The organism is Chengkuizengella sediminis (genome assembly GCF_010078385.1).
Lineage (GTDB): Bacteria > Bacillota > Bacilli > Paenibacillales > KCTC-33759 > Chengkuizengella > Chengkuizengella sediminis.
In genome coordinates, this window is record NZ_SIJC01000005.1 from 230,686 (window position 1) to 319,555 (window position 88,870).

The window sequence follows — 88,870 nt, forward strand, 5'->3', positions numbered from 1 at the left end:
TCCCTGCCAATAAAAATAAAATCAGGATGTATTATATAATTTAATTCATTTAATAACATAGCTTTAAGTTTATGAATGATAGTCACAACTTGGAGTATAATTTTATAAAATTCTTTTATAGTAATTTGTTTGATTTTTAATTGTTGAGTTAGCATTCTTTTATTTGTATATTCGAATAAAAGTCGAACGTTTAAATTAAGTTCATCTATTTGTATAGGCAATATTTGATGTGGCAAATTACCCTCTATCATTTTGAGTTGTAAATTGGATAACATATCTCTTTTAAGGTTAGGTTTTGACAATGCAATATAAAATCCATCCTGTTGTATATAATCAAAATGGAAGTCAACTATTTTACCTACAGAATTATCACTGATCATCTCTTATATCACACCTTTCAATAAAAATAAATGGAAATAAGCGGCAACAACCCCAGGTAATACTGCAATCATAAATGGAAATTGTAAATTATCATTTGCAAACGCTTTTAGTAACTTAATATCTCGATATATAAAAATATTAAAAATGTTTAAATGAACAGCTTTGATACGACTCCAATTCTCTTTTTTAAATAATAAGATACACATTCCGATCAAAGCTGAAAATAATATTGAATACATAAGAATATATAACGATACTTTTAAACCAGTCCATGCTCCTATAGCTCCGAATAGCTTCACATCACCTGCAGCTACTGCTCTAATTGAATACAATAAAACCATAAGAAGCATTACAACAAATAAACCTATCAATGAAAACCATAATCCATTAAAACCATTTTTAATAATATGATAAAACCATCCTGTAACTATAGCTGTCATCGTAATCACGTTTGGTATTTTATGAGTAGTTATATCTGTAAGAAAAGCTAACAAAATAAAAATCATTAAAATGTAATATTGAATCAGTTGAGATCAACCTCCAATCCATACTCGTTCGAGTGATTTTTTCTGAATAGTAACCTCACGTTCAATAAATGGAAGTAATAAGTTTATAGAATAACTAGCTTCTATCCCGAAATACGCATTTTGTCTATCTTGTAGATTTGGTAAAATCACTTTTATCACTTGAACCTGATCCTTTTGTAATATATCCTCATCGATAAATAACATCAGATACGGTAAAAAAATTACGTTTAAAATTTCATCCGTGATATGATTTATATTTTCTTTTTGTAACTCTACTAAAAAATCCAATTCCTCAGGGATCATGTTAGTAATATCATTTTGAAAACTTTGAATTGATTGATGATTTTTTAGTACATATATAGGATATACATGGGTCACAGTCAATTTCGTTGCTTCATTCACTGCTTGATGCAGAGCCATTTCTGCCAGAGCAATTTGTAAAAATGAAATAAGAGCTAGAAAAGCCGATATAAATATGGGTAATACTATACTTGCTTCTAACACCAGACTACCTCGTTTATTTTTTAACATATCTAATCTCACTTCCAATGTGAACATGATAATTTCTAATAGGTAAGAAATATAGTTTTATTCATGATTACTTCATCACCTTGTACATCTTGACTCAACATTTCCATCGTTCTTGGAATAAACCATAATCGAATCGAAGTTTCAACAGATGCTTCAACACTGACTTGTTTTAATGTTAAATCTTGATCAGTATTTAATTCAATTAAAGACAACATACGCCTGAGCATGTTGGAATCATTACTATGTACAAACAGGAAAACTCTTAAATAATCCTTATATTCTAGACTTATACTTTTAGATAACTTTTTAGATAGATTCACATCTTCACCTGAAATAAGTTTCTCCATATCTTTATATGCTTCAGCTGTTCCTTCAGCTAATGCCCATAAAAATGATAACAATGGAGAGCCCACCTTAAGGATAGATTGTTCAGGATCACTTAAAGTCTCCATTGTCCTAATCGCTAAACGAAGTAAAAAAATTTCAGAAAAGGCAGAGGTTTGATTCAATTGACAATGATTAAAGCCATAGAGGATATATTCAACTTCTTGATTAAATAATCTGTGATGATCAGGATCTGATAATTCATTTGAATCTTCTAATGTCCTGTAATTAAATTTTGTAAGTGCATATTCATTGATATACACTTCATCTCTTACACTTAATAGTGCAGCTGAAATCTTATCTATTATTGACATTGCTTGTTTGCCAACATCCTCTACACCATTCAGATCAATGGAAGGAATCGATGTTTCCTTTACTTTATTTTGATTAAATTGATCATATTTTTCCTTATAATCTTCTAGCTCCCAATATATCGGCTGATCTGTACCATTACAGGAATGTAATAATTCAGCAACTTGTTTTAATTGATTTTCCGTTTTTTTAAGTTGTTCATTTTTTTGATCTTTTATTTTGTCGTTGTTATTCATTCGTTTATTTTCAATAATAGATTGTTTGTTATAATATGCTGATCCGTAATTCAGCACTTTTTCATTGGCATCTATCAAATTTTGATGCCTTTTTATGTAATCTGATCCTATAAGCAACTTTGTGGAATTGAATTGTGATTTCATTCCACTAAACAAACTTATGATAACTCCTATTTCACTTTCTATCTTTCTAAAATAAGTTCGATCATAAGTACTGATATAGTCTCCCCCCATTATTTTTTCTTTTTCTAGTTTATCAACTAATTCATCATTTACTTTTTGTGCTTTTTGTATTTTTGAAATTATCCATGTTTGTGCATCTAGTAGCTGCTCATAGTCCTTATCTAATTGCAATTCAGTAATTAAAATCGTTTCTACATATTGTTCTATCTTTTTGACTAAAGTTTCAAGATCGGAAATTCGATCTTTTATTTCATTCATCGATTTTTTATACTTATTTATTTTTGATTGCAAACTAACCTTTTCTGCCTCTGTTTCACTATTTTGTTTTTTTTCATTGAGATCGTCTACCTTATGTCGATAGTTATCTACATCTTCTTGGAAACTCTTAATCTCCTGTCTAATTTCATCCACTTGTTTTAGTCCAATTTCTCCTGCTAGATTATGGATCTCATTAAATTGCTGATCATAATAATGATAGTATCTTCTGATCATTCCTTGAACCCCTAACATCTGTTGCATTTGTAACCAAGCAGAATCCAAGTTTTCCTCTCTTTCACGAATTAATTTTTCGATTTCTTCTGCTTGCTTTGAAAATGTAGAAGTCCCCTTTAAATCAGCGGATAAACCATCTTTCTGAAATGGTTCTAACACGCTTAACACAAATTCAATCGGACCTCTATATTTCATTTCCTCTAGTATTTGTCGCTGAAATATGTCTTCATTTGCTAAAAAATCTATTCCTGAAATTTCGATTGAATCCTGATTTAAAGCTAACGAACTTAAGTTTGTAATATCTCCTACTTTTGAATAAGACAAATTCTGCTCATACACTTCTTGAAAGATTTGCAAAGCATCCTCTTCACTTGTAAGGGCATATAAACCATAAGGTTGTAAACGTTTATCATAACTAGACAAAACAGATCGAATGGAAGATCTCATGATTTTTTCAGCCTGCAAATCTGCTATTCTGATTCTAGCAAAGTCAATCAAAACAGTATTAAACAGAAAAATGCCAATAAATATAATCATAAAATAGATCGAAATAGACCCTTGATTTGATTTTAATAAATCCATCAATTTTTACCCTCCATTAAAACTAATCATGGATGATTACTACTATCCCTTTACTTTCTAACTCAGATATAAATGCTTTAGAAGGACCTACCCTAATTGTTTGATTATGTTTTCTAAAAAAATGCCAAATGACTCCCTTTACATCTTCTCCATGATTTAATAACTCAACATCCTTTACCATTTGCGAGCGAAGTTGATTCTCATTAAATGTTAAATAAGCTTGATGAGCAACACCATTTCTATCTAGTGCATCTATTTTTCTTTTTCCAAAACTTGTATCAAATTTATTCTTACTTCCCTGCACTAGTTTCTCTAAATAAATAGCTGCATCACCATGATTTGCAAAGGAAGTAGGACTCTCAAAATCAAAAAACTGATCAAAAGCATCCCTCACTTTGCCCTCACTTATCTTGCGTTGTTTTAACTCTTGTACATACGTTCGAAGTAAGTCAATATTGCGGATAAATTCTACAGGTTCAGTTATAGATGATTCAACATATGAATAAACATGATTATTCATTTTCATTATTTCTGGAATTTGAATGAATCGGTTTAACTCAACTGTCACTTTACGTGAAACTAAATGGTTAGAATAAGCTATTTTACCGATGAAAGAGTCAGGCAACAGCTGAGCAGCATTGTGCATTTTTTTTAAAACACCACTATAACCATTCATATTGTTTTGTACAGGTAGTTCTAAAATGACTTTTCCATCATCTGCTCCAAGTAAAAAAATTTGAGAGATCGAATCCTGAAATGCTCTCCAATAAAGTTCGTCCCCCACCTCAGATGAAACCCTTCCAGTGATGGGGTCTTTGAAACTGTTATCCCAAGTAAAAGAAGTTCTTTCTGCTGTTAATGAGGATGAGGAATATAAAATCACCTTCTGATAATAAAATAAAGATGAGAAAAGAGTAGATAATGTAATCATAAAGAGAATAGGAAATATCAAGGTGGATTCAATAGTGAAGTTCCCTCGTTGTTCTTTTAAAATAGAAAGAGACTTCATAATGATATTCATTATTTTAATTTCCTGATGTTGTAGGTTCTTTAATACTATCCAAATTTGTTTTCATTTCATTTTGTGTTTCATCAAACAAAGTATTTACCCATGAAATAATCCATTTACGAAAAACGATAGCAATGGCTACTAACACACCAATAATTAGTAATATTTCTAATGTTCCAAGCCCCTTTTCGTCTTTCCATAGTTTTTTTAACTGAACCAGTGCATTTTTTTTCATTTTCTTTCCCTCACTTCATCATTAATATTGCAGGAGCTGCAACTACTAAAATAACGACCATAAAAACAAGGATCATTGGAAATATCAATTTACTGGAGGCTTCCTCACCTAAGGTTCTAGCAATTGTTTTACGTGTAGTCCATAATTGATGAGACAACGTTCTTAAAGATAAACTTAACTGTTCTCCCCCACGCCGATAATTCATTAAAATTGTATTTGTAAAAATAGATACTTCATGAATTGCCACTCTTTGACTTAATTCTTCTAAAGCTTGCTGAAATGAAACATTATTTTTCAATTGCATACAAACCTTTTGAAATTCAACATAAAGGGGGTGAACTTGATTTCTTTTCTCACTTTCCACAGATGTTATCAGTGCTTTTTGTATTTGTTCACCTGCATTAACTAACAAGGCAATCTTATTTAACAAAATGGGCAACTCCATTAAAATTTCTCTTTTCTTCCTTTTTACTTTCTCATTCAGCTCTCTATACAATAAAAAAGGCAACATAATGAGAAGAAGTAATCCTATGAACATGAATTCAGTACTCATCCCTCCGAAGAGTAATACTCCAATGGAAAAGGTTATCATACAAAATGATGCAGAGATTAATTGTGCCATATACATTTTTTTATAAGGGATCACTTTTTCAGAACCATATAAAAACTGGAGTTTCAAATGTAATGTCACCATCTTATTCGAAAAATGCTCCATTAAGTTCAGTCTATCAATCAAATATAGTGAGATGGGGTTTAGTATATTAAGTTGAAATGGTTCACCAAACTCTCGTACAAATGTAAAATAATTCTCCTTCATCATTTACACCTGTATCTTCATAAATTTTTGACTGATTACGAAACTGAGAATCAATAAGATTAGAGCTATGAACATTACGATAACACCTTTACCTTGATATAATGGAGACATGTATTCTGGAGAACTATATCGCAAAAATACTATGAATATAAAAGGAATAATATTTAATACTCTTGTTTCGAACTTTTTATTAGAGATGAGGACATTAATCTCTTGTCCAATCTCAATTTTATCTCTGATCATATTTGTAGTTGTACGAATCACCTCGACTAAATTTCCGCCTGTTCTTTTGCAGATTTTAAACACTTCAACAAAATTTGTAATATCTTCGATTTTCGTACGGTCGCTAAAGTTTTGAAATACATTTTCAACTGTAGATCCATTTCTAATTTGTACATTCATCATTTTAAACTCTTGAATAATATACGTATTTTCATTGGGGTATATTGTTCTTAAATCTTCCAACGTATAAACAAGTGCCTTTTCAATTGATCTCCCTGCTGATAAAGAAGATGACAAACTAGTTAGAGCTTGTTTAAACTGTAAAATCAACTCTTCTCTCCTCTTTATGTTTAACTGCTGTGCTCTATATTTAGGAGTAAATAAAGCACATATTGAAAGAAGAATGCTTATAATGAAATTCATAAAAAACACATAGGTTACTAGAAAAAATAGACATCCCGCAATGAACACTGTCAAAATATATTGTTTTTTTGTCAAAGAATAATGAGTATAATCAACCATAATATCACCACCACTATACTAATATCCTGCCATTTTTAACTTACACCGATTTTTCAAAGTACTTCCTGTTGGGTGTAACCCTCCAGTTATCATTCCATCTTTTTCACCTTCTTCTACAAAATGATATATTTGATTTAATTGAACTTCTCCATCCTTCACACCTTTCACCTCACAAATTTCAATTACCTTTCGTGACCGATCTCTCATTCGTGATAAATGAACCATAATATCAATCGCTGAACTAATTTGTTTTCTAACGACTTCTACAGGCAAAGTAGTCCCACTTAAAACCATTGTCTCTAATCTACTTAACATATCCTTCGAAGAATTTGCATGTCCTGTTGATAAAGAACCGTCATGTCCAGTATTCATCGCTTGAAGCATATCCAATGCTTCTTCACCACGAACCTCTCCTACAATAATACGATTTGGCCTCATTCTTAACGAGGATCGGATTAAATCACGAATGGAAACTTCTCCTTTTCTCTCTGTATTCACTGTCCTAGTTTCCATGCTTACTAAATTAGGAATGTTTCGAATTTGTAATTCTGCAGAATCCTCAATTGTAATGATTCTTTCATCACTAGGAATAAAATCGCTAAGTACATTCAAAAAAGTTGTTTTCCCTGAGCCAGTACCACCTCCAATAAAAATGTTGTATTTTGCAATGACCAATTGTTGTAAAAAGTCAGCTGCTTCTTGAGAGATAGAATCATTAGAAATAAGCCGCTTAATAGATAGAGGTTTTTCGGGAAATTTTCTAATGGTCATTGTTGGTCCTTTTAATGCGATAGGCGGTAATACTACATTCACCCTAGATCCATCCTTTAATCTAGCATCAACTATAGGTGAGGATTCATTCACTGCCCGATCTACCTTTGAAACTATGGTCTGAATCACATTTTCAAGTTTTTCTTGGCTTTCAAATTGCCCGTCATAGGGGGTTACTTTACCATCCTTCTCAATAAAAATTTCATCATAGTTGTTAATCATAATTTCTGTTATAGAAGGATCTTCTACAATCGGTTGTAATATATCTAATCCTCGAAAAGAATGAAATAAACGCATAACATAATCATATTTTTGCTTGGAGGTTAAATAATATTGTTCGGAAAATTGAAATACGATTTCTTCAATCATTTGTTTTAATTGCTTATCAGAAATATCATCAGCTACATTAAGTTGAGTTATGACCTGCTTCTTTATTGTGTTTAATAGTTTTAAATCAATCATCTGATTTCCCTCCAAGCTAGCCAGTCAATTGTTTATATATTTGAATCACTTTCTCATTGAACACATCTTCAGTTAATAACTGATCAATATGCTGTACAGATTTCCATTGTGGAATGTATGGTAAATGGAATTGGACATAAAAACCATGTTCATCAAAATTATTTTTACATTCATTTGTATATTTGTTCAAAATATATTTATTTTTTGAAGAGAAAACTTCACTCAAGCTCACTCCGTACAAAACGTTAGATTCCTGTAACATCTGCTTCATTTTCAAAATACATTTGTTATCATCTAAAAGTATATTAAATATGAAATCACTTTGTTGTAGAGTCCCTATAATTCTTTCATGTAATGAACTCGAACAATCTATAATTATGGCATTATATTTTTTCGTTTCCTTTATCAATTGAATGAATGTTTTTATATCATTCAATTGAAGATCTATGATGTCATTAATTTGTGAAGACGGATTGATATAATCACAATGCAATACTGGGTGGTAACTGAAAAAATCATCCAAATGAGTCTGCAAAAATTCTGGATTAGTCTTTAAATAATAAAGCAGTTTTGAAAATTGGTTTGTATGATCATCGTTTTGAATATAAAAATGAAATGGATATATTGTTTCAAGATTCAAATAAAATACATCTTCATTGATCATGGTTAATTGTTTTATTAAGTTAATAGAAACAACGGATTTACCACTACCACCCACCGGTGAAAATACAGATATAACTTTCGTTTTCTGATCCTGATCATTTTTATTTTCAGAAACAAAATTCTCCGTTCCAAGGTAACTCATTTTTACAGAAGTTAGTAATTCATTCATAGATTGATATTTAAAATGAAATTTGTGATTGGAACCTTCTAAACTCTCATGGGATTCAGATAATACTTGAATGTTTATGTGTGTATCTATTTCAACTGGCATCCAAGTTTCGTCAATAAGTAATACATTGGCTACTACATTGTTTTGCAAATGCTCCTGTAGCAGTTGTTGATCTGTAAAAAAAGTAATAGAATACTCTTTCCTTAATTTTGAGGTTCTTATATAGTTCGAAAATCCTTCTATATATTCCCCATCATTTGTTGCAACAATGAGAAAGATTTTATCCATCCAATTCTCCTTTCAATAAAGAAAAGTGCAAAAAAACCACAGATATCGACTGAAGTCGATGATCTGCGGTGCTTCCGCAATATTATACTCTTTTAATAAAATACATATTAAATTATTAATTTTGTATTTGAAACCATTTCCTTAACCTGTTCATTTTATTATCTTGGCGCTCCAACATACTTTTAGGGACAATTTGACTAATGAAAGGATACAACCCTTCTATTAATTTTCCTTTAATATTCTTTTCGTCTTGAACCATCTTCCCTTTCCAGATATGTTCATGAACGTTCTCAAATGGAAAATTTGGTATATAACAACTAGGATACCAAGGTAATGTGTTATTCCAAAGTTTTCTGATCATTGCATTTACATCTCGATTCACTATAAAATGAACGTTTTTCCCAGATTGTTTTAATTGCATTGCAATTTTTAAATTATCCTGCGATATTCCAGCACTAAACTTTGTTGGAATGGAATCAACAACATAACATATTTCATCAGCATTATTACACAACTGTTGAACGCTTGGATGTGACCAACCATTTGAAATATCCACGATCATAATTGGTTTTCTAATTTTAAATAGTAAAGGATCAATTTCTGTATGTGACCCATTTTTAATGAGTTGAGTATTATTTAATAGTGGCAAAGGGTACCATGTCGTATATCCTGTAGTCCATTCTAATTTATTTGAAATCCAGCGCTCAGAATTATACTTATCATATAAAAACTCATACTGTTTAGGTTTGGTTTTTTCTCCATTTAATAATGTATACAATTCAGATACATTGGTAGGGTATTCAACAAGAGCATTCTTTATTTTATAATGATGAAACACTCTTGCTAGAGCAATGGAGGTAAATGTAGATCCTGCCCCTTGATACATATTTCCTACTACGATTACTTTATGTTCAAATTGAAGGCTTACTTCTAAGCTAGTATTATTGGGAGAATCCAAACTTTGTTCAGTGATCTGTAACTTTTCTAAATCTCTTTTTACTTGCAGCGTGTCCTGATATCGATCTTCAGGATTAAATTGTAGTAATCTTTGAATCACTTGAATCATTGGGAAGGGAATATTCTGAAGCTGCAGCGATTTTGAACTAGTATAATAATGGCCTCTTGTTAAAAAATAATACAACATTGCACCTAAATTAAATAAATCAGTCCGATGATCCGTTTGCTTATCTTCAAATTGCTCAGGTGCGGCAAATCCTACTGTTCCTAGATGAACAGTATCCTTCTGTTTGTGGTGCCCAAACCTACGTGAAATACCAAAATCTATAAGTCTTACATTGTCTTGTTGGTCTATCATCACGTTAGAAGGTTTCAAATCTCTATAAATGATTGGGTTTTTCGAATGGTGGTGTAAATAATGAAGGAGTTCACATATTTGAATAGCATATTTTATCACTTTTTCAAATGGAAGCCGATTTCCCATATTTTTAAATTTCTGAGCCAGGTTTTGACCATGAATATAATCCATTACTAAGTAACTCAGTCCTTTTTCATTCGGGGGGAAATAATCAACAATATTAGGCAAATAAGGATGATTTAATTGGATTAGAGTTTCTGCTTCCTTTTTAAAATTCTTAACCTGTCCATTTTCCTTGGATTCCTTAATTGCCCAATGTTTTCCTCTTAGTTTTAAATCCTCTGCTAAATAGACAGCGCCCATACCGCCATGTCCTATAATGGATAAAATCCGGTATCGGTTACCTAAGCAGTCCTTTGGGTTTAAATGATTTTGATTCATTTTGGAACACCTACTAATGAAAATATTAATTAGATCCCTCTTAATTCCATTACAAGTAAATAATAATATATACATTAAGTATTTTCCATAGGACGTACGTTCCATTTTTTATAGTAATCTCTTAAATTAACTCTGATGTAAAGGAAGGAATCTCTCCATCTATATCTGTAATGATATACGCTTTATAGCCTGAGAAATTTTCTTTTGAAACAGTGATTTTAATAATATCAGATGCTCCTGATTTCAATGTGTATTTGATATCGAAGCTTGTTTCAAATTCACTAATTTTTTGCTTAGTCAAAACCGTTAGTTCTGCTATCTGACGATTAGACATCCCTATACCACCCAATGGTAAAATGGTGATTTCTTCTTTTAATGCTTCATCTAAATATATTCTAGCTAAAGCACCACTTCTTAAGATTAAAGCTTCTTCAAATCGATCTATTAATTCTTCTTCTGATTCAATCTGTACTAATAATGCTTCCTGAACATATTTTAACTCTTTTATCTCAGAATTTTCCTCAACTTTCGATATGCCTGAACTTATTGCGGTTTCTGAATTTGAATCTTCAATTGCAGCTTCAATACCAGATTCATCTATTCCACAGCTTGTTGTAGCTAAAAGTAGCAAAGAACCTAAAGTAAAGGAGAGGAATTTACTTTTGTTTATGTAATCAAACATAGGGGAACATCACATCCTTATCTGACATTATTTCGGTCTACCATAGGTCAATTATATCCTATTTTTACCTATAAAACATCAAACTTTTATTGGAGTTCTATTCTTTGTGAATGTAACTATCTTATTGATGATTTTTCAATACTATTCAACTCGATTTATACTCTTCTCACACTCAAAACCGTTTGGATACCTCTTTTCTAGTTTTGTTATATTCCCTTTTGCGATTTCTTCCAATGAAATCCCTAAAGCTTCTGCTCCTGCAGCTAAATACCACAAAACATCACCCAGTTCCTTTTCTAACTTCTTTCTATCAAGTTCATGACCCTGAAAAATATGTTTCTTTAAATGATCTGCAACCTCCCCACTTTCACCACATAACCCCAAAGCGGTATTCAATAACAATTTTTCTGAATCAGATCCTGCTGCAGTTCGCATTGCTTTCATTTGATATTCATTAAAATCCATTACACTTTCTCCTTTCACTTTTCATAAACAATTCAATAATATAAACTATCTAGTATACTTAATAATGTTACAAAATCCTATATAACAAAATCCAGCTCTATCCAAAATTTTTCCAAATAACTTGGATGGCCATGAAAAAACATACAGTAATCACGACTGGTTTTATTAATGAAGCTCCTTTTTCTAATACCATCCTCGCTCCAATTAATGAACCTATGATTTGACCAAACATCATAATGATTCCAACAACCCAAGCAATTTGACCGAATATTACAAAGTATAATAAAGCAGCAATATTACTTGTAAAGTTCAATATTTTAGCATGAGCAGTTGCTTTTGAAGCACCATACCCACATAACGCAATAAACGACAATGCCATTAGGCTACCAGTACCTGGACCAAAAAAACCATCATATAAACCAAGAAGAGGGGCTACCGTAAATGAAAAAAGCGATAATCTCATTTTCATTTTTCGATCTTTATTTTCTATATTTGGTGAAAATAAAAAATAAAGCCCAATAAAAACAAGTAAAAAAGGTAATATCATTTCGAGATATTCTGCACGTATTTGCAGCATAAACCAGCCGCCAATGACAGCTCCCAAAAAAGTCATAAAAATTGACAACCTTATCTCTTTAAGATCTATAGACCCCTTTTTTATGAAAAACATCGTAGCAATGAATGTGCCGCTGCTACCTTGAAGTTTATTGGTTGCTACTGCCGTTGCAGGGGGCAAACCAGCCAACATCATCGCCGGTATAGTAAGCAATCCTCCTCCACCAGCAATGGTATCCACCCACCCTGCGAGGATAGCCACAAAAAATAATATGATAATGACTTCTATACTAAAATGCATGTAATGATTCTCTCCCAAATATAATTTCATTTCATAAACCCAAGTAAATATAAAACGAGAAATAAACAAATGAATGTACGACTAATAAATGCTAAAACAGATAGATGATTAATTTGAACACTCCCACCACTTAACGCTTTTCGTTTGAAGTTAGGGCGTCTTCTGCAAGGAATAGATAAAAATAATATCATATTTCGCAACAAAAATAATTAAAACCACCTAATGGTGACTTTTTAATGAACTCAAAAAATTACTTTAACAAACGTATGATATAAAAAATTAAAGAAACCGCTACACTGATTAAGATACAAGTTGTAATAGGAAAGTAAAATTTAAAGTTTTCTTTCTCTATAAAGATATCACCTGGGAGTTTTCCTAATTGCAGAAATCGTCCACCAACTTGCCATACAACTCCTACCAATATAAGAGCCGCACCAATTATAATCAATATTTTTGCTACTGGGTTCACTTTTTACACCCCTCAATTCCTTCGTTCAAAAATATCTTTAGCAATGACCTTACCATGAAATCGCCCATTCTCTATAAAAATGGCATTAGCATTATTACCTGCTGCTAAAACACCAGCAACATACAAACCTTTGACATTCGTTTCCATCGTATCCTCACTAAACGTTGGTGCTCCTGTTCCTTTATTAAATTTCACACCCATCGACTCAATAAATAAATGATCTGGATGATATCCTGTCATCGCAAAAACAAAATCATTTTCATATTCATGAATAGTACCATCCTGCTCTATCACAATAGACTGTTCTTTTATCTCTTTCACTTCTGAATTCCAAAGCATGTTTATTTTTCCTTTTTCGATTAAGCTTTCAAACAAAGGGCGTACCCACTTTTTTACACTGTCTGATATATAATCTTGCCTATGAATAACAGTTACTTCTGCTCGACATCTTTGGAGCTCCATCGCAGCATCAACAGCTGAATTTTTTAAACCTATGACAGCAACTTTTCTACCTTGATAAGGATGGGCTTCTTTGAAATAATGGCTTACTTTTGATAAATTCTCACCTGGTATATTTAATAGATTCGGATTGTCATAATAACCTGTTGCAATAACTACATTTTTCGCTTCATACTGATGGTGTTTACCATTACGATCTTCCGTTGAAACACTAAAATAATCCTCATGATTTATTACTGTTGTCACTTTTTCATAAGTTTGAATCCTTAGTTTTTTCCTTTCAGCGATCAAACGATAGTAGTTCAATCCTTCGTGCCGACTGGGTTTGTCTTTAATGGTTGTAAAAGGAACATCACCTATTTCTATTAATTCAGGTGTACTAAAAAACTGCATAAAAGTAGGAAAATGATAAATGGAATTCACTACACAGCCTTTATCTATAATTAAGGGATGTATATTATATTTCTGCAACTCACATGCAGCAGATAATCCACAAGGACCTGCGCCAATAATGATGACTTGTTCCATAAACTACGCCTCCAACCTAGATTAACAGTCCGATTGAACCTCCAATACAGAAAGTTCACGCACTGTTATATGCTAAATATTTCTCATCATTCATTGTTAGGCTATATCACTTGTATCCAAGGACGACCATTGATCCATTCAATCTGAACAGGAATTTGGAATGTATGATGAATCCTTTCATTAGTTAATATATCTTTTTTCTTACCTGATGCCATAATCTCTCCATTATTCAATAACATCACATTGGAAAATAAAGGAACAATCTCTTCAACATGATGCGTTATATAAATTAAACTTATACCATTTGTATTAAATCTTTCAAGTTCTACTAATAGTTTTTCTCTTTCATATAAATCCAAACCAGCACAAGGCTCATCCATAATAATAATTTCTGGTTCAGTTATTAATGCCCTTGCCAATAACACTTTTTTTCGTTCACCTTGTGACAATAAACCGAGGGGTTGATCTTTTACATAAGATAAGTTCATTTGAGCCAACATCTCATTCGCATGCTTTTTAACCTCATCTGGAATCTCTTGATAAAATCTAAGAAAACCAAATAAACCTGTTGCAACAACTTCCCAAACTGGATCACTGAAGTTCAATTTTTCTAACAAGGATTGACTGATATAACCAATACTTTTACGAACTTCCCTTACATCACAACTCCCATATCGATTTCCAAGTACTTCAATAGTACCTTGACTAGGAAAAAGATAACCGTTTAACATCTCTAGAATTGTTGTTTTCCCTGAGCCATTTTTGCCAAGAATTACCCAATGTTCACCTTTATTCATTTCGATATTAATATCTGATAATATCTCTCGAGAATCTCTTCTAAAATAAACATGGTCTAGTTTAATCATCTGCTCACCTGTTTCAACAAATTCTACATATATTGCTCTAATAATTCATATGGCATCGGACCATTATGCAATACTACATCATTTGGTTTGTGCTGATGTAACAACTGATACATTTCCATTCTACCATTTGAATCTGAAGTGTGCAGATATATTTCCTTTGCGAAGCATTTTTTTTCCACCATCATTTTTGTTAAATCATATCCCGTGGGTTCATTCCAACCTAAGTCAAAATCTAGGGATAATATATTCACATCACTTTCTTGTAATAAAACAATACACTCTTCAATATTTTTAGCTAATACAAAACCTTTAGGACAAGGTCGTAAATCATCTAGATAAACATTAATCATCTTCTAACTCCCTTTATGAATTAATCTATTTATAATTTCCAACTCTTGTTGATAAGAAAAATATTCAGAAGTTGGTGTTTCTAATATAATCGGAATCGCTTTCAACCAATCTGACTTTAAAAACAATTCAAATCTTTCTTCTCCTATAGTACCATACCCAATATTCTCATGACGGTCACGGTAAGATCCACTGGGATATTTGGAGTCATTTAGATGTACTGCCTTCACATGTGAAAAAAACCCAAGTTCTTCACCATGACGGCAAAATTCATTCCAATTCGTTTCATTCCATAACCCGCTTGCATAAGCATGACAGGTGTCAAAACAAAAACCAATTTTTTCTGAAAAGTGCGCTAGATTGCGAATCTGTAGCATTTCCTCAAAAGTCATTCCCATTTTGGTACCCATACCTGCTTGATTTTCTAATAAAATTAATGTTTTTCCATGCCATTGAGAAAGTACTTCATTTAAACATTGTAATATATTTTTATATCCTTGTAACGTGTTTTTTTCACTATATTTACCAAAATGAACAACTAATCCCAATGATCCACAAGCATTTGCGATCTCTAGGTCATTTAAAATTGATGTCACCATCGGATTTCTTAGGTTCTCATCCACAGCTAAATTTGTTGGATATGGTGTATGTGCAATCGATACCAGTTTTTTTTCTTTACACCATTTATCGCAAGCTTGAGCATCTAATTCATTTAACTTTTTTATTTTTAAGCTTCGTGGGTTTTTTGGGAAATACTGGAAGGCGCTTACTCCAAGTTGTGTTGCAGTCTTAGCCGCATTTAGAAATCCGTGTCGAATACTGACATGGCATCCAAGATACATTTATTAATCACCCTTCACTCTCCTCCATAATGAAAGAAAGGTTCACTTTATTTTAACGTGAAATTGAGTAAAATCAAGCGGTGTCTATTCACATTGTTGTCTATTCTATGACAAGTTAATCAAAAACTCTTGTATCTATGACGATTACTTCTTTTTTTCTAGAAATGAGTTCATTAAGTTATTCATTTTTTTGTGCAAAGCATCTAACTTGTTATCCTCTCCTTCCAGATTTGATAATATGTCGTTCATTTTTTTCATCTGTTTTTCAAGCACAACTCGATTCTGATCAATTTTACCATTGATCTGGTCATTGCCTTGAAACTGTTTTACTTGATTTAATCGTTGATTCATTACTTCTTGTAAACTTTTAAAATAGTCTTCTTGTAATTTAATCTGACTACTTCCTCCATTACTTCCTTGGATACGTGATATTTGTTGTTCTAACATTTTTTTAGCTTGATTGATTTGATTTTTTAAAAAAAGATTATCCATTCTGTTCACTCTCCTATCAGTTGATTACTTCAATTTATGCATCTAATTTCTTTCTTGTCTGATTCAAATGCCTATTTCAATAGCCTATCTTTTTTATAATCTGATCTGTGAAAAATTACGTAATTTATAAAATTAAGTACATCTGTCTAGTCCCTTTGTTCTTGTGGTTCATATAATAAATTAATATCCACTATTAGAAAGGACAGAAGCAATATGACCGTACGAAAAGTCCCAACTACTGAATTTCCTACAATTAATGATGCACTCGCAGTATCTGATCCATACGACACTATCAGAGTTAAGGAAGGTAATTTTCCTGAAACTCTTACCATTAATGTAGAAGGCCTTCGCCTCATCGGAGCAGGCAAAGGAAAAACGATCATTGTTGGGAAAACCTTAGGTGTTACTGATGGCATTACATTAAATGATAATTTAATCACCATCGAAGATTTAACAGTACAAAACTTCAATGGAGCAGGAATTTTTGTGAATTTTCAGGATAACATTATCCAAAAGGTACAAGTCATAAACAATGTAAATGGAATTGATCTAAACAATGGTAGAAGAAATATGGTATTCGAATGTGATATTAAAGGAAATACGGGAAATGGAATTGTTTCAAGAAGAGGCAACAATTATATTATGCATAGTAAAATGATAGGAAATAAATCTAATGGTCTATTAATAGAGGACAATGTTAGTAAGAATTTAATATTATGTTGTTTATCTAAACAAAACACACAAAATGGATTTCAGATAGAGGGAAATGAATGTTATATCTTCTCTTGTGCCGCTAAAAAAAACAAAAGTAACGGTTTTAGTGACACTAATACATCAAACGAAAATTTATACCTATTTAACAAATCATTCGAAAACAAGAAAAATGGATTTGTAGTAGGTAATGAAGCAACATTATTTGAAAATGTCAGTAAAAACAATGTTTTAAATGGCATTTTAGCGATAGATGGTGAAACAAGAATCTTAAAAAATCAAGTAATGAATAATAAAGGCAATGGAATTCAGGTGGAAAATGATGAGAATGTGATTGATCAAAATATCGCAAAAAACAACGAATTTGCAGGAATCAACATTGCAGGAAATGAGACTGCCGTTCGTTCTAATTGTCTAAGAGGCAATAATCCGGATATCTTTGTAGAAGCAATGATACTGGGTTGTACCTTTGCAGACAACGATTGTGAAACAAGTATACCGCTAGAGCTTTGTGAAAAAAATGATGCAGTAAATGTACCAGGAGATTTTGATACTATAAACGAAGCAATAAATGATGCAAATACGTTATCTGGTTTTCAAATCAACATTGGAGAAGGAATTTTTAACGAGCAAGTTATTGTTAATAGTAAAGAACGTCTCAGAATAATAGGGTCTGACGTGTGTAGTACCATCATTGACGGTACAAATATGGGAGGAGATGGCATTACAATTAAAAGTCGCCTCAACTCATTAGAAAATCTAACAGTGCAAAAATTTGAATCCAGCGGAGTAAGTATAGATGAAAAGCTTAATACTGTAAAAAAAGTTCAATCAAAAAATAACATGGAAGATGGATTTATCATCACTGATAATCAAAATCTTTTCATTCAGTGTGATTCTAAAATGAACAGGAGAAATGGATTTAATGGTGATGATGTTAATTACTTTCTCCAATGTAAAACAATTGAAAATCAAGGTCATGGTTTCATAGTTGTCGATTGTAATATATTTTTGTTTAACGAGGCAAAAAATAATCGTTCAAATGGTTTTTCATTCAATGATGAACATATTTGCATTGGAAATTGTGCTTTAAATAATAGCAGCAACGGATTTATCTCACGATTTGATGATAATTTATGGTTTCAGAATAAAGCGATCGAAAATTCATTAAATGGTATTGAAGTAAATGAGATTACTCATATCATTTGGGGCAATGTTTGCAACAGAAATGGTAATAATGGTATTAAATTAACTGACCAAAGTAATCGAGTTAAAAAGAATGTATGTCAAATGAATAAAGGCAATGGAATACAAGTGATTGAAACTTTTGTCTCAGAAGTCCAAGCCATCATAGATCATAATTGCATAGAAAACAATCTAAAAGCTGGCATTATCATAGAAGATCCTACTATTGATTTCTTTGGAATCCGTTCTAACTGTTTATCCGGAAATAATCCAGACATCCAGAATAATTCACTGGAAGAAGATAATATCGCCATCGATGAAAACAAATGTAATTCTAGCATTCCGGCTGGGCTTTGTGAAAGGCCAACTGGTCGAAAAAATCCTTTCAAATCAAAAACATTATAATCATCCATACCCTAAATCCTCATGATTCATATTCCTGTATTAAATTAAAAATTAGGAAGGAATGAAAACAGATATGGCAGTACGTAAAGTCCCATCTGCAGAATTTCCTACAATTAATGCTGCACTGACTACTTCTAATCCATTTGATACCATCAGAGTAGCTGAAGGTATATTTCCTGAAACCCTTATCATTGATAAGGAAGGCATTCGAATCATCGGTGCAGGTAAAGGAAAAACAATCATTGACGGTGATTCACTAGGTCCAGCAACATCTGGAATTACAATAGAAGCAAGCTTAGTCACCATCGAAAACTTAACAGTTCAGAACTTTAAAACCTCTGGCATTTTTGTTGAAAGTGAATCTAATATTCTTCATAAAGTTCAAGTTTTAAACAATAAAATGCATGGAATTGAAGTAGTCGCTGATAAAAATATACTGGTGAAATGTGAGACCAATGGAAATGAGCAAAACGGGATTCTTTTAACACAAAGAATTAAGAATAATATTATTATCCTTTGTAAAATGATCTGTAACAAAAGAAATGGGATTTTGTTAGAAAGAATACCGTTTGTTATTCTAGAAAACAATCTAATATACTGTTGTTTTGCCCAAAAGAACTCAATGGATGGATTTAATGTGTCTGGACGGATAAATTATATCATCTCCAGTGTTGCTATAAATAATGATGGTAACGGATTCGGTGGAAATGGTGATGGTAATATATTTCTATCCAATAAATCAATAAATAACAAGAAAAATGGATTTATGAACGGTATTTTCACAACCCTTATTCATAATTTGAGCAAAAACAATGGCTTAAATGGGATATATATCCCAGATTCTTTAGGAAAAATGATTAACAATAAGATCATAAATAATAAACAAAATGGAGTATTAATATTAGAATTTGAATATATAATTGATCGAAATGTAATAAAAAACAATCAACTTGCTGGAATAGAGATACAACAAGGAGGAAATGCAGCTATTCGGAGTAATTGTTTGATGAACAATAATCCAGATTTATTAGAAAGTTTCGTGGGTCTTCCCAATGCTTATGCAGATAACAAATGTACTACGAGTATGCCACCAGGGTTATGTGATCGAAATGACGTTGTAAATGTACCAGGTGACTTTGACACAATCAATGATGCTATTCATGATGCCGATACGCTTTCAGGGTTTACGATCAACATTGAAGAGGGAATATTTCATGAACAAGTTAATATTCCGCTAAATAAAAACCGCCTTAGAATCATAGGAGCAGATCAGTGTAAAACAATCATTGATGGTACTAATATCGAAGGTGATGGAATTACGATTGAAAGTGATACCAATTCAATAGAAAACTTAACGGTTCAAAATTTTAAATCCAATGGAGTGTTTATTAATGGAATAAACGCTTTTTTTAATACTATTAAGGGAGTGAAGAGTATAAAGAATGCTTTAGATGGATTTCTTTTCTCGACCAAAAATTTAGATTTTAGTTTTATATACTTATGTCAGGCAAAGATGAATAAAAGAAATGGATATAACGGAGCAGATAGTGATGTAAATTACTTCATTAAAAATCATGCGAATAAAAATAATGTTGATGGTTTTCATCTTAATAATCAAAACCTGTTATTATTAAACGAAACGAAAGAGAATGGCAATCATGGTTTTGAGTTTTTTGATGACAATAAGTGTGTCGGGAATTGTGCATTAAAAAATAACGGTAACGGCTTTTTTATAGATGATGTCGAAAACTTATTGTTTAATAATAGAGCCATTGAAAATAAAAAGAATGGATTACAAAATGACTCTGGAAGCTCCGATAACATCATTTGGGGCAATGTATGTAACAAAAATGATGGTGATGGAATTTTAGTAAAAGATGAAGATAATGGAGTCATAAAGAATATTTGTCAAATGAATAAAGGAAATGGAATTCAAATTAATGAAGATACAGATGTAGATAACATCATAGACAATAACTGTGTAGAAAACAATGTGAAAGCTGGAATTATCATTGAACAAGCAAATGCTGACAACTTTGGAATCCGTTCTAACTGTTTATCTGGCAACAATCCAGATATCCAGAATAATTCACTGGAAGAAGATAATATCGCTATCGATGAAAACAAATGTAATTCTAGTATTCCAGAAGGACTATGTGAAGGGTCGTGTACTAACAAAAACTCCTCAAAATGGGTTCCCTAATAGTTCTCTTTGGTATATGATATTGTAGGATGAACTTGAGAGGAGAAATCAAATGGCACAGCTTTTTTTCAGATACGGTTCTATGAATAGTGGAAAATCAATTGATATATTAAAAGTAGCACATAATTACGAGGAACACGGTAAAGAAGTATTAATCTTCACTTCGGGTATAGATGACCGAGATGAAGTCGGTTACATTTCTTCAAGAATTGGATTTAAAAGAAAAGCCATTCCTATATACAATGATACGAATTTAATAGATATTGTAAAAGAACATTCAAACATCGCATGTATTCTAGTAGATGAAGTACAGTTTCTAAAAAAAGATCAAGTATTGCAATTTGCTAAAATCGTGGATGACTTTCATATTCCTGTTATCGGATATGGACTCAAAAATGATTTCCGTAATGAATTATTTGAAGGCAGTCAATACATGTTACTTTATGCTGATAAAATCGAAGAAATTAAAACGATCTGTTCCTTTTGCAGTCGTAAAGCAACGATGGTACTACGATTCGAAGATGGTAAACCTGTTTATGCAGGAGAACAGATCCAAATAGGCGGGAATGAATCATACCATTCTGTATGCCGAAAATGTTATGAGGGTAAAAAAACAGAATAATGTAATAAAGCTACCTCTCTCTCAAATCTAAAATGTAACGTTGTGGAAAATATTAATTTTACGCTCCTCTTATTGAGGAGTGTTATACATTCATCTCAACTTGACATAATTTTAAACTATTTTTGACGGCTTCTTTCTTTTTAGACTTTATTTTGTTTTCCAACCTAGTTTTCCGTTTTTGAATTTCCTGCAGCACTTCAGTATATTTTTGATCCCTTTTTGATAGAGAGACTTTATTATACACTCTTTTCTCCGCTTCTTTTGTGTAGTAAATCGCCTGTCTATAATCCTTTTTACGATGTTCATAGTATTTTGCCAATTCTATATACGGTTCTGTATTTACCATACGTGGCTGTCCCTGCAATTCAATAAATCTCTTCCATAAAAAAACAGACGTTTCAATTTTCTTTTTTTTCTTAAAGATCATAGCTAAGGGAACAAAATAATTCGGATCTTCCTCTGTGGCTCTAGAAGTGAGCAATTCATAAACATGCTGAAACTGTTCTCTTAATTCCATTTTGTTGAACCAAAGACACAAGCGATATAACTCATCCAATTCTAAACTATTATATAAATCCGTATTCTCAAATAAAGTTGTAAAATAAATACTCAGAACAGCTAAGGTCACAATATCTACTTCATTATGACGAAACACATCCGCTACAATGTTAGGATCTTTTTCCGCTAAATATTTAAAATACAACGTAGGTGCCATTGAACCTGGCACATCATCCACACGATGAATTCCTAACCTTTGGTGTTCCACATGACTTAACTTACAGGAGGTTAACGTGTTTCTCCACAAACTTCTAGCTAGATATAATAAATCCAGATGTTCCAAATGTTCTCCTTCATAAGCCAATCGATGAAGTATGAATCTATTTTTGAGTAAAGGTAAGTCAAACGTTTTACCATTATAAGTAACTAGATGAGTAAAGTGTTGGAACTTCTCATTCATAAAAGCCAGCATCGCTAATTCTTCACTCGGATTGCGAATAAATAATTGCTCTACGATAAATACGTCTTCCGTATAGAAACCAATCCCTAACATAAACGGTACGTTCCCAGCACCAATCCCCAAACCAGTTGTTTCCGTATCAAAAAATAACATTTTATCGTGTTTAATATTTGATTCTACTGATTGCAAATTGGATAACACATCAGCACTACCTACCAATTCAGATAATGGATAGAAACCAACCTTTTGATGCAATGGAATCTTTATTTTCCTTTTCACAAAAGAACCGTATGCATTCGTTTCAGTAACTGCTCCTAACCCGTCCCATTCATCCACCCCTTTCGAATGAGAAGGGGGTTCTATCTCTTTAGCACTTGCTGAAGTTTGAGTTTTTTTCAATCTATTTAACCTGCTTTTTAGTTGGCTCAACCTTATCCCTCCACAACTCATTTAGATTTCATTGGAACATACTTCACTATTAGATAAAAATACTTAGCTGTTATTGTAATTTAGCATCCTTTTCCTCAATCAAAACACTCAATAGCTCAAGAGCTAACTCTTTCCCAGTTAACCCAACCTCTTCGATTGGTCCTACACAAGCAGGACATCCGCTTAAACAAGTACAACCTTGAATTAATTCTTTTGCTTGTCGTAACAGTGCATGATGCACTTCATATAAATGTTCACTTAACCCTACTCCTCCAGGGTAGCGATCATAAAAGAAGATCGTTGGTAATTTGGTATGAATGGCTTTGACTTGTGGCACCACACGAATATCCATCGGATCACACATTAAATATAGCGGTGCAATATGAACTAATACGTTTGAAAGACCGAGTAAAGCATATTGTAGATCATTTTTGCTTCGATTTTCTAAGATATTCTCAGCAAATGAAAACCAATACGAGCTGGTGTGCAATTCTTCTTCTGGTAAATGAATCGGACCAGACCCAATGTTTTCATGTGTTTTATATTTGATTTTTTTGAAAAACGTTGCTTTAGCGTTAACGGTTACTTCCCCATATTGAAGATCATGTGTTTTGGTTTCACTCTGTTTATCTACTTGAAGTACTTTCAATTGAACGGCTAGGTTTGCATCAGTAAAATAGTCTACATCCACTTTCCTTACAAACGCTTTTTTCTCCTCAAAATCCAACTTTTCTACTTGGAACTGTATACCTTCATGAATGTAAATTGCCTCTTCGTGAATTAAAGTTGGTGCACTGAAACGATCGACTTCGCCAATGACCCGGCTTCCTTCTGTCATATCTATAATAATAAAGTTTTCTTGTGCAGCAGAACGCAAAGAAATATTATGGGCGGGGAACGATTGTTCCATCCAATACCAACGATCTTGCACTTGATGCAGTACCTTTTCTTCAGTTAAAAATTCCAATACTTCAAGTAATGTCTCTCCTCCAAATGTTTCTCCTTTTTCAAACGGTAATTCATAAGCAGCACATTTAATATGATCAATTAAAATTAATAAATTATCTGCTTCAATCCTTGCTTCCTCTGGTGTTGCTTCAAAGAAGAATTTCGGATTCTGAATAATATATTGGTCTAAAGGATTACTGCTTGCAACCATAAAAGTGAGTGAGCTTTCCTGTCTCCTACCTGCTCTGCCTGATTGCTGCCATGTACTTGCAATGCTACCTGGATATCCGTTCATCACACAGGCTTGCAACTGGCCAATATCAATCCCTAATTCCAGCGCATTCGTAGAAACGACACCACGAATTTCCCCATTTCTTAATCCTCGTTCAATTTCTCTTCTTTGTTTTGGTAAATATCCTCCACGATAGCCACGAATAGATTTTGTACCAAATTCATTTTTGGTTTGCTCTTGTAAATAAGTTAATAAAATTTCAACACGCACTCTACTTCTAGCAAACACAATCGTTTGAATACCATTTTCCAATAATAAACTTGCTAGTTTTTGAGATTCTAACACACTGCTTCTACGTATACCTAATTGTTGATTCACAACAGGGGGATTATAAAATACAACATGTTTTTCACCCGCGGGTGCCCCATTTTTATCAATTAAGGATACTTTTTGTTCTAGTAATCGTTCTGCATGTTCCTTCGGATTCGCAATAGTTGCTGAAGTACAAATAAATTGAGGGTTTGAGCCATAAAACTGACAAATTCGTTTTAATCGTCTTAATACGTTGGCAACATGACTACCAAATACCCCTCGATACGTATGTAATTCATCGATAACAATGAATTGTAGGTTCTCAAACAACTTTACCCATTTCGTATGATGTGGAAGAATAGCGGAATGTAACATATCTGGATTTGTCACTACGATATGTCCTGCATTACGTATCGCTTGCCTTGCCGTTGGTGCCGTATCTCCATCGTAGGTGTAAGCCTTTATGTCCATTTCTAATAAATTGACAATTTCATTCACTTCTGCCACTTGATCCTGGGCTAATGCTTTTGTAGGAAACATATATAAGGCTCTGGCACTGTCATCCTCCAACAAACGTTGTAATACAGGCAAGTTATAACATAACGTTTTCCCAGAAGCCGTAGGGGTCACTGTTACGACATGATTTCCCTTATGTATTTCTTGAAAAGACTCCGCTTGGTGTGTATACAAACTTGAAATGCCTCGGTCCAAAAAAACCTGCTTCAAGTTTTCATGTATTTGTTCAGGGAATTCTGCGTAATGTGCTTCTTTAGCTGGAATCGTATGCCAATGCGTAATTTGTGGTTTGAACTGGGACATGTTTTTAATTTCTGTGATCAGCTCATGAAGGGAATTAAATTTACCGGTTATTTTGTTCATTCATATTAAACTCCTTGTTTTCATCCGTATCTCTCTTTGTCACTTGCCACTACACATATTATATCTTCCATTTTACAGAATATATGTTCTAGGAGCAACGTTAATTTATTCAAGTCCAGTTAACAATAAGGATGTATAACTCAATTTCTCAATATGAAGAAAGGACAAAATGTAGAAATAGAACATCTTGGTCCACCCTTTGCAAATCTTATTTTAGGTACTGTGCTAGATGTTGGAGAAGGGATTGTTTTGATTAATCAAGGGATGGTAGATAATGACGTGGCTATATCCTCTTGTGCAATAACAAGAGTGGTTCCGAATGTTTATAAGTTGAACATAACAAAAGCAGAGATACATTATTTTCTTTTCTGTAACTCTGCTTAATTTTATTTTTTCTAAAAATTCTATCCTTTAACTAATTCCTTCTTATTCTCTCCTGTAGTCTTTCTAATTTCCAAATTAGGCATCAATACAACACGTTGTTTAGTAGTTTTTTCCTCTTTAATCTCCTTTACTAACAACTCTACAACTTGTTTACCCATATCTTGAATAGGTTGTGCGATCGTAGTTAAAGGAGGGGCACTTATTGAAGCTAAGATTGTATTATCGAATCCAACAATGGATAAGTCTTTTGGTATTTGAATCCCTTTTTCACGAGCCGCTTGAATAGCTCCCATTGCAAGTAAATCATTACATGCGAAAATAGCAGTAGCGGGATTGTTTTCAGATAGGATTTTAGATGCCACTTCTCTTCCGCCCTCAATCGTAAAATCACTTACGTGTAATTGACGTTCATCATATGTTAATCCATGATCCTCTAACGCTTGACAGTAACCTCGAATACGCTCTTTACTGCTCATCACTGTTAAATCTTCAGCAATAATAGAAATTTTTTGATGCCCCAATTTAATTAAGTGTGAAGTAGCTTCGTAGCCTCCCATATAATCATCTACTAATACAGTATCTACTGGAAGTGAAGGCATATCCCTTGCAATTAATGCAATCGGTACTTTTTTCTTTAATAGATTTTGCAAAATCGTCGTATTTTGAGTTCCTGTAGCCAGTATGATTCCATCCACTCTTTTTTGCTCTAATAATGAAATATATTTGGATTCTTTGTCTATGTTATTATCCGTGCTGCACATCATCACACTAAAACCTAATTCATTCCCCATATCTTCTACACTTCGAGCGATTTCAGCAAAAAAAGGGTTTGCGATATCTGGAATGAGGAGACCAATCGTATGTGTTCTCTTTCCCGTTAATGCCGAAGCAACAATACTTGGGTGATAATCAAGATCCTTCATGACCTTCATGACCTTTTGCTTGGTTTTATCCCCGATCCTACCTGTATTATTAATCACTTTTGATACAGTTGCTATCGATACACCAGCTTCACGTGCAATGTCGTAAATCGTAGGTTTCATGATATAAAAACTCCTTCTAGCTTATTTCGTTCACCTTTTTCAATCATTATACTCCAAATATAGAAAAAAAACTTATTTCGTATAGTGTAACTATGAATTCCATATATAACATGAAGAACAAGAACCGCCAGAGGCGGTTCTTCAGTTATTGTTTATATCGAAAAATCCTTACTAAAAGATATACATTTGATTACGTCCAACGAGCTGTCATCATTTTTCTTCTCGTATAAAATTCTACACCATCTGTACCATTGGCATGTAAATCACCATAAAAAGAGTTTTTCCAACCTGAAAATGGGAAGAATGCCATTGGAGCAGGAACTCCTAAGTTAATTCCTAACATACCAGATTCTATGTTCTCTCTAAAATAACGGACACTGCTTCCATCTTGAGTAAATAAACAGGCACCATTACCAAAATCAGATTTATTGGAAATTTCCACTGCTTCCTCTAAATTTTCCACTCGAACGATGGATAATACCGGAGCAAAAATTTCATCCTTCCAAATCTTCATTTCAGATGTTACATTATCAAAGATTGTGGGTCCAATATAATATCCTTTTTCGCTCACAAATTCATCCTTACGACCGTCACGTATTAATTCTGCACCTTCTTTAACTCCAATTTCGATATAATTTGCTGTTCTCTCTTTATGTTCAGCTCGAATAACAGGACCTAAAAAGACGTCTTCATCTAATCCGTTCCCCATTTTAATGTCATCTGCTTTTTCTTTTATTTTTTCTATTAATGTGTCTGCAACATCATCCACTGCAACAACAACAGAACATGCCATACACCTTTCACCTGCTGAACCATAAGCAGCTGTAACGATTTGATCAACAGCTTCATCTATTTTAGCATCAGGCATGACAATACTATGGTTTTTCGCACCTGCTAACGCTTGAACACGTTTTCCATTCGCTGCCCCAGTTTTATAAATATATTCTGCAACAGGTTGAGAACCAACAAATGATATAGCAGGTACATCTGGGTGTTCTAATAAACCATTTACTACATCATGTGCGCCATGAACGATATTGAATACGCCATCTGGTAAACCAGCTTCTGTGAAAAGCTCTGCTAAACGATTTGCCAGTAAAGGCGTTCTTTCAGACGGTTTTAATACAAATGTATTTCCACAAGCAATCGCTAAAGGGAACATCCAACAAGGTACCATCATAGGGAAGTTAAATGGTGTAATTCCACCTACAACACCTACTGGATAACGATACATTCCTGATTCTAAGTTTGTTGCAATATCAGGTAATTGTTTACCCATCATTAATGAAGGAGCACCTGCCGCAAATTCTACACATTCAATTCCACGCTGTACTTCTCCGTAAGCTTCTTTAAAGCTTTTACCGTTCTCTAGTGTTATTAACTTAGCAAGTTCATCCCAATGGTCTACTAGTAATTGCTGATATTTAAACAATATACGTGCTCTTCTCGGTACAGCCGTTTTGCTCCATGTTTTAAAAGCTTCTTTTGCTACTTTAACAGCTTTAGCTACATCTTCTTTAGTAGAAAGTGGTACTTCTGCGATATGTTCCTCTGTTGCTGGATTTGGCACTACGATCGTATTTGTAGCAGTAGAATTTACCCATTGTCCACCAATGAAGTTACTTAATGTTTCAACTTGTGTTTTCTTGGTCATGATTTATTCCCCTCCATGTTTTTCTATTACACTACTAATCTGCTGATAAGTCGGCATTGCATCCGAACAACTATGGCTTGATATAACAATGGATGCAGCTGCACTCCCAAACTCCATGGCTTTATCAACTTCCCAACCATTCATTAATCCATAAATAAACCCTGCTGCATAAGAGTCCCCTGCTCCAAATGTCTTAACTATTTTTGCCGGGAATATAGATCCTGTATATGATTTTCCGTCCTTAGCATATGCAATGGATCCATCAGCTCCATGTTTAATAACTACAATTTTGGCATTATAATCAAACCATTTTTTAGCGGTAACCCAATCATCACTTTTTTCATAGTTTTCCATTTTCTCCATCATATCAAATTCTTCACGAGTTCCAATGATGACATCACATTTCTCAGCTGCTAAATTATAATAAGTCGCTGTCTCTTGTACGGATTCCCAAGTATAAGGTCTATAATCAATATCGAAAAATACTACAACACCATGTTTTTTAGCATATTGTAAAGCGAGGAATACTGCTTCTCTTGACGGGCTTTTTGCAAGCGCAGTACCAGAGATTAAAATGGCTTTGGATTGTTTGATATAATCTTCTGATACATCATTTGGCTCTAATTTTAAATCTGCTACATTATCACGATACATAAGAATGCTGCAATCGGTTGGACTTTTGATTTCTGTAAAAGCTAATCCTGTAACAGTACCAGATTTGTCTGTGATCACATTGGATGTATCAATGTTGTTATTTTTCAAATATTGCTCAATGAATCGACCCATTTGGTCATCTGCTATTCGTCCGATAAAACCAGAATTCATGTCTAATCTGGACATCCCAATCGTTATATTCGCTGGAGAACCGCCTACATATTTCGTAAATGTCATTGTTTCTTCCATCGGTCTATGAATTTCATTTGCATTTAAGTCGACACATAATCTACCTACACCTATAAAGTCTAGTTTTTTATTTTGATCAAAGTTTAATAGATTCATATCATTTCACCTGACTTCCATATGCTTTCATTCTACTCATTAGCCATTCATGGTTTGGATCATTTTTAAATGCCCAAGTACGAACAGGACCTGCCATCACATTGAGGTAATAAACCTCATAACCTGGAGGAGCCGATACAGGATGATATCCTTTAGGTACAAGTACTGCGTCCCCATTTTTCACAGTTAATGTTTCATCTAACGAAAGATCATCCGTATAAACACGCTGAATGGCAAAACCATGTTCAGGATTCACTCTATGATAATAGGTTTCTTCTAAATAAGACTCCTCAGGAAGATTATTCTGATCATGTTTGTGAGGTGGATAACTAGACCAGTGACCTTCTGGAGTAAATACTTCTACAACTAACAAACTATCTGCTTCAGCTTGTTCTGGCAATATATTATGAATGCTGCGTTCCATGTTACCAGAACCTCTTAACTCCACACCAACGTCCTCTGGAGAAATTAATCGGGCTGGAAACGATCCTTTTCCAGGGGCAGCACAAACAGCTAGTTGAAGATCAGTTAGTGCTAACACCTCATAAAAATCACCTGATGGAATATAAACCGAATACGGTGGTATTTTTTCAAATATATCCATTCGCTTTCCGATATTCTCCCATTTCTCTAACTTTGAATTTACAGAAGCTCTACCACTTAGCAAAACGATACAAGTCTCTTTATCTCCGGTTACTTTTTTAAGTGATTGCCCTTCATTTAAGGAGAAAACTTCAAACCCCACATATTCCCAACCTGCTGACTCAGGAGTAATAGAAATCACTTGTCCTTTATCATCTGGTTGTTTAGTTGGTACTATGAATTCTGACATTTTATCGTTCCTTTCTATATAGTTTCTTCGATCAAACATTCAATTTATGATCTAAATCAATAAATAAATTTTGAATATACTCCATTGACTTTTGTGCGTGCATCACTGGATTTTTCACGGCTGGATCTTGTTCTGCTTCAAGAATAGCCCAACCTGTGTAATTATGTTTTAATAAATACTCGAAGATAGGACGAAAATCTATGACACCGTCACCAGGAACAGTAAACACATTTTTTGCTATTGAGTTTTTAAAACTAATTTTCTTTTCTCTTACTTCGTCCAAAACATCTTTTCTGATATCTTTAAAATGAAGATGTTTAACACGGTCATAATGTTTATTAAGTACCTTATAAGGATCTGCACCACCATAATAGGCATGCCCACTATCAAAGGTTAAGGAAACTAGTTCTGGATTTGTGGTTTCCATTAATCTATCAATTTCTTCTGGTTTTTCAACATTTGTTCCCATATGATGGTGATAAACTAATGTCATCCCGTTATCTTTGCAAATTTGACCTGCCTTTTCCAGCCCTTCTACCATGTTGCCCCACTCTACATCCGTCAATGGCTTCACTTCAGTTACATTTGCTTCTCTTCTTGGATCGCCAATTGTTGAACCTCCAAGCTCACATGTCACAACGACTTTACAACCCATGGCTTTTAAAAAAAGTACGTGCTCTTTGTATGCTTCCAGTTCACTCTCATGTTTTGATTTATCTGCAAACAATACACCCTTCCACTGGGTAACAAGCTGCATTCCTTTTTCGGATAATACGGTTTTCAATTCTCTAACTTCACTAGGAAATTTACTGTGCATTTCTGTGCCTACAAATCCTAGTGATTTCATTTCACTTAAAATCGTTTCACTTGTGTAGTGTTCTCCTAGTTCTTTCACATCTTCGTTTGACCAGTTTATTGGCGAAATCCCTAGATTAAAAGGGTAGATACTCATTGATGATCTCCTCCGTCATTAATATTGCTTAGTTAACTTGATGTCTTGCTCCATTTGTTTGTGAGCTTGTTGTACTTTTTCACTCTCAGATACTTCTGCTACACCTACACGCCACCATGATTCATATCCATCTGTATTTGTACCTGGAAGAACTTTAATATCTATTAAAGTTGATACGGTATCTTGTTTAGATTGTTCAAGGGCATCTTTTAATTCATTTAAAGTATGAACCTTGTAAGTTTTTACTCCTAACGCACCGGCATAAGCTGCAAAATCTATCGGAACATAATCAGCTGTTAATCGATTTGTTTCTTTGGAGCGATAGCGGAATTCATTGCCGAATCCATCACTACCTTGTCCTCTTTGCAAGTTTTGGATACATTGAAATCCGTGATTATCCAATAAAATAACATTAATTTTCTGACCTTCTTGTATACTTGTCAAAAGCTCGGAATGTAACATTAAAAAACTTCCATCTCCGCACATTGCGTATACTTCTTGATTTGGTTCGGCCATTTTCACGCCCAGGGCACCTGAAACTTCATATCCCATACAAGAGAAACCATATTCCAAATGGTAGGTTTTAGGCTGAGTTGTTCGCCATACACGATGTAAATCTCCTGGTAAACTTCCAGCTGCGCCTACGATCACATCTTTTTCATCAATGAATTGATTGATTTCACCTAATACTCTTGTTTGTGTTAAACCTTGATCACTTTCTAAAGCAAATAATCGGTCTACCTCTGTATCCCATTCCTTATTCAAGCTGGATAAATGACTTCGATCATATTCTGTTTGATATCCTTCTTGACTTAACACTTGTTTTAGTGATGTTAATGCCTCTTTCGCATCTGCTACAATGCTTAATCCATTCATTTTTAGAGCGTCAAATGAACTAACATTGATGCTAATGATTTCTACTTGTGGGTTTTGAAAAGCTTGTTTTGATGATGTAGGGAAATCAGCTAATCTAGTGCCTACGGCAATCACTAAATCCGTTTCTTTGGCTAATCGATTTGCCGCTAATGACCCTGTCACACCAACAGCCCCCATGTTTAAAGGGTGTTTCCAAGACATTACGCTTTTACCAGCTTGTGTGTCTGATACAGGAATTTGAAAGGCTTCAGCAAACTCTTTCAACGTTTCGGTTGCAAGTGAATAATGTACTCCACCACCTGCAATGATCAATGGTTTCTTTTTAGATTTGATAAGTTGGACAGCTCTTTGGCACGCACTATGAGGTAAAGGTTTTCTATCCATATAAAAAACTCGTTTTTCAAAAAATTCTATCGGGTAGTCATACGCCTCGCTCTGAACATCTTGTGGGAGGCATAACGTAACTGCTCCAGTATCCACTGGATCTGTTAATACTCGCATCGCATTCAAAGCAGCCGTCATTAGTTGCTCTGGTCTAGAAATACGATCCCAATATTTGCTCACTGGTTTAAATGCATCGTTCGCTGAGACATTATATTCTGTAGGGTCTTCAATTTGTTGTAAAACAGGATCAGGTTGTCTACATGCAAAAATATCACCAGGAAGAAAAAGCACAGGAATTCGGTTTACTGTAGCTGTTCCTGCTGCAGTGACCATATTTAAGGCGCCAGGACCTATAGAAGATGTGCAAGCAAAGGTTTCCAGTCTATTTTTTTGTTTTGCATATGCCATCGCAGCATGTGCCATCCCCTGTTCATTTTTCCCTTGAATATAGGTTAAACTTCCTTTATCTTGTTCTAAGGCTTCCCCAATCCCTGTTACATTTCCATGTCCGAAGATGCCCATAACACCTTTAAAAAATTTTATTTCTTTGCCATCTAATTCAACGTATTGTTGATCTAAAAACTTCAGTAGTGCCTGTGACATTGTTAAACGAATGGTTTCCATAGAGACCTCCTTAATGAAAAATTATGGTTTTATGATTTCACTTTTAAATTGTTCAATTTTAACTGGCTTTCCTTGCTGTAAGGATTCCTTTGCTGCTTTCGCAATTAATTCCGCCTGATATCCATCAATTCCAGTGCATACTAGTGGTGAATCTTGAAGTAAGGATTGTATAAATTCTTTTGACTCTACAACATATGCATCCTTATATCTTTCTAAAAAGAAATATTGAGGTTTATCTCTATACACACCTTGAATCGTACTAATTTCAACTGTTGTTGGATGATCATTTTGAATCGCTACCGAACCTTTGGAACCAAATACCTCTACTCTTTGATCATATCCATAGACTGCCTTACGACTGTTATCAATCACACCAATGGCACCGTTTTCAAATTTCAGAGTAATAATGGCAGTATCCACATCTCCATATTGCTTAAACATTGGATCTACTAAACTAGCACCTTGAACATAAACCTCTTCTACTTCACTACCAGTCACATAACGTGCCATATCAAAATCGTGAATGGCCATATCCATAAATAAACCTCCAGATGCTTTAATATACTCAGCAGGGGGTGGTTCAGGATCACGTGAAGTGATTTTTACGATATGGGGATCGCCGATCATACCATTTTTCACAGTATCGTGTACCTTTTTAAAGTTATGGTCAAAACGTCGATTAAATCCAACCTGTAATTTCACACCATATTGTTCGACAACTTTTAATGCTTCAAATGTTTCTTCGGCTGAAAAGCTAATCGGTTTCTCGCAAAAAATATGTTTCTTGGCTTCAGCTGCTTCTTTAATCATTTGTGCATGTGTATTTGTTGGAGAGCATATGTATACTGCATCGATTTCTGGATCATTTATAATTTCTTTATAATCCTTTGTCGTTTTTTTAATTCCTAATTTAACCGCCCAATCTATGACGTTATCTACGTAAATATCAGAGATCGCTTTCAATTCAACCTTATCTAATAAAACTAAATTCTCTGCATGTAACTTTCCTATTCTTCCAGCACCAATAATACCTATCTTTAAAGTCTGTTTCACTGTGACTTTCACCATCCTATCTAGTAATCAACAAACATATAACACTTACCATCATCTATTAAGCGATTAACTATAATCCAAACGGAACTTTTTGATTCATAACTCTGAAGGAATTATTTTGGCCACATAAGTTAAGCGCTTACTCATATTTCATTTTATATTTTTTTAGTTCATATATCAAGGGGAGATTTGAAAAATATTTACCAGCTGGTTCGTTCAATCCATTATCAACTTCTCATTTATTTTCAATTTGAACTTCTCGATTAAGCGGCAATTATTTAGTTATTTAATATTGTATTCGACATTGCAGAACCTCACTACTAAATTAATAGTGAGGTTCTTGTGGGAAATGTTTGTTGGATTACAAAATTTAAGAATGGATTTATTGTGTCAGTTTTATAAACTTGAATTGGATGCATGCTAAAAAAAATGATTACAAGGAAAGATAAATAATCATAAATCTTTATTGTACTATTCTATTTTTGTAAATGACTTCATCATTGTATTGATATCCTCATGATATAAGTCTAAAATTCGATTGGTGTAATCTACCATGGTTTCATTATTTTCTTTAGGATTCTCCTTCTCATACTCTGGTCTTAGCTGTAACCAAATATAATTATTTGTATAATGATCCACATCATATTCAAAAAACAATTCATCAACATCTTCTAAACCTAATCCATCTACAAGTTCATCTGTTATTTTCTTAGCAGTATCAATGCTCATCATTTCTTCTTTAGTACCTTCAATATATGAATATAATCCTTCACTCATATCAATGTTATTGAGATTAGCCATAATTAAAGTTACTTCATACCGTAAAGCATTCGAAATTGCATCTTCGAGAATTTCCTCTGGTTTTATATCCTCTGTTTTTCCTGACATTACTTTATTAATCGCTATTCTTTCAATCCACTTATTTATATATTCTTCAGAAATATTTACTTCATACTCATCATTACTAAAACTTGCATTATATTCTTTCCCATTTAATTGTTTTAAAATATCATTTTTCAGTTGTACAGCCAATTTTAAGTCATCAGAGTTAACGGAACCACTCAATTCTATTTCATTACGATTTGATGGCAACTCATTTGGGACTTTTCCTTCCCTTGTAAAAAAACCACTAGATATTAGCAAAATACAAGTGACAGCTACTATGATCATAATAATAATATAATGACTTTTTTTTAATACTTTCATTAAAAGACCACCCCACCTCATACCATTTCATTACACAAATACTATCTATGCCTAAGTTGAATTAGATTTAAAACAAGAACCTTTCATTTCACAAATTTGATTAATTCTCTTTATTCTAAACTTTACCATCCAAAAACCTATTTATACAACCTCCTCATTTATGATGATTTGAATACATTCACTAAAAACTCCCGCATGATCAGAAGGCCAAAGTCCGGAAAGTGTTCTATCTTCTTGTTTATCACCAACAGTATTAGAAAGCTTTATATTAAAATTACCTTTGAATAATATTAAATCAATCCTCTCATTCAAAGTGGAAATAGGATTTAATAAATCTCTAGCTTGGAATGCTGTAAACCCAGATCCCACCCCTGATATATTCCAAACATCAGTAAATCCAGAGTTAATCAGTAAATCATAAGTTGGTTTTAGAGCTCCCTCTGCATTTGAATTAAAATCACCAATGAATAATATGGGAAGTGTAGTATTAGCGGGGCCACTTAATAATCCCTTTGCTTGAGCTACTTGTACATCCACTGAATTCCCCTCTAAGTGTGTATTCAACAATCTGAATTTCTGTCCTTGAAAACAAATATCTACAGAAGACCACCCCCTAAGAACAGTAAACGGGACGTCTCCCACAGGAACCACTAAATTATTAGAAAAGGCCTCCTCTTGTATATTACAAAAACATAAACCTGCATTTCTTTTTGCTAGAATAACATCCCTATCTAATATACCAATCAAATCCCCTGTACTACTTGGTAATTCGCTACTAAAATTATGATTGATCGCCACCACACCGTAATCTAAACCCATTCTTTTTAATTCTTCTAATAAAATGGTTAAAAAATTGGTTTCATTCTTCGTTGTTAGACTTCTAACTGTCCATAAGGCTACTTCTTGTAGCCCTATCAAATGAGGTTCTATATCTTTAATTTGTTGTGAGATAGACTTTGCCCTTTCTCGAAAATTAGTTTGTTCAAATTGATTAAAAATTTCTGTTGTTACTTGTGGGACTTCTTCGGGTGTTGTACCGATAAGTGGTTCAAGATCAGCTCCAAAATATATATTCCAAGTCATTATAGTAAATTTTTTTTGTTTATTTTTTTTGTTTTTCATATTAAACATCTCCTCTACTATTATTTAAGTATCGATATATATTATGTAGCTTGGATATGAATTGCTTGGACGTATTCACTAAAAATCGATGAGATATGGAAAAAACAAATCCAGAAATGATAAACTTCATTTTAAATATAAATAAATGTGATCAAAATGTTACAAAAAGTATTGACTGAATATTTTTAATAAGTTAATATTACCTATAATAGATATCGGAAACGTTACCGAGAACGTTTCCATAAATTTATTCTAACCTTGTATTTTTTTTTATTAGGTTCGCATATTGATTTGAAAGCGTTGTCATTATTTTTGAATTTTCGGGAACGTTACCGGAATTAAACCTGCATGTAAATTTTTTTTCGGAGGTGAATTAATCATTGGTTACCATCAAAGACATTGCAAAGCAACTAGGTATCTCTGTATCTACAGTGTCACGCGCTCTAAATGATCATTCAGATATTAAAAAAGAAACGAAAGTAAAAGTTTTAGAAACTATGAAAAAACTAAATTACCGTCCAAATAGTATAGCTAGGAGTTTAATTCATCAACGTACATATACCATAGGATTAATGATTCCAGATATTACTGACCCTTTCTTCTCAACAATTGCTGTAGGAGCGCAAGAACTATTATCAGAACAAGGATATCAAGTCATTATTGGAAATACCTTACGAGATAGTGACAAAGAAAAACGTTTCATAGAAAGTGCATTGGAGCGTAAGATGGACGGGTTGATCATTACACCTGATCATGTGGATGAGGAACTTGTTGATATGTTATCTAATATAAACGTTCCTGTTGTTTTTTTAAGAAGAAGGCCTACCGAAGAATTAAAGGTACCTTTTGTTGACGTAGATCATTACAAAGGGGCATGTCAAGCCGTCGAACATTTAATTTCTCTAGGTCACAAGCAGATAGGTTATATAGGAATTCCTGTAGAATCACAAATCGCGATTGATAGATTTCAAGGTTACAAAGATACATTAGAAAAACACAATATCCCATACATCTCTGATTACATACAGCTTACAGGTGGAAGAACGATACAATCTGGTCGAATAGCAATGGATCAATTGTGTACAAAAATACCAGAAATGACCGCATTATTTGCTTATAATGATTTATTGGCAATCGGTGCTCTAGAGTCACTTGCTCATCATAACTTCCGTGTTCCAGATGACATTTCGATTATGGGATTTGATAATTTAGAAATATCAAGTTTATATTGGATTCAATTGTCAACCATGTCTCAACCACGTAATCAAATGGGACGTCATGCTGCAGAAACTTTACTAAAAATGATGAATCATTCTGATGCAGATGTAATCCCAGAGTCTATTTTACTAGATTCAGTTCTGATTAATAGAAATACATGTAAAGAAATTGACGAGCCTATAAAGGCGAAGACAGAAGAGTAGTTGCCAGTTCAAAGATAATCTGGTGTTGAATTAGTCACAAGGAAGTGACAGTACTTAATCGGTCTTCACGGTAACTTTATACAGTATTACATTATTAGGTTAAGCGCATACCTTATCTTCAAGACTCTCTTACACATCACTTTGTTTTAGAGAGATAACTTATCACAAGATATTATGTTGAGGAGGTGACAAACCAGTCAGATCATTAAATATTTATCCGTAGTCTATAATTTTTTACTAATTTTTGGAGGGGTTCATTCATGAAAAAAATGATTTTGGTTGTTTTTTCTGTATTGTTATTAATCAGCATTGTAGCAGCAGGTTGTAGTTCAAGTTCTAATTCCGTCGCCATCTATACTGCTTTTCCAGAACAGGAAGTTGTCATGTATATTGAACAGTTTGAAGAAGAAACGGGTATTGAAGTTAAGTTTGTACGTTTATCTGCAGGTGAGACTTTAGCACGTATTAAAGCAGAAAAATCAAATCCACAAGCAAGTGTTTGGTTTGGAGGTCCATCAGATACTTTTGTTGCAGCAGCAAATGATGATTTGTTAGAAGCTTACCAACCTGAGGGAGTGTCTGAAATCCCAGAGCAATTCAGAGATGCTAAAAAAGTATGGACACCGATATATGTTGGAGCATTAGGTTTTGCAAGTAATACCGAATGGTTAGAAAAAGAAGGAATTGAACCCCCACAAAGCTGGGCAGATTTATTAAAACCAGAATACCAAGGGAATGTTACAATGGCTCATCCTGCATCCTCTGGAACTGCATACTCTGTTTATGCCACACTAGTACAGTTGAAAGGTGAACAAGAGGCATTGGATTACTTCTTACAACTTGATGGAAATATTAGACAATATACAAAATCTGGATCAGCTCCAGCAAAACAAGCTGGATTTGGTGAAACAGGTGTAGGTCTTTCCTTCGCTCATGATATTTTAAAACCGAAACATGAAGGTTACCCTATCACGTTATCCTTCCCAAGTGACGGAACTGGTTATGAAGTTGGTGCTGTTGCATTAATTAAAGGTGCTCCAAGTGAGCAAACTGAAAATGCTCAAAAATTTATTGATTGGGCAATTAGTAAACAAGCACAGGATTTATACGCAGAATCAGGGTCTTTCCGTTTACCTGTAAATCCAGAGGCAAAAGTACCTGAAGGTGCAGTTAAACTTTCTGATTTAAGTGTTATTGATTATGATGCGGTATGGGCTGGAGAAAACAGAGATGATTTACTAGATAAATTTGAGTCTTATGTTGTTGGTAAAGAAGCTGTAGTGGAATAAGTTATTTTATTTATGGAGACGAGGCGGCTTCATGCTGCCTCTTAAATTTTCAGACTTTCTTGAAAAGTCTCATAGAAAGGAACCTTTCGGGTTGTTAATACGGGATAGAGTTTTACCCTACAAAGGAGTAGAGAAGCTTGGCAAATACAACACCATCAACAAATAAAATAGAATCAAAGGTCAATGGACAACTCAAACGAATGAAAATGCTTGTAAAAGAACCTTACTTGCTTGCTTTAATCATCATCATATTTTTATCTTTATTTGTATTTTCAGTTTATCCAATCTATCAAGTATTCAAAATTACAGTGATAAATGATGAAGGGTTTTTAGACTTCTCTTTAATATTAGAAACCTTTTCAAGCAGTTTTTTTCTAAAAACGTTATGGAATAGTATTCAGCTAGGTATCATGTCAGCCATCTTTGGAACAATCATTGGATTTATTTTTGCTTATGCGGTAACACGGACTGAAATGAAAGGTAAAAAATTCTTTAAGCTTGTTGCTTTGTTGCCAATCATCTCTCCACCGTTTGTCATTGCCTTATCCGTCATTTTATTATTTGGACGAAATGGGATTATCACCAATGGTCTATTTGGTTTTGAGGATAGTAATGTATACGGCTTAAGAAGTTTAGTATTTATACAAACATTAGGTTTTTTTCCTATTGCATATTTAAACTTAAAAGGAGTGTTGGAAGCCATCGACAGTTCCGTTGAGGATGCCGCATTAAACCTAGGCGCTTCTAGGTGGAAGGTATTTAGTACCATTACCCTGCCATTGGCTGTTCCGGGTATTCTAAGTTCATTGCTTTTAGTTTTTATTAAAGCAATTGAAGACTTTGGTAATCCTATGGTCATAGCTGGGGAATATCAGACTTTAGCCGTACAAGCTTACTTACAAATTACAGGCATGTATGATCTAAGAGCTGGTTCATTTTACGCAGTTGCATTATTATTACCATCACTTACTGCTTACTTCATACAAAAATATTGGATAAGCAAAAAATCATATGTCACCGTCACAGGAAAACCAACACAAGCTAGAATGAAAATAAATGAAAAGCACATTGTCCTACCTTTATTCATATTCTGTGGATTAATTACGGGCGCTGTTATGCTTATTTATGGAACCGTTTTGTGGGGGGCATTTGTTAAAGTTTGGGGCGTAGATAATACTCTCACTTTTGATAATTTTAAATACACTTTTACATTAGGTTTTGATTCAGTTAAAAACTCATTGTTATTATCTGCGTTGTCTACACCGATTACAGCACTATTAGGTATGATTATTGCCTTTTTAATTATCAGAAAACAATTTATAGGTAAAAAAATAATGGAAGCTTCATCGATGCTTGCCTTTGCAGTGCCCGGTACGGTTATCGGGATTGGATACATCCTTGCATTCAATCAAAAACCATTACTTTTAACTGGTACAGCGATGATCCTCATTATAGCTTTTACATTTAGAAATATAACGGTTGGTATAGAAGCAGGAACAAATAGCCTTCGGCAAGTGGACCCTTCTATTGAAGAAGCATCAACAAATCTTGGGGCAAGTTCCTTTACAACTTTTAGAAAAATATCACTTCCATTAATGAAATCAGCGTTATTCTCTGGATTAGTATATTCTTTTGTACGATCCATGACTTCTATTAGTGCAGTAATCTTCTTAATTTCCGTGAATTGGAACCTATTAACTGTTACGATCTTGTCTCAAGTAGAAGATGCTAGTTTAGGAGCAGCAGCAGCATATTGTATTATCCTAATTGTTATTATACTTATTGTTATAGGTCTATTAGAATTCTTTGTAAATTATTTAACTTCATCCAAAAGGAGGAACTTTAGATGACGAATACAAATGCACCAATTAAAACACATTCAGTGGATGTAAAACTAACAAATCTATTAAAAATTTTCCCTTCTCACAACGGTGGAGACAATTTTTATGCTGTAGATGATATTGATTTGAATATTAAAGCAGGGGAACTAGTCACTTTACTTGGTCCTTCTGGATGTGGTAAAACCACTACATTAAGAATGCTCGCAGGTTTTGAATTACCTACTTCAGGTTCCATTCATATTGGCGATGATAATGTAACGAATGTACCACCAAACAAGCGGAATGTTGCGATGGTATTCCAAAGTTATGCCCTTTTCCCACATCTTTCAGTATTTGAAAACATTGCTTATGGTTTAAGAATAAATAAAGTGCCAAAAGGAGATGTCATTGATCGAACCTATAAAGTCATTTCATTAATGCATTTAGAGGAATTTAAAGATCGATTGCCTTCACAATTGTCCGGTGGACAACAGCAACGTGTTGCATTGGCAAGAGCAATTGTCACGGAACCAAAAGTGTTATTATTTGATGAACCTTTATCCAACCTTGATGCAAAATTAAGAGAATATATGCGGGATGAATTACGAAAAATTCAACAAAGATTAGGCATAACAAGTCTGTATGTTACACATGATCAAACAGAAGCCATGGCGATATCAGACAAGGTAGTCATCATGAATCATGGAAAAATCCAACAAGCAGATAGTCCAATCAACATCTATACTAAACCTAATAATCATTTTGTTGCTGGCTTTATGGGAAAAGCTAACTTCTTACATGGGGTTGTGAAGGAACTAAAAAACAATATGGCCATGATTAATATATTTGGAAAAACCGTTTTGATTCATATAAATGACAAAGTGAAGCTCTCTGAAAATGGTCCTGTGGAGTGTGTAACAAGACCCGAGTTTTGGGAGTTTTCAGAGACAGGTAAATTTATCGGTGAAGTAACCAGAACCATTTATTTAGGAAATCATGTTGAATATGAAATCGCAATTGGGGATGATACAATATCGATGATGGATTTTGAACACTTTAAACATGGGATTAAGCAAGAAGGAGAGCAAGTAACACTACACTTAAAAGAAGAGTGTGTAAGCCTTTTACCCACTAGAAAAGAACATATTAAGGAGGGGCTCGCTTGAACACTCATTTAGAAGTTGCAAAACAAATCGCAAAAGAAGCCGGAGCTTTATTAGAAAAGAGAGTCACAAGTAAGTTCCATGTTGAACAAAAAAAGAACGTTTTTGATTTAGTAACAGAAATGGATCGTGCATCTGAAGATTTAATTAAGAATCAAATTAAACATCACTTTCCTGAACATCAAATCATAGGTGAGGAAGGCGTCGCTGAAGGTACGGATAATTTAGAAGCTTGGTTTGATCATATAGCTGACATTCCATTTGCTTGGATTGTCGACCCAATAGATGGAACTACTAATTATGTGAATGGACTACATAGTTACACTGTTTCCATTGCACTCGTTTCTTATGGAGAAATCCAAGTAGGCGTGATATATAATCCTTCTCTTGATGAAATGTTTTGGGCGGAAAAAGGAAAAGGTGCATACTTAAATGGAAGCCAAATTCAGGTTGATCCAGCAGAAAAATTAAACGAAAGTGTCATCTCTACTGGCTTCCCAACAGATATTGAAAGTGCTCGTAAATATGTACTTAATGGAATATCAGAGCTTGGGATCGTAGCACGTAACATTCGAGTTTTTGGTTCTGCTGCCTTACATTGTGCTTATGTTGCCGCTGGGAAATTAAATGCTTACTGGGAAGTTGGTATCAATGTCTGGGATGTTGCAGCCGGAGTATTAATAGTAAAAGAAGCTAGTGGGAATGTAGTTGATACATTAGGAAATCCATATCAATTATCTACTCGCAATTTGATATGTTCAAACGGTAAAATAGAAGAAGAACTTTTGACTCACCTAAAACATGCAAATGCAACTGGCTTTTAATAGACAAGTGGTGGAAACATAGTGAAAAAAAGAATGGATATATCTTAATCCATTCTTTTTTTTATAACTCGTCATCCTTATATTGACTATCATTTTGAATCATCGTAATCATAGCGAAAGCCATCATGTGAGGTAACCTCCTGATTAAGTTGATCATTGCTTTTTGATAAAGATTGTAGTTTGCTTAAAACCTCACGATAATTCAATGAATTCTGATAACCACCACAATGATGAATAGCTTCATTTAAGGCCTGTTCTATAATTGTTAGATCTTTTGAATTTAAATTCATATTCTAAGTCCCTCACTTTTTCTATATGTATTATAGTTCATAAACATATCTACTTTTAATTTACCCAAGTCTTTACAACTCATTCCAGGTTTTCCTTTTTTAAATTATTGGTGGAATTAGATTGATGGTTGGATTAAAACCTCAATTAAAGTTTTATTACCCTCACTCTCAAAGGAGGTATTTGAGATCTGCCCTTTCTGCGCTTCAAGTTGTACTTGCCTTATCGACTAATGCTCAATGATCTCAAATTTTTGTAATAAGGTTAATTCATTTAAAATTTGATTCATATAATGAAGAGTAAGTACTTGATTATTCTCTACTTCCATTATTAAATTAACCATTATTATGGATGGATTCCCCCCCCTTAAAGTTTGTCCTAGAGGAATTGCGAAAAATGGCAACACATTTATATTCACTTTAAGTACATCCTATGCAAATTGAGATGATCTATACGATTGATCTTTACAAAAAAATTATTATACTGTAAATTACTTATAGTAAGTAAATGTAAACTTTAATGAGGTGTTTGAAATGACAATAGATATAAAAGTATATTCTGATTATGTGTGTCCATTCTGTTTTATCGCAAAAAAAACATTTAATGAGGCCATAAAAAATAAAGATGTAAAAGTTGAATGGATGCCTTTTGAACTTAGACCTAGCTCAGCCCCACCTATTTATCCTGAACAAATGAAAGAATTGTTTGATCAGGCCGTTAAACCATTAGCGAAAAAACTAAATGTAAACATAAAATTACCAGAAATGTCTCCTCATCCTAGAACACCTATCATTCATGAAGGTTTTTTATATGCAAAAGACCACAGCAAAGGAATTGAATTTAATGAACTTATTTATAAAGTATTTTGGGAAGAGGAAAAAAATATTGGGGATATTTCTGTTTTAAAAGAAATTGCTAAACAAGTTGGCTTAGATGTAAATGATTTTGAATATGCACTAAAAACACATAAATATCAAGAGGAACTAGAAACATATTTAAATAAAGCTTCAGAAGATGAAATACGTGCGATTCCTACTTTTGTAATTGGTGACCAAAAGCTTCAAGGTGTTCAAACAAAAGAAACGTTTGAAAAACTATTGTTATTAGACGAAGGTACCAAAATAGAGCCCCAACACGATGAAAATTGTAATATTGATGGTTGTAATTAATATAAGTTGGTATCTTTTTCTTTTTACCTTGTATAAAATTTTCATGATCAAGACATCTTATTAATGTTATTAAAGTTTTTAATCAAGGAGGCAATTATGAAAGCTAAACCTGACAATAGAGATGATAACGTAGAAAAGTTACAGGAAGCAGTGCAAAACACGATAGGAAACCTTAGAGAATCTGAAGATTATTTAGAAGAATTCGGTGATGAGATTGGTAACAATGAACAACAAGCCATAGAATCAAAAAATGAGCGTAGAAAACAGAGCATTCAGGGGTTTCGAGAAGAAATAAAAGATGAAGCTCAAGCGGAACAGCAAAGAGACTCATAATATAATTGAAATAAGAGTCCATTAAATTGGACTCTTATTTCATTCTCCAAAGTATCTTTACTAACTGGATCCATAATCATTCCCATTTATATATGCAGAATGATTGAAGTTATCTATTTCCTTATTTTTTTCTATATTCTTATCTAACTGATGATTCGTTTTCCTCTCTTCTTTCATTGATAAAATAATAGTGATGGTTATTAGTAATGAAAATAAGATTAAAAAAAACAATACACTAGACACCATATTTGCTCACTCCTTTTATCAAAATTAACTAGATATTTTTTCGCTTTATAGGAAATACCCAAAAATCATGGGCTATGTGTGTATTTTCATGAATTTCCCTTGCTTCTTGTAATAGTTGATCTAAACTTTCACCTTGGTATCTTGAACTAAAATGTGTTAGTATCAACTCGTTCACGTTACATTCCTGAGCTAACTTAGCAGCTTGTAATGAAGTTGTATGATAATACTTATATGCAAGATCATGGAAGTCTTCTGAAAAGGTAGATTCATGTACTAAAACATCAGCATCTATAGACAATTTAAGCGAGTTTTCACAAATTCTTGTATCTCCCATGATGACAACAATTCTTCCTTTTAGAGCTGGACCAACGTAATTTGAAGCAATTAATTTCTCCCCATTTTCTAAAATAATGTCTTTTCCTTTTTTAATTTGAGAAAATAAGGGACCAGGTGGAACACCACTCTCTTCTAATTTTTTTGACAGTAAGGGACCAGGCTGATCCTTTTCTGTAATCCGATATCCGTAGCTATGAATACGATGCTCAAGCTTGGCTATTTCTACTAAAAATTGTTGATCTTCAAATATAATACCTTCATTTAAAATTTCAGGAATTTCCTCTATATGTAAATCATACTCTAAATGGGCTTGGCTAATCGATAAAACTGTTGTTACCACATCTTTAATACCTTTTGGTCCATATATTGTTAAAGGAGATTTTCCACCAGAATAAGCTCGACTCGTTAGTATCCCAGGTAAACCATAAATATGATCACCATGTAAATGGGTAATAAATATCTTTTCTAATTTACTTAGTTTTATTGAGGATTTAAGAATTTGATGTTGTGTTCCTTCACCACAGTCAAATAGCCATACAGTCCCTCTCTCTTGTAACAATTTTAAACAAATGGAGGTTACATTTCGATCACGAACAGGCATTCCTGCAACTGTTCCTAAAAATTCTATTTCCAATATGATTTCCCCCCATAGGCTCTTTCAAAATGAAATTCAACTTAGTATTAAAAGTCTACTCTATTGTTACTCAACATATGAGTTTTTATCCTCAATCAATATAGCTTAAATAGTTCTGGGGTCCAGTTCATCCATGAACTGGTCACCCTTTATCTACGCTAAAATATTTAGCTTCAGGATGTGCAAAAACCATCGCGGATACAGAAGCTTCTGGTTCCATCATACAACCATCCGTTAATTCCAGGCCTATATCCTCTGGATTCATTAATTCAAATAACGGGATTTGATCTTCAAGGTCTGGACATGCCGGATATCCAAATGAGACTCGGATCCCTTGATATCTAGCACCGTGTCTCTTTTTCATCGTCATATCAGGTGCATCTGGGAATCCCCACACGTCTCTCATCATATGATGTATACGTTCTGCAAATGCCTCAGCAGTTTCTAAAGCAACCGCTTGGATAGCATGTGAACGAAGATAATCCCCTTGATTTTTCCACTTTTCTGCTAATTCACGAATTCCTTTTCCTGCTGTAACTACTAAAAAACCAACGTAATCCATCAAACCACTATCTACTGACTTTAGAAAATCAGCTAAACATAAATAAGGTTCTACTTTCTGGCGTGGAAATGAAAAAGTTTTAATGACTTTTGTATGATCATTCGGATCGAATATCAGAATATCATTTCCTTTTGATTGGGCAGGGAAAAATCGATACATCCCATGTGTTTCAATCTTTTTCTCATAAATTGCTTCTTTATAAATTTGATCCACAACTTCTTTTAACTCTAGCGCTTTGGAATCATGAGCTTCAATCAGTTGATCTACTTTTCCACGTAAACCTAGGTGATGTCCCAATAACATCTGCATATTCACATATGGAATTAAATGATCAAGTGGATAGTTTTTCAATACATGTTTTTCCGTGTCAGGAGGTATAAATACCGGGACATCCTGTGAAATATTAGAGCGAACAGCTCTAGTGAGTTTAGGCATAGTATTATTTTTGCCCGAATCCATGACATCAGATTCTTTCCATTCACGCATTTTTTGGATTAAGAGCTCACGTTGTTCTGGATTACTGAGTTGATTTGCTAAATCTAATCCATTCATCGCATCTTTGGCATATAAAACTAACCCATCATATTCTGCTCCTATTCTATTTTTCGTAAATTTACGACTCAGTGCCGCTCCTCCTACAAGAATTGGAACATCAATTCCTGCATTTTTTAAATCTTGTGCAGTAACTACCATCTGCTGTGCTGATTTAACTAACAATCCAGAAAGACCAATCGCATCAGGTTTTTCTTTTTTATAAGCTTCAATTAACTGTTCTGGTGGTACCTTTATACCTAAATTCACTATTTTGTATCCATTATTTGATAAAATAATTTCAACTAAATTTTTACCAATATCATGAACATCACCTTTAACTGTCGCTAATAAAATTTTCGCTTTTACAGAGGATTCCGTTGTCTCCATATGAGGTTCTAAGTAACTTACAGATGCCTTCATTGCTTCTGCACTTTGTAATACCTCCGCTACAATCAACTCATTATTGTTAAATAAACGTCCTACCTCTGCCATTCCAACCATTAGTGGTCCATTGATAATTTCTAAAGGTTGATACTTTTCTAAAGCTTGATCTAAATCAACAAACAAGCCTTCTTTTGTTCCTTCAATAATATAGGAGGCTAAGCGTTCTTCTAGGGATAAGTTGGAGATTTTTTCTTTTTTCTCCACTTTTTTTTCACGATAAAATGCAACAAACTCAGCCAATGTATCATCATTTGTTTCGAAGATTAAAGCTTCAGCCAAACGACGCTCATCTTCAGGAATAGAAGCAAATCGTTCTAATTTTTCAGTATTCACAATTGCATAATCTAATCCAGCTTTCGTGCAATGATATAAATACACCGCATTAAGTACCTCTCGCCCCGCAGGAGGCAAGCCAAAGGATACGTTGCTTAACCCTAAAATTGTATGACATTTAGGCATCGCTTCTTTTATAAGTCGAATTCCTTCAACAGTTTCTTTTGCAGAACCTATATATTGTTCATCCCCTGTACCTACTGGAAAGACTAAAGGATCAAATATAATATCCTCAGGGTTAAGTCCATACTTGTTCACCAATAAATCATATGATCTTTTTGCAACCTCAAGCTTACCTTCCCTAGTAATCGCCTGTCCGTTTTCATCAATTGTTCCTACAACTACTGCTGCACCATATCGATGTATTAGCGGGACAATATTTTCAAACTTTTCTTCTCCGTCTTCTAGATTAATGGAATTGATGATGGCTTTTCCTTGAGAATATTTTAAAGAGAGCTCAATAACGTCTGCACTCGTTGTATCAATGACTAATGGAACCTTCACTTTTTTCACAACATATTGTAAAAATTTCTCCATGTCCTCTACTTCGTCTCGATCAGGATCTTGCAAACAAATATCTAAAACATGTGCTCCACCTTTAACCTGTGCTCTAGCAATTTCCGAAGCCTCTTCAAATTTACCTTCTGCAATTAATCTTTTAAATTTTCTAGAACCCAATACGTTCGTTCTTTCTCCAACCATGTAAGGTCTATTATCTGTATCAATATAAACTGTTTCAATACCAGATACCGCAGCTAAATGCTCACCCGTTTGTGGGCGAGGTGTATATGACTGCATCATTTCTGACAATGCTCGAATGTGTTCTGGTGTAGTTCCACAACATCCCCCAGCAATATTTAACCAGCCTTTTTCAGCGAAACCTGCCATTTTTTTTGCCAGAGATTCAGGTGATTCGTGATAATGACCATCTTCATCAGGTAATCCAGCATTAGGATAACAACTAATCGCTGTTTCTGCGATCTCCGAAAGACTCCGAATGTGATCTCTCATAAATTCAGGGCCTGTAGCACAATTTAATCCAATGGATACAGGTTCAAGATGCTCTAAGGATATATAAAATGATTCTATATTTTGACCTGCTAATGTAGTTCCCATTGGTTCAATCGTTCCTGAAATCATCACGGGAATTTTTTTACCTAATTTTTCAAAAGCACGCTGAATCCCAATACTAGCCGCTTTTACATTTAAAGTATCCTGAGATGTTTCAAGTAATAAAACATCTACTCCGCCTTCTATAAGAGCTAGTGCTTGCTCATGATAACTTTCTTCTAATTCATCAAACGTGATTCCACCAGTAACTGATAATGTTTTGGTTGTAGGACCCATCGCTCCAGCTGCATACCTTGGCCACCGATCAGTTGAGTATTTATTAACTGCTTCGACCGCAAGTTTTGCTGCTTCTAAACTTAATTCTCTAGCTCGATCTTGAAGATCATATTCTGCTAAAACAACGCTTGCTGATCCAAAGGTATTCGTTTCAATAATATCTGATCCGGCTTCCAAATATTTTTCATGGATACTAGAGATAAGTTCAGGACGAGTTAATACAAGCATCTCATTACAACCGTCTAAATCTTCCCCTCCAAAATCATCTGGTTTAAGATCTGCTTGCTGAATCATTGTACCCATCGCACCATCTAATATAAGTATTTTCTTTTTTAATTGTTCTTGTATTGATATTTTGTTCATTATGCTCCACTCCGCTTCAATATGTGTGCGTTCGATGAATGAATCATCAAATATCATCCATTGTCATTTTTATATAGTCTACCAAATTTGTCGGAATTGTAAAGAGGATAAAAATCCATATACGATTTTTTAAATTAAATCAATTATTATAGACGAATTATATCATATTTAAATGTGGATTGTAGTTGATTAAAGAAAAAAACTTTAGAGGAGTAAAGACAATTTTAGAGAAGTAAAACTTTCTCAATGCAATTTCTTCGATTTTTGTGATTGCTTGCTGGTAAACTTAGTAAAGGTAGTTCTATACTAAAATAAGGGAGTTTTTTGGTCTTATTTTTATAATTTTACTCAAAATAAAAAATTAACGGTATCTGGTGGTCTTATTCAATCATTTTTCATAACATTTTATATCATTTCATTAAAAATCCATAATTTAAGACCATGAAATCCCGCTATTCCCAACAAAGAAAGTGTTGGTGCAGACGTTATCTGTTTGATTTATAATTCTATAAAAAAGGTGTTTAGAAGCACATCACCTTCTAAACACCTTACTTAATTACTTAAAGAGTTTCATATAGAGTACAGATTAACCTGTTGTTACGCTGTACATCTTTTCACGTAAACCTTGAACTTCAGAGCTTTCCAAATACTCATCATAACTCATTTGTTTATCAATTAACCCATTAGGTGTAATTTCTACAATTCGATTTGCTATAGTTTGAATAAATTGATGGTCATGGGATACAAACAACATTGTACCATCAAATTGAACAAGACCATTATTCAAGGCTGTAATGGATTCTAAGTCAAGATGATTGGTAGGTTCATCTAAAATTAAAACATTTGCTGCACTAAGCATCATCTTAGATAACATACAACGTACCTTCTCTCCCCCAGAAAGAACATTACATTTTTTCAATGCTTCTTCACCAGAGAATAACATTCTTCCTAAAAACCCACGAATAAATGATTCATCTTGATCCTTGGAATATTGGCGAAGCCAATCCACTAAATTTAAATCCACATCAAAATATTCCGAGTTATCTTTTGGAAAATAGGCTTGAGAAGTTGTAACCCCCCAAGTGTAAGAACCGTCAGTTGGTTCCATTTCACCCATTAATGTTTTAAATAATGTTGTTTTTGGTATTCCATTTGGTCCTACAAAAGCGATTTTATCCCCTTTATTTACAACAAGGTTCATTTTATTTAATATCAAATCACTTTCCTGAGAAACTGTTAAGTCTTCAATAAATAATAACTGTTTCCCAGCTTCTCTTTCAGATTTAAAGTTAATAAAAGGATATTTACGATTAGAAGGTCTGATATCCTCTAACTTCAATTTTTCTAGTTGTTTACCTCGTGAAGTCGCCTGTTTAGACTTTGAAGCATTGGCACTGAAACGGGCTATAAAAGCTTCTAACTCTTTTCGTTTTTCTTCTGTTTTTTTATTTTTTTCTTGCATCAATTTTAATGCTAATTGACTAGATTCATACCAAAAATCATAATTACCCACGTACAACTGTATTTTTCCAAAATCAATATCAGCAATATGTGTACAAACTTGATTTAAAAAGTGCCGATCATGGGATACAACAATAACTGTCCCATCAAATTTTGCTAAAAAGTTTTCAAGCCATTGAATGGACTCTAAATTCAAATGGTTGGTAGGCTCATCCAATAATAATATGTTAGGGTTACCGAACAACGCTTGTGCTAATAAAACACGTACTTTATTATTACCACTTAGTTCAGACATTTTAAGATCATGGAGATCTTTTGAAATACCGAGTCCAATCAACAACTCTCCAGCATCAGCTTCAGCTTGCCACCCATCTAATTCTGCAAACTCACCTTCAAGCTCGGCTGCACGCATGCCATCCTCATCAGAAAAATCAGGTTTAGCATAAATAGCATCCTTTTCTTCCATAATCTTATACAAAATACTATGACCCATGATCACTGTTTTTAACACTTCAAACTCGTCATATTCATAGTGATTTTGTTTTAAAACCGCCACACGTTCACCAGGTGTGATATTGATTGTTCCTTTATTTGATTCAATTTCTCCAGACATTATTTTTAAAAATGTAGATTTCCCAGCTCCATTGGCACCGATCAAACCATAACAATTTCCTGGAGTAAACTTTATGTTCACATCTTCAAACAAAGCTCGTTTACCATATCGAAGTGATATATTACTTGCTGAAATCATTGTTATAACCCTACTTTCTCAATTTTCTTATGAAAAGGTTCTATAAATTCTGTTACTACGTAAATATGATGAGTTACGTTTGAAGGGAGGAATTTTGTGCCCATTCCTCTACATTCCAAACCTTTGTAATCCAGTCTTCATAAAATTCTGGCTCATGACAGACAAGTACGATGGTTCCTTGATATTCCTTTAAAGCACGTTTCAACTCTTCTTTAGCAACAACATCCAGATGGTTCGTCGGCTCATCAAAAGCGATCCAATTGCTTTCTCTCATGAGTAATTTACATAAACGTACTTTAGCTTGTTCTCCACCACTTAATTTATTTAACGGTCTGGAAATATGTTCATTCTTCAAACCGCAACGAGCCAAAGCCCCACGCACTTCATTCTGGTTCATATTAGGGAACTCATTCCAAACATCATCTATTGGAGTAAGATGTCCTACCTTTACTTCTTGTTCAAAATAAGCAGGGATAAGAAAGTCTCCTTGATGAGTTTTTCCTCCGTAAGGTTTAATAAGTCCTAACATTGTTTTTAAAAGAGTCGATTTTCCAACACCATTACAACCAACAATGGCGATTTTATCCTTACGTTCGATCAGCATATTCATTTCAGGTAATAATGGTCGATCATACCCGATTTGCAATCCTTCAGCTTCAAAAACAGTCTTCCCACTTGCACGTCCTTCTTTAAACACAAAAGTGGGTTTCATTGCCACTTCAGGACGATCAATACGTTCGAGTCGATTTAATTGTTTTTGTCTACTTTTTGCTCTTCCAGATGTAGAATACCTTGCTTTATTCCGTTGAATAAAATCCTCTTGTTTTTTAATGAATTCCTGCTGTTTTTCATAAGCATCTATATGTTGATTTTTATTTAAATCAGACATTTGTAAAAACTTTTCATAGTTAGCAGTATATCTTGTTAGTTTTGTAAATTCCAAATGATAGATCACACCTACCACTTTATTCATAAATTCCGTATCATGAGAAATGAGCATAAATGCAGATGGATATTCTCGCAGATAGTTCGTTAACCAGTCTATATGTTCTGTATCCAAATAGTTTGTCGGCTCATCTAATAATAGTACAGTTGGTTGCTCTAACAGTAGTTTTGCCAACAGTACTTTTGTACGTTGTCCTCCACTTAATTCGGAAACATCACGATCCAGTCCTACAGCAGCTAATCCCAAACCATTTGCCATTTCTTCAACTTTATTATCTAAAAGATAAAAACCACTATTTTCTAAACGGTCTTGAATCTCACCCATCTCTTCTAAAAGCTGTTCTAATCTTTCAGGTGAAGCCTCAGCCATTTCCTCCGTAATTATATTCAACTTTTTTTCTTCTTCCAACAAAGGCAGAAAAGCATCTTTAAGCACATCTCTCATTGTTTTTCCAGGTGTTAGTTTTGTATGCTGATCTAAATATCCATAATTCACCTTTGGTGTCCATTCTACTTTTCCAGTATCTTTTAAAACTTGTCCTGTTAAAATATTCATCAGTGTGGATTTTCCGGCACCATTTGCTCCTACAAGTCCAACATGTTCACCAGGCAGTAACCTGAACGAAACGTTTTTAAATAAAACACGATCTCCAAACGTATGACTTATATCTTCTACTGTTAAAAGACTCACGATATTCTAACTCCTAACTTATAAAATTCCATCTATATTAAATGTATAGCGTATCAATAATGTTCTAAGCAAACAATTTATTATAACATATATCGGTGATGGGTAAATCAAATTAGTAAAAAAATTCGCCATACAACCAGTCAGGTGTACGGCGAGTACTATTTCATGATATTAAATTACATTCATTATTTATGAAGATACGTTACTATTAATAGATTGGATTATGCCATGCAATTCATTTAATTCTTTAATTTCAAAATCTGGTTTAATTTCAACTGAAGGCTCTATGTTATTACGGTTAATCCATACACATTTCATTCCTACGCTTAGAGCACCTTTAATGTCAGTTTTAAGATTATCTCCTACCATAATGCCTTCATGTGGTTCAATTCCTAAAAGATTCATTGCATGTTCAAATATAGCGGGTGATGGTTTCCCTTGACCAAAACTGCCTGATACCATAACCTGATCCAAATACGGAGTTAATTTTGGTAAGGCAGTAAGTTTTTCATTTTGAATATCTGGAGATCCGTTGGTTAGTAACATTAACTTATGTTTTCCTTTTAATTTATCTAAAGTTGGATAGGTCTCATCATATACGTAAGATCTTGCTCTTCTTTCACTTGGAAATAACTCACCAAGTTTTTGACCTAACTGAAGATCTTCAATCCCCATCACTTTTAACCCTCTTGTCCAAGCTTCTTTACGATACTCAGGTGCTATTTTTTTTAAATGACTGAAATGTTCATTCTCATCGTTAAAATTCCCCCATAAAGCTTCAAAGGGATTGATGCCAATATTCTTACTGAATTCAAAAGTTTTATAAGTTTCATACAAGGCCCTAGCTTCTTGACGTACTGCGTCCTCTAACTTCATTGGATCAATACCATATTGTTCTTTCACTGACTCACAAGTAACCTCAAAAGCTTCTTTTACACAACGCTCATCCCAAAGCAAGGTATCATCCAAATCAAAAATCACGGCTTTAATACTCATGTTTTCACTCATTTCTTGTGTAGTATTTAGTATATTAGACAATCATAAATTGCTCTCTCATTTTTTGTACAAGTTATATAATGGGGTGGATTAGACGTTTAATGTTCGTTTAAACTTATCGATGAATCGAATTGGATATTCTTCAGCAAGCGCACTGACCTCATCAAGTTTGTTCCATTCATCCGTGGTTAACTTCCACTCTAACGTTCCCATATTTTCTTCAAATTGCTCTAATGTATTTGCGCCAAATATAGGTGAAGTGATACCCTTTTTATCAAGCAGCCAATTTAAAGCTACTTGTGAAGGTGTAGCTCCCTTTTGTTTAGCAATTTCAATGACAGTATTGAGTATCTCCCAATTTTTTTCCGTATTTCGATTTTCCCAAGAAGATTCACCCATTGCTTTATGAAGTCTTCCTTCCGTAGGTTGTACACCTTTAGAATATTTTCCTGATAAAAAGCCGCTTCCAATTGCAGCCCAAGGCATAACACCGACATTTTCTTCAATACATAAAGGTAAAACCTCTCGATCCATCTCTCTGCTTACAAGACTATACTGAGGTTGGATGGATATATATCTAACAAATCTATTAAAATCACTATAACATAAGGATTTCATTAATTGCCATGCTAAAAAGTTGGAACATCCTATGTACCTTACTTTACCAGAGCTTACTAAGTCGTCTAAAGCCCTTAACGTTTCTTCTACAGGTGTGAATTCATCCCATACGTGAACCTGATAGAGATCGATATAATCTGTATTTAATCGCTTTAAGCTAGCTTCAACACCATCCATAATGTGTTTACGAGATAGTCCAACACTATTCAAATCTTTACCTGTTTGGAATCTTACTTTTGTTGCCAACACCACTTCAGAACGACGATCTTTTATGGCTTTTCCAACAATCTCTTCTGATTTCCCTTGTACGTATACATCTGCTGTATCTAAAAAGTTACCTCCTCTATCTAAAAAGCGGTGCATCATATCAATCGAATCTTTTTCACTCGTTGTATTACCGAACGTCATTGTACCTAAACATAATTTCGACACTGCTAAACCACTTCTCCCAAGTAACCGATGCTCCATAATAGTCCTCCTTTGTATATCGATGAATATTTATTCATTTTTTAAACTATTTTAACGTAAAAGATATGAAAAGAACAAGATCAAAAGTTGATCTTGTTCTAGCTTCACAAATTTCAATTAAATCATAAGGTATATTAAAACTATATAATGAAAACTCTTAAAAACGTTAGAAGTTGATTATATTTTAGTTCTTTTCATCATCTACAATTTCTATATTATCTAGTTGTGATCTAAAGTTTTTCCTAAAGGATTTTAAATATTCCTGACGTAATTTTTTCTGTTCCTCAACCTCTTGTGCATTCAAGCCAACTGTTTTCTTCTTTCTAGCTAACTCGTTAATTCTGTTGATTTGATCGTTGTTCATAACATTTAATCCTCCTTATCTACCCCATTACTTTGACATTTCAAAAAAAAATTGTCAAGTGACTTTAATGATCAATGATTGATACAGAAAAAAAGCTTGACCATTCCTTACTATTTATATAAACTAACAAACAGAATATTTAGAATACATAAGATAGGTGGGGTTGAAAAACTAAGGATTGTTAAAATCTTTAGTTCTTTTTTTATATCTTATTGGGAGTGATGAATTTGTATAAACGAGTATTGGTAAAATTAAGCGGAGGTGCACTTGCGGATCCGAATGGAAATAATTTTGGTGCAGATCGTTTAGAACACATAGCCAATGAAATATTATCTATCTCAGATAATGGGGTTGAAGTATCCATCGTTGTCGGTGGTGGAAACATATTCAGAGGAAATTTGGCATCTGTATGGGGAATAGATAAAGTAGAAGCAGACAATATTGGTACACTAGGAACAATTATCAATAGTTTAATGTTAAGAGGTGTGTTAAAGAGCAAAACAAATAAAGATGTTCGTGTTATGACCTCAATTCCAATAACAGCTGTAGCAGAACCTTACATCCATTTAAGAGCAGTTCAACATCTAGAAAAAGGGTATGTAGTTATCTTCGGAGGAGGAAATGGACAACCTTTCGTTACAACAGATTATCCAAGTGCGCAACGTGCAATAGAAACGAATAGTGATGCTATATTAGTTGCTAAACAAGGAGTGGATGGAGTTTTTACAAGTGATCCCTATCTGAACAAAGAGGCAGAAATGTATAGAAACTTAAACTATAACGATGTTATTACTAATAACATAAAAGTAATGGACCAGTCTGCTTTATTATTAGCACGAGATCATAAACTCCCCGTTCATATATTTAATTTTGATAAACCTGAAGCAATGAAGAAGATATGTGAGGGTCAGAATATAGGAACTTCTATAAATGATGAGGATACTAAATTTTATTAAATATTGAGATTAATAACCTGAATGAATAAAAGTCCAATTGCTAGGGACTTACCTAGATGTTGGACTTGAATCAATTCAATTGTTTCTTTAGTTTCTCTAACGCTATATAAGCTAACTCTTCCCATCGATTACTCTCATTAGATGATACAACCAACCATCCTGATAGTGGGATTTTATTTTTGAAGGGACTTAGTACACGTGTATGTTGTAAATTATGAGTTTTTGGATCAAAATCCTTCCCTAATTTAAAAACCATTTCCTTTTTATCATAAAATGTAAATACTTTCGTTTTATATTTGATTGCAGGTGAGCTCATCATTTTACCATGTGACACATTTACACCACTTAATACTAATTGGTTTGCTATTTTTTCAAAAATTTTACGTTCTTTTTCCAATAAAATTGCCTACTTTCACTTTCAATAAGAATAATTATTTTTCATCAACTAACCATCCTAAATTCTTTTCTTCAATTAAATTAGAATCTGCAAGTATTTGTTCTACACCCAAATAACGTATAAATCTCTCAAAACACGTCTTTAAATCAAACTTTAATTGTTCTGAAACCGTAAACCCAGGTTCCCACCACCAATTTTTAATCATTAAAACTTTTTTCTTTTTATCTTTAACTGGTTCAAACCTTGCTATAAACCGATCATTATGTAAAATTGGTAGTACATAATAACCATAACTACGTTCATTTACAGGTTTGTAAACTTCCCATATATATTCAAACTCAAAGAGTTCCTTAATTAACTTTCGATCCCATATCAGATTATCAAGTGGTGCAATAATTGAAGCATAACTTTGACCACCACTATGTTTTGTTAGAAAGCTTTCATCTGTTTTTCTCATATAGAATTTATTAGATATTCCGTGTATTGTTACTTCAATTAATTTCCCAGCCTCAATTAATCGTTGTAAGGACATTTTACGATCAGAACTTTTAATTCCTCTAATCCCTAACCATGCGTCCCCTGATCTATCCCATAATAGACCAATCGCTCCTATACGCCTCATTACATACCAGTCTACATATTGCTCAAACGTTTTATTTGGATCTTCCTTTAATAACAATTGCTCAGGAAGATTTCGATCTGTAACATCATACATTTTACGTGTTCTATCCTTATTATAAATAATTAAATCTCCTGCAAAATATAAACTTTCTAAGGCAGCTCTAGATAATCGAGTAGGTGCCCACGGCCAATCGACAATTTGATTATATGATAAATCTTTCGAAGATACCGGTCCCTTTTCTTTTATTATGCTTATTACATCATGACGAATTGCCTGCACTTCTTTTACATTCTTTAATTGTTCTCTCTTCAAAGCTCTAAACCTTGAAAAACAGGGCCAATCCTCAGTAAGATAAATTGACATGTTTTTATCCCATCCATCTAATAAAACCCGTTCTTTGTATAACAATTCTTGAAGCATGTGAGTACAAAAATTATAAATTCTGGATTGCAACACTAACTCTTGGTTAAAACCTACTACATTCAATGGATCAAATTGAATGCATCCAACACGATGAATAAAATCAATGATTCCTTGTTTACCCGAAAATTGATTTGAAGGTTTCAAACCTTGATATGAAATAAGAAAGTCGCGTGCTTTTGCTTTTGATAATGATATTTTGTCCATAGTGACATAAACTCCTTATAGATCATACTCTACTATTCTTCACTATTATTGGCACATTTCCTCATGTCAATTACACCATTTATAATTCAACATTAGGAATCAACAAGGCTTGTCCTATAATGATATTACTATTTTGTAGTTGATTCTCCTCTTTAATCTTAGAAATAAAATATCGGATGTCCACTTCTTTGGGTACATAGCTCTTAGCAATACTCCATAATGTATCTCCAGGTTTTACATGAATTTGTATAGTTTGTTCGTCTTGAAGTTGAACAGTTACCGTATTTTCGGATGCAAAAACATTCAAGATCGTTCCAAACATCAATCCAATTGTTACAATCACAGTGATAATTAAAATAAATAGTACCTTTTTTCTTAAAATAGTTGATTTGTTTTGAACTTTTAGCTGTACTGCTTTTTTTGTATCTATGGCATTACTTGTATAAATTAAATGCATATAATTACCTCCAAACATTTGTTCTAATTTCAGGTTATCACGAACAGTTGTTTGTGTCAACATATTTTTCGAACTTATGTTTGTGCGAAATAACGTTCTATGTTATAATACCAAATAATACATAGAACGTTTATTGTGATGAAAAAAATGGGGAGGGAATTAAATTGAACAAGTTATCTACTAGGCAACAATCAATATTAGATTTTATTAAAGAAGAGGTGCAAAAAAAAGGCTACCCTCCATCCGTTCGTGAAATTGGAGAAGCAGTAGGTTTAGCATCCAGTTCTACAGTACATGGCCATTTGGAAAGATTAGAAAAAAAAGGGTTTATTCGTAGAGACCCTACAAAACCACGTGCTATCGAAATATTAGATGAGGAAAATCCTACTATCGCTACTTCTTCCATAGCACAAGTACCTTTGATTGGAAAAGTTACCGCTGGTCTTCCAATTCTTGCTACAGAAAATATAGAAGAGTACTTTCCACTTCCAAATCATTATGTCGGAGATTACAATGTTTTCATGCTTCAGATTGTTGGAGAAAGCATGATTGAGGCTGGAATTCACGATGGCGATTACGTTATCGTAAGGCAGCAGCAATCCGCAAATAATGGTGAAATTGTGGTTGCCATGACCGAAGACAATGAAGCAACCGTCAAGAGATTTTTTAAAGAATCCAACCATTTTAGACTACAGCCTGAAAATTCAACAATGGAGCCAATTTTACTCAATGAAGTTAGTATATTAGGCAAAGTAGTGGGATTATTTAGAGACATTAGTTAATAAAGACAACTGCAAACTAAAATTTATTAAAGCGTCTTATAAAGATTAAACTTCTTCCAATATTGGAGGAAGTTTTTTTATTGATTTGATTAATTTATCATTTGATAAAACAAAATTTATAAAGGCATTCACACATTTTAACTAATATTGGTAAAAAAGTATAATCAAATTTTATTTTGCTTCATACATTATTAAAGTGCGAAAATTTTACATTTCATTTACTGAAAAAAAACATTTTTGTGCTATGGTTTGATTATCAGATAGAAAAATATAAAACATGTAGGAGTGAGACAATGGATTTATTTGGGTATGGGGATTATAAATTCTCAAACTTTCATGAGAGGACTAGACACCGTTTATACGAAGAATTTGAAAAATTAGAAGGTAAGAAATCATTAAAATCTCCAAAAGAAACAGATTTATTTAATAACAATTATAAAAAATATCGTTGAATTCCAAGAAGTCATCGAACTTGTTCTATTAAAAAAACCATCATATCCCTCTCAAGGAAACCTTGGCACATGCTGAGGTTTTTTATACTCTAAGTATACCCGTCAGGACATTCAATAAATAATTGTTATATCCACAACTTGCCATCTTGATGCTAGATTTTGAATTCTTATAAAAAACTCACCCTCATATCTTCGATGATAATTAAAGTCAAAATAATTTTCTCCAGTTGTATGTACTTCTTGAATTTTTTTACTGCCATCCCACAATTGTATACGAACAAATGGTTTAGATGAAATATAAACTCTACTAATAGAATCAATAAGAGGAACATCGTAATACGCACGTTTGTTTAACCTGGGACTATAAGAAACTCCTTCTGTTTGTACTAACTTTTTTAACATGCTAATAACTCCTCCTTAATAAATTAGTAATATTTATTTATTCATTATCATAATAATATATTTTTTAAGTTTCATAATTTTTGATTACAACGAACTGAACCCGAAAAATGATATAATAATATAGATATACTTTCATTTTCAAGTAACAATATACAAATATGTATATTTCTAATTTAAGTAAAACAAAAAAACAAAAAATCCATAATAAAAGCTTCTCCATAGCGGAATAAGCTTTTATTATGGATTTTTTCAATTAATCAATGCGATAGCTAAATCTCAATATTAAAACCCGAATATTTGGTATTAAGACTGGATGACCCTTGTTATTGCACATGTGGAAATTACAGTTGGAAAATTACTAGTACCACTACCAGTTACTACCGCAATCCCTTCTCCAACATCAGTAACTGTGCCCAGTATGTTAGGAACTATTCCCAATGTTTCCACGAATACGTCTTTTCCTTTAAGTAATTTTAATACATTTGTCATTGGGGCTTCACAGCAACTACATTCTCCCACATTTTTTTTAATTGGTTTTAGCCTTAAATTACGACTAGGCATTGGTACAAAAACCGCAACAACATTACAAATAGGATAATTTCCTTGTGAAGTAAACACTATAAAGTCATTAACTTCATTTATCACCTGACTAACTGGATTAGTTGTTTGGATTAGAATGCTGACTTCCTCCCCAACCAACTGTTCCAAAACACATTGCATAGGACAAACACAGCAGTCACATTTTGTATCACCAAATATGGACATCTTTTACACCTTCCACTCAATATAGTCAATAATTAGATACTTTATCTTATGAAATGACTGTTGTAATGAATTGGACGTTTGTTCTTATTTGAAAAAATGGGCGATCTGTCCAACAAAAAAAGCGCCATACTAGCGCCCTTCCGGTTAACCGTTTAATAATAAATTTTTTTTTTCAAACTGTTCTATAATGTAAATACTGTTGCTTTTAGACTTCGGGATCCAGCAAAGATAGCAATACTTGCTCCACCAATCACATTTGTACAAACTAGTTCATACGTATTGATTCCAAGACTTGGGTTATTGTCCACTAAAGAAAAGTTTGGGAGGTTTGTATGTCTAAAAAAATCATCCGGTTTTGAGTAGTCGATTTCGTCATTGATCGTTGCAATGACATCACCATTGCGTAGGAGCTCATATATTACTTCAAAAGTTGTAAGTGTATTGAATTCAAAATCATCTACAGCAATTTGAATCATTGATTCCAATAATACTTGTGTTTCCTGTGGTTCTTTAACACATACATCAACTGTAAGAATAACTTGAGACGTACCATCATCAGGAAGTCGTATTACATCTGGATCGATAAAACCATATGGATCTAATACAAACATCTGAACAACAACTAAGGGCTCTTTATTTAAACCCATTAGATTCCCCCCTCTTTACTATCCCTCATCCTATCTTATGAACTTATAATCCATTTGCTTGGACTAATATCCCTAGACATTCATACAAAAACCAAGGAATTTAAATTTAAAGCTCCTTGGTGAAAAGAAGTACTATGGGATTAAACTTATCGGGGATTGAGGAAAAAATAAAATTTACCGTCTATAAAGGCGGTTTCTTCATTTAAAAGGAGAATCATAATCACGTGTAGATATAATTTTTATATTCTTTGTGTCACTATTTGGACATTTATCCCATTTTAGTAAGTTATGTAGGATTTCATTAGCCAGAAGTTCAGATGAAAGACTGTTATAGGGTAGCGTCAGGAAAACGCAAAATATCTATGACGATACCCCTCTTTATGTTAAAATATAGTCTTTTCTATTTACAAATGGTCCAATGTTACTTGTTTTTTCTAAGGCGCATGCTACTGATATATTACTTTGATACCAGTTAATAAAATCTTTAACTTATTCATGGTTAAATCGTATTCTTTCTCTAGTCCGTTTTCCATAACAATTACTAAAATTGCATTATTGTTATTATCAACTGTCTCTTTCTGGTGTTGCAGATGCTTCATTTGTATTTTCACTTTCTCCTGCTGCATTTACTGCGGATAACACAATAATACTTTGTTCCATTTTCTACTCCAATATTCTACAAGTCAAGAACCAAATATCTCATTATCTATTACTTCGTACTATTACATAAATTTGACTATCTATTACTTCAGTTTGAATGTCACTTCTTTCTTTATTCACATGTATTTTATGTATTGATCTACATAATATTTTCTTTTTCATCCTGCTTCCTTCTCCTAACACCTAATGAATGATATTATCCCAACAAAAAAAGCGCCTTATAAGCGCCTTTCCTGAAAACATTTTAATAATAAAAAATTTTATTTCAAACTGTAATCTATATACATCATGAGATATCAAATGAGGTTCTCTCTTATCATAAAGTTAATAAATAGAAACTAATGATCTATCCGTTAGAAATCCTTGTGACATAAATGGATCACCATCTGGAGGTAGTTTTTTTGCCTTCACTTGATAACAAACCTGCTTTAAGTTTTATCCTAAAAAAATATTTGCTATAATTTCTAATAAATGCTTCTGTGAGGTTATAATGAATAATATAGATCTAATTGATATTGGAATTTTAAGTATAATAAGTGGTATTTTTGTGTTTTTTGATACTAAATTTAACATTACAAAAACAATTGTTCATGTATTAATAGTATTTAGTTCACTAACTCTTCTCCATATATTGTTAAGTTACTTTGGAATATGGAAATATATCGACTCTATATATGGTGATGTTTTTTTCTTAATTTTAATTATTGTAATTACTCTGTACCTTGTTTATATAACTTTTTCAAAGAAATAATTTTTATATTTTCGCTCTATAGAGCACCTTTCAGATAAATAGATCGGCTACACTTAACTGGACAGAAAAATTAAGGTCAAGTAGAATACAACTAATATCATTGAGGAGAATCTACTATGACAAAAAGGACAAGAAGAACATTCACGCCCTCTGCTCTCGATAAATGGATTGTACGAGTGAGGCATCAGGATCGTTTAAAGAAAAAGATAATCTAACCCCAGAACAAATTGAACTAAAAAAATTAAGGAAAGAAAACAAACAATTATTGATGGAGAATGACATTTTAAAGCTGCTTAATCAGAACAAACATTCTTGTTATATAAGAGGTACAGGTAAATGTGCAAGAGCACAAATTTTGAAAATAGGTACTAGTACAATCAAAACAGCATTTTAACTCATACAATATCTCATTAAATAAATGAAAAAGATGAGGTGTTTAATATGGGGTTCTTTGATGAATCCATCTGTGATTGTTGTGTTTGTCCGATGCAAAGCGTTTTGGAGCAGTTGGTGGGTATTCCAGGTCTAGTTATTTTAACTCCTATATCTACTTTTGACTCTGTTACAATTAACCAAGTTAAAGATTCCATTGCATATACAAGTATTGGTCAGCTTCCGATTTGTAAAATTACATTTGTTTCAATATCTAACGTGGGAAATCCAGTAGATATTAAACAACCAATTAAAAAAAGCAAAGGGGAATGTGCATGTTGTGAAGATCCAATGACAAACCTAGTAAATTCTATGAAAGGGCAAATAGTGAACATTTCGTTTCTAAGTGAGGGCTTCGTCTTTACAGAAACAATATTAGAAGTTGGGGAAGGCATTGTCGTTGGTAGATTTATTACAAGTGCAGGTGATATAGACGTTTTTTCCACATGTGCAATAACAAGAATCTCACCGGCGAATCAACAACAAATAAACGATCCATCGAGGGTTTCAAGATCTCAGCGATTTAAAATAATTTAGTCCCCACCAGCTACCTTAAAGCTTCTGTACTGTATTTTTCACTCCACTCCACAAACCACTAGTAGCAAGTCCCAATACAATCCAAGGCAAAATATTATAAACCAAGAGCTGCAATCGTTCTTATAGCATGCATCTGCGGTCTTTATTTAATTTCAATCCCAAACATCAGAAGATTTGGCTTGGTTTCGCAAAACTATGTAGAGAACCTCACTATTTAATGTAGTGGGGTTTTAAACTATGAAAAATGTGTACTTGCTCTAGGACACCCGTCCAATCAAAATAGATTCTCTAAACATAGTATATATTACATCAAATAGAAAGGAGGAATTAACATGAGTGGACACAGTGGTTCTGGAGCTGCTATTGTATTGGTACTGTTTATACTTTTAGTGATTATTTTAATTGCATCAGTTAGAAAATATAATGGTAGTTCAGTTGCATTTGATTCTGGATTTCCAGAATTTGATGATTATAGAGAGAAGACTCGGTTTAGAGTTATCGGAAGATTTGTAGGGTTTGAATAATTTTAACCTTCTTAATTAAATCATTTCAGTATAAAAACTATTTCAATATCTATAAGATATTTATTAGAATGAGGAAAAAATATAAGTTAATATTTTTTCCCCTAATTCTTTTTACTCACTTATAATACCTTTCCATAAAAGCATCCCGTCTAAAGACTAAAGAGCGGAGTTTTATAAAAAAACAGTAGTTGCGTTTAATGAACGAAACTGAACGGTTGGAAGAAATGCTGCTCCTTGAATTTCTCGGACACTAGCAACCAAATAAAATGATTCCTGTAACTCTTCACAAACAACAGTTAAGTTCGGTGTTGTATTACTTAAAACGTCAAGATAATTATTTTCAAAATCTTTGGAGATAGAGCCACTTATCGTTTCAGCTAATCGAGGGCTAACCTCTCTACAATTATCTCCTATCCCGTCCAATAATTGATAATCTAAAGCTAATTTATATGATCCACCTTGAGATTGTAAAGGTTCAGTCGCACCTAATAAAAAATTAAGCTCAAAAAAACCATCAAGTTTAAAGGAATTGTGTTTATAACATTTTGGTATTTCTAAGTTTAAAAGTACTATCTCTTCTCCCGTCTCAGGCAATTCAATTAGACGATCTGTTTGAGCAAAAAATACTGTAGGAGACATCAGTTATTCACCCCCTTCTTCATGAAGTTACTATAGGATTTAAAAAAATGAAAAATTGCTTTTATAAGCAAACTATCCCACTAGGAAAGATTGAAACGTTTATTGAACGGAAATTTACGAATGGAGCCAATACTCCACCTTGTATATTATTTAAATTTGCTACCAAATTTAAAGTTTCATTTTCTAAACCATTTGCAATTATCGTCAGGTTTGGTGTTGTGTTGCTTTCAAAATCTATGAACTGTTCTCCACCATTTTCAGATTCAAGAACAGCCGTTCCACTGATCGTTTCTGCTAAATTCGGAGTCAGTGCAATACATTCATCTCCAATTCCATCAAATAATTGATAGTTTAAATCAATCATAAAAGGAACGTTTTGTTTAAGGGTTGACTCAGATCCCACATCCGATCCTACTAAAAAATTTAATTCAAAAAAAGCATCTATTTTGAAAAAATTTCTTTTGTAACATGCTGGTATATCCAAAGACAATAATGTTACCACTTCTCCGTCCATAGGTAATAAAATTGGTGGATCAGCAGTTTGAGCGAATAAGACACGTCTCATATTATATGATTCACCTCCCTTATGAGAAGATATTTTATCTTATGTGGGAAGGAAGAGTTTTGCTTGTACGAATAACTATTTTTCATCATCGTATTGTAACATTTATTCCCAAAAACTTTCTCTGTAGCTATACAGACTGCCCCTTATAATTTCTTTATGAAAGAAGTTTTTATAACCTCATACTCCAACAATTAATGAATCCCCCTCTTTAACATGAAATCCTTATAGCTCACTTACATGAACCCCTCCCTTATATCAGTTCTTCATTCGTCTTTACTTCTATGACTCTGATCCTCCTTGATCTCTTCTTTCTCTGGTCCTTCTTTTTTCCTTTCTAATATCAGTAGCTTTAATCTTTTTTAGTTTTAAACATATTTGGCATAAGTGATTATCTCGTTTTAATACAAGTGTCCTACAATCTTTCCATGGTTTGACTGTCATAGAATTTCTTCTTGTCTGCTTTGTTCATTCCTTATCAAACTCACAACCTATTAAATCAATCACACCAATGATGGGATATACAACTGCTAATGGTCCATCAGGTGCATGTGAATCTTTAACTACCTTTCCACACCTTCTACACTCGTAATCTAACGAAGCGCCTTTTCTCATGACATCAACCCATCTCTAATATCCTATATTTGGATCTTTGACCAGATCCACCCCCTAACAATTCGTTTACACTCTTTATCAACTCAATTTTATGCCATAATAAAAAGCACTACTATGAGTGCTAATAAATCATTAAGATTTTCTTAGAACGATAAGTGTCTAGTTAAATCAAAAAATGAAAACCCACTGATCAACATCCTATCAGCACATTTTCATTTTAGGTTGAGTCATAAATTAAAAATTTGTGCACCTCACTCATTAATCAAAGAATCCGAAGTTTTGTATTTTACAACTAGATATAGCTGCTGTAAAAATTACTCCTCCACTAAGAAAAGAAACAATCACAATTCCTTCTCCAACATCTTTAATTGTCACGTTACTTTCGGAAAAAGATCCAGCTTCAATTGGTGTCTCCTCCCCTATCATAGATTTTGCTAAATTTGTTATTGGATCTTCAATACACGAGCATTCTCCGCTTTTGCTTTTTCGAATTGGTTTTAATTTAAAATCAAATATTCCTTCAAACCTAACAGCACAAATATTATGAATTGGAACTTTATTTACGATACCACCAGCATCCAATAAAGCAATGAAATTATCGACACCAGTTAAAGTACCTTCTTCAGTAAAGCCGTTAAGAGCAAATATCCTAATGTTCTCCTCCCCCACCAACTGCTCCAAAACACACTGCATCGGACAGACACAGCAATCACAGATAGTCTCATCAAAATGTCCCATATGGATCATCTCCTTCTTAATTTTATTTGATGAGATATCTTATGAATGGGATTGCCTACATGATTGGACTTAAGTCTTAGGTCATCATAAATCCACATTTGTCTGTGTCAATATGGGGTGGATTGTCATAAGATGAAAGTACAACAATCACAAATGTTTTCGTCAAAACACCCAATGTTCCAGCCCTTTTTATAATAAGTTTCTTCTCTATTATGATGAGAAGGAACTTTTTTATTTATCTCCGTTATCTCTCTTCTGCTGTCTTTTTGTTATGACAGCTATTACATAATGATTGTAGATTACTTAGGTCTAACCTTAATGACCAATCCACTTTGACTGGCACAATGTGATCCACCATATCTGCTGGTGTGATTTGTCTTTGTTTTAAACAATGCTGACATAGGTTACGATCTCTAGTTAATGCTTGTTGTCTTACAGTTCTCCATTCCTTGCTTTGATAGAATGTTTTACTCTTCTTATCTCTCATATATCTATCATAGTATTGGTTGCACTCTTTCTTGTGTTCATCGCAATAAGCTTCTCTTGTAAGGTTATTACATATTGGATGATTACATGGTCTTTTACACATTTACATGTCCTTTTGAATAATTTGTCATCTATGAACAATGTCCCTTCGCCATTTGCAACATACTGACTCCCACAATCTTCACAAACTGCATACCGTTTCATTAATTCAACTTCTCTCAGTAAACTAGCTCCATTCTAAATTATTCCTCCTCTCTTATTGAGGCTCTACGATAGCAACGATTTCAGAACATAGAACAAACTCTTCCTATCGCCCCATAATCAATCTGATAGGGTAATTAAAAGGGTTATTTATCTATCCTTTTTGCAGAAGGATGTTGCCACGTTAAGAATAGATTGCAGCACAAGCAAATATAGTAAATCTAGCATATTCTAATAAAATAGGAGGTGAATTTTATGTTTTTTTCTAGCATTGTAAGTGGATTTAGAAGTATATTAAGTAGAGATCCATTACCTTATGGAACAAATGTAGTCATAATAGTTATGTTTCTTCTTCTTGTTGTGGCGGTGTAAATAGAAATCTGGTACTACTACAGCCCATCCCCCTTTTTCGAGGGGATGGGCAAAAACACCCATATTTTATTCACCCTGCTTCCCTCCCCTAGCACAATGGATGATATTTTCCCAACAAAAAAAGAACGTATCTCTACGCCCTTCTTGCTAACTGTTTAATCATAAAATTTTATTTTCAAACTGTAATCTATAATGTGAAGACTGTCGCTTTCAGACTTCGGGATGCGACAAAAATATCAAATAAATTTTCTTCATTATTTATGTCCCTCTCACATCTAAGCTCATACTTATTTATTCCAGTACTTGGATAATTATCTACTATAGGAAAGTTTGGAAAGTTTGTATGCCTTCCTTCGTTAGCGGTTGCGTAATCCATTTCATCATTAATCGTTGCAATGACAATATCATTACGTAGGATCTCATATGTCATTTTAAAAGAAGTTACAGGTAAATCAGGATCAAAAGAAGTTGTAGCAACTTGAACCATTGAATCTATGGATACTTTTGTTCTCTTTGGTTGTTTTACAGGAACATCTATGGAAAGTACTACTACAGCTAAACCACCAACATCAGGTAGTTCAATTATGCCTTCAGTATTTTCGTCATATGGATTACCTACTACTGAAACCGTATCAGCAACAACAAAAGGTCCTTTATTTAAGCCCATAAACTTACCTCCCAACTTCTTAAATTAAAATACCATTTCACACTATCTTATTAACTTCTATAAAGTTTGCTTGGACTGATGTCTCTAGATATTCACACAATTTTTTTGGATCAAATATTTTACTTTTTTAGTCAAATTTTGGTCAATCCTTAATCCAAAGCCGATAACATAATTCATGACCAAAAAAACAAAAAACCCAGATACCAAGGGTACCAAGGGTTTCACCTCTTAATATGAAGTCAGATACTGATCTCTTTCCCACGTATGAACTTGCGTGCGATTTAAGTACTAGTCTTTCATATACTGTTTTTTCTTTAGAAAATACCGTAAAAATAAAGAATTTCTGCAAAAGAAGATACTGAATATTATATGTCTTATGGATATAAGTGAAATGGGATGATAAAAAATATTATGCCCATATAGAAAAGATTGAGCTGCTGGACGATAACTAACTCCAAAAAAGTGTTTTTAAGTCAAAAAAGGAATTCTTCTTAAAAAAGAGAAGGACACCACTAGATTAATGTCAGACATCTTTTTTCCTAAAAGGTGAATCATAATCCCTAGTATATATAATCTTTATGTTTTGAGTATTACCGTCAGGACATTCTATATATCACCCCTTAGCTACTGTTCCAGTTTAAAATGAATTCTGACCAAAAGCTCTGAACAACTCAACTGTAATTTGTGATTTATTCAACATAGAATCTGATAACTGCTGAGATATGATATTAACCTCTTCCTCTGCAAGTACTGGTTTAGTTTTTCTGTTTCGCTCTTTTTGAAGGTGATTCATAAGTTCTTTATGTTCGGGTAGTATTATACGACTTGCTTCCCACATCATATTTGATCCAGGAGTTAGTTTATTTTCCTTCATATTTTTCACCCCTTATTAGAACGTTTGTTCTTATTATATAAGAGGTACACGAGGATATGCAAGAGCACAATTTTTGAGAATAGGTATACGTGCAGTCAAAACATCATTAAATCTCATACAATATTAAAAACTTAAAAGGACGTGTTAACTATGGGCGTTTTTGACAAAACCATATGCGATTGTTGCGTCTGTCCGATGCAGTGTGTATTAGAAGCATTAGAGAGGCAAAAGGTTGAACTATTCACCCCCTCAGAAGGTTTTATAGGAGTAACAATTTCAAGAGTCGAGGACTTCATTGTATTTACGGAAGAAGGGGAGGAATTTGCGATTTGTAACATTACTGCCGTTTCAATAGCCCCCCCCACTTTTACTCCATTTCCTTTAAAACCGATTCAAAAAAACAACAAGGGACTATGCACTTGTTGCGAAGACCCTATGACAAACGTTGCACTTTCTAGAATGAGGGAAGGGCAGCCTGTTGATATAGGGTTCATCTCTAGCCCAGATGCAGTTCCCGCACCAGGAGTTTTAATTCAACAAGTTGGAGAGGGTATTGTATTCGGATTAGTAGAGGAGAATACACCTATCTTCTTTTCAACTTGTACCATGACTAGGATTAGTCCTTCTAATAGATCTAGTAATACAAACTTTGTCGCAAGATTAAGCAATTAAATGAATATAGAGGGACAGATATGTCATCAAATAACTTTATAAGGAGTTGTTTAATATGGGAGGGTTTGATAAATCAATATGTGATTGTTGTGTTTGTCCGATGCAGTGTGTCTTGGAGCAGTTGATTGGAGTGGAGGTTGATGTTGATACTCCTATTTCTGGTCCAACGACTACTATTACTGGTGTTAAAGATTTTATTATGTCTACTTCTGATGCAGGAGATATTCCAGTATGTCAAATTACACATGTTGAAATAGATGATCCTACAAATACGATAATTACGTCAGTATTATCGACTTTAAAACCTATAAGAATAAGTAATGGGGAGTGTGCTTGCTGTGAAGACCCTATGACAAATTTATTGAAGTCTGAAGTTGGGAATAATATTAGAATTGAATTCATTAATGGTTCATTTACAGACGAACTCCTAGGTGTAGGGGAAGGAATTGTCGTAGGATTTGATATAGATATTTTAGACATATACTCTACTTGTGCAATCACAAGGGTTATTCCAGAAACTCAACAACAAATCAATGATCCGTCTAGACCTTCCAGAAGAACCACTTCCCCACCGACTACCTAAGGAGGGCACTGAAAAACTTACACTTTTACTAGGAAAGCAAATAGTCTAATCGAAAAATTCACTGCAAGGGACTTTTTCAGTGCCCTCCTACCTAAACCAGTGGGGATTATTTCTCTATATCAACTTATTCTTCTTTATAAACTGTCACACCCAATAATAAAAAAGTAATCAGATCAACAGACATTTGAAATGTTTCCTGCTCAACTCCATAACCGTAAAACTCTAGCCCTTGATAAATCAATGTAGCAATCATTAATCATTAGTAATATATGAGGTTGTTTAACCAAGGGAAATCATTAATGACTTCCTGTGGTTCTTCCTCTACTTTCTTTTTCCATTCATCAACATCATGAAGTAATTCTTTCTCATTTTGGATTTCAATAGATCGATGAGCCATATCTATCTGCCAATTTTTTAGTTTCATCAATACATCCTCCTCTGGTAGACAATCAAAGTATTCTTTCACTACATCTTGTAATAACTGGTCATATAATTTACCCATTTTTGAAAGTGAGTTTTGTGGGTCTGTTTTTCTTTGTGGGTCTAATATATGATGACCAATGATAGTCTTAGCAGGATCTAGTCCAAATCTATAACAGATATAAGCTATTTGAATAAAAGGCTCATCAGCAGATCGCACACGCTCCAATCTAACTTCGTAAATATTTAGTCCAGGATCTGGTTTTTCATCACACCATGTTAATCCATCAATAGTATGAATTACATTATTAGGTGGACCAGTACTAAGAGGAACTTGATTAACAATATCTGATTGCGTTGCTAAAATTCTTTCATTTTTATATAACCTATAATCAACTTGAAAATTTAGTGAAGAAGAAGTAAACGTTGTAATTAATTCTATCGTAGAATCTAATTTCACTAATGTATTTTGAGGATTAATTGCACATAAAAGCGACTGTGTTCACATTACAGATCACAGTTTGAAAATAAAATTTTCTTTTAATCCGTATATTGTATGCATTTAAAGTCCTTTTGATTGTGTGAATGTGGATACTGAAATAAATAGGCATTGTTGATGATCATGCACCATTTCATTTCTTAATTTTCCTATTTATTGTTATATTTCATTAGATAATTGGGATAATATAAAAGCAAGTTGTTTGTATTGGTCCTTATTGAGATTATTCTTGATAGGGACTTTCTTTATTGCTGTTATTATTAACCCTCACCTTTAACGAATAATCTCACTAACTTTATGAAAGAAATTCTCATCAGCTTCAAACTCTTCACCTAACCGATTCTCATCTTCATCTATTTCAACTACAGTGACATCAACTTCATATCCGTTATAATGATTAACTTCGACTGCTTCGTAAATCTTTTCAGTTTCACCAACTATTAATGAATCTCCCTCTTTTACTTGAAACCCATATAAATCCTTGATATTCATTAGTAAATCACTCCCCTTATCAATAATTTGTTATTATCTTTTTATCACCCTGCTTCCCTCCCCTAGCACAATGGATGATATTTCCCCAAAAAAAAAGAGCACCTATATCAGTACCCTTCTGTTAACCGTTTAATAATAATTTTATTTTCAAACTTTAATTCTATAATGTTATTACTGTTGCTTTTAGACTTCTGGATCCAACAAAGATATTGTCTACTTCAACTTCATTTGTTGTAACCCTTGTACATACGAGATCATACGTATTGATTCCAGCAGGTGGACTATCGTCTAGAACAGGAAAGTTTGGAAAATTTGTATGTCTTCCTTCAGAAACAGCATCATAATCCATTTCATCATTTATCGTTGCAATGGTAGTGCTATTGCGCATGATTTCATATGTTACTTCAAAAGATACAGCAGTGTCTGGGTCTCCTACAACAGCAATTTGAGCCATTGAATCCAGTGATACTTGTGTATTCTCTGGCTGTTTAACACATACATCGACGGTAGCTACAACTGTAGGCATATCTGGATCAAGTTCAATTGCACCAGCTGTCGTACTATATGCATCATCTACCGAAACACTTTGAGCCACAACAAAAGGTTCATCTTTAATACCCATAAAATACTCTCCTAACTCATTAAATTATCCTTCACCCTATCTTATGAAAACAATCTAATGTAGTTGCTTGGACTCTTATCTATGGGCTGGAATGTAAAAAAGAGCGCTTATGTGCGCCCTAAATTTTTTTAACGATTAGTTTCGTTCTTTTCTTTTTTTAGAAAGTTTAAAAGATTTTTTCTATATTTTAAAATGGTAGATGCCAATTCTCATTAACTCGTCAGCTATTTTCTTAAATTCACGTTTTAGCTCTTCAGGAAGATGAGCAGGGGCTCTAATTTTATCACTGGGTGCTTTAATTTCCTGTTTTTTTCGTTCTTGTATTTCTTCTTTGGTTAGATTTTTCTTCCCTTTGTAGAGAATTAAATCTACAGATTGCCTTGGTCTAGCCATCATGATTTCTCCTTTCCAAAAAAATTTCATTTAGGGAATTTTGTATAAAGAAAAGGGGCAGTCGGTTTAAAAGCCCCATTTTATAGGCTTTTTCATCCCCCCTATCCCTCTACCTAACACATATAAAACCCTCTAATTACCCTTAAGATTTTTTAAATTGATGAAATTTACCTTTTAGATTAATATTTGGCTCCTCAGTCAGACCAAATGCTCCTATTTTACAACTGGAAATGGCAGCTGTATCATCGCCTCCCATGCCTTCGATAGACATAATAATAATTCCTTCTCCAACATCAATAATTATCCCAGGTAGTAATATGTTACAAACTGCAATACTATTCATCTCTCCGATCATGGATTTTGCTACGTTGGTAATTGGATCTTCAGTACATGAGCATTCTCCCACGCTTTTTCTAATGGGTTTCAATTTGAAATCAAATGTACCTTCAACCGCAACAGCACAAATATCACTAACTGCAATATGAATATTATTACCACTAGAATCAATAATAGTAGCGATAAAGTTATTAACAGCAACTAAAGTTCCATCAAGGCCAGCTTCAGGAAAAGAAGAAATTAATATTGCAATGTCCTGCTCCAACCAACAGCTTCAAAACACACTGCATCGGACAGACGCAGCAATCACAGATCGTTTCATCAAAATGACCCATAGGGATCATCTCCTTCTTATTTTATTTGATGAGATATCTTATGAATGGGATTTGCCTACATGATTGGACTTATGGCTTAGGAGATCATAAATCCGCATTTGTCAGTGTCAATATGGGATGGAATGTCATAAGATGAAAGTACACCAATCACAAATGGTTTTTGTCAAAACACCCATTAGATCATCCTTTTATAATAAGTTTCTTCTCTATTATGATGAGAAGAAACTTATTTATTTATCTCCATCATCCATCTCCTGCTGTCTTTTTGTTATGACAAGGATGACATAAAGATTGTAGATTACTTAGATCTAACCTTAATGACCAAATATCTTTTATCGGTGTAATGTGATCCACCATATCTGCAGGAGTGAGTTGCTTTTGTTTTAAACAATGCTGACATAGGTGGCGATCTCTAGTTAATGCTTGTTGTCTTACATTCTTCCATTCCTTGCTTTGATAGAATGTTTTGCTCTTCTTATCTCTCATATATCTATCATAGTATTGCACTCTTTCTTGTGTTCATCGCAATAAGCTTCTCTTGTAAGGTTATTACATATTGGATGATTACATGGTCTTTTACACATTTACATGTCCTTTTGAATAATTTGTCATCTATGAACAATGTCCCTTCGCCATTTGCAACATACTGACTCTTACAATCTTCACAAACTACTACAGCCTATCCCCCTTTTTCGAGGGGATGGGCAAAAACACCCATATTTTATTCACCCTGCTTCCCTCCCCTAGCAAACTGGATGACATTTCCAAAACAAAAAAAAGACGTATTTCTACGCCCTTCTGTTAACCGTTTAATAATAAAATTTTATTTTTAAACTTTAATTTTTGAAGTAAATACTGTTGCTTTAAGGCTTCTTGAAGCAACAAAAATATCGGTTACATTAGTTGTTGCAACCCTTGTAATCCTAAGATCATACGTATTGATTCCTGCACTTGGATTATTATCTAATATAGGGAAGTTTGGAAAGTTTGTATGTCTTTCTAAACTAGGTTAAGCATAATCCATTTCATCGATTGTAGCTACCGTAGATGTATGTGTCACACTGAAAGAAATTCTCATCAGCTTCAAACTCTTCACCTAACCGATTCTCATCTTCATCTATTTCAACTACAGTGACATCAACTTCATATCCGTTATAATGATTAACTTCGACTGCTTCGTAAATCTTTTCAGTTTCACCAAATATTAATGAATCTCCCTCTTTTACTTGAAACCCATATAAATCCTTAATATTCATTAGTAAATCACTCCCCTTATCAATAATTTGTTATTATCTTTTTATCACCCTGCTTCCCTCCCCTAGCACAATGGATGATATTTCCCATAAAAAAAAGAGCACCTATATCAGTACCCTTCTGTTAACCGTTTAAACATAAAATTTATTTTCAAACTATACTGTAAATACTGTTGCTTTTAGACTTCTGGATGCAACAAAGATAGAGCCAACTTCTGGTGTTTCTATCCGTGCAACTCTAAGCTCATACCTATTCATTCCAACACCTGGATGATTATCTAATACAGGAAAACTTGGGAAGTTTGTATGTCTGGAAGGATCACCAATGGTCTCATAATCCATTTTATCATTGATCGTTGCAATGACTGTGTCATTGCGTAGGATTTCATATTTCACTTCAAAAGTTATAGGATTACCAACAGTATTTCTATCAATTACAGCAATTTGAGCCATTGAATCCAGTGATACTTGTGTTTTCTGTGGTTCTGTAACACACACATCAACAGTAGCTACAATTTCTGGACTTGGACCAAGCTCAATTACACCTTTAGTAGTGGAACTATATGGATCACCGTCTACTGAAACTGTATCAGCTACGACAAAAGGTCCCTTTTTTAGCCCCATAAACTTACCTCCCAACTTCTTAAATTAAAATACCATTTCACACTATCTTACGAACCAACCAACGAATTTGCTTGGACTGATGTCTTTAGACGTTCACACAAAAACCAAGGAACTTAAATTAAAAGCTCCTTGGCAGAGGTTTTTTTGACAGCATCCCGAAAAATAAAATCCATTGTGATCACATCATAGATTACAGTTTGAAAATAAATTTTTCTCATTAATCCATTTATTGTATGCATTTAAACTCCTTTTGATTGGACGAATGCGGATACGTGGAATAAATATCTATACTTATATTTCGTTAGTTAATTGGGATAATATAAAAGCAAGTTGTTTGTATTGGTCCTTATTCAGATTATTCTTGATAGGGACTTTCTTTATTCCTGTTATTATTAACCCTCACCTTTAACGAATAATCTCACTAACTTTATGAAAGAAATTCTCATCAGCTTCAAACTCTTCACCTAACGATTCTCATCTTCATCTATTTCAACTACAGTGACATCAACTTCATATCCGTTATAATGATTAACTTCGACTGCTTCGTAAATCTTTTCAGTTTCACCAAATATTAATGAATCCCCCTCTTTTACTTGAAACCCATATAAATCCTTGATATTCATTAGTAAATCACTCCTTATCAATAATTTGTTATTATCTTTTTTATCATCCTGCTTCCCTCCCCTAGCACAATGAGATGATATTTTCCCATAAAAAAAAAGACGTATCCCTACGTCAGCGCTCTTCCTGTTACAGTTTAAACATAAAATTTTATTTTCAATCGGTTCTTTATACTGTATGTTATTTAATATCCTTTGATTGTGCGAATGCGAATACTTAAAATAAATAGGTGTTTTTACCCTCTCACTATATAGTGGCAAACGTATGACAAAAATCAGTGTTTTAATCTTGAAGCCCCATTACCTCTGTAACACATTTCCTGCTATAAGCACAAAAGTTTCTCCTTATGTTCGATTTTCTTTAGGTTAATGAAGTTGTACATACATCCCCAAGTGGAGAAAATTAATTTTTACTGAGGTTTTATTTCAATAAAATTGATTTGACAAGTAGATATTGCAGTATTACTAACTTCAGCACCAAAAGGATTGGTAACATCAGTTAATATAACGATGCCTTCCCCAGCTTTTGCAACAGTTCCTATTAACCTAGATAGAGGCGAACCTGGTCTAGTTAAATAATTAATTTCAACAGTTTTATTTACTAAGGTAGCTAATTCATTTGTAGCTGGATCTTCACAACAACTACATTCACCTTTCATATCCTTTCGAACTGGTTTCAATTGTGTTTTCGTACCTAATACATTATTTCCAACTGCAGTGACATTACATATGGGGAAACATCTTATAATCCCTCCTACATTTATTGTTGCTAGAAAATTTTCTACAGAAGTGATTATACCTACTTGTTCAGCTGAAATTGTAAAGACCCTAGTATCAGGTATATTTATCAATTGTTGCATTACACATTGCATAGGACAAACACAACAATCGCATTTTGACTTGTCGAAAACACCCATCCTCATCACTCTCCTTCTCACATTCTTTATTTGATGAGATATAGTATGAATTGGACTGCATCCATGATTGTACATATACCTATAAGAAGTTTTGTCTGTGTCAACACGGATGTCGATGTAAATAAGATGAAAGTAAACAATACTTCAATCGCATCATTTTTTATCATCCTGCTTCCCTCCCCTAGCACAATGGATGATATTTTCCCAACAAAAAAGAGCACTATATGTGCCCTTTCTGTTAACAGTTTAATCATAAAATTTTATTTTCAAACTGTAATCTATACTGTAAATACTGTTGCTTTAAGACTTCGGGACCCAATTAAAACAAAGCCTAAAGTCGGTCTAGTTACACTAGTACATCTGATATCATACGTATTTAATCCAGCAATTGGGTTGTCATTCACTAAGGGGAAGTTTGGAAAGTTATTATGTCTTCCATTAACAACAGATTCATAATCCATTTCATCATTGATCGTTGCAATAACAGTGTCATTACGAAGTAGCTCATATGTTACTTCAAAAGTTTGCCCCATCATAGTAAGTCCCAGTACAGCAATTTGTGCCATCGAATCAATAGATACTTGTGTTTTCTGTGGCTGTTTAACACATACATCAACGGTAGCTACAACTGCAGATGGATTAGCTGGTGTTAAATTAATTACATTTGGATCACTTGTATTATATACATCTAGTACTGAAAATGTTTGAGCAACTACAAAAGATCCTTTATCTAAACCCATAATATACCCTCCCAACTTCATAAATTATTCGTTTACCCTATCTTATGAACTACCTAATGAAGTTGCTTGGACTCTTATCTATGGGCTGGAATGTAAAAAGAGCGCTTATGTGCGCCCTTCCTGTTACAGTTTAACAATAAAATTTTATAATTAATCTAACCTTTATACTGTATGTTAATTAATATCCTTTTGATTGTGCGAATGCGGATATCTGAAATAAATAGGCATGTTAATTAGTCAAGTCGCTTTCTTTTTATCATCCTGCTTCCCTCCCCTAGCACAATAGATGATATTTTCCCAACAAAAAAAGCGCAATATTAGCGCTCTTCTGCTAACCGTTTAAATATAAAATTTTATTTTTAAATGGTATCTAGCATTCAAATACTGTTGCTTTTAGACTTCGGGATCCAATATACATACCAATATTTCCTGTTCCTGAAAAAGAAAGACCATTGAGTATGAGTTCATACTTATTGATACCAGTATCTGGTTCGTCATCAACTAAAGGAAAGTTTGAAAAGTTTGTATATCTTCCTGTAGATCCAGCAGGTACATAATCCATCTCATCATTGATTGTTGCAATGACAATGCCATTACGCTGGAGCTGAAATACTAATCCAAAACTTGTAGATACACCCATGTCCTCGATAGCAACTTGAGATAAAAAATCAAGTGATACCTTTGTTTTTTGTGATTGTCTGACACACACATCAATGGATACTATAGTAAAAGGTGTAGTTACAGACATACCACTTTGAACTAATATAATCGATCCGTCTCCTCCATATGGATCTAACACTGAAACCGAATCACAAACAACAAAAGGTTCTAGTTTTAACCCCATAATATTAACTCCCTACATTAGATTATCCCTATATCTTATGAACAATTAAATGTAGTTGCTTGGACTCTTATCTATGGGCTGGAATGTAAAAAGAGCGCTTATGTGCGCCCTTCTATTAATAATTTACCAAGAGTTTTATATTCCCTTTTTTATAATCTTTTATGTCCCACGGTTTACCTTTACCTTCATCCATATCTTCTGCTTTTGGTAATTTTACATTTTTCATCCCTTTCCTAACCCTAGAATGGAAGTCTTTTTCTGCTTGTATAGCACTCTTATAATATTCCGTTTCTTCTTAAAACCCCCAACCATCAATAGGTAAACTTTATAAATTTGCATTTGATTTCTCCTATTATTTAAAACTCAAACATCACTTGTTGCCCTTGTGCTGCTACTTCATTCATCCATAACACTTCCGTTCTCTTTGCTCCTGCTTCTGCACATGCTGCAAATGTTTCTCTTTTCCAGTGTTTTAACCTTTCGTCATATAGTGGATGTGCATATCCACTTAATAGGACCCGACCTGGATGTTTAAGCAATTAGTAGATTACATACGGTAAGCGAATTAGAATCAGATTTATTAGAAGAATTAGAATTGAATAAAGATAAATTAGAAGATGAGCAAAATGGATTAGATTTATATCCAGCTATAATATATGTATTTTATGCTCAAATAGCATTTGCTGAAATAAAGTCTGATCTTATTCGTAAGGGAATTGAATTTGATACTTTTTATAATGAAGCTGAGAATTTAAATTTTGAAACATCAAGGCTGTATAATGAACAAATTACAATAGATGATATTAAACGTTAATAAAATATACAGGTGCAATAAATGAACAAATGCCTAAAAAGTACGATTTAAAAGAATTAAAAGAATCAATTAATGAGTTTAAAACACCTTATCTAGAACATTAAATTTAAAATATATACAGAAGGGGGGTTAAAAATTTTAACCCCCTAATTTTAGTATAATGATTTATATATCTATCTAAAAGGAGAATCATAATCACGTGTATTAATAATCTTTATATTCTGTGTATTACCGTCAGGACATTCTATATATCCACCTTTAACAAGTCCGTTTAATACTGAACGGACTGTTTTCTCGTCTTTTCCTGTTTTGATTTCTAGTTCTGGTATTGTTGGCATCCTACGTTTTGAATGAGAAAAGTTATATAGGATACGTAATACTTTTCTTTCAAGGTCTGTAAGCATGTGATCACCTCTTATAGAACATTTGTTCTTATTATATAAGAGGTGCAGGATGATACGCAAGAGCACAATTTTTGAATACAGTACACACGACCAGTCAAATCCACATAATTGTGAATACATTAATAAAAACTAATAAAGGACGTGATTTCATGGGTGTTTTTGATGAGAGTATTTGCGATTGTTGTGTCTGTCCGATGCAGTGTGTTTTGGAACAGTTAATTGGAAAAGAAGTTGGGATAAATGTTAGCTCTTCTGGAGTAGAACTTTTTGTAATAATTCAAATAGAGGAAGTCAAAAACTTTATTGTTTCTGGAACAGATGAAAATGGTGTTAGAATCAATTTTCCTATTTGTAAAATAGTATCTGTTACACCACCCTCAGAAGCATTTCCCTTAAATTTAAAACCGATTCAAAAAAGTACAAAAGGAGAATGTGTCTGCTGTGAGGACCCCATAACGGATTTAGCTAACTCATTAAGTGGGCGGAAGGTAACAATATTTCCGTTTCCCGAAGATATAGTTACCATCTGTGAGGTAGGGGAAGGGATTGTGATTGTACAAAGCCAAGAAGACATGATAAAAATGGTTTTATCTAGTTGTTTCATTCTTTCAATTGTAGAAGGAGCAATTTTTGAAGGATTAGAGATATTACAAGCATCAAATTACTTGAAGAAGAGTATCAACAAAAACGAATGAGGGAGTTTTTAAAATTTTCATCAATTTAAAAAAGACACTACCTAAAGCCAGTGGGGATCACACTCATTTCCGCACTATATTCTTTGCACCACTCCACAACCCACTTGCAGCTAATCCCATGACAATATCAACTAAAATAGCTTGTTTTGGATCATCAGGAGATACATAAAAAATACCAGTTGCTACCCCTAATGTCATTTCACTTGTGTTAATGATGATATTCCCTGTACTTAATTCATAGTAAATCTTTCTTCCTGCATCCATTTATAGCCCTCCTTTTCATTCAACGGCAAACCAAGTAGCCTCATAAATCGCCCCAGAGGATACAGGCATTACTCCAGCTTTAAAACCATCACTCCATATTTCAATATTCGCAGATATTAATCTATCAGACCATGAACTTCCACTTTGATGCTCTTTATCATTCATATTTGGATGAATATATTCAAGTGAGTACCATGCAGCAAAACATTTACTACCATCTTGTGATGAACTAAAATCGGAAGATATAAAAATGAAGCTTGGTGTAAATGTTAAACCTTGAACAAGCAACTCGCCACCATCGGCATCTGAACCAAAAGGACAAGTTCACCCACAGGTGGAGTCTGCCCAAAATGAAGTTGAATTTATACATAAATTGTTTGGAATTGCATCATAAATAGTCAATAAAACGAAATGGTGGCTCTATGTCTCTATCAAAATGTTTTTGCACCAGAACCCTCTTTTTTAATCGTTTCAATGGCTTCTCCAGCAGTTGCTTTGTAATATAGATTTCGCTATTCATGTCGTGCATAGCGACTTTTTATGTGGATACCAATCTATTTTTCTTTTTTGTAGTGTGTTAACCCTATCCAAAATATTTTTACAAGTATATACTTATATTACAGAGAACAATCATGAAAGGAAGATGTATATGGATAGAAAAAGTAAAAAGAGAGGTAAGATATGTCCATTTATCCCTGCCTATTGTTATACTGTTTCTGAAACCAAACAAACACTTACTTCTCCCGACAATGAGGATCCTTTTAATCCATCTTTCACTGAAAATATAGTTCGGTTTACCACACAACCTCAAAATTGTAAAAATATTATTTTCCCCGATCCTGAAAATCAAAATACCTTTTTATTACAGTTATCAGGAGTATATCTTACGAAATGGATCATAACTCTCGTTAGTGATTCTTCCATTCCCGTATTGACGTATCTTACTACAGCACAAAATAGACTTTTTTCAGGCTCAATAAATACACGTGATGTGATGCCAGGAAACTTCAGTCAGCTAAGTGGACAGCATTTAGTAAAAGTGAAAGCTCCTATTCGCATACAATTGAGAGTTTCATCAATTAGTAATTCGATAGTGACACTACCAATTAGGAATGTAAACAATATTGGTTGTTCTATAAGTGCTTCTTTCATGATTAAAAGAATTGATGATTTCGCAAGTAAATAGCTTAATCGAAAGATTAATTATTGAAAAAGCGCATGGCTTATAACCGGTTCTGGTGCAAAAATAGTATGCTAGAAAAATAGAATGCCCATTCCCTTGTAGGCCTAGTAACAGGGTTACTGAAATCTATATCAAAACACGTATCAGAAGCTTTCTCCTAAAACTTGTTCTAGATTAGACGCCTTACTTGAATCTCATTCTGATGAAGAAACTGATGAGTTTTCCGATACAATTTTTTCTAAAGAAGAAAACAACGGTATCTTAGAGCACTAGAACTAATGCAGCTCCTTGTAGTAAGTCTACTTTAGAGAACCCCACTATATAATATAGTGAGGTTTACACCGTAGAGAGATAATAACGAGTGGATAGTAGTTTTACCAAGGAGCTATTATATCCTATGTTCAAACGTTTCATTTGGTATAGACAAGTGACTTGCTTGTTTGAAAATGCGCTATTTTACCATTTTATACAAAAAGGACCGCAAAAGGTCCCTGTGTTAAAAAATATTGAATGATATTTAATTCCATCCCCTATCATCCTCTTTCCTGAAAATTAAATTAGTAGGCTTTATATTCTGATTTTAATAAGCCGCAAATTGTACAACCTCTGGAGCCATTAAACGTATAGCACTATATCTACCTCTTATTGAAGCAACAAGGATGATAACTAAGAGAATGAATAGCACTAATACAATAGCAGCTCCAGTAGCAAATCCATTATATGAACCCATAAATATCAACCTCCTTTCAATATAAGTAATATATACTATGTTAAGAGAATCTACTTTGGTTGGACGGGTATCCTAGGGCAAGTACACATTTTTTCATAGATTAAAACCCCACTACATTCAATAGTGAGGTTTCCGTAGAGAGATTTTGCTATAGGAACTGCAATTATTGGTACTTAATGCATCATATGTTACGGTCTATAAGTCAGATAAGAATAAGTTGATATAGAGAAATAATCCCCCATTGGCTTATGTAGCTGGTGGTGCAGTTCTTTATAAAGAAAAAGAATTTATAAAAGCTTAAAACTTAAATATTCCTAGTATGCTGGACTTCCTCCCAAAGGAACGTTATCTGAAGAACCTAACAATGTCCATGCCCATGAACCAACTAAAATAATAACTAAAAGAATAAAGAGGACTAAAACAATACCAATACTACTACCGCCTCCGTGATAACCCATTAATACCCCCTCCTTTCAATATGAGTAATATATAATATGCTTAGAAATCTATTTTGTCTGGATGGGTATCCTAGGGCAAGTACATATTTTTCATAGTTTAAAACCCCACTACATAAAATAGTGAGGTTACCGTAGAGAAATATTATGAGCGCACACCCTCCTAAATCTAGGAGGTAATATATTCTATGTTCAAAACTTTATTTGGTATAGACAAGTGACTTGCTTGTTTGAAATTGTGTTATTTTACCAAGTTAAATAATGAGATGTGAGGAAGAATATATAACTATAAAGAATAGTGATAATACAGACAAGGATATGACTGGATGGAGTGTGTTAAGTGTTCAAGGGGATCAACGGTTTGATTTTCCTGAGTCGTATACGATTAATGCTGGGGAAGCAATAACAATTTGGTCAGGTGATTTCTCCAGGGGTATATGGTCTGTTGATCTATATTGGACAGAGCAAAACAAATCATACACTTTAAGGGGGACTTTTTAACCCTTATTAACTTTTCGTTCTATTTTTAAAGTTGAATTGGCTCCATACTCTCATTCAGCACCCCAAACCCATATCCATTCTCCACAAGATAATTTAATAACAAAGGTAAGTGTTGGAGTGTTTCAGGAATTTCATGTAAGAGTATAACAATGGGTTGTTTTGAATCTTCTTTTTGTTTTAATTGCTTGATAACATGATCCACATATAGTTCACTTCGAAACCTCCAATCTGAACTATCTATATTCCAATCCCAAAGCAGATAACTATTTTCACTTACTTCATCCATATATTCATCCGTCATAAACGGTTTGCTTCCATATGGAGTACGAATTAAAAAAGATGTAACTCCTGTAATTTCTTCTAAGGTTTGCTGGGCTATATTCATTTCATCTATAACAGTACTTTTAGAGGCATAAAATGAGTTTTTATTATGTGTTACACCATGCAAGCCAACGGAATGACCATCATCAACCATTTGCTGTACTGATTCAGCGTATTTTCTCATACCTGGTTCTAACATGAAAAATGTGGCTTTAACATCATACTCTTTTAATAGTTGTAAAATATCACATGAGACAGCTCTTGGACCATCATCAAAGGTTAAGTAAACCATTTTCTTATCTTCCTCTATCATTGCATTATTATCTGAATTGCCTTGCACCATATTTTCACTTTTATGATCTGTGATAGCTTCTGTTTTTTCAGTATTCAGGCTACTTTCTTCATTTTGAACAAACTGTGGGTTCTGTTCATTTAAATTATCGAGCTGAAGTACTACTTCTATCAGTATATTTTTTTCAGAACTAAAATTTGAATATCGTTGTATTGGATCACTTAAAGTAATTAGTTGTAAACTAGTAAAAATAAAAATGTTAACATTTAATAAAATTGCGATCCTCTTTATTTTAAAAAGTTTAGTGTTTCTCTTATTTATCTTCTGCTCTTGTATGTACCTTATAAGTAATTCTCGTTGTTGAAACATGAGCTTTCCCCATTTATTTGCTTGTGATACTGCCCCACCTTTTAGCAACGCAGATAGAGCAGTTGTTACAATAACATGTTTTTTCTTTAATCTCTCTTCGTGTACTATGTTTTGATATTTCTATTCACAGCTTAAGAACTTTTATTAAAATAAATTACAACTTGCGGGATAGCTTCTACATGCTTGTTGGATGCTATAGGACAGTCCTCCTAGTCTCTTGATTGAATGATAGGAACTTCTCTTAAATTACCACTCCCCTCACCAGCTAATTAAAAGCCAGTGGGGGATATTACTTACTTCTTCTGAAATGTGTTCTTCACCCCTGACCACAACCCACTAGCAGCAAGCCCCATGACAATACCAATCAATATAGCTTGTTTCGGGTCATCTGGAGCGATATAAAAAATACCAGCTACTATCCCTAATGCTAGAGATACAACCGGTTGTAATTTAGTTCCTAATCCTAATTGTTTTGCGAGCTGCACCAATGCCAAAATGATTGGAACAATCGCAATATCATAAGCTTGAAAATCCATTTTAATTCCCACCCTTCCATCTAGTTAATATCACGGCTAACTGTTCACGTGTAACGGGTTCTGTAGGTCTGAAAGTACCATCATCAAAACCTACCATTAAACCTTCTTCTACTACTTCTTCTATTGCGTCAACACTCCATCTTTCTTCTGAAATATCTTTAAATTTCCCCATTTCATCCATCTCCAGTAGTGCAAACACATCCTCTCTAAACTGATCTCTATCAAAATGTTTATCCCAAGAACAATTTTTTCCCTTTACAACGTGATGAGGCTGAACTTGATCTCTAGTAAAATTAAACTGTCTAACTATTGCAGCAGCAGTTTCAACCGCATTCTGATAGGTTTTATCATCTAACTTTTCATTTCGTGTTACCTTATCCGTACATATCTCCATCCCAATCCAATGACGGTTATAATGTCCTTGTGAACCGTCCCCTGCATGCCATGTATTTTCTTTGAAGGGGATATGTTGAATCGCTTGATCTGCGTCAACGGTGACATGCCAACCTGTTACGCCACTCTGCTCACTTTTTAAATATATAGCATGCATTTCTGCATTAGAACTCTTTTTCCAGTTGTTTGTAGTATGGAACAATAAACCCTGTGGTCTCATTGGGTTTTGAGGTCTGTTTTTATTTGACTTTGGAAGAGGCGAAACCCTTGGTACCAATGGTATCGGGGGTTTTTGTTTTTGGGGGTGAAATTAGTTTTTTGTCTCCTGGTTGTGAATGCCCCCGAAATGCCCCCATATTATTTTAAAATATGTTGTGTAAATTCCTCGAATCTATCCATATTTTGTTCTTCTAGCACTTGGATTCACCAAATTTCCCCATACTTATCACGCCCTTTTAGTTTTTAATAGTGTATTCAAGTTAGTATTATGATGAGTGGACGAATGTACTATACTTTAAATATGTGCTCTTGCATATACCTTTGTACCTCTTATATAATAAGAACAAATGTTCCATTAGAGGTGAATAAAAATGAAAGAAAACAAACTAACCGAAGGTTCAAACATGATGTGGGAAGCAAGCCGTATAATACTACCTGAACATAAAGAAGTCATAAATCGTTATCAAGAAGAAAGAAACAGAAAGACGAAACCAGTACTTGCAGAGGAAGAGGTTAATATCATATCTCAGTTGATCCACTTCCATCCCTCTACTTTTTGCTTCCAAAGTAAGTAACTCTGGTTTATAATGAATAGTCGTCACCCTAGCTCGTTCTTCTGTCTCTACTTCATAAAATAAAACCATAATAAAAAACCTCCATTTTCATTTAGTTCATATCTTTATAAAAAGTGAGGTTTCCGTAGAGAGATTCTATGAGTAGATAGTAGTTTTACCAGGAGCTGATAACAAGAATTTTTCCCCGATAGCACCACCAGCTACCCCGAATATAGAAACGACTATCAAACAGGTAAAGCAAAGGAAAAGGTAAAAGAAAAAGAATACAATTCACCAAAAACAATAAAGATTAAATCACATCACAAAGATAAAAAAAATGATAGTTTTATTCTTAATACCGAGGAAGAACAGGAATTATCCGATTATATTATTAAATCTTCAAAAGAACTATCTATTGAGAAATCTGATTATGTTGAGTCAATAGGATTTACAAAAGAATCTATTGAAGAACTCAAAAAGGAAATTTCTCAAATTAAAATGGATGTAGATTTATCTAGTATTATGGAATTGGAAAAAAATCTAGTGCAAATAGCAAGTCATGAAGGTAATTGCCCTGTTCGAAGTGGTGTTGTCGAAAAGTGTGGGGGATTTGATAATTATTATAATCATGATCTTTCAAGCTCAGAATTCACAGCTCAAGTTTTTGCTGATATTGACCCAAATAAATATTATAGAATAACTGGATCAACTGCTGGAAGCTCATTAAATGCAAATACCTTAAATGATTTTAAAGGATATATTGATGATTATGATGAATATTTCTTTGATGGTATGGATACTGAAGAAGCAATCCATGAACAAGAAGGTAAAGATTTCTTATGGACATTAGTAGGATTAGCAGTATTTATTGCAGGGTGGACAACGGGTCCAATTGGTTGGGTTGCAGCGTGTTCTCAACTTGTAGGTATGATTGGAGTTCTTGCTGGAATTACCAATACAAGTTATGCAACAAATCAAAGATTAACTTTCAGTAAAAGAACTGCTGAGATGTTGGAATCTGCAAGATATACTGCTCTATCTTCTACTAGTAAGTGGGAGAATGTAGATTATGATTATGTCAGAGGTTTTTAAAATACAAAATATAAAAGTGAACAGTACAGAATTTCTGTACTGTTTGTTTTAGGAGTGGTTGTTATGAGGAAGAGAGTTATCGTATTTCTATTACTTTCTTATTTATACTTTTTCTTTTTAACTATTGATTTTATTTATGAATTTTATTTCTCCAATGGTAATGCTGAATATACTGGACCATTTGGTAGTTTATTAAATTTATATATACTAAGATTTATAGGTAGTATTGCCTTTGTAATTGGCTCGACTGCTGTAGCATATAAAGAGATGAAAGATAGAAAAAATAGATGAGATGATCAGTTTTTCACTGAATAAAAAACATATCTTTTCCATACAAAAGAAGCATTTTATATAGGATTCTTCAGTTTATTTAAAAGGAGAATCTTAATCCCTAGTATTTGATCCTTGTTGAAAAGGAAATACGGCATCAATTTGACAAGTAGATAGAAGGCATTTTTCTGAAGGTCTGGATACTATTACAATACCTTCTCCAACCTGATTTACAATGCCTTCACAAATTCGTTGACCATTACAAGGAAATATTACCTCAACCGATTGTTCTATTTTGAAT

General features: G+C 33.5%; 100 protein-coding genes and 6 pseudogenes (1 of these 106 cut by a window edge). 27 read left to right on the forward strand and 79 right to left on the reverse strand.

Features of this window, described 5'->3' with window-relative positions:
• The 20 genes from EPK97_RS12475 to EPK97_RS12570 form a co-directional block, all read right to left on the reverse strand.
• Positions 1-380: the 5' end (the start) of a DUF6382 domain-containing protein gene (locus EPK97_RS12475; RefSeq protein ID WP_162036950.1), read on the reverse strand. Its footprint begins 1,072 nt before the window's first position; the window shows 380 of its 1,452 coding nt (coding positions 1-380); its start codon is at positions 378-380; the stop codon falls past the left edge of the window.
• 3 nt (positions 381-383) lie between these two features.
• Complete coding sequence (locus EPK97_RS12480; RefSeq protein WP_276609500.1) at positions 384-887, reverse strand: A24 family peptidase; 504 nt, start codon at positions 885-887, stop codon at positions 384-386.
• A 27-nt stretch (positions 888-914) separates the two neighbouring features.
• Positions 915-1,439 (reverse strand): TadE/TadG family type IV pilus assembly protein, encoded by a 525-nt coding sequence (locus tag EPK97_RS12485; RefSeq protein WP_162036952.1) that lies wholly within the window; start codon positions 1,437-1,439, stop codon positions 915-917.
• A gap of 35 nt (positions 1,440-1,474) precedes the next feature.
• Positions 1,475-3,628, reverse strand: coding sequence for a hypothetical protein (locus tag EPK97_RS12490; protein WP_162036953.1), 2,154 nt, complete (start codon positions 3,626-3,628; stop codon positions 1,475-1,477).
• Positions 3,629-3,650: 22 nt separating this feature from the next.
• Entirely contained in the window at positions 3,651-4,649 is a 999-nt protein-coding gene (locus tag EPK97_RS12495) for a TadE/TadG family type IV pilus assembly protein (protein ID WP_162036954.1), read from the reverse strand.
• A 4-nt stretch (positions 4,650-4,653) separates the two neighbouring features.
• Positions 4,654-4,872, reverse strand: a complete 219-nt coding sequence (locus EPK97_RS12500) for a Flp1 family type IVb pilin (RefSeq protein ID WP_162036955.1) — start codon at positions 4,870-4,872, stop codon at positions 4,654-4,656.
• A gap of 10 nt (positions 4,873-4,882) precedes the next feature.
• Positions 4,883-5,689 carry a type II secretion system F family protein gene (locus EPK97_RS12505; RefSeq protein ID WP_162036956.1) on the reverse strand — a complete coding sequence of 269 codons (807 nt, stop codon included), beginning with the start codon at positions 5,687-5,689 and terminating at the stop codon, positions 4,883-4,885.
• A gap of 3 nt (positions 5,690-5,692) precedes the next feature.
• Entirely contained in the window at positions 5,693-6,433 is a 741-nt protein-coding gene (locus EPK97_RS12510) for a type II secretion system F family protein (protein WP_162036957.1), read from the reverse strand.
• Between the two features lie 18 nt (positions 6,434-6,451).
• Positions 6,452-7,666: a TadA family conjugal transfer-associated ATPase gene (locus tag EPK97_RS12515; protein WP_162036958.1), complete on the reverse strand. Its 1,215-nt coding sequence runs from the start codon at positions 7,664-7,666 to the stop codon at positions 6,452-6,454.
• Positions 7,667-7,682: 16 nt separating this feature from the next.
• Positions 7,683-8,786, reverse strand: coding sequence for a P-loop NTPase family protein (locus EPK97_RS12520; protein ID WP_162036959.1), 1,104 nt, complete (start codon positions 8,784-8,786; stop codon positions 7,683-7,685).
• Between the two features lie 115 nt (positions 8,787-8,901).
• Entirely contained in the window at positions 8,902-10,542 is a 1,641-nt protein-coding gene (locus EPK97_RS12525) for a serine/threonine protein kinase (protein WP_162036960.1), read from the reverse strand.
• A gap of 121 nt (positions 10,543-10,663) precedes the next feature.
• Positions 10,664-11,224, reverse strand: coding sequence for a hypothetical protein (locus EPK97_RS12530; RefSeq protein WP_162036961.1), 561 nt, complete (start codon positions 11,222-11,224; stop codon positions 10,664-10,666).
• A gap of 141 nt (positions 11,225-11,365) precedes the next feature.
• Entirely contained in the window at positions 11,366-11,689 is a 324-nt protein-coding gene (locus tag EPK97_RS12535; RefSeq protein ID WP_162036962.1) for a nucleoside triphosphate pyrophosphohydrolase family protein, read from the reverse strand.
• Positions 11,690-11,786: 97 nt separating this feature from the next.
• The gene (locus EPK97_RS12540) at positions 11,787-12,545 is read right to left on the reverse strand and encodes a TSUP family transporter (RefSeq protein ID WP_162036963.1); all 759 of its coding nucleotides are present in this window, start codon (positions 12,543-12,545) and stop codon (positions 11,787-11,789) included.
• A gap of 250 nt (positions 12,546-12,795) precedes the next feature.
• The gene (locus EPK97_RS12545) at positions 12,796-13,014 is read right to left on the reverse strand and encodes a DUF2905 family protein (RefSeq protein WP_162036964.1); all 219 of its coding nucleotides are present in this window, start codon (positions 13,012-13,014) and stop codon (positions 12,796-12,798) included.
• A gap of 12 nt (positions 13,015-13,026) precedes the next feature.
• On the reverse strand, positions 13,027-14,001 hold the full coding sequence (locus tag EPK97_RS12550) for a YpdA family putative bacillithiol disulfide reductase (protein ID WP_162036965.1): 975 nt from the start codon (positions 13,999-14,001) through the stop codon (positions 13,027-13,029).
• Between the two features lie 101 nt (positions 14,002-14,102).
• A complete protein-coding gene (locus tag EPK97_RS12555; protein WP_162036966.1) occupies positions 14,103-14,867 on the reverse strand; it encodes an ABC transporter ATP-binding protein in 765 nt (254 codons plus the stop codon).
• Between the two features lie 23 nt (positions 14,868-14,890).
• Positions 14,891-15,217, reverse strand: a complete 327-nt coding sequence (locus EPK97_RS12560; RefSeq protein ID WP_162036967.1) for a cyclic-phosphate processing receiver domain-containing protein — start codon at positions 15,215-15,217, stop codon at positions 14,891-14,893.
• Between the two features lie 3 nt (positions 15,218-15,220).
• Entirely contained in the window at positions 15,221-16,057 is an 837-nt protein-coding gene (locus EPK97_RS12565) for a deoxyribonuclease IV (protein WP_162036968.1), read from the reverse strand.
• A gap of 144 nt (positions 16,058-16,201) precedes the next feature.
• The gene (locus tag EPK97_RS12570; protein ID WP_162036969.1) at positions 16,202-16,549 is read right to left on the reverse strand and encodes a hypothetical protein; all 348 of its coding nucleotides are present in this window, start codon (positions 16,547-16,549) and stop codon (positions 16,202-16,204) included.
• Between the two features lie 213 nt (positions 16,550-16,762).
• On the opposite strand from EPK97_RS12570, the gene EPK97_RS12575 reads away from it, so the two are divergent.
• The 3 genes from EPK97_RS12575 to EPK97_RS12585 all read left to right on the forward strand — a co-directional run bounded on the left by EPK97_RS12575 (position 16,763) and on the right by EPK97_RS12585 (position 21,675).
• Positions 16,763-18,850 carry a right-handed parallel beta-helix repeat-containing protein gene (locus EPK97_RS12575; RefSeq protein ID WP_162036970.1) on the forward strand — a complete coding sequence of 696 codons (2,088 nt, stop codon included), beginning with the start codon at positions 16,763-16,765 and terminating at the stop codon, positions 18,848-18,850.
• A 61-nt stretch (positions 18,851-18,911) separates the two neighbouring features.
• Positions 18,912-21,053, forward strand: a complete 2,142-nt coding sequence (locus EPK97_RS12580; RefSeq protein WP_162036971.1) for a pectinesterase family protein — start codon at positions 18,912-18,914, stop codon at positions 21,051-21,053.
• A 52-nt stretch (positions 21,054-21,105) separates the two neighbouring features.
• Positions 21,106-21,675, forward strand: a complete 570-nt coding sequence (locus tag EPK97_RS12585; RefSeq protein WP_162036972.1) for a thymidine kinase — start codon at positions 21,106-21,108, stop codon at positions 21,673-21,675.
• A gap of 82 nt (positions 21,676-21,757) precedes the next feature.
• Here EPK97_RS12585 and EPK97_RS12590 read toward each other — a convergent pair whose 3' ends face one another.
• Both EPK97_RS12590 and EPK97_RS12595 read right to left on the reverse strand, forming a co-directional pair.
• Positions 21,758-23,062 carry a ribonuclease H-like domain-containing protein gene (locus tag EPK97_RS12590; protein ID WP_162036973.1) on the reverse strand — a complete coding sequence of 435 codons (1,305 nt, stop codon included), beginning with the start codon at positions 23,060-23,062 and terminating at the stop codon, positions 21,758-21,760.
• A gap of 70 nt (positions 23,063-23,132) precedes the next feature.
• Positions 23,133-25,433, reverse strand: coding sequence for a DEAD/DEAH box helicase (locus EPK97_RS12595; RefSeq protein ID WP_162036974.1), 2,301 nt, complete (start codon positions 25,431-25,433; stop codon positions 23,133-23,135).
• Between the two features lie 153 nt (positions 25,434-25,586).
• On the opposite strand from EPK97_RS12595, the gene EPK97_RS12600 reads away from it, so the two are divergent.
• Positions 25,587-25,817 (forward strand): hypothetical protein, encoded by a 231-nt coding sequence (locus EPK97_RS12600; RefSeq protein WP_162036975.1) that lies wholly within the window; start codon positions 25,587-25,589, stop codon positions 25,815-25,817.
• 20 nt (positions 25,818-25,837) lie between these two features.
• On the opposite strand, the gene EPK97_RS12605 is transcribed toward EPK97_RS12600, so the two are convergent.
• The 9 genes from EPK97_RS12605 to EPK97_RS12645 form a co-directional block, all read right to left on the reverse strand.
• A complete protein-coding gene (locus EPK97_RS12605; RefSeq protein WP_162036976.1) occupies positions 25,838-26,860 on the reverse strand; it encodes a LacI family DNA-binding transcriptional regulator in 1,023 nt (340 codons plus the stop codon).
• Between the two features lie 190 nt (positions 26,861-27,050).
• Positions 27,051-28,514, reverse strand: a complete 1,464-nt coding sequence (locus EPK97_RS12610; protein WP_162036977.1) for a CoA-acylating methylmalonate-semialdehyde dehydrogenase — start codon at positions 28,512-28,514, stop codon at positions 27,051-27,053.
• 3 nt (positions 28,515-28,517) lie between these two features.
• Positions 28,518-29,513 (reverse strand): 5-dehydro-2-deoxygluconokinase, encoded by a 996-nt coding sequence (gene iolC, locus EPK97_RS12615; protein ID WP_162036978.1) that lies wholly within the window; start codon positions 29,511-29,513, stop codon positions 28,518-28,520.
• A gap of 1 nt (position 29,514) precedes the next feature.
• Entirely contained in the window at positions 29,515-30,345 is an 831-nt protein-coding gene (gene iolB / locus EPK97_RS12620; protein ID WP_162036979.1) for a 5-deoxy-glucuronate isomerase, read from the reverse strand.
• 31 nt (positions 30,346-30,376) lie between these two features.
• The gene (iolE, locus tag EPK97_RS12625; protein WP_162036980.1) at positions 30,377-31,297 is read right to left on the reverse strand and encodes a myo-inosose-2 dehydratase; all 921 of its coding nucleotides are present in this window, start codon (positions 31,295-31,297) and stop codon (positions 30,377-30,379) included.
• An 18-nt stretch (positions 31,298-31,315) separates the two neighbouring features.
• Positions 31,316-33,181, reverse strand: coding sequence for a 3D-(3,5/4)-trihydroxycyclohexane-1,2-dione acylhydrolase (decyclizing) (gene iolD, locus EPK97_RS12630; RefSeq protein ID WP_162036981.1), 1,866 nt, complete (start codon positions 33,179-33,181; stop codon positions 31,316-31,318).
• A 21-nt stretch (positions 33,182-33,202) separates the two neighbouring features.
• On the reverse strand, positions 33,203-34,234 hold the full coding sequence (gene iolG / locus EPK97_RS12635) for an inositol 2-dehydrogenase (protein ID WP_338075705.1): 1,032 nt from the start codon (positions 34,232-34,234) through the stop codon (positions 33,203-33,205).
• Between the two features lie 471 nt (positions 34,235-34,705).
• Positions 34,706-35,440, reverse strand: a complete 735-nt coding sequence (locus tag EPK97_RS12640; protein ID WP_162036983.1) for a hypothetical protein — start codon at positions 35,438-35,440, stop codon at positions 34,706-34,708.
• 141 nt (positions 35,441-35,581) lie between these two features.
• Positions 35,582-36,562 carry an endonuclease/exonuclease/phosphatase family protein gene (locus EPK97_RS12645; protein WP_240903801.1) on the reverse strand — a complete coding sequence of 327 codons (981 nt, stop codon included), beginning with the start codon at positions 36,560-36,562 and terminating at the stop codon, positions 35,582-35,584.
• 380 nt (positions 36,563-36,942) lie between these two features.
• Between EPK97_RS12645 and EPK97_RS12650 the strand changes: the two genes are divergently transcribed.
• The 5 genes from EPK97_RS12650 (at position 36,943) to EPK97_RS12670 (ending at position 43,079) form a co-directional block, all read left to right on the forward strand.
• Positions 36,943-37,983: a LacI family DNA-binding transcriptional regulator gene (locus EPK97_RS12650; RefSeq protein ID WP_162036984.1), complete on the forward strand. Its 1,041-nt coding sequence runs from the start codon at positions 36,943-36,945 to the stop codon at positions 37,981-37,983.
• A gap of 260 nt (positions 37,984-38,243) precedes the next feature.
• A complete protein-coding gene (locus tag EPK97_RS12655; protein ID WP_162036985.1) occupies positions 38,244-39,272 on the forward strand; it encodes an ABC transporter substrate-binding protein in 1,029 nt (342 codons plus the stop codon).
• Positions 39,273-39,409: 137 nt separating this feature from the next.
• On the forward strand, positions 39,410-41,122 hold the full coding sequence (locus tag EPK97_RS12660) for an ABC transporter permease (protein ID WP_240903802.1): 1,713 nt from the start codon (positions 39,410-39,412) through the stop codon (positions 41,120-41,122).
• The gene (locus EPK97_RS12665; RefSeq protein WP_162036986.1) at positions 41,119-42,258 is read left to right on the forward strand and encodes an ABC transporter ATP-binding protein; all 1,140 of its coding nucleotides are present in this window, start codon (positions 41,119-41,121) and stop codon (positions 42,256-42,258) included. Before EPK97_RS12660 ends, EPK97_RS12665 begins: the two co-directional genes overlap by 4 nt.
• The gene (locus EPK97_RS12670) at positions 42,255-43,079 is read left to right on the forward strand and encodes an inositol monophosphatase family protein (RefSeq protein ID WP_162036987.1); all 825 of its coding nucleotides are present in this window, start codon (positions 42,255-42,257) and stop codon (positions 43,077-43,079) included. The genes EPK97_RS12665 and EPK97_RS12670 overlap by 4 nt, the downstream gene beginning before the upstream one ends.
• Before the next feature lie 89 nt (positions 43,080-43,168).
• On the opposite strand, the gene EPK97_RS12675 is transcribed toward EPK97_RS12670, so the two are convergent.
• Entirely contained in the window at positions 43,169-43,369 is a 201-nt protein-coding gene (locus EPK97_RS12675; protein WP_162036988.1) for a hypothetical protein, read from the reverse strand.
• Between the two features lie 227 nt (positions 43,370-43,596).
• A complete protein-coding gene (locus EPK97_RS12680; RefSeq protein WP_162036989.1) occupies positions 43,597-43,785 on the reverse strand; it encodes a hypothetical protein in 189 nt (62 codons plus the stop codon).
• 115 nt (positions 43,786-43,900) lie between these two features.
• On the opposite strand from EPK97_RS12680, the gene EPK97_RS12685 reads away from it, so the two are divergent.
• Both EPK97_RS12685 and tlp read left to right on the forward strand, forming a co-directional pair.
• A complete protein-coding gene (locus EPK97_RS12685; protein ID WP_162036990.1) occupies positions 43,901-44,536 on the forward strand; it encodes a DsbA family oxidoreductase in 636 nt (211 codons plus the stop codon).
• 96 nt (positions 44,537-44,632) lie between these two features.
• Positions 44,633-44,869 (forward strand): small acid-soluble spore protein Tlp, encoded by a 237-nt coding sequence (gene tlp, locus EPK97_RS12690; protein ID WP_162036991.1) that lies wholly within the window; start codon positions 44,633-44,635, stop codon positions 44,867-44,869.
• Positions 44,870-44,929: 60 nt separating this feature from the next.
• Here the strand turns inward: tlp and EPK97_RS12695 are convergent, their stop codons facing one another.
• From EPK97_RS12695 to EPK97_RS12730, 8 genes are all read right to left on the reverse strand, one after another.
• Positions 44,930-45,115, reverse strand: a complete 186-nt coding sequence (locus EPK97_RS12695) for a hypothetical protein (protein ID WP_162036992.1) — start codon at positions 45,113-45,115, stop codon at positions 44,930-44,932.
• 28 nt (positions 45,116-45,143) lie between these two features.
• The gene (gene rnz, locus EPK97_RS12700) at positions 45,144-46,085 is read right to left on the reverse strand and encodes a ribonuclease Z (RefSeq protein WP_162036993.1); all 942 of its coding nucleotides are present in this window, start codon (positions 46,083-46,085) and stop codon (positions 45,144-45,146) included.
• Between the two features lie 142 nt (positions 46,086-46,227).
• Positions 46,228-49,668 carry a methionine synthase gene (metH, locus tag EPK97_RS12705; RefSeq protein ID WP_162036994.1) on the reverse strand — a complete coding sequence of 1,147 codons (3,441 nt, stop codon included), beginning with the start codon at positions 49,666-49,668 and terminating at the stop codon, positions 46,228-46,230.
• 586 nt (positions 49,669-50,254) lie between these two features.
• Positions 50,255-51,880 (reverse strand): ABC-F family ATP-binding cassette domain-containing protein, encoded by a 1,626-nt coding sequence (locus tag EPK97_RS12710; protein WP_162036995.1) that lies wholly within the window; start codon positions 51,878-51,880, stop codon positions 50,255-50,257.
• A gap of 73 nt (positions 51,881-51,953) precedes the next feature.
• Entirely contained in the window at positions 51,954-53,516 is a 1,563-nt protein-coding gene (locus tag EPK97_RS12715) for an ATP-binding cassette domain-containing protein (protein ID WP_162036996.1), read from the reverse strand.
• A gap of 189 nt (positions 53,517-53,705) precedes the next feature.
• Positions 53,706-54,512 (reverse strand): HAD family hydrolase, encoded by an 807-nt coding sequence (locus EPK97_RS12720; RefSeq protein WP_162037064.1) that lies wholly within the window; start codon positions 54,510-54,512, stop codon positions 53,706-53,708.
• Positions 54,513-54,602: 90 nt separating this feature from the next.
• Positions 54,603-55,598 (reverse strand): aldo/keto reductase, encoded by a 996-nt coding sequence (locus EPK97_RS12725; RefSeq protein WP_162036997.1) that lies wholly within the window; start codon positions 55,596-55,598, stop codon positions 54,603-54,605.
• 184 nt (positions 55,599-55,782) lie between these two features.
• Complete coding sequence (locus tag EPK97_RS12730; protein WP_162036998.1) at positions 55,783-55,962, reverse strand: DUF896 domain-containing protein; 180 nt, start codon at positions 55,960-55,962, stop codon at positions 55,783-55,785.
• A 221-nt stretch (positions 55,963-56,183) separates the two neighbouring features.
• Here EPK97_RS12730 and pyrH point away from each other — a divergent pair, with 221 nt between their 5' ends.
• Complete coding sequence (gene pyrH / locus EPK97_RS12735) at positions 56,184-56,918, forward strand: UMP kinase (RefSeq protein WP_162036999.1); 735 nt, start codon at positions 56,184-56,186, stop codon at positions 56,916-56,918.
• A gap of 70 nt (positions 56,919-56,988) precedes the next feature.
• Here pyrH and EPK97_RS12740 read toward each other — a convergent pair whose 3' ends face one another.
• The 3 genes from EPK97_RS12740 to EPK97_RS12750 all read right to left on the reverse strand — a co-directional run bounded on the left by EPK97_RS12740 (position 56,989) and on the right by EPK97_RS12750 (position 59,021).
• Positions 56,989-57,315, reverse strand: a complete 327-nt coding sequence (locus EPK97_RS12740) for a hypothetical protein (RefSeq protein ID WP_162037000.1) — start codon at positions 57,313-57,315, stop codon at positions 56,989-56,991.
• A 34-nt stretch (positions 57,316-57,349) separates the two neighbouring features.
• Complete coding sequence (locus tag EPK97_RS12745) at positions 57,350-58,564, reverse strand: DNA glycosylase AlkZ-like family protein (protein WP_162037001.1); 1,215 nt, start codon at positions 58,562-58,564, stop codon at positions 57,350-57,352.
• 79 nt (positions 58,565-58,643) lie between these two features.
• Entirely contained in the window at positions 58,644-59,021 is a 378-nt protein-coding gene (locus EPK97_RS12750; RefSeq protein WP_162037002.1) for a LysM peptidoglycan-binding domain-containing protein, read from the reverse strand.
• 164 nt (positions 59,022-59,185) lie between these two features.
• Here EPK97_RS12750 and lexA point away from each other — a divergent pair, with 164 nt between their 5' ends.
• Together lexA and EPK97_RS12760 are read left to right on the forward strand one after the other, a co-directional pair.
• The gene (lexA, locus tag EPK97_RS12755; protein ID WP_162037003.1) at positions 59,186-59,803 is read left to right on the forward strand and encodes a transcriptional repressor LexA; all 618 of its coding nucleotides are present in this window, start codon (positions 59,186-59,188) and stop codon (positions 59,801-59,803) included.
• Positions 59,804-60,096: 293 nt separating this feature from the next.
• Positions 60,097-60,255 (forward strand): hypothetical protein, encoded by a 159-nt coding sequence (locus tag EPK97_RS12760; RefSeq protein WP_162037004.1) that lies wholly within the window; start codon positions 60,097-60,099, stop codon positions 60,253-60,255.
• A gap of 111 nt (positions 60,256-60,366) precedes the next feature.
• Here EPK97_RS12760 and EPK97_RS12765 read toward each other — a convergent pair whose 3' ends face one another.
• The 3 genes from EPK97_RS12765 to EPK97_RS12775 form a co-directional block, all read right to left on the reverse strand.
• Positions 60,367-60,657 (reverse strand): hypothetical protein, encoded by a 291-nt coding sequence (locus tag EPK97_RS12765; protein ID WP_162037005.1) that lies wholly within the window; start codon positions 60,655-60,657, stop codon positions 60,367-60,369.
• Positions 60,658-60,960: 303 nt separating this feature from the next.
• On the reverse strand, positions 60,961-61,422 hold the full coding sequence (locus EPK97_RS12770) for a hypothetical protein (protein ID WP_162037006.1): 462 nt from the start codon (positions 61,420-61,422) through the stop codon (positions 60,961-60,963).
• 182 nt (positions 61,423-61,604) lie between these two features.
• Complete coding sequence (locus EPK97_RS12775) at positions 61,605-62,069, reverse strand: hypothetical protein (protein WP_162037007.1); 465 nt, start codon at positions 62,067-62,069, stop codon at positions 61,605-61,607.
• A 1,527-nt stretch (positions 62,070-63,596) separates the two neighbouring features.
• On the opposite strand from EPK97_RS12775, the pseudogene EPK97_RS12780 reads away from it, so the two are divergent.
• The 3 genes and pseudogenes from EPK97_RS12780 to EPK97_RS12790 form a co-directional block, all read left to right on the forward strand.
• Positions 63,597-63,769 (forward strand): annotated as a pseudogene (locus tag EPK97_RS12780) (IS3 family transposase); the annotation flags it as partial.
• Positions 63,770-63,921: 152 nt separating this feature from the next.
• Positions 63,922-64,449, forward strand: coding sequence for a hypothetical protein (locus EPK97_RS12785; protein ID WP_162037008.1), 528 nt, complete (start codon positions 63,922-63,924; stop codon positions 64,447-64,449).
• 332 nt (positions 64,450-64,781) lie between these two features.
• Entirely contained in the window at positions 64,782-64,973 is a 192-nt protein-coding gene (locus tag EPK97_RS12790; protein ID WP_162037009.1) for a hypothetical protein, read from the forward strand.
• A gap of 171 nt (positions 64,974-65,144) precedes the next feature.
• On the opposite strand, the gene EPK97_RS12795 is transcribed toward EPK97_RS12790, so the two are convergent.
• The 8 genes from EPK97_RS12795 to EPK97_RS12830 form a co-directional block, all read right to left on the reverse strand.
• Positions 65,145-65,612 carry a hypothetical protein gene (locus EPK97_RS12795; protein WP_162037010.1) on the reverse strand — a complete coding sequence of 156 codons (468 nt, stop codon included), beginning with the start codon at positions 65,610-65,612 and terminating at the stop codon, positions 65,145-65,147.
• A 61-nt stretch (positions 65,613-65,673) separates the two neighbouring features.
• Positions 65,674-66,177, reverse strand: coding sequence for a hypothetical protein (locus EPK97_RS12800; protein ID WP_162037011.1), 504 nt, complete (start codon positions 66,175-66,177; stop codon positions 65,674-65,676).
• Positions 66,178-66,642: 465 nt separating this feature from the next.
• Positions 66,643-66,789 carry a hypothetical protein gene (locus EPK97_RS12805; RefSeq protein ID WP_162037012.1) on the reverse strand — a complete coding sequence of 49 codons (147 nt, stop codon included), beginning with the start codon at positions 66,787-66,789 and terminating at the stop codon, positions 66,643-66,645.
• A gap of 258 nt (positions 66,790-67,047) precedes the next feature.
• On the reverse strand, positions 67,048-67,527 hold the full coding sequence (locus EPK97_RS12810; protein WP_162037013.1) for a hypothetical protein: 480 nt from the start codon (positions 67,525-67,527) through the stop codon (positions 67,048-67,050).
• 244 nt (positions 67,528-67,771) lie between these two features.
• Entirely contained in the window at positions 67,772-68,089 is a 318-nt protein-coding gene (locus EPK97_RS12815) for an HNH endonuclease (protein ID WP_338075709.1), read from the reverse strand.
• Entirely contained in the window at positions 68,011-68,217 is a 207-nt protein-coding gene (locus EPK97_RS22435; protein WP_162037015.1) for a DUF3797 domain-containing protein, read from the reverse strand. Before EPK97_RS22435 ends, EPK97_RS12815 begins: the two co-directional genes overlap by 79 nt.
• Before the next feature lie 556 nt (positions 68,218-68,773).
• Positions 68,774-69,253, reverse strand: coding sequence for a hypothetical protein (locus tag EPK97_RS12825; protein ID WP_162037016.1), 480 nt, complete (start codon positions 69,251-69,253; stop codon positions 68,774-68,776).
• 637 nt (positions 69,254-69,890) lie between these two features.
• Positions 69,891-70,127 carry a YolD-like family protein gene (locus tag EPK97_RS12830; RefSeq protein WP_162037017.1) on the reverse strand — a complete coding sequence of 79 codons (237 nt, stop codon included), beginning with the start codon at positions 70,125-70,127 and terminating at the stop codon, positions 69,891-69,893.
• A gap of 150 nt (positions 70,128-70,277) precedes the next feature.
• Here EPK97_RS12830 and EPK97_RS12835 point away from each other — a divergent pair, with 150 nt between their 5' ends.
• Entirely contained in the window at positions 70,278-70,799 is a 522-nt protein-coding gene (locus EPK97_RS12835) for a hypothetical protein (protein WP_162037018.1), read from the forward strand.
• 55 nt (positions 70,800-70,854) lie between these two features.
• Positions 70,855-71,382 carry a hypothetical protein gene (locus tag EPK97_RS12840; RefSeq protein WP_162037019.1) on the forward strand — a complete coding sequence of 176 codons (528 nt, stop codon included), beginning with the start codon at positions 70,855-70,857 and terminating at the stop codon, positions 71,380-71,382.
• Positions 71,383-71,641: 259 nt separating this feature from the next.
• On the opposite strand, the gene EPK97_RS12845 is transcribed toward EPK97_RS12840, so the two are convergent.
• The 15 genes and pseudogenes from EPK97_RS12845 to EPK97_RS12915 form a co-directional block, all read right to left on the reverse strand.
• Positions 71,642-72,262, reverse strand: a complete 621-nt coding sequence (locus tag EPK97_RS12845; RefSeq protein ID WP_162037020.1) for a peptidoglycan recognition protein family protein — start codon at positions 72,260-72,262, stop codon at positions 71,642-71,644.
• A gap of 312 nt (positions 72,263-72,574) precedes the next feature.
• Entirely contained in the window at positions 72,575-72,793 is a 219-nt protein-coding gene (locus EPK97_RS12850) for a hypothetical protein (RefSeq protein ID WP_162037021.1), read from the reverse strand.
• A gap of 160 nt (positions 72,794-72,953) precedes the next feature.
• The gene (locus tag EPK97_RS12855; RefSeq protein ID WP_162037022.1) at positions 72,954-73,415 is read right to left on the reverse strand and encodes a hypothetical protein; all 462 of its coding nucleotides are present in this window, start codon (positions 73,413-73,415) and stop codon (positions 72,954-72,956) included.
• Between the two features lie 198 nt (positions 73,416-73,613).
• Positions 73,614-73,808: pseudogene (locus EPK97_RS12860) on the reverse strand (phage terminase small subunit P27 family); the annotation flags it as partial.
• Between the two features lie 142 nt (positions 73,809-73,950).
• Positions 73,951-74,409, reverse strand: coding sequence for a hypothetical protein (locus EPK97_RS12865; RefSeq protein WP_162037023.1), 459 nt, complete (start codon positions 74,407-74,409; stop codon positions 73,951-73,953).
• A 313-nt stretch (positions 74,410-74,722) separates the two neighbouring features.
• The gene (locus EPK97_RS12870) at positions 74,723-74,965 is read right to left on the reverse strand and encodes an HNH endonuclease (protein ID WP_162037024.1); all 243 of its coding nucleotides are present in this window, start codon (positions 74,963-74,965) and stop codon (positions 74,723-74,725) included.
• A 7-nt stretch (positions 74,966-74,972) separates the two neighbouring features.
• A pseudogene (locus EPK97_RS22605) lies at positions 74,973-75,137 on the reverse strand (DUF3797 domain-containing protein); the annotation flags it as partial.
• A gap of 367 nt (positions 75,138-75,504) precedes the next feature.
• Positions 75,505-75,735, reverse strand: a complete 231-nt coding sequence (locus EPK97_RS12880) for a hypothetical protein (protein WP_162037025.1) — start codon at positions 75,733-75,735, stop codon at positions 75,505-75,507.
• Positions 75,736-75,888: 153 nt separating this feature from the next.
• Positions 75,889-76,356 carry a hypothetical protein gene (locus EPK97_RS12885; RefSeq protein ID WP_162037026.1) on the reverse strand — a complete coding sequence of 156 codons (468 nt, stop codon included), beginning with the start codon at positions 76,354-76,356 and terminating at the stop codon, positions 75,889-75,891.
• 464 nt (positions 76,357-76,820) lie between these two features.
• A complete protein-coding gene (locus tag EPK97_RS12890; protein WP_162037027.1) occupies positions 76,821-76,979 on the reverse strand; it encodes a hypothetical protein in 159 nt (52 codons plus the stop codon).
• A 407-nt stretch (positions 76,980-77,386) separates the two neighbouring features.
• Positions 77,387-77,893, reverse strand: coding sequence for a hypothetical protein (locus EPK97_RS12895; protein ID WP_162037028.1), 507 nt, complete (start codon positions 77,891-77,893; stop codon positions 77,387-77,389).
• A gap of 26 nt (positions 77,894-77,919) precedes the next feature.
• Positions 77,920-78,060 carry a hypothetical protein gene (locus EPK97_RS12900; protein ID WP_162037029.1) on the reverse strand — a complete coding sequence of 47 codons (141 nt, stop codon included), beginning with the start codon at positions 78,058-78,060 and terminating at the stop codon, positions 77,920-77,922.
• Positions 78,061-78,171: 111 nt separating this feature from the next.
• Complete coding sequence (locus EPK97_RS12905; RefSeq protein ID WP_162037030.1) at positions 78,172-78,633, reverse strand: hypothetical protein; 462 nt, start codon at positions 78,631-78,633, stop codon at positions 78,172-78,174.
• Between the two features lie 370 nt (positions 78,634-79,003).
• A complete protein-coding gene (locus EPK97_RS12910; RefSeq protein ID WP_162037031.1) occupies positions 79,004-79,477 on the reverse strand; it encodes a hypothetical protein in 474 nt (157 codons plus the stop codon).
• A 356-nt stretch (positions 79,478-79,833) separates the two neighbouring features.
• Positions 79,834-80,010, reverse strand: a pseudogene (locus EPK97_RS12915) (DNA adenine methylase); the annotation flags it as partial.
• Positions 80,011-80,072: 62 nt separating this feature from the next.
• Between EPK97_RS12915 and EPK97_RS12920 the strand changes: the two are divergent.
• Positions 80,073-80,291: a hypothetical protein gene (locus EPK97_RS12920; RefSeq protein ID WP_162037032.1), complete on the forward strand. Its 219-nt coding sequence runs from the start codon at positions 80,073-80,075 to the stop codon at positions 80,289-80,291.
• A 173-nt stretch (positions 80,292-80,464) separates the two neighbouring features.
• Here EPK97_RS12920 and EPK97_RS12925 read toward each other — a convergent pair whose 3' ends face one another.
• Entirely contained in the window at positions 80,465-80,695 is a 231-nt protein-coding gene (locus tag EPK97_RS12925; protein WP_162037033.1) for a helix-turn-helix domain-containing protein, read from the reverse strand.
• Between the two features lie 149 nt (positions 80,696-80,844).
• Here EPK97_RS12925 and EPK97_RS12930 point away from each other — a divergent pair, with 149 nt between their 5' ends.
• Positions 80,845-81,390 carry a hypothetical protein gene (locus tag EPK97_RS12930; RefSeq protein ID WP_162037034.1) on the forward strand — a complete coding sequence of 182 codons (546 nt, stop codon included), beginning with the start codon at positions 80,845-80,847 and terminating at the stop codon, positions 81,388-81,390.
• A 63-nt stretch (positions 81,391-81,453) separates the two neighbouring features.
• Here the strand turns inward: EPK97_RS12930 and EPK97_RS12935 are convergent, their stop codons facing one another.
• Positions 81,454-81,654, reverse strand: a complete 201-nt coding sequence (locus tag EPK97_RS12935) for a hypothetical protein (RefSeq protein WP_162037035.1) — start codon at positions 81,652-81,654, stop codon at positions 81,454-81,456.
• A 15-nt stretch (positions 81,655-81,669) separates the two neighbouring features.
• On the reverse strand, positions 81,670-81,942 hold the full coding sequence (locus tag EPK97_RS12940; protein ID WP_162037036.1) for a hypothetical protein: 273 nt from the start codon (positions 81,940-81,942) through the stop codon (positions 81,670-81,672).
• A 25-nt stretch (positions 81,943-81,967) separates the two neighbouring features.
• Here EPK97_RS12940 and EPK97_RS21890 point away from each other — a divergent pair.
• A pseudogene (locus tag EPK97_RS21890) lies at positions 81,968-82,048 on the forward strand (IS6 family transposase); the annotation flags it as partial.
• Positions 82,049-82,303: 255 nt separating this feature from the next.
• Entirely contained in the window at positions 82,304-82,840 is a 537-nt protein-coding gene (locus EPK97_RS12950) for a hypothetical protein (RefSeq protein ID WP_162037037.1), read from the forward strand.
• A 577-nt stretch (positions 82,841-83,417) separates the two neighbouring features.
• Here EPK97_RS12950 and EPK97_RS12960 read toward each other — a convergent pair.
• Both EPK97_RS12960 and EPK97_RS21895 read right to left on the reverse strand, forming a co-directional pair.
• Positions 83,418-83,567 carry a hypothetical protein gene (locus EPK97_RS12960; RefSeq protein ID WP_162037038.1) on the reverse strand — a complete coding sequence of 50 codons (150 nt, stop codon included), beginning with the start codon at positions 83,565-83,567 and terminating at the stop codon, positions 83,418-83,420.
• A gap of 386 nt (positions 83,568-83,953) precedes the next feature.
• Positions 83,954-84,025 (reverse strand): annotated as a pseudogene (locus EPK97_RS21895) (sporulation protein YjcZ); the annotation flags it as partial.
• Positions 84,026-84,283: 258 nt separating this feature from the next.
• On the opposite strand from EPK97_RS21895, the gene EPK97_RS12965 reads away from it, so the two are divergent.
• On the forward strand, positions 84,284-84,523 hold the full coding sequence (locus tag EPK97_RS12965) for a lamin tail domain-containing protein (protein ID WP_162037039.1): 240 nt from the start codon (positions 84,284-84,286) through the stop codon (positions 84,521-84,523).
• Positions 84,524-84,548: 25 nt separating this feature from the next.
• Here the strand turns inward: EPK97_RS12965 and EPK97_RS12970 are convergent, their stop codons facing one another.
• From EPK97_RS12970 to EPK97_RS12980, 3 genes are all read right to left on the reverse strand, one after another.
• Entirely contained in the window at positions 84,549-85,505 is a 957-nt protein-coding gene (locus tag EPK97_RS12970; protein WP_162037040.1) for a polysaccharide deacetylase family protein, read from the reverse strand.
• 293 nt (positions 85,506-85,798) lie between these two features.
• A complete protein-coding gene (locus tag EPK97_RS12975) occupies positions 85,799-86,041 on the reverse strand; it encodes a hypothetical protein (protein ID WP_162037041.1) in 243 nt (80 codons plus the stop codon).
• Position 86,042: 1 nt separating this feature from the next.
• Positions 86,043-86,654 (reverse strand): N-acetylmuramoyl-L-alanine amidase, encoded by a 612-nt coding sequence (locus EPK97_RS12980; protein ID WP_162037042.1) that lies wholly within the window; start codon positions 86,652-86,654, stop codon positions 86,043-86,045.
• A 370-nt stretch (positions 86,655-87,024) separates the two neighbouring features.
• On the opposite strand from EPK97_RS12980, the gene EPK97_RS12985 reads away from it, so the two are divergent.
• The 3 genes from EPK97_RS12985 (at position 87,025) to EPK97_RS12995 (ending at position 88,590) form a co-directional block, all read left to right on the forward strand.
• Positions 87,025-87,228: a YolD-like family protein gene (locus EPK97_RS12985; RefSeq protein WP_162037043.1), complete on the forward strand. Its 204-nt coding sequence runs from the start codon at positions 87,025-87,027 to the stop codon at positions 87,226-87,228.
• 522 nt (positions 87,229-87,750) lie between these two features.
• On the forward strand, positions 87,751-88,299 hold the full coding sequence (locus tag EPK97_RS12990) for a hypothetical protein (protein ID WP_162037044.1): 549 nt from the start codon (positions 87,751-87,753) through the stop codon (positions 88,297-88,299).
• Between the two features lie 63 nt (positions 88,300-88,362).
• The gene (locus EPK97_RS12995; protein WP_162037045.1) at positions 88,363-88,590 is read left to right on the forward strand and encodes a hypothetical protein; all 228 of its coding nucleotides are present in this window, start codon (positions 88,363-88,365) and stop codon (positions 88,588-88,590) included.
• Between the two features lie 93 nt (positions 88,591-88,683).
• Here the strand turns inward: EPK97_RS12995 and EPK97_RS21525 are convergent.
• Positions 88,684-88,870 (reverse strand): hypothetical protein (locus tag EPK97_RS21525; RefSeq protein ID WP_205690262.1); only part of this gene is annotated, 187 nt, incomplete at its 5' end.

Coding starts and splice junctions, on each gene's coding strand:
- EPK97_RS12480 (WP_276609500.1), bottom strand. CDS start 887: ATGATTTTTATTTTGTTAGCTTTTCTTACAGATATAACTACTCATAAA.
- EPK97_RS12485 (WP_162036952.1), bottom strand. CDS start 1,439: ATGTTAAAAAATAAACGAGGTAGTCTGGTGTTAGAAGCAAGTATAGTA.
- EPK97_RS12490 (WP_162036953.1), bottom strand. CDS start 3,628: ATGGATTTATTAAAATCAAATCAAGGGTCTATTTCGATCTATTTTATG.
- EPK97_RS12495 (WP_162036954.1), bottom strand. CDS start 4,649: ATGAATATCATTATGAAGTCTCTTTCTATTTTAAAAGAACAACGAGGG.
- EPK97_RS12500 (WP_162036955.1), bottom strand. CDS start 4,872: ATGAAAAAAAATGCACTGGTTCAGTTAAAAAAACTATGGAAAGACGAA.
- EPK97_RS12505 (WP_162036956.1), bottom strand. CDS start 5,689: ATGAAGGAGAATTATTTTACATTTGTACGAGAGTTTGGTGAACCATTT.
- EPK97_RS12510 (WP_162036957.1), bottom strand. CDS start 6,433: ATGGTTGATTATACTCATTATTCTTTGACAAAAAAACAATATATTTTG.
- EPK97_RS12515 (WP_162036958.1), bottom strand. CDS start 7,666: ATGATTGATTTAAAACTATTAAACACAATAAAGAAGCAGGTCATAACT.
- EPK97_RS12520 (WP_162036959.1), bottom strand. CDS start 8,786: ATGGATAAAATCTTTCTCATTGTTGCAACAAATGATGGGGAATATATA.
- EPK97_RS12525 (WP_162036960.1), bottom strand. CDS start 10,542: ATGAATCAAAATCATTTAAACCCAAAGGACTGCTTAGGTAACCGATAC.
- EPK97_RS12530 (WP_162036961.1), bottom strand. CDS start 11,224: ATGTTTGATTACATAAACAAAAGTAAATTCCTCTCCTTTACTTTAGGT.
- EPK97_RS12535 (WP_162036962.1), bottom strand. CDS start 11,689: ATGGATTTTAATGAATATCAAATGAAAGCAATGCGAACTGCAGCAGGA.
- EPK97_RS12540 (WP_162036963.1), bottom strand. CDS start 12,545: ATGCATTTTAGTATAGAAGTCATTATCATATTATTTTTTGTGGCTATC.
- EPK97_RS12550 (WP_162036965.1), bottom strand. CDS start 14,001: ATGGAACAAGTCATCATTATTGGCGCAGGTCCTTGTGGATTATCTGCT.
- EPK97_RS12555 (WP_162036966.1), bottom strand. CDS start 14,867: ATGATTAAACTAGACCATGTTTATTTTAGAAGAGATTCTCGAGAGATA.
- EPK97_RS12560 (WP_162036967.1), bottom strand. CDS start 15,217: ATGATTAATGTTTATCTAGATGATTTACGACCTTGTCCTAAAGGTTTT.
- EPK97_RS12565 (WP_162036968.1), bottom strand. CDS start 16,057: ATGTATCTTGGATGCCATGTCAGTATTCGACACGGATTTCTAAATGCG.
- EPK97_RS12570 (WP_162036969.1), bottom strand. CDS start 16,549: ATGGATAATCTTTTTTTAAAAAATCAAATCAATCAAGCTAAAAAAATG.
- EPK97_RS12575 (WP_162036970.1), top strand. CDS start 16,763: ATGACCGTACGAAAAGTCCCAACTACTGAATTTCCTACAATTAATGAT.
- EPK97_RS12580 (WP_162036971.1), top strand. CDS start 18,912: ATGAAAACAGATATGGCAGTACGTAAAGTCCCATCTGCAGAATTTCCT.
- EPK97_RS12585 (WP_162036972.1), top strand. CDS start 21,106: ATGGCACAGCTTTTTTTCAGATACGGTTCTATGAATAGTGGAAAATCA.
- EPK97_RS12595 (WP_162036974.1), bottom strand. CDS start 25,433: ATGAACAAAATAACCGGTAAATTTAATTCCCTTCATGAGCTGATCACA.
- EPK97_RS12600 (WP_162036975.1), top strand. CDS start 25,587: ATGAAGAAAGGACAAAATGTAGAAATAGAACATCTTGGTCCACCCTTT.
- EPK97_RS12605 (WP_162036976.1), bottom strand. CDS start 26,860: ATGAAACCTACGATTTACGACATTGCACGTGAAGCTGGTGTATCGATA.
- EPK97_RS12610 (WP_162036977.1), bottom strand. CDS start 28,514: ATGACCAAGAAAACACAAGTTGAAACATTAAGTAACTTCATTGGTGGA.
- iolC (WP_162036978.1), bottom strand. CDS start 29,513: ATGAATCTATTAAACTTTGATCAAAATAAAAAACTAGACTTTATAGGT.
- iolB (WP_162036979.1), bottom strand. CDS start 30,345: ATGTCAGAATTCATAGTACCAACTAAACAACCAGATGATAAAGGACAA.
- iolE (WP_162036980.1), bottom strand. CDS start 31,297: ATGAGTATCTACCCTTTTAATCTAGGGATTTCGCCAATAAACTGGTCA.
- iolD (WP_162036981.1), bottom strand. CDS start 33,181: ATGGAAACCATTCGTTTAACAATGTCACAGGCACTACTGAAGTTTTTA.
- EPK97_RS12640 (WP_162036983.1), bottom strand. CDS start 35,440: ATGAAAGTATTAAAAAAAAGTCATTATATTATTATTATGATCATAGTA.
- EPK97_RS12645 (WP_240903801.1), bottom strand. CDS start 36,562: ATGAAAAACAAAAAAAATAAACAAAAAAAATTTACTATAATGACTTGG.
- EPK97_RS12655 (WP_162036985.1), top strand. CDS start 38,244: ATGAAAAAAATGATTTTGGTTGTTTTTTCTGTATTGTTATTAATCAGC.
- EPK97_RS12665 (WP_162036986.1), top strand. CDS start 41,119: ATGACGAATACAAATGCACCAATTAAAACACATTCAGTGGATGTAAAA.
- EPK97_RS12675 (WP_162036988.1), bottom strand. CDS start 43,369: ATGAATTTAAATTCAAAAGATCTAACAATTATAGAACAGGCCTTAAAT.
- EPK97_RS12685 (WP_162036990.1), top strand. CDS start 43,901: ATGACAATAGATATAAAAGTATATTCTGATTATGTGTGTCCATTCTGT.
- tlp (WP_162036991.1), top strand. CDS start 44,633: ATGAAAGCTAAACCTGACAATAGAGATGATAACGTAGAAAAGTTACAG.
- EPK97_RS12695 (WP_162036992.1), bottom strand. CDS start 45,115: ATGGTGTCTAGTGTATTGTTTTTTTTAATCTTATTTTCATTACTAATA.
- metH (WP_162036994.1), bottom strand. CDS start 49,668: ATGAACAAAATATCAATACAAGAACAATTAAAAAAGAAAATACTTATA.
- EPK97_RS12710 (WP_162036995.1), bottom strand. CDS start 51,880: ATGATTTCAGCAAGTAATATATCACTTCGATATGGTAAACGAGCTTTG.
- EPK97_RS12720 (WP_162037064.1), bottom strand. CDS start 54,512: ATGAGTATTAAAGCCGTGATTTTTGATTTGGATGATACCTTGCTTTGG.
- EPK97_RS12725 (WP_162036997.1), bottom strand. CDS start 55,598: ATGGAGCATCGGTTACTTGGGAGAAGTGGTTTAGCAGTGTCGAAATTA.
- EPK97_RS12730 (WP_162036998.1), bottom strand. CDS start 55,962: ATGAACAACGATCAAATCAACAGAATTAACGAGTTAGCTAGAAAGAAG.
- pyrH (WP_162036999.1), top strand. CDS start 56,184: ATGAATTTGTATAAACGAGTATTGGTAAAATTAAGCGGAGGTGCACTT.
- EPK97_RS12745 (WP_162037001.1), bottom strand. CDS start 58,564: ATGGACAAAATATCATTATCAAAAGCAAAAGCACGCGACTTTCTTATT.
- EPK97_RS12750 (WP_162037002.1), bottom strand. CDS start 59,021: ATGCATTTAATTTATACAAGTAATGCCATAGATACAAAAAAAGCAGTA.
- EPK97_RS12760 (WP_162037004.1), top strand. CDS start 60,097: ATGGATTTATTTGGGTATGGGGATTATAAATTCTCAAACTTTCATGAG.
- EPK97_RS12765 (WP_162037005.1), bottom strand. CDS start 60,657: ATGTTAAAAAAGTTAGTACAAACAGAAGGAGTTTCTTATAGTCCCAGG.
- EPK97_RS12770 (WP_162037006.1), bottom strand. CDS start 61,422: ATGTCCATATTTGGTGATACAAAATGTGACTGCTGTGTTTGTCCTATG.
- EPK97_RS12775 (WP_162037007.1), bottom strand. CDS start 62,069: ATGGGTTTAAATAAAGAGCCCTTAGTTGTTGTTCAGATGTTTGTATTA.
- EPK97_RS12785 (WP_162037008.1), top strand. CDS start 63,922: ATGGGGTTCTTTGATGAATCCATCTGTGATTGTTGTGTTTGTCCGATG.
- EPK97_RS12790 (WP_162037009.1), top strand. CDS start 64,782: ATGAGTGGACACAGTGGTTCTGGAGCTGCTATTGTATTGGTACTGTTT.
- EPK97_RS12795 (WP_162037010.1), bottom strand. CDS start 65,612: ATGTCTCCTACAGTATTTTTTGCTCAAACAGATCGTCTAATTGAATTG.
- EPK97_RS12800 (WP_162037011.1), bottom strand. CDS start 66,177: ATGAGACGTGTCTTATTCGCTCAAACTGCTGATCCACCAATTTTATTA.
- EPK97_RS12805 (WP_162037012.1), bottom strand. CDS start 66,789: ATGAGAAAAGGCGCTTCGTTAGATTACGAGTGTAGAAGGTGTGGAAAG.
- EPK97_RS12810 (WP_162037013.1), bottom strand. CDS start 67,527: ATGGGACATTTTGATGAGACTATCTGTGATTGCTGTGTCTGTCCGATG.
- EPK97_RS22435 (WP_162037015.1), bottom strand. CDS start 68,217: ATGAAACGGTATGCAGTTTGTGAAGATTGTGGGAGTCAGTATGTTGCA.
- EPK97_RS12825 (WP_162037016.1), bottom strand. CDS start 69,253: ATGGGCTTAAATAAAGGACCTTTTGTTGTTGCTGATACGGTTTCAGTA.
- EPK97_RS12830 (WP_162037017.1), bottom strand. CDS start 70,127: ATGAAGGAAAATAAACTAACTCCTGGATCAAATATGATGTGGGAAGCA.
- EPK97_RS12835 (WP_162037018.1), top strand. CDS start 70,278: ATGGGCGTTTTTGACAAAACCATATGCGATTGTTGCGTCTGTCCGATG.
- EPK97_RS12840 (WP_162037019.1), top strand. CDS start 70,855: ATGGGAGGGTTTGATAAATCAATATGTGATTGTTGTGTTTGTCCGATG.
- EPK97_RS12850 (WP_162037021.1), bottom strand. CDS start 72,793: ATGAATATCAAGGATTTATATGGGTTTCAAGTAAAAGAGGGAGATTCA.
- EPK97_RS12855 (WP_162037022.1), bottom strand. CDS start 73,415: ATGGGTATTAAAGATGAACCTTTTGTTGTGGCTCAAAGTGTTTCGGTA.
- EPK97_RS12870 (WP_162037024.1), bottom strand. CDS start 74,965: ATGAGAGATAAGAAGAGCAAAACATTCTATCAAAGCAAGGAATGGAAG.
- EPK97_RS12880 (WP_162037025.1), bottom strand. CDS start 75,735: ATGAATATTAAGGATTTATATGGGTTTCAAGTAAAAGAGGGAGATTCA.
- EPK97_RS12885 (WP_162037026.1), bottom strand. CDS start 76,356: ATGGGGCTAAAAAAGGGACCTTTTGTCGTAGCTGATACAGTTTCAGTA.
- EPK97_RS12890 (WP_162037027.1), bottom strand. CDS start 76,979: ATGAATATCAAGGATTTATATGGGTTTCAAGTAAAAGAGGGGGATTCA.
- EPK97_RS12895 (WP_162037028.1), bottom strand. CDS start 77,893: ATGGGTGTTTTCGACAAGTCAAAATGCGATTGTTGTGTTTGTCCTATG.
- EPK97_RS12900 (WP_162037029.1), bottom strand. CDS start 78,060: ATGATAAAAAATGATGCGATTGAAGTATTGTTTACTTTCATCTTATTT.
- EPK97_RS12905 (WP_162037030.1), bottom strand. CDS start 78,633: ATGGGTTTAGATAAAGGATCTTTTGTAGTTGCTCAAACATTTTCAGTA.
- EPK97_RS12910 (WP_162037031.1), bottom strand. CDS start 79,477: ATGGGGTTAAAACTAGAACCTTTTGTTGTTTGTGATTCGGTTTCAGTG.
- EPK97_RS12925 (WP_162037033.1), bottom strand. CDS start 80,695: ATGCTTACAGACCTTGAAAGAAAAGTATTACGTATCCTATATAACTTT.
- EPK97_RS12930 (WP_162037034.1), top strand. CDS start 80,845: ATGGGTGTTTTTGATGAGAGTATTTGCGATTGTTGTGTCTGTCCGATG.
- EPK97_RS12935 (WP_162037035.1), bottom strand. CDS start 81,654: ATGGATGCAGGAAGAAAGATTTACTATGAATTAAGTACAGGGAATATC.
- EPK97_RS12950 (WP_162037037.1), top strand. CDS start 82,304: ATGGATAGAAAAAGTAAAAAGAGAGGTAAGATATGTCCATTTATCCCT.
- EPK97_RS12960 (WP_162037038.1), bottom strand. CDS start 83,567: ATGGGTTCATATAATGGATTTGCTACTGGAGCTGCTATTGTATTAGTG.
- EPK97_RS12965 (WP_162037039.1), top strand. CDS start 84,284: ATGAGATGTGAGGAAGAATATATAACTATAAAGAATAGTGATAATACA.
- EPK97_RS12970 (WP_162037040.1), bottom strand. CDS start 85,505: ATGTTTCAACAACGAGAATTACTTATAAGGTACATACAAGAGCAGAAG.
- EPK97_RS12975 (WP_162037041.1), bottom strand. CDS start 86,041: ATGGATTTTCAAGCTTATGATATTGCGATTGTTCCAATCATTTTGGCA.
- EPK97_RS12980 (WP_162037042.1), bottom strand. CDS start 86,654: ATGAGACCACAGGGTTTATTGTTCCATACTACAAACAACTGGAAAAAG.
- EPK97_RS12985 (WP_162037043.1), top strand. CDS start 87,025: ATGAAAGAAAACAAACTAACCGAAGGTTCAAACATGATGTGGGAAGCA.
- EPK97_RS12995 (WP_162037045.1), top strand. CDS start 88,363: ATGAGGAAGAGAGTTATCGTATTTCTATTACTTTCTTATTTATACTTT.